A 115,343-nucleotide genomic window follows, 5' to 3' on the forward strand; every position below is an offset into this window, starting at 1 on the left:
CTTAATCAAAAGATTCGCCTGAATGATGAACAAGCATTATCTGAAGTTCTCATCAATACAGAAATCGAATTAAGACCAAGTGAAAATGGGCAGTTGGTGTTCGTTGATAATGAGGACGTGACAGCCCAAATCAGGAACAATGAAGTGACCGGTTCTGTTTCGGAAGTGGCAAAGCACAGGAGCATCCGGGAAGAAATGGTGCGCAGGCAGCAAATCTTTGGTGAAAATGGCGGAGTCGTCATGGATGGCAGGGATATCGGTACGCATGTCTTACCAAACGCCGAGGTAAAGGTATTTCTTATCGCTTCTGTAGATGAAAGGGCACAGCGGAGGCATCAGGAAAATATTTTGAAAGGTTTTCCATCCGATATTGAAAAATTAAGGGAGGAAATTGCTACTAGGGACAAGCTGGACTCTGAACGCGAGGTATCGCCCCTGAAGAAGGCAGCGGATGCTATCGAAATTGATACGACTTCATTATCGATTCAAGAAGTTGCAGAAAGTATCATGTCTTTAATAGAAGAGAGGAAAAGATGACATTGGATTTTTACACATTTGCCAAGAACGTCGTAAAAGGCGTTTTAATGCCTTCGTTTAGGGTTAAAACGCTCGGAAAGGAACATTTCCCTAAAGAGGGCGGAGTATTGATCTGTGCCAATCACATTGATAATTTGGATCCGCCTATAGTTGGCATAACTTCACCAAGGGATATTCATTTCATGGCGAAAGAAGAGTTGTTTCATGCACCGGTTTTAAAGGGTATATTACCAAGAGTAAATGCATTTCCGGTGAAGCGGGGCAATAGCGATCGCGAATCTCTTAGAAAAGGGTTAAAGATTTTGAAGGAAGGCAAGGTGATTGGACTGTTTCCCGAGGGTACCAGAAGTAAGACAGGTGAATTGGGAGAAGGTTTGGCGGGTGCTGGATTTTTCGCGCTGAGATCTGATGCCGTGATCATACCGTGTGCGATCATCGGCCCATATAAATTTTTGCGTCCGTTGAAGGTCGTATACGGCCCTCCAATAAATTTTACCGAATATCGGGAACGGAAAATATCAGCTGATGAAGCTACCAAAATCATCATGGACCAAATTGGGAAATTGATTTCCGAACATAAATAGTCCTTCATACTTGACAATTTTCTGATTTTGTTAGAATTTATAAAATAGGGGTATTGTTCCTTATTGGGGATGAAAAGGAATATAACCTTATAACTCTAAAGAAAACTGTTTTTATCTTTATTAGGAAAGTGTTTTTATTGAACCACTTTAAATAAAATATGTGGCCGATGAAGAGGAAGTTAGCTGATCAGTCATGGGTTAAGGAGGAGTTAGTAATGACAGAAGATATGAACCAGGTAGAAGTGAACAATTACAAAGTTGGGGATCAAGTTAAAGCAACCGTTTCAAAGGTGGAAGAAAAACAGGTCATTGTCGATGTGGAAAACAGTAAGACTAATGGGATCATTCCTATAAGTGAGCTTTCAAGCCTTCATGTCGAAAAGGCGTCAGATGCCGTTTCGGAAGGTGATGTATTGGAGCTGGAAGTCATTAAAGTTGAAGAAGAAGCTCTCATTCTATCAAAACGTAAAATTGACGCTCTGAAAGCATGGGATGACCTGGAATTGAAATTTGAGAACGGAGACGTTTTTGAGGCCGAAGTTAAAGATGTCGTCAAAGGCGGGCTTGTTGTAGATCTAGGCGTACGTGGATTTGTTCCAGCTTCTCTTGTAGAAGACTATTTCGTTGAAGACTTTTCTGATTACAAAAACAAAACTTTAACATTCAAGATCGTTGAGCTTGAGAAAGACAAGAATCGCTTGATCCTCTCACATCGGGCAGTCGTTCAAGACCAAAAGGAAAAACAAAAAGCAAACGTTTTGGATAAAATCGAAAGCGGGCAAGTGCTTGAGGGCGTGGTCCAAAGGATTACCGATTTTGGTGCATTCGTGGATATTGGAGGCGTAGACGGTCTTGTCCACATTTCCCAGCTTTCCCATCAGCATGTCGAAAAAGCATCCGATGTCGTTTCAGAAGGCGATAAGGTGCAGGTGAAAGTCCTATCCATTGATCGTGATAATGAAAGGATTTCACTTTCCATTAAGGATACTCTTCCGGGACCATGGGCAGGCGTTGCCGAAAAAGCGGCAAAAGGCTCTACACAAGAGGGAATCGTTAAACGCCTTGTTTCTTTCGGAGCATTCGTGGAGATTTTCCCAGGGGTAGAAGGGCTTGTCCATATTTCACAGATTTCGCACAAGCATATTGCCACACCACAAGAAGTACTTAAAGAAGGCCAGTCAGTCGAAGTGAAAGTCCTGGATGTCAATGAAACGGATCAACGTCTATCATTGAGCATTAAAGAACTTGAAGAGCCACAATCCAATTACAACACATCAGATTATGAGCTTCCTGAAGAAACGAAAGGCTTTCAGCTAGGTGAAATGATCGGTGATCAATTGAAAAAACTAAAATAAGATAATAATGGTGATGGCCTTGGAGAGAGAACAACGAAAGTTAGATCATATAGAATTTGCGCTAAAAACAGGTCAGCAGCATAAAACAGGATTAGAAGATATTTCGTTCATTCACCAAAGCTTACCAGGGATTTCCTTGAATAATGTGAACCTCACAGCAGAAGTTGGCGGACTTGAATTAAGTTCGCCGATTTTTATAAATGCCATGACTGGAGGCGGAGGCCCTGAAACCGAAAAATTGAATGGTGACCTTGCCATTGCAGCCCGGGAAACAGGAATCGCCATGGCGGTTGGATCACAAATGGCAGCCATCAAGGATTCTAGCCAGCAGGCCTCCTTTAAAGTGGTAAGGCAGGAAAATCCCGATGGGGTGTTGATTGGTAATCTCGGTGGTGAAGCAACAGTCGAACAGGCAAAGCGAGCTAGCGAAATGATCGGGGCTAATGCACTGCAGATTCATATTAACGTCATTCAGGAATTGACGATGCCTGAAGGGGATAGGAATTTTGCGGGTACCCTTTCGAGAATAGAGAAAATTAACAGAACTATCGGAATTCCTGTCATCGTGAAAGAGGTTGGGTTTGGGATGAGTATGGAAACGGTGCAGCAGTTACATTCCGTGGGTGTTTCGATCATTGATGTAGGTGGGTTTGGCGGAACGAATTTTGCTAAAGTCGAGAATGAAAGACGAGCGAAGATACTCGAGTATTTTAATGAATGGGGAATACCGACAGCTGCTTCGATAGTCGAAGCTGTTAATGTCTCACCTCAGCTGTCAGTCATTGGATCGGGTGGGATTCAAAGCCCCTTGGAAATTACAAAAAGCCTGGCCTTAGGAGCGAAAGGTGTCGGGTTAGCCGGACATTTCCTCAAGCTGCATAAAGAGTTGGGCCTGGTACAACTGATTAAAGAAATAAACTACATACATGAAGATTTAAAGATCATCATGACTGCACTCGGGTGCTGTAATATTTCAGAGCTAAGGAAATCCAAAATAGTCATCAAAGGCAATACCTATCATTGGTTATCTCAAAGAGGTATTGATTGTTCGGCATATGCTAAATGAATGACCACAAAAAGAAGCATCTCGATTGAAACAATTGAGATGCTTCTTTTTGTTGGGGATAGACTTAACTATTCCTTCTTCTTGCCTCTTCAGGACTTTCCATGCTTGTTGCCCCTTTTTTATCCAATGATTGGTCCCTGTCGGACTCCACCCGTTTACTTTCTTTCAATTTCTTCTCTTGCCGATCTTTGCCCATGTTTACACCTCCTTCTTTAGTTGATAGTGGGAAGGTTTTATGCATAAATATTTGCAGTTCCACATTAAATGCCGGGCTTACGTTTATACTTTGAATAAACAAGCCATAATGTTTCCTAAAAGGGGGACGATGCATGGATGGAATTTTGTTTTATTGGATGTCATGGATAGTTTGGGTCATTGTCATGTATTTTATTCCAAAAACGGTTCCCTTTCGTTTTGATTTTCTTTTTCATCTATTGGCCGTAATGGTATTGGCGGGGTATAAACTGGAATTTTCCCTGGTTTCCGTGCATTTGAGCGGTCCATATCTTTTCTTTATACTGTGTGTGTATATTAGGAAGCAATCAATCCTCAAGATAATGGAACTGATCAGCGGCAGTCTTATCATCACTCTCGCTTATGCCAGTTTTCAACTTTTTTCTTTGCTTGATCCGATATGGCTCATCATGAAACCCTCTTATCTTTTGTGTATTTTCCTGAATTATCTAATCCTTTTGCTTTTTAAAAATTGGAAACATCGATTGTTCGTCCTTTTAAATGGCTTGATAATGGGTGATATCATATATTCCGGATTGCTTGTTTATCACTCTTTGCCCCATGTGGGCCTTGCATACGCATGGCATGATAATGCAGTGCTGATATTGGGCGCAAACATACTATGGAGAATGTTGGAGCTTTTTGGCCAATACATTTATTTATCATCCCAATCGAGATTTTTATCAAAACAAGGAAAAGAGAATTTTAATCAATGAAGAGTATGGTGGAAAATTAAGGAAAATAAGCAAAGGGTGTTATCCCTTTATCCAAAAGGCAGCAGTTAAAATGGAATCAATTGGAATTGGAAGGCTTTAATGCATACAATCATTGTTGATTGGCGAGAAATTTGTTACTATAGGATAGTTAGAGGTCTGTAGATAAATCGTAAAATGCTCTAAACAATTAAAAAGGAAGCAGTATGCCGAAAGCTTTCTTCATTTTTTTGGGCTGTTTATAATCACGTTTTAGCATGCTGAGGGTTCGGCTTCACGTCACCTGAGGAACTGGGTAGTAAAGTGGACAAACTGCCTGTTAATACTTGATACGTTTAACTGAACATCAGTAGGATTACTGATGAAAGTTTCCCTTATATGATGATGGATACAGCCTTTTCCTTTAAAAGGAAAAAATGAAAATCAATAATGCAAAGCAACTGTAAAAAATGCATTCATGAATTTCGTGACTTTGACAGAGATATAGTAGCAGAAAGGGTGAATAGCAATGCCAAAACCGGTAATTGCGATAGTCGGTCGTCCGAACGTAGGAAAATCGACAATCTTTAATAGAATAGTGGGAGAACGGGTTTCGATTGTCGAAGACGTTCCTGGAGTAACACGGGACAGGATTTATAGTTCAGGTGAATGGTTGACACATGATTTTAACATTATTGATACAGGTGGAATTGATATCGGTGACGAGCCGTTCCTTGAACAAATTCGCCAGCAGGCTGAAATTGCCATCGACGAAGCGGATGTGATCATTTTTATGACGAATGGTCGTGAAGGTGTAACGGCTGCTGATGAAGAGGTCGCTAAAATTCTCTTTAAATCGAGAAAGCCAGTTGTCCTTGCAGTCAACAAAGTCGATAACCCAGAAATGAGAGAACAAATCTATGATTTCTATGCGTTAGGTTTTGGCGATCCATTCCCGATTTCCGGGTCTCATGGACTTGGCCTTGGTGACCTTCTGGATGAAGCGGCCAAACACTTCCCTAAATTCAGCGGTCAGGATTATGCTGATGATGTCATTAAATTCAGTTTGATCGGAAGACCGAACGTAGGTAAATCATCCCTGGTCAATGCGTTGTTAGGTGAAGATCGAGTCATCGTAAGTGATATTGAAGGAACGACTCGCGATGCGATCGACTCTCCTTATAAATATAATGGCAAAGAATATGTCATTATTGATACAGCTGGGATGCGGAAAAAAGGGAAAGTGTATGAAAGTACGGAAAAATATAGCGTACTTCGTGCATTAAGGGCAATTGAACGTTCAGACGTTGTTCTTGTGGTCCTTAACGCTGAAGAAGGTATTCGTGAGCAGGATAAAAAAATTGCCGGATATGCCCATGAAGCGGGTAGAGCGGTCATCATCGTCGTCAATAAGTGGGATGCCATCGAGAAAGATGAAAAAACGATGAAGGATTTTGAAGAAAAAATCCGTGCCCATTTCCTATTCTTGGATTATGCGCCAATCATTTATCTTTCTGCCTTAACTAAAAAACGGACACATACCTTAATTCCAGTCATTGATCAGGCTAGTGAGAATCATGCTATCCGTGTTCAGACAAATGTATTGAATGAAGTGGTCATGGATGCCGTGGCGATGAATCCGACACCGACTCATAATGGCAACCGTTTGAAAATTTATTATACGACTCAGGTAGCGATCAAGCCGCCTACTTTCGTTGTATTCGTTAACGATCCTGAGTTATTGCATTTCTCATATGAGAGATTTTTAGAAAATCGAATTAGGGATGCCTTTGGTTTTGAAGGAACACCAATACGGATTTTTGGACGTCAGAGAAAATAGTAAAGGTGGTTTTACAATGGTGAAAGCAAAAGAAAGCATCGCAGTGATTGGTGCAGGTAGCTGGGGAACTGCTTTAGCGATGGTAATAGCAGATAACCAGCATGAAGTGAGATTATGGGGACATAATCAGAAACAAATTGATGAAATCAATCAAAATCATACGAATGAAAAATATTTGCCTGGAATTGAATTGCCTTTGGGGATTCAAGGGTATTCTTCCATTGAGGAAGCGTTGGTCGGGATTGAAATAATAATCTTGGCTGTGCCGACTAAAGCCTACCGGGAAGTGCTGGGTCAGATTAAAGAGGCTCATAATAAACCATTGACAATCGTTCATGTGAGTAAGGGGATTGAACCTGATTCCCTGCTTCGTATTTCGGAAATGATTGAAGAAGTATCTTCGGCGGATTGGCTTAAAGATATAGTGGTTCTTTCAGGACCGAGCCATGCAGAAGAAGTCAGTCTTCGTCACCCGACAACAGTTGCCGTTTCTTCAAAGAATATGAAAGCTGCCGAAAAGGTTCAGGACATCTTTATCAACAATAATTTCCGTGTGTATACAAATCCGGACTTGATTGGCGTTGAAATCGGAGGGGCATTAAAGAACATCATTGCCTTAGCTGCCGGCATTACGGATGGGTTAGGTTATGGTGATAATGCCAAGGCTGCCTTAATAACACGTGGATTGGCTGAAATTTCCCGTCTAGGGGTGGCCATGGGAGCTAACCCACTTACTTTTTCCGGATTAGCTGGAATAGGTGATTTGATCGTCACTTGTACAAGCGTTCACTCCCGAAATTGGAGAGCTGGGAATATGCTTGGTAAAGGGCAAAAGCTTGAAGAAGTATTGGAAAACATGGGTATGGTCGTCGAAGGTGTCAGAACGACTAAAGCCGCCTATCAATTAGCTCAGAAGTACGAAGTGAATATGCCGATTACTGAAGCCCTGTACGATGTCTTATTCAATGGGGAAGAAGTGAAAAAGGCAGTTGACCTTTTAATGAATCGTTCAAAAACGAATGAAATGGAAGAACTTTTTAACATATTGGATAGCAGACAGCAGGATTAACCTCGAATCTGTTGATTTTAATAAAAGAATTTCATTAAATTAGGCATTCGATGATGCGCCTTGCCATGTATCAGCATACAATGCAACGAAAGTAAACTAGTAATTTGACCTCGGCACGGGGGGATTTAGTCAAATGAGCGGAAGATATCTTGATATCTTCTGCTTTTTTTTATGGGCAAAAATCAGCGGTTCTCTTTTAGCTAACTTTAAGGGTTATGAATAATTGAATAGGTTATTCAAATTTGCATCAAATATTCTCCTTATTTCCTTATTTTTTGTTGAATTTCGACTATTTTTTTTGGTATGAAAATTGCGAAGTGTAATATGACCAATAAAATTATAAGGAATTCCAGAAAAGTTGGTTAACTTTTCTGCTTAAATGGGAAGGGGAATGATACATGCAAACAGGTCAATTGAAAAGATCTTTAAACTTATGGCATATCGTATTGCTTGGTGTTGGATATATGACGCCGATGGTTGTTTTTGATACATTCGGGATAGTTTCCGAAAAAACGGGGGGGCATGTGCCAACCGCTTATGTCATCGCTCTTTTAGCGATGTTATTTACAGCAGCCAGTTATGGGAAAATGGTGAAAATTTATCCGCAGGCAGGTTCAGCCTATACTTATACACAAAAAACGATCAATCCGCATTTAGGCTTCCTTGTCGGATGGTCATCGATGCTTGATTACTTATTTTTACCGATGGTGAACGCCATTTTAACAAAAATATACTTAACAGCACTTTTTCCGGAAGTATACCCGTGGATATGGGTGGTGGCATTTGTCCTTTTAATGACAGGCATTAACTTATTCAATGTTAATTTTGCTGCCAACTTTAATAGCTTTCTTGTTTTTTTTCAAATGTTGGTCATCATTATTTTTGTGGCACTTGTCGTTAAAGGGGTCATGAGTGGAGAAGGAACAGGAGAGGTCTTATCGGTTCAGCCATTCATCGGGCCTCATATTGAAATGTCGACGCTCATAACAGGTGCTACAATCCTTTGTTTTTCATTTCTGGGGTTTGACGCTGTCACTACATTATCGGAAGAAACACCAAATCCAACCAAAACGGTTCCCCGGGCCATCTTTTTGACTGCCCTTATCGGAGGGGTTTTATTTGTGACGGCTTCATTCTTTACACAGTTATTTTTCCCGGATGTTTCCCGTTTTAGCGATCCTGAAGCGGCTTCCCCGGAAATTGCCCTCTTCGTGGGCGGGAAGTTATTTCAAGCCTTCTTTCTTGCAGGAACTTTATCCGGTACTCTTGCCTCCGGTCTTGCATCTCACGCTAGTGTTTCCAGGTTGTTATATGTCATGGGGCGTGACCAAGTGATCCCGAAAAAACCATTTGGGTTTGTTCACCCCAAATACAACACGCCATTCTTTAATGTCATATTCGTCGGGGTCATTTCAATGGTTGCCTTATTCCTTGATTTGGTTACGGCTGCTTCCCTCATAAACTTTGGGGCTTTAATTGCTTTTACTTTCGTGAATATTTGTGTAATCGTCCATGCAATTAGAAACAAAAGTTTCCTTACGATTAAGGGATTTCTTACAACTATTCTGTCCCCGGTTATTGGTGCGGCATCGGTTTTCATCCTTTGGCTTAATCTCGATATGAGTTCATTGATTCTAGGAGTTGTCTGGGCGGTTATTGGAATTGGTTATCTTCTGTACCGGACAAAATGGTTTACGGACTCCCCTCCGCTATTTCATTTTGAAGAAGCCCAGTGAATCCAAGCTATTCACGAAACGAAGGATGTTGTTATATATTGCTGATTACGTACAGTTACGGACAGATGGCAAAGGTCATTTGATAGGGCCGGTTCGGCATATGCTTACACGAAAAAGTCGATTAATCCAAATGATACTAAAGGATTATTTATTCATTTCAATGGTTAATTACTTGTTATTCAGCTTTTCTTTTCAGCAGCTTTTGCTTCTGTACCAGCCTATGCATGGGTGTTGAGTTTACTGATTATTGTGACGGTTATCAATTTTGTTGATGAAAAAGGCTACGAAAGCAAGGCTTCCCATACGATGTCTCCTTGCTTTCCATTGCCATATTCGCCACTTTTTCTATCCGTGACGGGGAAGGAACGGGAACTATTTGGAGTTTTCATTCTTTTAATAATCCAAATGAGTCATTTTCTTACATCGTGCAGGTGTGGCACTCCTGTTTTCTCGTTTCCCGGCTTTGATTCGGCAATGCCATTTACTGAGGAAACGGCTGATTATATCCTGAACTTAGAAAAGGTGAACGGTCGAAAAAAGTTTAAGATGATCTGGTTTTAGGTCAAAAGGGTCCCTTAAAGGACCCTTTTGTTGTGGGTTGGATAAAGGTAAAATCTGGATATATGTAAGGGTGCATATTATTTTTTATCTTGCAATTCAGAATTATGTTAAAATAGGTTAGGTTACAAAAGGAGAGTGAAACTGTGTTATCTATTCCGGATGATAAAATTAGACCATTCATAACTATAACAATTGATCAGCCAACATTTTCAGAGCAAAAAATTGATGAGATACAGGAACCTTTCTTCTTTCTTATGAAGGAAAATCAAGTATTTGCGTATATCCGCATGGATGACCTCCCGTTAAATGAAAAAATAACGACAGTCGATCAGCTTTTACAGTATGCTTTTTCGATCGATAATGTCTGTAAATTAACTCCTAACATATCCTTGCCGCTTCTGTTTCAAATTATTGGTGAACCTATCGTACTGATAAAAACGGATGATGGCCTGCTTACCGGTTATGTAAAAAGGGAAGATGTGTTAGCTGAATTATTCAAGCAGGACAGCAAACAAAATTTAGACCTGCTAAATGTTATTTTAACTTCGATTCCTATGGGGATTTTTGTGGCTGATAAAGAAAAAAATATCGTGAACTTCAATGAATCAGGCTTGAAGATGATAAAAAAGCCTTCTGAACAAGTCCTAAATGAGCCTGCTGCGAACATCTTCAATAAGCAGCATATACATAGCGTGTTTGCCAGTGGGAGCAGTATTCTTAATCAGCTGGAGATCACTGATGTCATGAGTGTGCTTGTCGATTATAGCCCGATTCTAAACCATGAAAAAGAAGTCGAAGGGCTGATCATCATCGTTCAGGATTTACCGATGGTTGAGGAAATGGCCATGGAAATAGAATTGATAAAAAGCTCGAATAAAGACTTGAATGCCATTTTAGCGAATATCTATGATGAAATACTTGTAGTCAATCAAAAAGGGGAGCTGCTGCGCTATAGTGACAGCATCATCTCAGGATTCTGGGGGAAGGATTTAAAAGATTATATCGGGAAGAATCTCTTGCAACTAGAAGATGAAGGGATTTTTAATCCTTCGGTCACCCGATTGGTCCTTGAACAAAAAAAGAAAGTATCGATTGTCCAAGATACGAAAATGAATAAGAAAGTCCTTTCCGTCGGAACTCCTGTATTCAATGAAAAAGGGGATATAGATCGTATAGTCATTGCTTCAAGGGATATAACGGAAACGACACAATTGAAATCGGAATTAAATGAAATGAGGAAAGAACTGGACTCATTCAAAAAACAAGATCAATTTTATAAAGAGTTGATTTTTGCCAGTCCTAAAATGGAGCAGATAATCAGCCAAGTCAAGAAAATCGCTCATTTTTCATCTACTGTTTTAATCAACGGGGAGTCAGGGGTAGGTAAAGAAGTGATAGCCGAAGCCATTCATAAAATGGGTAGGCGGTCCAAGCAACCTTTCCTGAAGATAAATTGCGGGGCGATTCCGGAAAACCTCCTCGAAAGTGAATTGTTTGGTTATACGAAGGGTTCATTTACAGGAGCTGATAAAAATGGGAAGGTAGGATACTTTCAACAGGCCAATAGAGGTGTTTTATTCCTTGATGAAGTGGGTGACATGCCTATTCATCTTCAAGTCAAGCTGCTGCGGGTCCTCCAGGAACAGGAAGTGATCCCGATAGGCAGTACTACACCTATCTCCATTGACGTTCAAATTGTTGCGGCCACGAATAAGAGTCTGGAAAAAATGGTCGAGATGGGGACGTTCAGAGAAGATTTATTCTATCGATTGAACGTCATTCCCATTCATGTGCCTCCTTTAAGGGAAAGGCCGGAGGATATACCGCCGCTAGCCTTTCATTTTCTGCAAAAACTGAATGAAAGGTATCAGCGGAATTACCACTTTTCCCCCGATGCCTTAAATATACTGGAAGTCTATACATGGCCGGGGAACATTCGTGAATTGCAGAACATGATTGAAAGATTGGTTGTTTCTGCTGATGAAGAGATGATCGATGCTGACTTCATTCAAAGGTTCATTCCGGTCGGCAGTGACTTTAAACAAACGAAACCCATCATTACCAGAATCCTTCCTTTACAGGAAGCGCAGGATCATGTCGAAGAGCAATTGATCATGCTTGCCATGAAACAGTATAAAACTACGACCAAAGCGGCAAAGGCTCTGGGGATAAGTCAATCGTCAGTGAGCAGGAAGTATCAAAAAGTTTTAGCTGAACAGAGTAAGAGAATCGAAAAAAATGCATATTGAATATAAGCCGTTGTCGAGTGATGATAATCACTTGTCAGCGGCTTTTTTTAAGAAAAGAAAAAGCTTTTCAATGAATTTTCAAGGGTGATTATGCAATGGGAAATAGTAATATGCAAATTTGCATAGTTTAAGAGCGGTTTATTAAAAATAATGCGATTTTATTGGGAAATTATATTGGCACGGTTCTTGCTTGATTAGTAAGTATAAGAAAAAAGGGAGGTAATCATTAAAGTTTCATCAGAGGCGTTCTTCATTACAAATCCACTAAAGTTATAAAAAAGGAGATTTTAAAATGTCAATTAACGTAGAAAATAAAAATACTCAAGTCAACCAAACAGCAACCCAGGATTATATTAAAAAAGTGCTTCAATTAATCGAACAAAAGGAAATTTCAAAAGAAGATGCGCAGTGGATAACAAAAGAAACGGTCGAGAATTTCCGGAACCATGTAAACCCAGGGTTCTTGGAATATCGGAAGACGGTCACTAAAGACACACAATTCGCTGCGGTGGAGTGGTCTGATCAAGATTCCTGTTTTACGGATGTTAATGGAAAAAAATATATTGATTGTTTAGGTGGCTTTGGTATTTATAATGTTGGGCATCGTAACCCTAAAGTCGTTAAGGCCGTAACCGATCAATTGCAAAGACAAGCACTTCATAGCCAGGACTTACTTGATCCATTGCGTGCAATGCTTGCAAAAATCCTAGCCGATATCACGCCAGGGGATTTAAAATACTCATTCTTTACGAACAGCGGTACGGAGAGCGTGGAGGCTGCACTTAAGCTCGCTAAAATGTATAGTGATAAATACACGATTATTTCCACGACAAAATCATTCCATGGTAAAAGTCTTGGTTCCCTATCGGCAACGGCAAAGGGCATGTTCCGTAAACCGTTCATTCCACTGATTCCTGGTGTGCGTCATGTACCTTTCGGAGATGTGGATATGATGAGAAAAACGTTTGAAAGCTGTGCGTTGGTCGGTGAAGATGTTGCTGCTGTGCTGTTGGAGCCTATCCAGGGTGAAGGAGGGGTCATCCTCCCACCGCAAGATTATTTAAAGCAGGTTCGGGCATTATGTGATGAATATGATGCGTTATTGATATTGGATGAAGTTCAAACAGGAATGGGACGTACAGGTAAAATGTTCGCTTCTGAGCTTTATGATGTTGTTCCGGATATTATTTGTTTAGCGAAAGCATTTGGCGGCGGAGTAATGCCTGCAGGGGCTGTGGTAGCCAACGAAAAAGTGTTTAAAAGCTGGTTCGATAATCCATTCATGCACACTACGACATTTGGAGGGAATCCACTCGCGTGTGCTGCTGCCATCGCTACGATCGACGTCCTTTTGGAAGAAAAATTACCTCAGCGTGCTGCAGAAGTTGGAGAATACTTCCTAAATGGGTTAAAGGAAGTGGCTAACGAGCACAAAGATAAAGTATTGGAGATTCGCGGCCAAGGATTGATGATTGGTATCGAGTTCCATAAAGACGAAGTGGGTTATGAATTTTCAAAAGCCCTCTTTGATAAAGGCATCTTGGTGGCAGGTACGCTTATAAACTCCAAAACAATCAGGATTGAGCCGTCATTGACTATTCATTTGGATGAAGTGGATACAGTCATAAAAGCGTTTAAAGAGGTCTTGCCGACGCTTCAATCTTAATTTGAATAAGCAGAAAAACAGCCTTTGGGCTGTTTTTTTGTTGATTGGAGGGAGAAAGTATGGAAAATTCATTACATATTTCTCGTTATTTAACTGCACCTCAGAAATTTTTTTGCTAAAATTAGTCATGAAAACGAGAATTACACAGTTTGGACAATGATTTAATTCCTTTAACGTAATTTGGTATGTTATAATAATTTCTGGAAAAAGGAGTGATGAAGATATGACACCTGCTCTGCAAAAAATGTGGATATCCTTTATAGCTATGGGCTTTATGGTTATCTCTATATTTCTAATCTACTTAAGCCGTTATAAATTAAAAGGTTTTTGGAGAGGCTTGACAGCAATTATTGCATACATACTTATGATTCTAGCCGGCTTGATCATCCTTATCGTTGTTCTTAGCGGGCCAACCACTTGATAGGTGAGGAGAAATGATGAAGAATTTTTTCAAAATATTATGTTTATTATGCATCTCCGTATCATTATCTGGCTGTTTATATCCGGAGAAGCAAAAAATGCAAAACCAACTGCCTTATAAAGAGCAAATACAATCCGTCCAAAGTGCAGTCGATCAATTTCAGAAAGACGAAGGCGGCATACTTCCCATCGTTACAAAAGATGCAGAGACACCGATTTATCAAAAATATGTCATAAAGTTTTCTAAGATCTCGCCGAGGTACATGGCTGAACCGCCGGACAATGCCTTTGAATCAGGAGGCGTCTTTCAATACATCCTCGTTAATGCCGAAAAGGATCCGACTGTAAAGCTGTTGGATGTCAGAATGGCACAGAAGATTCAGGATGTTTCCTTGAGATTGACTGCTTATCAGCAAAGCAATGGATACCCGCCATTTAAGGAAAGGTTATCCGATAATGTCTTTACGCTCGATTATGAAAAAATGGGCCTGAAGGAAGCTCCTACGGTCACGAGTCCATTTTCACAAAAAGACTTATATCTTGTAGTCGATGGCCAAGGTGATATTTTTGTTGACTATACCCCGGATTTACTTGAGGCATTAAAGAAGCATGATGGGGAAGTCAAGCCAGGTGAGGATATCCGGGACCTGCTAGTGCAGAGTTCGGAGTTCGTACCAGCCTATTCATTGCCATATACAATTGATGAAAAAACAAATAATCCAATATTTCTTGCAAAATAGGCATAACCCTTCTTCTACAAAATATATTGTAGGGGAAGGGTTATTTCTTTATCTTTATTTCATCTTACTTTTAAAATAACAACCCTTATATAAAATTTCTGGTGGAGGAAGGGAATGAACCAGGGAAATAATTGGAATAAATTTTTAGGACAACATCATAGATATATAGTGTCCTAAATAAAAGCAAATGGATAAACGAAATCCCAAAACTCTAATTCGGGAGGGGATACCTTGGAAAAGGTAGATATTTTTAAAGATATAGCTGAACGGACCGGTGGCGATATTTATTTGGGGGTGGTCGGTGCCGTCAGGACTGGGAAATCCACATTTATTAAAAAATTCATGGAGTTAGTCGTTATTCCGAATATCCCTTCAGAGGCCGACCGTGCAAGGGCACAAGATGAATTGCCTCAAAGTGCTGCTGGAAAGACTATCATGACGACAGAACCAAAATTCGTACCCAATCAGGCAGCATCGATTCAGGTAGCTGAAGGGCTCGAAGTTAACATTCGTTTAGTCGATTGTGTCGGTTATACAATACCAGGGGCTAAAGGGTATGAAGATGAGAATGGTCCCCGCATGATTCACACGCCTTGGTATGAAGAGCCGATTCCGTTCAATGAAGCGGCTGAAATAGGTACTCGCAAAGTAATTCAGGATCATTCAACATTAGGTGTAGTCGTTACGACGGATGGGTCAATAGGGGAAATTCCTCGTAGTGATTATTTAGAGGCCGAGGAAAGGGTTGTTGAAGAATTGAAGGAGGTTGGCAAGCCATTTATCATGATTGTCAATTCCGTTCAGCCTCACCACCCAAATACGGTAGCATTGAAGGAATCCTTGCAGGAAAAGTATGATATCCCTGTATTGGCCATGAGTGTCGAAGGAATGCGGGAATCGGATGTTTACAGCGTACTCCGTGAGGCCCTTTACGAATTCCCGGTTCTCGAAGTCAATGTGAATCTCCCAAGCTGGGTAATGGTTCTGCGAGAAGATCATTGGTTAAGGGAAAGTTACCAGGAAGCGGTTAAAGAGACCGTTAAGGACATTAAACGCCTGAGGGACGTAGATCGTGTTGTCGGTCATTTTAATGAATTCGAGTTCATTGACCGTGCCGCGCTTGCAGGCATTGAGATGGGGCAGGGTGTTGCGGAAATCGACCTGTACGCCCCTGATGAACTCTATGATGATATTCTGAAGGAAATAGTCGGTGTGGAGATTCGGGGCAAGGATCATCTGTTATCTTTGATGCAGGACTTTGCTTATGCCAAAGCAGAATATGATCAGGTGGCAGATGCACTGAGAATGGTCAAACAAACCGGATATGGTGTCGCAGCACCTTCCCTTAACGATATGAGTCTTGATGAACCGGAAATCATCCGTCAGGGAGCCAGGTTCGGTGTAAGGCTAAAAGCTGTTGCTCCTTCCATCCACATGATCAAGGTCGATGTCGAATCCGAATTCTCGCCAATCATCGGGACGGAAAAGCAAAGTGAAGAATTGGTCCGGTATCTGATGCAGGATTTCGAAGACAATCCACTTTCCATTTGGAACTCTGATATTTTTGGCAGGAGCCTAAGTTCCTATGTAAGGGAAGGCATACAGGTGAAATTAGCGATGATGCCAGACAATGCGCGCTATAAATTGAAAGAGACACTCGAGAGAATTATTAATGAGGGCAGTGGGGGATTGATTGCCATCATCTTATAAAACGTTTTAAAGCTGGACCAATTCCTTCAATGGATTGGTCTTTTTGCATTCAATGGACGAAAGTATCCCAAGAAAAATACCCCTTTATGAAGGCTAATATTTGAGAAAACCTGTTATTTTTTAGTATAATCTTGAAAAAACCCTGTGGTTAAGCGATTTTCAGTAATATAATAAGTTTAATTTCTATAAAAAAGGGAAATGATGAATAGCGAAAGACAAAATTTATAATATATACAATTATTAATGAAAAGATTCCCATTATTTTTTGAATTCCCTTGCTAAGCCAATAGGATTTGTGATAATCTACATACAGAAAACGCGTTATAACAGCGATTTCAACCTATTTTCAAATTTTCGGATGCATTATTTGGAAATTAATTCGGCTTGGTAATCCTTGATTTCCATGGAATGAATTTTTTTGGACCGAAACTAATATCAAATCACTATTATAGTGTTGTAATAATGATTTTTTATAAAGAATCCTTTTGGGAGGAGGTGAATGGCATGAACAAAACAGAATTGATTAATGAAGTTGTTACAGCAACTGAAATTTCTAAGAAAGACGCTACAAAAGCTGTTGATGCTGTTTTTGATACAATCTTAGAAGCTCTAAAAAACGGTGATAAAGTCCAATTGATTGGTTTTGGTAACTTTGAAGTTCGTGAACGTGCGGCTCGTAAAGGCCGTAACCCACAAACTGGTGACGAAATTGAAATTGCAGCTAGCAAAGTGCCAGCTTTCAAACCTGGTAAAGCACTGAAAGATGCAGTGAAGTAATTCTACCATTACATACGGGTGCTTAACCGAAAAGGGCCGCGTGAAAACGCGGCCCTTTTTTTGCTTCTTAATTTCTATCTGTGATAATATAAAAGACAGTGAATATTTCAGAAACGCTGTAAATGGCAAATCCGTCAAAAGCCATGACAAAAAAGCCGATTCCGAGGAAACTGCCTTTCAAGAGCGTCATTGCAAGTGGGAATGGGTGGCCTTGATAATAGGAAATATGGATGTCAGGGTGTAATGCCTTGAATTTTATTCTGAATACATAATATTAATGATTTTTTAGGAGGTACTATAAATGGCTAATGTTGATCATGCCAAAATAGAAGAAGCGGTTAAAATGCTTCTTGAGGCTGTAGGGGAAGACCCAACGAGGGAAGGATTGCTGGATACTCCTGGCCGTGTAGCCAGAATGTATGAAGAAATTTTTTCTGGACTTAATCAGGATCCAAAAGAGTATTTCGATACTGTTTTTGGAGAGGACCATGAAGAACTGGTACTTGTAAAGGATATTCCGTTTTACTCAGTCTGTGAACATCATTTAGTCCCTTTTTACGGAAAAGCCCATGTAGCATATATCCCGAAAAACGGAAAAGTAACGGGGTTAAGTAAATTGGCACGGGCGGTTGAGGCTGTATCGAAGCGTCCGCAACTTCAAGAGCGGATAACTTCGACAGTTGCTGACTCGATAATGGAAAAGCTTGAGCCTCATGGTGTAATGGTTGTAGTGGAGGCTGAACATATGTGCATGACCATGCGAGGTGTAAAAAAACCCGGATCTAAAACAGTGACTTCAGCTGTAAGGGGAACGTTTGCGAAGGATCACCGCACTAGAGCGGAAGTGCTGGCATTCATAAAAGACTAAGGACATGGGGGCAGGAAAAAAATGAATGAAAAAAAGATTCTGAATGATTTTGTCGTAATCAAAGCCATTGAGGATAGTGTGAATGTCATCGGGTTAACAAGAGGTACGGACACCAAGTTTCATCACTCCGAAAAACTTGACTCAGGAGAGGTGATGATCGCACAATTCACAGAGCATACCTCGGCGATTAAAATCAGGGGCCATGCAAAAGTTTATACTCCATTCGGGGAGATAGAAAGTGATTCTAAAAAGAATTCACTTGACAAATGATAGCTCCAATTTAATTGGTTAAATATAAATCAATCATCTGATATCGCGTTTAACAAGCCGTAAATTTCCCGCATCCATTTTCTTGAAGAGCAAATGATGAAGGTTTCCTTATTTTTGGAAGTTTCATTTTATAAACGTTGTCCATTTCATCTGATTGTTTTTATGGTATAATAATGTGTATTTTACACAGACAGAAACCAATATGTATGAAAAAAATTATCTTTCGGGGATGCAAGGGTGATCTCAATTGTTAAACATAACGGACGACATAAGGCAATTAAAACGATTAATAGAAACGAAAGCTCAACATCCATATTTATTGAAGCATATACAAAAGCCAAGCTTGGACGAAGATAAACTGATATTGCTTTGGGGATTGTTTAACGATTTGGACGTTTTAAACGAAAAACGGAATCAATACATCATATCAACCATGTTAGTGCAAATAGCTCTGGATACCCATGAAATCGTCTCGAATTCGGGTGATGGAATCGAGTTGCCTGAGGTATTGAAAAATCGCCAATTACAAGTGCTTGCTGGAGATTACTATAGTGGCTTATACTATCAAGGGCTTGCCAGTGTAGGTAATGTTGAAATGATCCGTATACTTTCAAGCGCAATAAAAAAAATAAATGATAATAAAATCATTCTTTATCAACAAGGGTCCATTAATGATGTACCAACGCTTTTAATGACGATAAAAGCGATCGAGGCTTCGCTGATCCATAAACTGGCGGATTACTATAATGAGCCTGCCTGGATAGACATATCGGAAGATCTGCTGCTTTTGAAAAGGCTGCATGCCGAGAAGCGGAGTTATCTGAAAACGGGTCAATCTATAGTTTTTGATGTCCTAAGGGCAATGCCTTTTGATGACTCGATTATTGGGGACGTACTCATTTCGGAAAAAGAAGAACAGGTACGGGCCCAATTCGATAAGTGCCTGAGGGATGCCAGGCAATCTGTACAGTGCTCGATGCGGAAACTGGCAAAGTTTGATGATGAACTTCTTGATAGAGTGAAAGTCATCTTGGAACAAACAGAGAGTATAGCAAATTCATATGTGAAAGAAGGGTGAGTCATGGAGCAGTCTAAAGAGCAAAAAGTTCATCATGTCTTCGAAAAGATCTACGGAAACTATGACAAGATGAATTCCCTCATCAGCTTTAAACAGCATCTTAAATGGCGGAAGGCTACAATGGCCATCATGAATGTCCCAAAAGGCGCCCATGCACTTGATGTATGCTGTGGAACAGCGGACTGGACCATTGCCCTTGCTAACGAAGTAGGACCGGAAGGAAAGGTTGTTGGTCTCGATTTTAGTAAGAACATGCTGAAAATCGGCGAACAAAAGGTGAATGAACTCAATTTAGATCAAGTTTCCCTAATGCATGGGAATGCAATGGAACTTCCTTTTGAGGATAATAGCTTTGATTATGTCACGATTGGTTTCGGGCTGCGGAATGTCCCTGATTACATGCAAGTGCTTAAAGAGTTAAACCGGGTAGCCAAGCCAGGTGGAATGGTCGTTTGCCTGGACACTTCACAGCCAACGATGCTTGGCTTTAAACAGGGCTATTACTTTTATTTCCGTTTCATCATGCCCATGTTCGGCAAATTATTCGCAAAAAGTTATAGCGAATATTCATGGTTGCAGGAATCAGCTCGAGATTTCCCAGGCATGAAAAAGCTTGAAAGCATGTTCAAGCAGGCAGGAATGGATAATGTCAGTTACAAGGCCCATTTCGGCGGTGTTGCAGCAACACATTTCGGGTACAAGCCTTCAAAATAAGCATAATAGGAATGGACAAAGCTGGGTGGAATGTATGAAATTTAAAATGATGTATTCGTTTTTGAATGCAGATTTGCAATTAATAGAAAAAGAACTGGAAGCCGCAATTGAAGCGGATTCCACTGTTTTAAGGGAGGCTTCCCTGCATTTACTGCAATCCGGTGGAAAGCGGATCCGTCCGGTATTCGTCCTTTTGGGTGCGAAGTTTGGCGATTATGATATACATGTCGTAAAGCATGTCGCAGCGACATTGGAACTGATCCATACAGCTTCCCTTGTACATGATGATGTTGTAGATGATGCAGATTTACGCAGGGGATCTGCCACCATTAAGTCAAAATGGGATAATCGCGTCGCCATGTACACAGGCGACTTCATTTTTGCTCGTGCACTGGAAATGATGGCGGTGATCGAGTCGCCCCTTGCGCATCAAATTCTCGCTGATACTATGGTTGAACTATGCCTTGGGGAAATTGAACAAATAAAAGATAAATACAATTTCGAACAGAATTGGCGGATATATTTCAGAAGGATCAAACGAAAAACGGCATTACTCATTGCATCCAGCTGCCAGTTGGGAGCCATTTCAGCCGGTGTTGAAGAGAAAATTCACCAAAAGCTATTTAAATTCGGATATTATGTCGGTATGTCTTATCAAATCACCGATGATATATTGGATTTTACAGCTTCGGAAGAAGAGCTTGGTAAACCAGCCGGAAGTGATTTGATTCAAGGAAATATCACTTTACCAGTTTTGATTGCAATGGAAGATCCAAAGTTGAAAAAGCTTATCGAAACAGTTCGGGAAGATACGCCAAAAGACGAAATGTCCCACATAATCAATGAGATAAAATCTTCCGGTGCCATTGAACAGGCTGCGAGGATCAGTGATATGTATTTAGAAAAGGCTTTTACTGAGTTGAAAGGTCTTCCTGCAATTAAAGCCAGAAAAACTTTATCCGATATCGCGAAAAATATCGGAAAAAGAAAGTTTTAATACTGGGAGTTGCGAAACTCATCAAACAATGGTAATATTCTAAAAGGATTGCCTTATATAGGCAAATAACAATGATACATATTAGGAGTGACATTCATGGAAAGAACATTTTTAATGGTTAAACCTGACGGCGTACAACGTAATTTAATCGGTGAAATCGTTTCCCGTTTTGAAAAGAAAGGCTTCCTTCTTGCAGGAGCAAAATTAATGGTCATCTCTCAGGAATTGGCTGAGCAACATTACGGCGAACACAAAGAACGTCCTTTCTTTGGCGAATTAGTGGACTTCATTACTTCAGGTCCTGTCTTCGCAATGGTTTGGGAAGGTGAAAATGTAATCGCTACTGCACGTCAAATGATGGGTGCTACTAACCCTAAAGATGCAGCTGCAGCAACAATTCGTGGTGATTTTGCCGTAACTGTTGGAAAAAACATCATTCACGGATCTGATTCAGCTGAAAGCGCTGTACGTGAAATCGGTTTATTCTTCAAAGAAGAAGAACTTGTTGAGTATTCAAAACTTGTAAACGAGTGGGTTTATTAATTAATACGAACACACATAAAAAAAGCGGGTTCCATCGTCATTATGAGATGGAACCCGTTTTTTTTTGTTTTGAGCTTATTTAATTTAAAGAAAATATGGCATTTTCCGATATATAAAGGGTAGAACTACTTAAAATAATTATGTGCAGGGGAGTCGTAGGAATGCCTCAAGAATATGAAGAGTTTATTCGTAATATCAAAATGTTGACAGGGATTGATTTGGCATTATATAAGGAAGGGCAAATGAAAAGGCGACTAACTTCTCTATATGAAAAAAGAGGATATCATTCATTTCGTGAATACTATAAAGACATTCAAACAAGTCCGGGAGTATTAAATGAGTTTTTGGATAGAATGACAATCAATGTTTCAGAATTTTATAGAAATGCGAAAAGATGGGAAGTGTTGGAGCGAAAAATCCTTCCTGGGTTATTAGGAAGCAAAAAAAAGTTGAAAATTTGGAGTGCCGCCTGTTCTACTGGTGAGGAACCATATACGATTGCAATGATATTATCCAATCTCGTTCCACTTAGCCAGATAGAGATATTGGCGACGGATCTGGATGAAAATGTATTGGCGCGTGCGAAATTGGGAATTTATCCTGACCGATCCTTAAATGAAGTACCTCAAGAAATAAAAAGGAAATACTTTAAAAAAGAAGCGGATTTTTATCGTGTCGATGATGAAATCAAAAAGAGAGTGACATTTAAAAAGCAAAACCTTCTCGCAGATCGGTTCGAACAGGGATTCGATTTAATCGTTTGCCGCAATGTTTTAATTTATTTCACTGAAGAAGCCAAAAGTTTATTATATGAAAAATTCAGTGCATCACTAAAAAGCGGCGGGGTTTTTTTTGTAGGAAGTACCGAGCAAATATTCACCCCAGGAAAATATCAATTTGAAACGATCGACACATTTTTTTATAAGAAAAAGTAAATACCTTGAAAGGGACTGATTCTGCACATGAGCATTCAGTCCCTTTTCGTTGTCGTGTAATAGCCAATCCAGTAGAACTTCAATTTGAAAGATTAAACTATATCGAAAATGTTTAAGTACTTGTAAAATAGAAAGAAAAGTGATTAAATTCAAACAATATGGTTTTTACGTTTTACATATACCCACATTTCATAAAATTGTGGTATATTGATACATATACACTTTAAAGTGCTAAAAGGGGGCTGGAAGATGAGATATTTAACAGCGGGAGAATCACATGGTCCGCAACTGACTACTATAATTGAGGGATTACCGGCAGGAATGCCGATAACGAATGAGGATATTAATCAAGAATTAGGACGCCGGCAAAAAGGGCATGGGCGTGGAAGAAGGATGCAAATCGAGAAAGATCAGGTTTTCATATCTTCGGGAATCAGACATGGCTACACACTAGGTTCACCGGTGGCTTTGGTGGTTGAGAACGACGACTGGAAGCATTGGACAAAGATCATGGGAAGTGAAGGGCTTTCAGAGGAAGAGGCTGAAGAAATCAAACGTAAAATCACCCGCCCTCGCCCTGGTCATGCCGATTTGAACGGTGGGATTAAATACGGTCACCGTGATCTGAGAAATGTTTTGGAACGGTCTTCAGCCCGTGAAACGACTGTAAGGGTGGCAGCTGGGGCTGTCGCTAAAAAGCTATTGTCTCTATTGGGGATAGAAGTGGCATCGCATGTTTTGGAAATTGGTGGAGTGAAGGCAGAACCCCCAAAATACGAAACGATTCAGCAGTTGCAACAGGTGACAGAAGAATCTTCTGTAAGATGTTTTGACAAAAACGTAGAGCAACAAATGAAAGATGCAATTGATGAAGCGAAACAAAAAGGAGATTCCATCGGAGGCATCGTTGAAGTCATTGTAGAAGGAATGCCGGTGGGTGTAGGGAGTTATGTGCATTATGACCGTAAGCTTGATGCAAAACTTGCAGCAGCGATAATGAGCATCAATGCATTTAAAGGTGTGGAAATAGGTCTTGGATTCGAAGCGGCCCATCTATTCGGCAGTGATGTCCATGATGAAATCGCATGGGATGAAGAACAGGGTTATTACCGGAAAACCAATCGCCTCGGCGGTTTTGAAGGCGGTATGACAACGGGAATGCCGATAGTTGTGCGCGGTGTAATGAAGCCAATCCCTACTTTATATAAACCTTTGAAAAGTGTTGATATTGACACGAAGGAAGTGTTCGAAGCAAGTGTAGAACGTTCCGATAGTTGTGCAGTTCCTGCAGCGGCAGTAGTTGCCGAGGCAGTAGTTGCGTGGGAACTGGCGGCTGCCATCGTTGATCAATTCCCTTCAGATCGTTATGAGCAATTAGCTGAATACATTAGATCTTATCGGGAAGAAGTAAAGGAGTTTTAAATCATGGAATCCATCCAAATAAAAACGGCTTCCAAGCAATATCCGGTTTTAATTGGCAAGAAGGCGATTAATGAATTGCCCGAATTAATAACACATGAATTAAATCATCTAAACAAGATTCTGATTATAACTGATGAGAAAGTGGCGGAACTTCATTTGCAAACTGTGAAAAACGCCCTTGTCAAGACGGGGAAACCTGTCCTGCATCATGTTGTGCCAGAGGGGGAGCATGCTAAAACTTTCGATGTGTTTTATGAATGCCAAAGCTATTGCTTATCCCAACAGCTTAATCGCAAGTCATTGATTATCGCCCTTGGTGGTGGTGCGGTCGGTGACTTGGCTGGATTTGTTGCGGCTACATTTATGAGAGGGATTCCATTCATACAGGTTCCGACGACTTTGCTCGCCCACGATAGTGCAGTGGGCGGCAAGGTTGCCATCAATCATCCACTAGGAAAAAATATGATTGGGGCCTTTCACCAGCCTGAAGCGGTCATATATGATCTTGAATTCTTAAAAACCCTGCCGCTTAAAGAATTAAGGTCAGGTTTTGCCGAAGTCATTAAACATTCCTTGATAGCCGATAATGAGTTTTATCAATGGTTAAAGTCGAATATTGTGGATTTGAATGATATTACGGATGAGCAATTCCTAACAATGATTACAAAAGGGATCGGCATCAAAGCTAAAATTGTCGAAGAGGATGAGAAGGAAACCGGCATTCGTGCCTTTTTGAATTTTGGTCATACGCTTGGGCATGCAGTGGAAGGTTCAATGGGATATGGAAACTTTACGCATGGGGAATCCATTTTAATCGGGATGGTATATGCGCTTAAATTAAGCAAAAAGAAAGTGGGTCTCGATTTTAAACTGGATGAGTTTATTAATTGGGTTTCTTCTTTAGGTTATCAAATGACCATTCCAACCCGACTTGAACATGCAATGCTACTGGAATTAATGAAAACGGACAAAAAATCAGTCAATGATGCAGCTACCTTTGTCCTGCTAAACGAAGTGGGGTCACCGCAACTAATGGATATAGACGACTCTGATCTGATAGAGGAAATGGCGGATATGATATAGAGTTCAGAAGAAGGGGGACTATGTGTGATAAGAGGAATAAGGGGTGCCACCACAGTAGAAAGAGACACAGAAATGGAAGTGATTTCAGCTGTCGAAAAGTTGATGGCAGAGATCATTCAGGTCAACGAGATTGATCCCGATATGGTGGCTTCTGTATTTTTTTCTGCTACGGAAGAGATTCGTTCTGTCTTCCCTGCCAAAGCCTTGAGGAAATTCGAAGGCTGGACTTATGTACCGGTTACATGCATGAAAGAAATACCGGTGAGCAATTCCTTGCCATTTTGCATCCGGGTCATGATCCACGTAAATACGACGAAATCTCAAAAAGAGATACAGCATGTATATCAGGCAGGAGCTACGGTATTACGGCCAGATTTGACAAAGCAGATATAAGATGATTTTAAAACTATGAATATGATATACTATTCTCACACTTTCTTACTTTAAAGTGATAAAAATATAGAGGTGATTGACATGAAATGGAATGAAGCGGTCCTTTCCTTGAAGTCTTATCAACCGGGAAAATCCACTGATGAAGTGAAAAAATTATACGGGTTGGAAAAAATCACGAAATTAGCTTCAAATGAAAATCCTTTTGGCTGTTCGGAAAAGGTCAAGGAGTCCGTTAGGAATTCAACCCATTCTTTTGCCATCTATCCGGATGGATATGCAACGATGCTTAGGGAAGCTGTTGCAAAACATACAGGTGTGAAAGAAACTCAGCTTATCTTTGGGAATGGATCTGATGAGAACATTCAAATCATATCCAGAAGCATATTGGGAGCCGGGAAGAATACGGTCATGGCAACAGGCACTTTTTCGCAGTATCGCCATAATGCCACGCTTGAAGGTGCGGAAATCAGGGAAGTTCCTCATATTGACGGAGCTCATGATCTAGAAGGAATGCTAAAAGTTATAGATGAAAAAACCGCGGTTGTCTGGCTTTGTACACCAAATAACCCTACAGGTAAATACATCTCGGAACAGGACTTATTATCGTTCATCGAAAAAGTTCCGGAAGATGTTCTTATCGTTCTGGATGAAGCTTATTGTGAATATGCAACGGCTGAGGATTACCCGAGAACGAATCAATGGATTAATAAATTTAAAAACTTGATCATACTTCGTACATTTTCAAAAATTTATGGTCTAGCCAGTTTTAGGGTAGGGTACGGATTAGCTGATGAGGATATCATTCAGAAACTGGATCCATCCCGGGAACCATTCAATGTCAACACATTCGCACAGAATATTGCTATAGTTGCTTTGGAAGATCAAGCTTTCATTGAAAAATGCAAGGAAGAAAATCAGAAGGGGCTCAAGCGGTACTATGAATTTTGCAGTAAAGAAAATTTAGCTTATTACCCGTCACAAGGTAATTTTATCTTTATCCATTTTAAACAGGATGCCGACATGGTGTTTCAATATTTGCTTGAGCGCGGATACATTGCAAGGTCGGGGAAATCTTTCGGTTTTCCTAATAGCCTAAGGGTAACGATTGGTTCTACTGAAGAAAATGAAGGAATGATTAACGCTATTAAAACTTTCTTGAATGAAGTTGAGGCACCTTCTGATTCGCTGCTATAAGGTTTTATCAAACCTAGAGGAGCATAAAAGATGCGGGGGAGAGAAGAGTGAAGGGAAAGGTTTTTGTAATAGGTCTAGGTCTAATTGGCGGATCATTGGCCATGGCTGTACGCCATGCACATCCTGAAGCCGTGATTGTTGGTACGGACCTAAGTGAAAAGAATATTCAACTATCGATGCTATTGGGGATCATTGATGATTCTGTATCATCTCTGGAAGCGGGAGCATGTGAAGCTGATTTGATTCTACTTGCTGTGCCTGTAAATGAAACCGTCAAGATTTTAGCTCAATTGGCTGAAATGGATTTAAAAAGTGATGTAATCATATCGGATGCAGGAAGTACGAAGGATACAGTCGTTAAGGCAGCAAAACCATTGATAGATAAAGGGGTGGCCTTCATCGGAGGGCACCCTATGGCTGGTTCCCATAAAAGCGGTGCCGGAGCAGCCAAACTTCATTTATTTGAACATGCATTTTATTTGCTTACTCCCGGTGATTCCATCGAAGAAGAAAAAGTGGAGCAACTGAAAGAGTGGTTACAAGGGACAAGAGCGAACTTTTTGGTTGTCACTCCTGCTACCCATGATAAACTGACTGGAGTCATTAGTCATTTTCCGCACATTGTCGCATCGGGGCTTGTTAAGCAGGCAGAAAATTATAGTAAGGAAAATAAGTTGATTTCAAGGCTTGCAGCAGGTGGTTTTCGGGATATTACAAGAATTGCTTCAAGCAGTCCGGAAATGTGGCGTGACATTTTGTTACATAACCGGGATGTGTTACTAGAATTAATGAATGATTGGCTTAATGAAATGGAGCATATAAAAGGGCTGGTAGCAGATGAAGATAGTGAAGAAATCCTTCGATTCTTTACTGATGCAAAGATTTTCAGGGATGATTTGCCAACCCATGCGAAAGGCGCCATACCAGCGTTTTATGACTTATATATCGATATACCGGATTATGCCGGGATAATTTCTGAAATTACCGGATATTTGGCACAAGAAGGTATCAGCATTACAAACATAAGGATCATAGAAACCAGGGAAGAGATATATGGAGTGCTGGTCATCAGCTTCCAAACGGATGTTGATCGCATAAAAGCCGCGGATTGTATCTCAAGACATACAGATTATGAAACGATCCTAGCATGATATTAATAGGGAAGGATGGTTGTATGAATACAAAAAAATTACAAACGAACATCCAATCATTACGTGGTTCGATTGCCATACCGGGAGACAAGTCCATCTCCCATCGTTCGATAATGTTCGGAGCCCTTGCCGAGGGGGAAACGACAGTCACTAATTTTCTTCCAGGAGCCGATTGTTTAAGTACGATTTCCTGTTTTAAGCAGCTTGGAGTCCATATTGAACAAGAAGGCCAGCACGTCAGAATTGAAGGCAAGGGTTTTAATGGATTAAAGGAACCGGAAGCAGTGCTTGATGTCGGAAATTCGGGTACAACGATCAGGTTAATGATGGGCATTTTGGCGGGTCAAGATTTTTCGGCTGTTTTGGCAGGTGACGAATCGATAGCCAAACGTCCAATGACAAGGGTGGTCAACCCACTTCGTCAGATGGGAGCGGTCATTGATGGCCGTAAAGGAGCCGAATATACTCCGCTCTTCATAAGAGGAGGCAAACTACAAGGGTTTCGCTATGAATTACCTGTGGCAAGTGCGCAGGTCAAATCTGCAATAATCCTGGCTGGTCTACAGGCTGAAGGGGAAACGATCATTATCGAACCGGAAGAGACCCGTGATCATACAGAACGAATGATCCAAGAGTTTGGCGGGAAAATCGAAAAAGACGGTCAAACGATTAAAGTAAGCGGAAATCAAGTTTTCAAAGGAACGGCCATCCATGTGCCGGGTGATATTTCTTCAGCGGCTTTCTTCATGGTGGCTGCAGCGATTACGGAAAATAGCGAAGTGGTATTAAAGAATGTGGGTCTTAATTCGACCAGAACTGGAATCATCGAAGTCATGAAATCGATGGGGGCGGACATTACGATTGAGAAGAAGACGAGCGTAGGTGAACCTGCAGGAGATATCATTGTCAGAAGCTCCCGACTAAAAGGAACCACCATCAGCGGTGATCTGATTCCCCGTCTCATCGATGAAATACCGGTAATTGCACTATTGGCAACACAGGCTGAAGGGATAACGACAATCAAGGATGCAGCAGAACTAAAAGTGAAAGAGACCAATCGAATTGATACGGTCGCAAATGAGCTTTCCATCCTGGGGGCAGATATAACTCCGACAGCAGACGGATTGATTATCAAAGGACGTAATGCCCTGAATGGAGGTACTGTTACAAGCCATGGAGATCATCGTATCGGAATGATGCTCGCTGTGGCAGCTTTGATAACGGATGGGGAAGTGGAACTTGCCGACCCTGATGCCATAGATGTATCATATCCACAATTTTTTGAGCATTTGACGGAATTGATAAAGTAAATATTAAAAAAGTTTACAAACCTTATTTGGTCTGTAAACTTTTTTTTAAACGCTCTAAAGTGTTGAAAGCGCTAACATTTAGGCGTTTTTGCCTGTATTAATCATGAAAATTATGAAAAAGGGATTCCTGATCAAAAAGGAGAATGAATGTATCATGGAGAATTAACTAGTAACCTTTTTTTAATGAGAATGAGGAGGGGACTTCATCAATGGAATACAGGGCTACAGTATGGTAAAATAATAAATACTGTTTACTATGCATCTCACTATTACAACATGGGTATTTTGTTCTTTATGGCAGAAAATGTCACATAATGGCGTGAGTGTGTATGACTAGAGACCAAGTCAATCATGCAAAAGGAAGGAATCAACAATGAACACAGTGGAACAAGTTATACAGCATTTAAAAAAAGGGGAATTAACAGACGCTCTTAAACATATAAATCGAATTAAATCATCAGAGTCAGCAGAGGACATATTGTTGCTGGCCGAGGAAACGCTCCAGCTTGGTTTTGTGGAGGAGGCAAAGGATCTTTTTGAACATCTTCTGGAACTCTATCCTGATGAAGGAGAATTGATTGTTTCGTTGGCGGAAATCCTGATTGACATGGACCAGGAAGATGAAGCGATGCTGATGCTTGAAAAAGTAAGTGTAGATGATGAAGTATATCCAAGTGCTTTGCTTTTGGAAGCGGACCTTTATCAATTACAGGGGATGGATGAGGTCAGTGAACGAAAATTACTACAGGCAAAGGAAATACTTCCCGATGAGATCATCATTGATTTTGCGCTAGCTGAACTGTTCTTTCATCAAGGAAGGGATCAGGAAGCCATTGCAAATTACATAAAGGTTTTGGAACAGGAACAAGAAATCGCTGGAGTTAATGTCAATCAGAGGCTTGCTGAAGCATTAAGCAGTTCCGGGAGATTCGAGGAGGCCCTTCCGCACTTTGAAAAGGCCTTGAATGATGGACTTGAAATCAATACCCTATTTGAATATGCATTTACGGCTTTTCAGGCAGGTCTTTATGAGACAGCGGTACGAAAGTTTGTTGAACTGAAAGAATTAGATCATGAATACCATTCCCTTTATTTATACCTGGCAAAGAGTTATGAACATCTTGAGGATTTGGAAAATGCCCTGAAAACGGTCAAAGAAGGAATCAAGGCTGATGAATTCAATAAGGAACTTTACTTCTTCGGTGGAAAAATTGCCTTGAAAAGCGGACTTGATGAAGAGGCGGAAAATCTATTTAAAGAAGCTCTTGCCATTGATCCAGGATACCTGGAAGCTGCACTTACCCTCTTGAAACTGTATATGCACCACGAAAGGTATGAAGATGTACTCGAGTGTATTGGTGAAGTAAGGCGGTATGGAGAGGATGATCCGCAGTTTGACTGGATAGCTGCTGTATCTTATCAACACACGGAACAATTTAAAGAGTCATTAACCAGCTATCATAAAGCATATAATTCATTCAAGAACAATCAAGATTTCCTGGAAGACTATGGTTTCTTTTTAATTGAAGAAGGAGACAGAGCCACATCTAGAGAAGTATTTAATAAGCTGCTTGAGATAAACCCAGCAAATGATGAGTATGCGATGATTTTGGAGCGGCTAGGTGAAAGTACAGATGAACTGTAGATAAGGGAAATGAAACTAAATCAAGACAGAGGAGGGAATTCATGGTGGCTGCCCCTGTTTCTGTGAATGAGAAGAAGGATTTTATTCGGTGGTTTTTAAATCATTATCAACTAAAACGAAGAGAATGCGTGTGGATATTGAATTACTTAATGAGTCATGATCAACTAATGAAAAAGGTTCATTTTGTAGAAAATGCCCAATATTGCCCACGCGGACTAATTATGTCGACACATTGTGTGGATGAAGTCCCTTTCAGGTTCTATAAGTCCAATATCATGACGACCGATGCAGAGAAATCTTTTCATGATATCCGGTTAAATCGGGATGAAGACATTTATATTCAGCTCAATTTTAAATCCGCTTACTCTTCCTATCAATATGCAGCGGTATTGGAAAACAATCCCTTCATGCCGAAATCTACTGCATCGAACGAAAAAGATCAGCTGCTGGCTGAACAATTTTTAGAAAAAAGCATGCTTTATTTTCAAAGGGATCGTCTGCTGAAGGAAATCGATGAAGCACTTGATAAGCATGATGAACAAGCATTTAAGGATTTAACAGAACAATTGAATCAACTAAAAGTACTTGGATGAAATAAAATGACCTTTCCGTAATCAGGAAAGGTTTTTATTTTTTATAAAACATTGATAAAATCCACATTTTTGTAAAGACTATGGGTATATGGTAAAGATGTTATAAAAATAATGGTAAAATGATAAGGAGTTGATTTAAAAAATCGGGAGTGAAGAAAAAGCATGAAGTGGACAGCAAAAGATCTTGACATGTATATGCAATCTAAAGAGTATGTGGATACCGTATTAATTCCTTTGGTTCCCCTATCTTTTGGAGCGCAAATGAAGCAAACGGGTTCAATGAATGAATTTCTTACCATTTTAAGCTTGGAACTTGAAAAGCAGATGAAAGGAAGAATTCTTTTATTGCCAACATTTCATTATTTAAGTGATGAATTGGATAAGATTAAGCGGTTAAAGGGTTGGGCCAATGAAGTGAAAGAAAATAATTTCAAGCACGTTTTTTTTCTTACATCAGATTTCGAGTGGAAAAAGGAAGAGCGGGAATTGGAAAATAATTTAGTATGGATTCCTGCCGTCCCCTTGGAGGGGCTTGAAATTGAACAAGCCAGGGAAATGATTAACCAGCAGGTTCTCCAGATCCTTGATATATTCACTTATAATTGGAAAAATGAAAAAAAGTAGGATTTTTCGCATTATTTGACACATTGTTGCCACCTTTTGGGTTTTACAAATATTGACCTTGGTAAATTATTGAGATATCATGGAAATGTCCTAGTTTTATAGTGTTGCTATTTATTGGTCCTTTGGGCTCTCAGTATAGTAATAGAGGGGGGGAAAACGCATGAGCAAGAATGTTTCACGACGTCAATTCCTTAATTACACACTTACTGGCGTTGGTGGATTTATGGCGGCCGGTATGTTGATGCCTATGGTTAGGTTTGCAATTGATCCTGTATTATCAGCAGATAAAGGCGGGGATTACATTGCAACTAAGCAGAAGGTAAGTGAACTGACTACCGAACCAACCCGTGTCGACTTTAGTTTCAAGCAGGTCGATGGGTGGTATGAGTCTGAAGAAACAAATACAGCGTGGGTTTACAAAACGGATGATGGCAATATCGTTGCATTATCTCCAATCTGTAAGCATTTAGGCTGTACGGTAGCATGGAATACGGATAAGTCTAATCCGAATCAATTTTTCTGTCCTTGCCATTACGGCAGGTATACGAAAGATGGAATGAACGTGAAAGGGACACCGCCGGTTTCACCATTGGATGTCTATGGCACGAAAGAAAAAGATGGAATTCTTTATTTGGGTCAACTAAAACCGCATGGGGAGGCGTAAACATTGCTAACAAAGTTATATGACTGGGTGGACGAGCGTTTAGATATTACGCCATTATGGCGGGATATTGCTGACCATGAGGTTCCTGAACATGTTAACCCCGCACATCATTTTTCTGCATTCGTATATTGTTTTGGTGGGTTAACTTTCTTTATTACGGTCATCCAAATCTTGTCAGGCATGTTCTTGACGATGTACTATGTCCCGGACATTAAAAACGCTTGGGAATCTGTTTATTATTTGCAAAATGAAGTTGCCTTCGGTCAAATTGTCCGTGGTATGCATCACTGGGGAGCAAGTCTAGTTATCGTTATGATGTTTTTACATACTCTTCGTGTCTTCTTCCAGGGAGCTTACAAAAAACCGCGTGAATTGAACTGGATGGTCGGCGTATTGATTTTCTTCATCATGCTGGCATTAGGCTTGACTGGTTATTTATTGCCATGGGATATGAAAGCGCTATTCGCAACGAAAGTTACATTGACAATTGTCGAATCGGTACCGTTAATGGGACCGGCACTCAAGACATTGATAGCAGGAGATCCAACCATCGTTGGAGCACAGACATTGACACGATTCTTTGCAATTCATGTATTCTTCCTGCCTGCAGCATTATTTGCTTTACTAGCGGCTCATTTCCTAATGATCCGAAAACAAGGTATTTCAGGTCCACTATAAAAGAATGGTGAATCAAGAACCAAAAAAACCTTTTCATAAAGGAGGGGAATTGTTCAATGCATCGTGGGAAAGGTATGAAATTCGTAGGTGACTCGCGTATCTCCGCGGACCGTAAACCGAATATTCCGAAAGATTATTCTGAATATCCTGGGAAAACTGAAGCATTTTGGCCTAATTTCCTTTTAAAAGAATGGATGGTCGGAGCCGTATTCCTTGTAGGTTATCTATGCCTGACAATCGCACATCCGTCACCATTGGAAAGGATAGCAGATCCTACAGATACAGCGTATATTCCGCTGCCAGACTGGTATTTCCTATTCCTTTACCAATTACTTAAGTATACTTATGCTTCAGGCCCTTATAATGCAATCGGGGCTCTGGTAATACCTGGTTTGGCATTCGGAGCATTGCTCTTGGCGCCTTTTTTAGATCGTGGTCCAGAGCGGAGCCCGGCGAAACGTCCTTTTGCTGTAGGCTTCATGCTATTGGCGATGGCTGGTGTTTTCTATTTAACATGGGAGTCTGCGGCACATCACGATTGGGAAGCTTCCAAGAAACAAGGAGCAATCGTGGAAGGTGCAGACATTGATAAAGAAAGCGATGGGTATAAACTGATGGATTCTAGTGGCTGTATTAGCTGTCACGGAGCAGAATTAACTGGTGGAGCAGGAGCGCCAAGCTTAATTGACACTGGTTTAAGTCCGGAAGAAGTCTCTAAAATCGCTGTCAAAGGCCAGGGTGCCATGCCAGCTGGCATGTTTAAAGGTACAGATGAGGAATTGGCAACATTAGCTGAATTTGTATCTGGATTATCAGCAAAATAATAAAACCATCAACAGCATTTTCTTTCATATGCTGTAAATGAAAAGCTGACGACTACGGTTGTCGGCTTTTTTATTGGTAAATTGAAGCGTAAATGAAAGGAAATTGAAATGAATGCTTGGTTTTCAAGGTGATGGAATGTAAAATGAGTATACATGAGTATGTAAGTGAGGGTAAAAGAATGAATGTTATCTACAGTTGGCTTGCAAATCGGCAAATGCTCTTTTTGTTATTAATAATAAATATATTCGGAACAGCCTTTGGATATTATTGGTACGGAAGTCAATTGGAAAACACTCCAGCCATTTTTTTGGCTTTTGTACCGGACAGCCCGACAGCTAGCCTGTTTTTTGTATTTGTTTTATTGGGGTTCCTATTAAAAAGAAATTTTGGACTTATGGAAACGTTGGCGATAATAACACTATTCAAATATGGTATATGGGCAGTTGTTATGAATCTAATGACATTAGTGACAACCGGTTCATTGCCATGGGAAGGCTATATGTTAATGGCTTCTCATTTGGGAATGGCGATTCAAGGGGTATTATATGCACCATTTTATCGAATAAAACCTTGGCATTTGATAGTCGCAGGGATTTGGACCATACATAATGACATAATCGATTATGTTTTTGAAATGATGCCAATATATCGTGATCTATTGGTATATATGAACTCGATAGGTTATTTTACTTTTTGGCTCAGCATACTTTCCATTTTTGTCGGCTGGTATTTTGGATATAGAAAAAAGCGGATCACCCTATCCTTCATCCATTAAAAAGTTAACCCTGTATACAGCTTTGTAAAAGCAGGGTTAATTTTTTTTATGTTGAACGAGGTCTACTCATGTTTGTTCTTTCATATCGTTTTAGTAGAGATATGAGGAGGGACGAGTAGCATGTTGAAAAAATTCATATTAACCATTGCTGTTTTATTTGTCGTCTTACATTTCCCTGTCTATGCAGAATCCTCTTCAAGTTTGGAGCAATTAGATAACATTTCCGATAGTGCCTTGGAAATGGCCAAGTTGAAGCGATATGGTGATTCGGAAAAGATGCTGACGTTTTTTTCTGACCGGTTTTTAAAAGAGACAGCGAAAGAGCAGATCCTTGACATGGACGAACTTCGAATTATTACTGTAGCTCATAATGAGGCGTTGATGACAATAAAGGATATGAATAAGGGAGATTCCGAAAAGGTTAATTCTGTAACAAAGTTCCGGCTCGTCGTTGATGCGGTCAAGTCTACCCATCAGCCCCTTTGGACAGAGATGGAGGATCAAATGATGAATTCTTTCCAGCAGACAAAGAATGCAGCCATCAATCAAGACACGATTACATTCAATAGCCAATTGAACTTATTCCTTTCACAATATGAAATGATATATCCTAGCTTGAAAGTCGACCTTTCTAAAGAAACGATGCAGCAACTGGACACGAGGATTCAATACATCAACCAATACCGACCGGAAGTAATCAGTGATGGAGAGAGTCAAAAGGAACTGGATGCATTACAAAGCGAACTAACCTCCATTTTTGATGAAATGGGGGAAGATGATGCAGATCCTTCCCTTTGGTGGGTCATCATATCGACAGGCAGTATCATCATCATGACGCTTTCTTATGTAGGCTGGAGAAAATATAAAGGTGATAGGGAGAAACCAAGGAAAGAACATAATGATTAAAAAGACAGGGGAAGAGAACACTATATTTGACAGGGGTGCCTTCAATCCATAGAATTAAGAGTAATTATAGTCATAGGAGGATACCATGTATTTCATTTATTTGGCGATTATCATTTTAATCCCGATTTATGCACAAATGAAAGTGAAAAGCACGTATAAAAAATATGCAAAGGTACCGGCTTCTTCTGGTATGAATGGTGCTGAGACGGCTCGGGCCATTTTGGATCAAAATGGACTGTTCAATGTCAGGGTCGAAGAGACACCTGGAATGCTATCGGACCATTATGATCCAAGGGATAAAACGGTGCGTTTATCAACAGATAACTATCACGGCCATTCAGTTGCCGGTGTAGCGGTTGCAGCCCATGAAGTTGGACATGCGATTCAAGATAAAGAAGCATATGCATTCTTACGTTTCCGCCATGCGTTAGTACCGGTAGCTAACTTTGGTTCTAACATATCTTGGATTTTAATTTTAATCGGGATGTTAGCCTCAATTCCTGGGTTGCTATTGGCGGGTATCGTTTTCATGGCAGCCGCTGTTCTCTTCCAAGTGATAACTCTGCCGGTTGAGTTCAATGCTTCTTCGCGGGCGATGGATCAACTCGTTTCAGTTGGGGTCATCCGAAATGATGAAGAACGGGAAACGAAAAAAGTATTAAGTGCAGCTGCAATGACTTATGTTGCTGCCGCTCTTGTAGCCGTACTGGAATTAGTTCGTCTTCTGCTTATGTATACAGGAATGAGAGAAGAAGATTAATGATAAAAGGACGCCATCATGGGATGGGGTCCTTTTTAACATGCAATTATAAACGCTTTTTAAAAATATTTGTTGTACATTGCTTATAAAAGTCAGGTATTCGGGGAAACATTCAAAAGGATTACATTCCATTCGGTATGCCACCAGCCCCTCGATTACCTTTCAATGGGGTTCTTATTCTCATCAAGTGTAAAGCCCTCGCCCAATACGTCATGCACTTCACTTACAGATACGAATGCATGAGGGTCCACCGATGTTATGGCATTTTTTAAGCGGACAAGCTCATTTTTCCCAACAACACAATAGAGGACTTCCCGGTCATTGCGTGTAAAGGACCCGTATCCCCGTAATACCGTTACGCCCCGCTCCATATCATTCATGATTTTTTCGGCAATTTCCTTGTTCTTCTCACTAATGATCATTGCACCTCTGGCTGCATAGGCTCCTTCTTGCATAAAGTCGATTACTCTAGCGCCTATAAATACGGCAACGAGGGTATACATCGCTTCCCGGTAATCCAGGTAGGTAAGGATGGACAGGCCAATTACAACTGCATCAAAGATGAACATGGTCCGTCCCATGCCCATTCCTAAGTAACGGTGGGCAAAACGGGCAATGATATCTACTCCGCCTGTTGTCCCTCCGTAACGAAAGATGATCCCGAGCCCGACACCAACAAAGACCCCGGCAAACAATGCCACCAGCATCAAATCGTTTCCGAGATCGATATCGATTTGGTATCTCTCGAAAACCCAGAGCCAAACGGAGAGGCCGACTGTTCCGATAATCGTATAAAAGAAAGATGTGCGACCTAAATATTTCCACCCTATTAAAAATAGGGGAATATTCAAAATCAAATTAGAATAAGAAGGATTTATCCCGATAAGTTGATATATAATCAAGGTGAGACCGGTGAATCCGCCTTCGGCCAAGTGGTTCTGCATGTTAAAATGCACTAGCCCAAAGGCGAAGATTCCAGCCCCAAAAAGGATGAATATAGTATTTTTCAATTTTAAGCCCAAAAGCATGTCCCATACCTCCAAAGGTTAGCGTATCAGTAATTTACTTATTATAACTAATTAACCAACTATGGGCAATTTTGATTCACAAACGTATCTGTTGTCATCCGTTTCACTTTTAGCTAACATGGAGAAGGTATAATGTTTGAAAACGAAAATCAAGAATGGGTGACTATATGGAAAAGCAAAAGACGCTCCAACAAATGCAAGCGGAAGTCGACCAATACATAGGACAATTCAAAGAAGGATATTTCAGCCCTTTGGCAATGCTTGCCCGCATGTCTGAAGAACTTGGGGAATTGGCTAGGGAAGTCAATCACTACCATGGTGAAAAACCGAAGAAACCAACTGAGGAAGAGAATAGTATTGAAGCGGAATTGGGGGACATGCTTTTTGTGTTAATTTGTTTTGCCAATTCTTTAGGGATTGACCTTCAAAGCTCACATGATAAGGTCATGGAAAAGTTTACAACCCGTGATAAAAATAGATGGACAAGAAAAGAAGAGGAAATGGAAGGGGAAGGTAAAAATGAGTAAAGTGAAAGTGATTGTAGCTGGTCCTCGTGGCAGAATGGGAAATGAAGCGGTGAAGCTCGTACATGGGACAGAAGGGTTTGAATTGGCCGCTGTCATAGATCGTAAGCATAACGGGGAAAGTCTCTCCGCAATAGAAGGTTTCCACGGTATTGAAGCACCTGTTTTTTCGGATATAAATGAATGCTTTTCTTCTGTAGAAGCAGACGTATTGATCGATTTAACTACACCTGAAGTGGGGATGTTTCATACAGAAATGGCACTTAATCATGGCATCCGCCCTGTAGTGGGGACGACAGGTTTTACAAAGGAAGATTTAGCGAAGCTTGATTCACTTACAAAAGAAAAGGGCATCGGCTGCATCATCGCGCCAAACTTTGCAATCGGAGCCATTTTGATGATGAAGTTTTCACAAATGGCCGCAAAGTATTTCCCGGATGTGGAAATCATCGAAATGCATCATGATCAAAAACTGGATGCACCTTCTGGTACGGCTTCCAAAACGGCAGATATGATTGCAGCGGTACGTGAAACAAAACAACAAGGACACCCAAATGAAAAAGAAACCATCCAGGGGGCAAGAGGAGCAAATGTAGACGGTATGCATATCCATAGTGTACGGCTTCCGGGCCTAGTTGCTCATCAACAGGTGCTTTTTGGAAGTGAGGGAGAGCTATTGACGGTCCGACATGATTCCTTTAATCGAGCATCCTTCATGTCAGGAGTCAAACTAGCTGTCGATACCGTCATGAAATTGGATGTTCTTGTATACGGCCTGGAAAATATTATCGAATAGGGAGAAGGAGGATTTACGATGAAAATTGCCTTAATTGCCCATGATAAGAAAAAAGAAGATATCATTCAATTTATAACAGCCTATAAAGCTGTATTTGAGCAGCATGAATTATTTGCCACAGGTACGACTGGTAAAAGAATTATGGAAGAAGTATCACTGCCTGTCCATCGTTTTCATTCAGGACCTCTTGGCGGAGATCAGGAAATAGGTGCAATGATTGCGCGCGGAGAAATGGATATGGTCCTATTTTTCCGCGATCCATTGACATCACAGCCACATGAACCGGATGTATCAGCGCTTATACGCCTATCCGATGTCTATGAAATTCCCTTAGCGACAAATATGGGCACGGCAGAAGTGCTGATACAAGGTTTGAAACATGGGTATATGGACTGGCTAAAACTACGGAAAAAACAAGGTGAGATAAATGATAAACAAAAGTAACATAGATATCCTGGCTTTCGGCGCGCATGCGGATGATGTTGAAATAGGTATGGGGGGCACGATTGCTAAATATGTGAAGCAAGGAAAGGAAATTGTCATTTGTGATTTGACAAAAGCTGAAATGTCATCCAATGGAACCGTTCCATTGCGTCAGGAGGAAGCGGATAAGGCTGCTGAAATCCTTGGGGTGAAAAGGATTTCCCTTGATTTACCCGACCGGGGTTTATATATGAAAGCGGAATACATAGATCAAATCATTACAGTCATTCGTCAATATAAACCTGCCCTTGTATTTGCACCTTTTTTTGAAGATCGCCATCCCGATCATGGAAACTGTGCCAAATTGGTCGAAGAAGCAGTTTTTTCGGCAGGAGTCAGAAAGTATATGGAAGAAGAAGGCCTGGATTCTCATCGTGTCCAGAATATGTACTATTATATGATAAATGGTTTTCACAAACCGGACTTCGTCGTGGACATCACTTCTTCAATATCACAAAAGCTGGATAGTCTTAGAGCCTATGGCAGCCAATTCGATAAAAGTGAACGAACTGTTGAAACCCCGCTAGTGAATGGCTATATCGAGACAGTGGAGGCACGGGAGCGGATGTTCGGAAAAGAAGTGGGTGTCGCCTATGCGGAAGGATTCATGACAAAAAAACCGTTACTGATCGATGCCGACTTGTTAGGAGAAAAATAATCTTATGAAATTAAAAATTGGAATTACTTGTTACCCTACAGTTGGGGGTTCTGGTGTCGTAGCAACTGAATTAGGTAAAATGCTTGCAGAAAAAGGACATGAAATACATTTCATTTCATCAAGCCTCCCTTTTCGCTTGAATAAGATGTACTGTAATATTTATTATCACCAGGTTGAAGTGAACTCTTACTCAGTCTTTCAATATCCACCATATGACCTGGCCCTTGCCAGCAAGATAGCGGATGTCGTAAAAAGGGAGAAACTAGATATCCTTCACGTTCATTATGCAATTCCACATGCTGTTTGTGCGATCCTTGCAAAGCAGATGTCAGGTAATGAAGTTAAGATCGTGACCACACTGCATGGTACGGACATAACCGTATTAGGCCATGATCCCTCATTGACCAATTTGATAAAATTCGGGATAGAGCAGTCCGATGTCGTTACAGGGGTATCTAATTCCCTTGTCCAGGAAACGCATGAATTAATCGCACCGGATAAGGAAATCAAAACCGTATATAATTTTATTGATGAAAGGGATTACCATAAATCCAATTCAGAATACCTGAGGGATGAATACGGAATCAGGGAAGATGAAAAAGTGATCATACACGTCTCGAATTTCCGTTCGGTCAAGCGTGTGAAAGATGTCATCCAGGCGTTTTATTTAACACAGAAGAAAATGCCTGCCAAGCTTCTGCTCGTAGGTGACGGACCGGAAGTGACAACCGTTTTGAAATTGGCTAAAGATCTTGGGATCGATGGATCGGTCTTGTTTCTTGGCAAGCAGGATAACCTTGCCGAATTATATTCAATCAGTGATCTGATATTCCTATTATCTGAAAAGGAGAGTTTCGGACTCGTGCTTCTCGAGGCGATGGCATGTGGAGTTCCTTGTATCGGGACGAATATCGGGGGAATTCCTGAAGTCATCGTAGATGGGGAGACTGGTTATATTTGTGAATTGGGTGATGTCAATATGGTTGCTGAAAAAGCGATTGGACTTTTAAGCGACCCGATTTTGCATAAACGCTTTTCTGAGGCTGCGATGGAAAGGGCCAATACCGATTTTCATTCGGCTACAATCATGTCAGAGTATGAAGCCATCTACCTTCAAGCACTTGAAAGTAAATCTATGGAATAGGGAGGGGATGCTGATGGATCAGTTATTCTTAAAATCAGTACCCATTCTCGAATTGATTGAAGGAGCAGGATTCGAGGCCTATTTCGTTGGTGGCTCAGTAAGGGATTATATCCTCGGCAGGCCCATCAACGATGTGGACATTGCTACTTCCGCAACACCCCAGGAAATCAAACTGATTTTTCCTAAAACGGCTGATATCGGGATTGACCATGGAACAGTCCTTGTAATTACGGAGTCGGGTACATACGAAATTACGACGTTTAGAACGGAAAGCGGGTATTCGGACTTCCGCAGACCCGATTCTGTGCAATTTGTCCGTTCTTTGACTGAGGATTTACGGAGAAGAGATTTCACGATGAATGCAATGGCCATGGATAAGTCCGGAAACATTATCGATCCATTTAATGGAAATCGTGATTTGACTGAAAAAAGGATCATCACGGTTGGCAATCCGCATGAAAGGTTTCATGAGGATGCTTTGAGAATGATGCGTGCATTAAGGTTCGTCAGTCAACTTGATTTTGAACTGGATCAAGAAACCTTTGATTCCCTTAAAGAAAACGCCCAGATCATCAGTGAAATCGCTGTCGAAAGAATCCTGGTTGAATTTGAAAAGTTATTGGCCGGATCCAATAAGATAAGGGCTCTCTCACTCTTGCTAGAAAGCGGATTATATCGATACCTGCCTCAATTCTCCAGTAAAAAGGAGCATTTAAGTAAATTACTAAATCTTCCGCTTCATCAGCTTAAAGCGGCAGAAATATGGTCAGTAATCATGGTTCATACAAGTGATCGGGAAATGGAAGAGGCATTAAGGGCATGGAAGCTGCCATTGAAAACGATAAGAAACGTTCAACGTATCATACAGCTAGTAAAGAAAGAACCCTCTTTTGAAAATTCAGCTATCGATGTATTTCAGGCAGGTCATGGCGTAACTGTACAAGCTGCTAAAGTCAGGGCAGCACTGACTGGGGGAAATGTATCGCGTGCAGAGGAGAATGCATATCTACGCTACAATGAACTCATTATTAAACATATGTCGGATCTTGACGTAACGGGGACGGATTTATTGAATTGGCATCAAGAGAAACCAGGTCCATGGGTGAAAGAATACTTGGAAATAATATTGAAAGCTGTCTTGAATGAAGAATTAAGAAATGATAAAGAAGAAATAAAGAGGTGGCTGGAGAAATGCAATCTGAGTTAAGAACAAAGTTGATGGAAGCCCTCTCAAAAGCGGAGGGTGCATTTATATCCGGTCAGGAAATTGCAGAATATATTGGTTGTTCGCGTACGGCAGTATGGAAGCATATAGAAGACCTGCGCAGTGAAGGTTATAATGTTGAAGCCGTTAGGAAAAAAGGCTACCGGATCATATCAGCGCCGGAAAAAGTGTCAGAAAGCGAAATACAACTTGGCTTGGAAACAAAAACGATCGGCAAAATGATCCACTATCAGGAAACTGTGGAATCCACTCAAAAAATTGCGCATCAACTAGCAAATGAAGGTGTTCAGGAGGGGACCCTCGTCGTTGCCGAGGAACAGTTATCCGGAAAAGGAAGATTGATGAGATCTTGGCATTCCCCAAAATTCAGCGGCATATGGATGAGTCTCATACTAAGACCGAAAATCCCGATTCATGAGGCTCCACAACTTACATTATTGGCCGCGGTCGCCGTGGCTCAGGCTATAGAGGATACCACTGATTTGAAGCCACAAATAAAGTGGCCGAATGATATTTTGGTGAATCGCAAGAAAGTGGTGGGCATCCTGACGGAGATGCAGGCGGAGTCAGATAGAATCCATTCTGTCATTATCGGAATTGGAATGAATATCAACCAGCAATTGGAGGATTTTCCTGAAGAACTGCAGGAAAAAGCGTCTTCCCTTCTCATAGAAAGTGGAGGGACGGTTTCAAGGTCCAAGGTCATTCAACGAGCATTGTTTCGTCTGGAAAACTTGTACGAACTCTATTTAGAACAAGGCTTCATGCCAATAAAGGACCTATGGGAGAGTTATGCGATCAGCCTTGGACAGGTTATCAAAGCCAGTACCGTCAATGACACGATTGTCGGAAAAGCATTGGGCATAACGGATTCAGGTGTTTTACTTCTTGAAGACGGAAAAGGAAAAGTACATTCGATTTATTCTGCAGATATTGAAATTCAGTAGATTTTTGTCAAATCCGCGAAAAATAAATAGAATTATTGAATTTGGCTTGATATAATGCAAGTGGGCAGTATCTCATGTGAACTGCACCCCCATAAATACCAAATTATTTGAAAATCTGCCTTGATCCAGAGATTGGACTGGGACGGAGGGATGGAAACTTCTGATGGAACAAAGAGATTGACTAAAATGACAAGTGCTGTTTATTGAACGAAATCTGGCTTTTTAAGCCATTTTTCTTAGCTAAACAGATACTTTTTTAGTCAGTCTTTTTTTGCGTATGAATGTATAGACACCAGTTTACTCTGATGTTTTCATCTCCTCCAACAAAAAGGAGGAAACGTAATGAAATTGTCCGGAGATTTTTTGAAAATGAAACAAAATCAAGAGAAAATTGTCATGCTTACGGCTTATGATTATCCGTCGGCAAAGTTAGCCGAACAATCAGGTGTAGACATGATTTTAGTCGGTGATTCTTTAGGAATGGTCGTTTTGGGTTATGACTCTACGATCCCTGTTACGGTGAATGACATGATCCATCATACAAAAGCAGTAAAACGCGGGGCCCCAAATACATTTGTCGTGACTGATATGCCCTTTATGAGCTATCACCTATCCATGGATGAAACACTTAAGAATGCAGCCCGTATCATGCAGGAAGGTCATGCGGATGCCATAAAGCTTGAGGGAGCAGACGATGTTGTATATAAAATATCAGCATTGACGAAGGCGGGCATCCCGGTTGTAGCCCATCTTGGCTTGACTCCTCAATCAGTCGGCGTTCTGGGCGGATATAAAGTGCAAGGAAAAGACGCCGAAGCTGCAGCACAGCTTGTGGAAGATGCGAAAAAGTGTGAGGCGGCGGGTGCGATGGCAGTAGTGTTTGAATGTGTACCATATCAAGTGGGGGAACTCGTCACACGGAACCTGGGGATTCCTACCATTGGAATTGGGGCAGGTGCAGACACGGATGGTCAAGTCCTCGTTTATCATGATGTCATCAAGTATGGGGTAGATCGGGTTGCAAAATTCGTAAAAGTTTATGGAGATGCGAATGAACTGATTGGCCAATCGATAACAAGGTATGTCAATGAAGTGAAATCTAAAGATTTTCCGTCGAAAGAACATTCATTTACGATGAAGGAAGAGCAGCTTACAGAACTTTACGGAGGGAAAAGATGAAAACTTTTACATCAGCAGCAGATTTGCAAAAGGCGCTCCGGGAGGAAAAAAGCAATCACAAAAGCATTGGCTATGTAGCGACAATGGGCTTTTTACATGAGGGGCATGCAACTCTAATGGAAAAGGCTCGCAAAGAAAATGATATTGTGGTATTGAGTATCTTTGTTAATCCGTTGCAATTTGGACCCAATGAGGATTTTGAAACATATCCACGGGATTTGGAACGGGATGAAAATGTCGCAGCCAATGCCGGAGTGGATTATCTCTTCTATCCAACAGTTCACGAAATGTACGGTGAAGAACCATCTGTCAAAGTTGTTGTCCAAAGCAGGACGGATTGTTTATGCGGGAGACAAAGGCCTGGACACTTTGATGGTGTAGCGACGATCTTGACGAAATTCTTCAATATCATCCTTCCTGATAGAGCTTACTTCGGGAAGAAGGATGCCCAGCAAGTCGCCGTGATAGATGGATTGATCAAAGACTTTAATTTCCCGATCCAGCTTGTAGCTGTAGATACCGTACGAGAAGTAGATGGGTTAGCGAAAAGCTCGCGAAATGTTAACCTATCAGATCAGGAACGAATGGAAGCTAAAGAGCTGTACCAAAGTTTATTAAAGGCCAAAGATGCGGTTATATCAGGTGAAAGAAATACTGCAACCGTCACGGCTCTGGTAAGTGAACATATTGGTGCCCATACAAATGGGGTGATCGACTATATTGAAATCTATCAATATCCGGAACTTAAACCAATTGAAATGCTTTCTGGAAACGTCATCATTGCAATCGCCGTTAAGTTCAAGCATGCAAGGCTAATTGATAATATTACTTTAAATGTAGAATAATTCATGAAGATCAGGGGGAAATGTGATGTTTCGAACGATGATGAATGGAAAGATCCACCGTGCACGGGTAACTGAAGCTAATTTGAACTATGTTGGCAGTATTACAATTGATGAAGACATAATCGATGCGGTGGGTATTCTGCCTAATGAAAAAGTCACCATCGTGAACAATAATAATGGGGCTCGACTTGAAACGTATGTGATTGCGGGTGAACGGGGGAGCGGTGTCGTGTGTTTGAACGGAGCGGCAGCAAGACTGGTGCAGCCGGATGATATCGTGATAATCATTTCTTACGTGATGGTTGCCGAGGATAAACTGGGAGATCACCAACCAAAAGTTGCGATCATGGATGAAAATAACAAAATCATTGAACTGATTTCAAAAGAACCTGCAGCTACAATCATGTAAGCGGAGGGCCGGCACTTGTGCATGAATCATGCACGGGTGCCGGCCCTTTTCGGCTGATGATGAATGGTGGAACGGGTTTTAGAATAGGTATGATGAACGGCTTGTTTCCTTTATTACGATTATTATGGTATAAAAAAGATAAGAGAATTCCATCAGGAAGTGGAGAAAGCGAAGTTTGAGGTGTACAATTCATGATGCAACGATATGTAGTGGTCGATTTGGAAACAACAGGGAATTCTCCGAAAAAAGGGGATAGGATTATTCAATTTGCTGGCGTGGTCATCGAAAATGACCAAATTGTTGATGAATACTCGACATTCATCCACCCTGGACAGGAAATTTCCTTGTTTATTGAAGAATTGACCGGAATAAGCAACGAGACGGTAAAAAATGCACCTGACTTTGAAGATGTCGCAGAAAATATTGCCCGGCTGATAGAAGGGGCTTGTTTTGTTGCCCATAATGTTTTATTTGACTTATCTTTTTTACAGGAAGAACTAGTACGCTGTGGGTTTGAGCCGTTTTATGGTTCCACCCTTGATACAGTAGAATTAGCGAAAATATTAAAGCCAACATCCGATGGATATAAGCTGCACCAGCTGGCTAAAGAAGAAAACCTAGATCATTCCAGGCCCCATCAAGCGGATAGTGATGCATATGCCACCGCTCTATTATTATTGGAATTGAAAAAAAAGCTGATGAATCTTCCGGTGATGACGCTTAAACAATTATATCGATTATCTTATTCCTTACAAAGTGAGATTTCCGAATTGATAGATGCTTGCATAGCAAGCAAACTTGCTAAAGCAGAAGTCCATTCACCAGATCTTATAACTTATAGGGGCCTTGCATTTAATAAGGCCGAAGAAGAGAGTGACCATAAAGACACGGAGTCAGAATTCCCGCTCGATGATGAGGAAAAGATCGCCATGCTTCAAAGTGCATTCCCTGCTTTTGAAGCAAGAAGCGGTCAGCTTGATATGATGAACATGATTCACCATTCCTTCGAATCCAGCCAAGATGCAATCATTGAAGCTGGGACAGGTATTGGAAAATCCATAGGCTACCTGCTTCCAGCCGTTTATTTTGCAAGAAAACATCAAAAACCGGTCGTCATTTCGACGTATACGCTTCAGCTACAGGATCAACTTCTCCAAAACGAAGTCCCTAAGCTTAAGTCAATCCTTCCTTTTACCTTTCAAGCTGTTTTGTTAAAGGGAAGAAGTAATTATTTGAGCTTGGCAAAGTTCGAAAGGGCATTGCGTGAAAAGGAAGATAATTATGAAACGGCATTAACTAAAATGCAGATATTGGTTTGGCTTACTGAAACCGTAACAGGCGATAAAGATGAATTGAATCTCACAAGCGGCGGTCAACTGTTTTGGAATAGGCTGCAAAGTGATGGTCTTACATACGCCGGTTTAAAACAGCCCTGGATAGAATTGGATTTTTTTGAAAGGGCAAAAAAAACGGCGACCAAGGCGGATATCATCATCACTAATCACTCATTTTTAATGACGGATCTACTTACAGAAGACGCTTTGATTCCCAAGAAAGGGTATCTGATACTCGATGAAGCACACCATTTGGAACAGGCTGCATCTAAACAGCTTGGGAGCAGGCTTAATTATATTTCGGTGAAGACGGTTTTGAATAGACTAGGGACATCAGATCAAAAGCAATTATTGTACAAATTGGACAGGTTACTCTTAAATAATGGACTGACGGATGGGAAGTCTTCGCATGAATTAGATCAAAAGCTTAGTGACTTTTCCTATGAATTCGAACAGCTTTTTTATTACATCTCCAGTCAGGCGGAAAAACTTTCCCGTTCCATGAGTCCGAAACGGCTTTCATTCAAAATAGATGATGGCAGATGGGGTAAAGCGATCCTGGTGGCTGAGCGATTGGTTGACTTGTTAGGTTATATCATCACGGAATTAGAGAAAAGATTGGCGCTTTTATTGAATAAAGAGTCCCCCTTGGGTAAAAATTCATTATTTTACTTAAATGATATTGAAGTGCTGCTTGGGCATTTGCAGGATACCAGGGACTCCCTACATGAATTTTTCATTAAGCCTCATGAAGAAAATATTTATTGGCTTGATTATACGAATTCAGCACCTCAGCACGGGGTGACTCTTACGGTTCAGCCGATTTCAGGAAGTAAATGGTTGTGGGATTCCTATTTCGGGCGCCAAAAAAGTGTGATCATGACATCAGCAACCCTTGTGGTGAAGGATTCTTTTAATTATTTTAAAGAACAACTCGGTTTAGAGAATGAGCTTATTCAGACAGCTAGTTTTCCTTCGCCCTTTCCTTATCAGGAACTCGTAAAGGTTCTGGTTCCAAATGATATACCGGATATCAATTGCTTAACGGTGGAGGAATTCTCGGAAACCGCAGCAAACCATATTATTGCCGCCGCTCAGGCAGCTAAAGGCAGGATGATGGTATTGTTCACCTCCCATGAGATGCTGCGGGCAACGTATCATTCCATTAAAGACACTGGTGTCCTGGATGAGTTCACCCTGTTTGCACAAGGGATTTCTGGTGGAAGCCGTATGAGGCTGCTCAGGAATTTCCAAAATTTCGAAAAAGCCGTCCTTTTTGGGACAACCAGCCTTTGGGAAGGCGTCGATATACCAGGCGAGGATTTATCTTGTTTAATCATTGTCAGGCTGCCTTTTTCTCCTCCGGATGAACCAGTGACAGCTGCAAAATGCCAACTTCTCGAGAAGCAAGGGCGTAATGCTTTTTCTGCGTATTCTTTACCTGAAGCCCTGTTAAGGTTCCGACAAGGATTCGGCAGGCTTATACGAACTCCAGAAGATAAAGGGATTTTGGTTATTCTTGATCGCCGCATCGTCACTGCCAAATATGGTCCCGAATTTCAAAAGGCCATTCCGGCAGTCGACTGGCACCAAGCTTCAATAATAGAAATGGCTGATATGATAGAAGAGTGGATATAAAGAATCTTTAGATTATTCATTAATCCAATTGAATTTTTATCAATTTATAAAGAAAAATAACTTATGAACTGGTATAATGTGAAAGGTGGTAAAGCCTTCAAATCCTTTTCATACCAGTGGTTGTTGACAATATTTAAAAATGGAGGGGCGTTTTCATGGAAAGTAAAATTGAAGTAATTTCAACAGTCAGGTTGCAACATTCTCCTGATCTGTATAAAATTGTGGATTCTTTGAACCGAACATTGAAAAAAGATGATTTAATGTTCGGTCTGGCATTGGATTCCGAAGATCAAGAAAAAGCGATATTTACAATTTATCGTACATAGAAAGAGGGAAAAGCAGCTTTGAAAAAATGGTTGATTATTGCTTCTATCCTGGTCCTTTGTTTTATCGGATTTGTCAGCGGGGCATATATTAAAGCGTTGCAGCCTAAAAAAGAAGCTGGTGATGAGGCTTTTAAAAAGGCGAAGGAAGAGGGCGGCCTTGTGACCATGGAAGAATTCTACCTTTATAATGGGCAGGATTCATACTCTGTCATCATTGGTAAGGGAGAAAAAGGGACTAAAAAAATAGTCTGGCTTCCTGAGGACAAGAAGAAAGAAATAGTAGTGGAAAACTATAAAGATGGTAAATCAAAAAAAGAAATCTTAAGCATTGTCAATGAAAATCTCAATCCCCAAAAAATCATTTCAGTTAAGCTAGGCATGGAAAAGAACGTTCCGCTTTGGGAAGTAACTTATCTTGATGAATCAGAGCGTTTTAACTATGATTATTACGATTTTAAAACTGGGGAATGGCTTAAGTATTATCGAAGCATTTAGAATGGAGGATTAATTTACAATGAAATTAGCGAACCGGGTTCAGTCATTAACCCCATCAACAACATTGGCCATCACGGCAAAAGCAAAGGAACTTAAGGACCAAGGTCTTGATATAATTGGTTTGGGGGCAGGTGAACCAGACTATAATACGCCCCAACATATTATAGATGCCGCCCTTCAATCCATGAATGAAGGTCAAACAAAATACACGCCATCCGCTGGTCTGCCGAAGCTAAAAGAAGCAATTGCATCTAAATTGAAGCGTGATCAAGGCCTGGAATACAAACCTTCTGAAATTTTAGTTGGCTCTGGTGCAAAGCACGCACTTTACACATTGTTTCAAGCGATCTTGGATGAAGAAGATGAAGTGATTGTTCCGATACCGTATTGGGTAAGTTATCCTGAGCAAATCAAGCTTGCTGACGGAAAGCCAGTTTATGTTGTCGGAACGGAAGAAAACCAATATAAAATCACTAAGGAACAATTAGAACAAGCGATTACCGAAAAAACCAAAGCTGTTATCATCAACTCGCCAAGCAATCCAACGGGCATGCTTTATTCCAGGGAAGAACTAGCGGCTATCGGGGAAGTTTGCCTAGCTCATGATATCTTGATCGTTTCCGACGAGATTTACGAAAAGTTGGTTTATGGAAATGCTAAACATACATCCATTGCAGAGATTTCACCGGAATTGAAAAAGCAAACGATCATCATCAATGGTGTATCTAAATCGCATTCGATGACTGGCTGGAGAATTGGTTATGCAGTCGGTGAAGAGTCCATCATTAAGGCAATGACGAACCTCGCTAGCCATAGCACATCCAACCCTACGACAACCGCTCAATATGGAGCGATTGCCGCTTATGAAGGTTCGCAGGAGCCTGTGGAAGAAATGCGTCAGGCATTTGAAGGCCGTTTGAATAAGATATATGATAAATTGGTTGAGATTCCGGGCATTAGCTGCATTAAACCACAAGGGGCATTTTACTTATTCCCGAACGTTAAAAGTGCAGTTGAATTAACGGGTTACAGCAATGTCGAAGAGTTTACGACTGCATTGCTGGAGGAAGCACAAGTGGCTGTTATTCCAGGTTCAGGATTTGGTGCACCTGATAACATCAGACTCTCTTATGCAACTTCATTGGAATTGCTGGAAGCAGCCGTTGAAAGAATCCATTCATTCGTTAAATCAAAAATGGCATAATTTTTTTAAAAACCTGCAGACTCCTGGCTACAACAGGGTCTGCAGGTTTTTTTAGTGGAATTAATAACCCTCCCTTTAAAAGGGAGTTTTTATCATATCAAACCTTCCATAGGTAACTGAACATTATATAATGCAAATCAAGCTTGCAAAGGAAAATCATATATGATTTTTAATAAAAACCGATTGCAATCATATATGATTTCATATATGATGAAAATATGGAAGATAAAAACAAAAACCCCAGCAAAAAGCAAATTGCTTATGAACACCTTCGTAAATTAATTTTGGATGGAACATACGGTTCTGGACAGCGGATCATTATCGATCAAACGGCAAAAGAACTTAGTTTAAGTCCGATTCCTGTCAGGGAAGCAATCAGACAACTTGAATCTGACGGCCTTATTCAATATAAGCCTTATAGTGGAGCAGTGGTTACAAGCATAAATGAGAGCGAATACATTGAAACTCTTTCTGTTTTATCTTTGCTTGAAGGCTATGCAGCCGCACTCAGTTCTTTAACGATGAATGATCATGATTTTGAAAATCTAATTAAATTAAACAAAGAAATGGAAAAAGCGCTCCATAACTTTGAATTAGAGCTGTTTGGTAAGTTAAACGAGTGTTTTCATGCTGAAATTTATGAAAGGTGCGGAAATTCCTTTTTAATAGAGGAAATTAAACAGGCGCAACAAAGAATGAATAGAGTCAGAAAGTCAATGTTCACCATGGTGCCGCAACGCGCAGTCCAATCCATTCGTGAACATGAAAGCATCATAAGGCTTTTAAAGGAAAAAGCTTCTTTTGAAGATATTGAATCATTGGTGAGAAAGCATAAACTGAATGCCATAAGTACATTCAAGCAGAGGTCGGAAACTAATCACGATCAGGCACTTTGATGATCTAGGCTTTGTTTTATAATAGTCGATCGATTATTTATAAAAGCAAGGCCGATTTTTTTACCTATATTATTCCGAATATTCAAATAATCAAAAGGTGGTAGGGAAATGTACGAAGAAATCAAAAGTCGTTTAAGAGGATCCATCGCTCCAGTAATCACTCCGTTTGATGACAAGATGGAAGTGGATGTAAAAGCAATTGAAAATCTGGTAAACTGGCATATTGAAAGCGGTTCCCATGGAATCTCGGTATGCGGGACTACAGGCGAGCCCAGTTCACTAACGATTGAGGAGCGGGAATTAGTGATGGAAACGGCCATTAAAACAGCAAATTCCCGTGTTCCAGTCGCTCCTGGTACTGGATCTGCTAATCAGAAAGAAACGTTAAATTTGACAAAAAGGGCACAGGAAATGGGGGCGGATGCTGCTTTAGTGATCGTTCCATATTACAATAAGCCAAATCAACAGGCACTTTACAATCATTTTAAGACAGTAGCTGATTCTGTTGACATCCCGCTTATCGTTTATAACATTCCTGGAAGAACGGCGACGAATTTAGAAGTGAAGACATTGGCACGTCTTGCTGAAGATTGTAAAAATATTATTGGTGTAAAGGAATCTAATAAGGATTTCGAACATGTGAACCGTGTCTTATTAAATTGTGGAAGGGATTTTCTCTTATATTCAGGCATAGAATTATTATGCTATCCAATGCTGGCTATAGGAGGAGCTGGACATATAAGTGCTACAGCCAATATCACTCCTAAAGAAGTGGCGGAAATTTATAACCATTGGGTGGAAGGTGATGTGAATAAGGCTCTGGACCTCCATTATAAATTAATGCCATTGAATGATGTTTTGTTTAAAGAAACAAATCCAGGACCTTTAAAAGCAGCGATGGGGATGATGGGAAAAATCAATCCTGCATTAAGGCCGCCTATGGGCCCGCCTTCGGAACCATTAGAAAAGGAACTGCGTGAAACCCTTCAATCATACGGACTTATTGACCAAGTGATTGGATCATAATTGGTAGATTGGGAAGATAGCAGAATTTCATACGATTTTTGGCTTCTTCCCGAATTAATTATTAAGGAGGATTTATCATGCCAACTTTTCCCGTGCAAGATGTCCAACATTACATCAATGGTCAATTTGTTGATGGTACCTTAGGGAAAACATTTGAAAATCTTAGCCCTTTTAATAATCAAGCAATCAATAATGTGGCAGAAGGGTTTAAACAGGACATTGATCTAGCGGTAGCTGCTGCAAGAGATGCATTCGATAACGGTCCATGGAGAAAGATGAAAGTGGAAGAAAGGTTGAAATACATTAATAGGATTGCTGATTTAATTGAAGAAAATGCCGAAGAAATTTCCTTCTTGGAATCACTTGATACAGGGTTGCCGATTAGCCAGACAAAAAAACAGGCTGCAAGGGGAGCGGAGAATTTCCGTTTTTATTCTGAAATGGTGAAAAGCAGGCTTATAGGAGAATCGTATCAAGTGGATGACACTTTCATTAATTATACGATTCATAAACCGATAGGAGTGGCGGGATTGATCACTCCTTGGAATGCGCCTTTCATGTTAGAAACCTGGAAAATCGCCCCGGCTCTGGCTACAGGTAATACATGTGTCCTTAAACCGGCGGAATGGTCTCCGTTGACAGCAAATAAATTGGCTCAAATCGTGGACCAATCCGGTTTGCCAAAAGGCGTATTCAATATCGTTCACGGTTTTGGGGAGACAGCAGGAGCGTCCTTGGTCGCCCATCCTGATGTCCAATTGATATCCTTTACCGGAGAAACGACTACTGGCGCTGAAATCATTAAAAATGGTGCGGATACAATGAAACGTTTTTCCATGGAACTCGGAGGTAAATCACCAGCTATCATTTTTGAAGATGCCGATCTGGAAAAGGCCATGGATTCAGTGGTTTGGGGAATCTATTCATTCAATGGGGAGCGCTGCACGGCTAATTCCAGGTTATTTGTCCATGAATCGATAATAGACCAGTTCGTTGCAGAATTGAAGGAACGTGTTCATAATATTAAAATTGGAAATCCAATGGAAGCAGGAACGGAAATTGGACCGCTGATTCATCGAAATCATTTTGATAATGTCTCCCGTTATCTGGATATAGCAAAAGATGAAGGGGCAGAAATTGTAAGCGGTGTCATACCGGTTGAATTTAAAGAAGGGAATTATATCGCCCCGACGCTTCTCTTGAACTGTACAAATGATATGACGGTAGCACAGGAAGAAATTTTTGGACCTGTCATGGCAGTCATTCCTTTCAAGACGGAAGAGGAAGTACTGAAAATGGCCAACGATGTAAAGTATGGGCTTGCTTCTTATGTATGGACCAATGATATGAAACGAGGACATAGATTTGCTCAAGCTGTCGATAGTGGGATGGTCTGGGTGAATTCTCAAAATGTAAGAGATTTACGGATACCATTTGGAGGATCGAAATATAGTGGGGTTGGACGTGAAGGTGGCCATTATAGCTTTGAATTTTATACAGAAACACAAGTTATCCACGTGGCGATTGGAGAACACCATATTCCAAAATTCGGGGATTCGAAACGAAATGCCGTTTCTTCTGCTGAAAAATAATTCGGATTTCAAAAGAAGGGGAGAATACTATGAATTTTTCTATTATTCGTGTTGCGAGAACGATACTTAATGTAACAGATTTAGATAAATCAAGGGCCTTTTATGTGGATGCTTTAGGTTTTGTTGAAACGGAAAGAACAAATGAACACATTTATTTACGTGGTTTAGAGGAAGCGCATCATCACTCGCTTATCTTGAAAAAGGCAAAAAAGCCAAGCGTTGAAGCGATAGGATACAAAGTTGAAAAAGAGGAAGACCTTAAAGAATTGGAATCTTTTTTCCTTTCAAAGGGGATGAAAATGAAGTGGATGAAAGAGGGAACACAGCATGCATTAGGCAAATCGCTTCGAGTTCAGGATATTTCCGGATTGCCAGTGGAATTTTTCAACAAAATGGATAAAGCCGAGAGATTGCTGCAACGATTCGATTTGCATAGGGGTTCAAGGGTCCAAAGGATCGATCATGTGAATTGTAGTGTAACAAATGTGCAAAAAGCCCATGATTTTTATGTGAAGGAATTAGGTTTCGCCTGTTCGGAAGATACTGTTGATGAGTCGGGTCAATTATGGGCGACATGGCTACATAGAAAACAAACGGTCCATGACCAGGCATTCATGAACGGAATCGGTCCAAGACTTCATCATGTAGGCTTCTTTCTGCCAGATCCCCTTGCACTTATCCATGCATGTGATGTGCTGGCATCACTCGGATATGCACAGTCCATCGAACGCGGCCCCGGAAGGCATGGTCTATCCAATGCATTCTTCCTATATTTAAGAGACCCGGACGGTCATAGGATCGAATTATACAATGGGGATTATTTAACGTCCGACCCAGATACAGAACCAATCCATTGGGATTTGAATGATCCAAGGCGTCAGACATTCTGGGGAGCCAAAGCTCCGGATTCATGGTTTGATGAGGCTTCCGCTGTTCTTGATATAATATCAGGTGAAGAAGTTACTCTTGAAGAACCGATCCTGGAAAAAAGCAAGCCTGAATTCATCATCTGATTGCAGCGCGGATATAGGGTGAATGAACGAGCGTCTCGTCAAAACTAACGTTACTCTGATTTTGGAGTGACTATGCATGTGTTCACGTTTCCGTGACAAACTATTCATCCGATCATACCAACTGTTTACCGGTTAAGGGAAAAAATGAACTGGTGAATATAAAATGGAAAACCGCTATATTATGGAAGAACTGCTTACTGAAATTTTTAATGGAACCTTTCTTGTAGAAGAGGAAGGAAGATGGATTTGATATCATTCATGTTCAGCACAAACTTAACTGTATTTCTATTAATTAATTGAATTTTTTAAATTATTCATTTGTAAGCGCTTCGTTTATTGATGCTGAAGGGGGATTCAATCATGCCGGCAAAAACGGGTAAAGAATATATTAATAGGGTAGACAAAGCAAAGGCGAATGTATGGATCAATGGGGAGCAAGTAGAGGATAAGATCAGTGAACATCCAGCTTTTAAAGGGGTCATGAAAACACAGGCGGAATTATATGACCTCCAACATGATTCTGCGAAAGAAGACATCATGACTTATATTTCACCAACTTCCAATGAAAGAGTAGGAACCTCATTCATGCAGCCCCGTACTAAGGAAGACCTTGAAAAAAGGAGGAAAATGATTCAAGAATGGGCAAGACATAATAATGGAATGATGGGACGTTCCCCTGATTATATCAACAGTGGGATGATGGCGTACGGTTCTGCGGCGGATATGTTCGGCAACCAGGATTCGGCATTTGCGAAAAATATGAAAGATTACTATGAGCTCTGCCGGGAAAAGGATTTGTCGTTGACACATACCCTGATTCAACCACAGGTAAATAGGGGAGTTAGTGCGGCAAAGCTTCCGGACCCTTACATCGCTGCCCGGATTGCCGGCAAGAATTCGGAAGGGCTTATTATAAAGGGAGCCAGATTATTAGCTACACAAGGAGGAATTACGGATGAAATCATGGTTTTCCCTTCAACATTGCTTAAACAATTTGAAGAAGAAAACCCTTATGCATTCGCATTCTCCATACCAAATAATACACCGGGGTTAAAATTCATCTGTCGTGAATCATTTGACTATGGCAAATCACATTTCGACCATCCACTTGGTTCACGATTTGAGGAAATGGATTCGATTATCGTTTTTGATGATGTAGTCGTTCCTTGGAATCGGGTATTTGCATATGGGGATGTCGGCATTTGCAACCAGGCTTATAATGAAAGCAATGCGGTTGTTCATATGACCCATCAGGTAGTATCGAAGAATATCGTCAAAACCGAGTTCGTTCTAGGGATTTTGCAACTAATGGTGGAGACCATCAATATAGGGCAATACCAGCATGTTCAGGAGAAAATTTCGGAAGTCATCATAGCCCTTGAAACGGTAAAAGCTTTCATTACAGCTTCGGAGGCAAACGCGAAAGTGGATAAGTGGGGAATGATGACACCTGATTTCACACCGTTAAACATAGCCCGTAATTATTATCCGAAGATTTACCCTAGATTCAGTGAAATAATGCAGCTTCTTGGTGCTAGTGGCTTAATGGCGATACCTAATGAAGCCGATTTCAATTCGGAGCTTCGACCGGATTTGGATAAATATCTTCAGGCCGCTAATGGTGGAGCCTATGACAGGGTTAAATTGTATCGCCTCGCATGGGATGTATGCATGAGTTCATTTGGAACCAGGCAAACGCTGTACGAAAGATTCTTTTTTGGGGATCCGGTCCGTATGGCCAGCGCTTTATATAACGGCTATGATAAACAGGAATATGTGGATCGTGTCAAGGAGTTCTTGAACCGTACTGAACATCTTGCAGAAATCAACTGAGTCAGGTAGCGGTATCCGATCATTTCATAATAAAAGGCCTTCCCGACGATCGGGAAGGCCTTTTATTATACAGTCGGAATTCCAATAGTTCATTTATTTATATCGATCATGAATATTATTTTTTTTATATGTGCCAAAATCACTGAATTCCGTAAGTTCCATGGAAAGGGCAAGATATCTTTTTGAAAAGAGGGATGCCAAATGGGCTTCCATCGTTTCGAAAAGTTGGTCACATACTTTGATTTTATCACTGTCCTGGCGCCCAGCGCCAATTTTTAGTATGGCATGAACAAAGGCATCATCCTCTGTTCCATCGGCAACACGATAATGTTTCAATTCAATGGCCCGGGATCGGATGCCGCCAATTGGAAAGATGGAAGGATAGGAGATCAGTACATCATTCACCTTGCTCAATAAGCTGTCAATCTGGATTTCATCTTTGATATTATCCGTATACTCTATAATAATATGAGGCATGTAATTAGTCCCTTCCGTTAATTATGGATTTTTAAATGTGGCCGATCCCCGCCTTCTGTAAATATATCGTCACCGACTATTGTGCTGACGAGTTTTCCGATACCTTCAATTTCAGTGATGATTTCATCGCCTACAGCAGTATCCGCCAATCCTTCCGGTGTGCCTGTCAATATTATATCGCCTGGACTCAATGTCATGAAGCTGCTGAAATATTCAATTAAATCAGCGATGCTGAAAATCATATCTTTCGTGTTGCCTTCCTGAGTCAATTTTCCGTTGACATATGACTTGATGGCAAGATTTGAAGGGTCTGTAATATCTTCGGCATCTACTAGCCAAGGACCGATGGGGGTGCAGGTATCGCGATTTTTAACCTTTAAGTTTGGTCGATAGTAATTCTCAAGATAATCCCGTATTGCATAATCATTTGCAATGGTATATCCACTTATATACTTAAAGGCTTCTTCCTTTTTTATGTTCTTCGCCTTTTTACCGATGACGACTGCCAGTTCACATTCATAGTGCATATAAGATGCATCAGCAGGCCGTCTTGTCTGCCCACGGTGGCCGATAAAGGTATTGGGACCTTTTAAGAACGCCAGGGGTTCTTCCGGGGTTTTAAAAGCAAGCTCCTTCGCATGGTCTGCATAATTCAAGCCAAGTGCGAACACAGTCCGCGGTTCCACTGGGGGAAGCCAGACAACATCTTGCTCATGGACAATCCGGCCATCCGCCAATTGGAGCTGGCCATTATATTCACTTGCTTGATGTATGGCACCTGCATAGGCTATACGTGCTCTCTTCATAAAATTCCCTCCATTGATAATTTTTCTTCGGAAATGATTGTATTTTCCAAATATCCGATTTCGTCAATTTCTATTCTAATATGGTCATTGGCTTTTGCCAGTGGTGCATTCTCTGGAACTCCCACTAAAAGGACGTCACCCGGATTCAAAGTCATGAAGTCTGTTACATCCTCAATTAGGTGGGAGATGGAGCGAATTAGATTTGAAGTTGAATTTTCTTGCCTAAGCACCCCATTAATATATACACGGATTCCTATAGAATCGGGGTTGGATATGGATTCCTTGAATACGACCCAGGGACCGATCGGGCAAAATCCATCACGTGCTTTATAGCGGATCGCAGGGCGGTAAACGCTTTCATGCGGGATGCTAATATCATTGGCGATCGTAAAACCTTCTATAAAATCCAGTGCATGTTCTTTTTTGACTCTTGTTGCCGTTTTATTGATTACTATTCCAAGTGCCGCCCCGATTTCCAATGCAGGTATACCTTTTGGAAGGGGAACTGGATTTGAAAAAGAAGATAACGTGTTTCTAGGTTTAATATAAAGGATCGGCCCTTTAGGAGGTTCATTATAAGGAGCTTGGTGGAACTTCCCCTTCAATGCATCCAATGATCCTTTATAGTTTAATAATGTCCCATATACCGTTCCTGAAATAGGGATATCCAACTTTATTTGTGATACCTCATATTTATCACCGTTCATTAATAAATACTTTTTTGACAATATTTCAATTTCTTCAGAATATTCCGATTTTTGGAGTTTCACTCTTGCTTTTGTCATGGACACTCACCCCTTGATTTATTATTAATCATATATGATATCGTATATGATTTTTTGTTTAAGTTCAACATTTTTAGATTATTCAGTATAATTATACAAAAATTGTTAAAAAGATTGGTTTTAACTGAAAAATATCTTGAACATTTAGTTAGTAGAGCACCCAGACATCGTCCTTGGTCATAACTCATAGGAGGATTCTCTTATAATAATGTGGAAATTCCCTTTGGGTTCAGATTTAAGAATGGGTGGTTGAACAAATATGAATTCATGGCTGCACACAGTATCCGAAAAAAAATGGACTTTATGGCTGTGCTTCTCTGCAGGCTACTGAAATGGAAATATAGGGGAGTTCGTGCCTATATTTGGAGAAGTAAATTTGTTTTGGGCACGATGGATATAAATACGATGAAAGGACCTAATGGCATGGTTCTGCCCAATAGCACATACATAACTGCTTATAGGTGGTTGTTCGCATCAATGGTCTGGGAACAAGAAAACAGATATTTGAACAGGTCCTGTAGCAGATATTTAAAAGTTTAGATGAGGGTTCAATCATAGTTTTAAAAGCTGAAATGTCAATCGATACATATACCGAGTTGATCATACTGGCTTGGGCGTCTACCATGTCAGCAAATTTGTTAGGGTAGTATCTACCATGCAATCTGGCGAATACGCTCAAAAAACCTGAAAGTGATATCAAAGGCGTGGAACTTCCGCTTCAATTGATTTATTTGCTTGTAAGCAGGGCTATGGGTATAATAAGTAGAGTATATTACATAGTAAGTTAAGCTATTTTTGGAGGTAAATTCCGTGAAAATTACAATAAAAGATGCTAGCAAATTCGTCGATCAAGAAGTTACCATTGGAGGCTGGCTTGCCAGCAAGCGTTCCAGTGGGAAAATTGCTTTTCTTCAAATCCGTGATGGCTCCGGTTTCATTCAAGGAGTGGTCGTGAAAGCTGAAGTGGGTGAAGAAGTTTTCGCTCGTGCGAAATCGGTTTCGCAAGAGACATCCATGTATGTAACTGGTGTCATTCAAAAGGATGAACGCTCGCCGTTCGGTTTTGAATTACAAGTGAAAGATATTGAAATCATTCATGAATCATTGGATTATCCAATTACACCTAAAGCGCATGGTCCTGAATTCTTAATGGATAACCGCCATTTGTGGCTGCGTTCAAAACGACAGCATGCAGTCATGAAAATCCGTAATGAAATAATCCGGGCTACATATGAATTCTTTAATGAAGAAGGTTTCGTAAAAGTCGATCCCCCCATTTTAACAGGAAGCGCTCCAGAGGGAACGAGTGAATTGTTCGCGACTAAATACTTTGATGAGGATGCATACCTTTCACAAAGTGGACAGCTTTATATGGAAGCGGCAGCCATGGCACTAGGGAAGGTATTTTCTTTTGGTCCTACCTTCAGGGCAGAAAAATCCAAAACAAGACGGCATTTAATCGAGTTCTGGATGATTGAACCGGAAATGGCTTTCATCGAATTTAAAGAAAATCTGGAGGTTCAGGAACAATTCGTATCTTCCATCATCCAATCTGTATTGAAAAACTGTCAGCTTGAGTTGAATACCCTGGGCCGTGACACAGCAAAGCTTGAACAAATTAAAGCTCCTTTCCCGCGTATTACCTATGATGAAGCCATTAAGTTCCTTCATGAACAAGGATTTGATGATATCCAATGGGGTGATGATTTTGGGGCGCCGCACGAAACTGCAATAGCAGAAAGTTATGAAAAGCCAGTTTTCATTACTCATTATCCAACCAAAATCAAGCCTTTCTATATGCAGCCTGCTCCTGACAGGGAAGAAGTCGTTCTTTGTGCCGATTTGATCGCTCCCGAAGGATACGGTGAAATAATTGGCGGTTCGGAGCGGATTCATGATCTGGAATTGCTTGAACAAAGAATCAACGAGCATGGCTTGAGCGAAGATGCTTACAAATGGTATATGGAATTAAGAAAATACGGATCTGTACCGCATTCGGGCTTCGGGTTGGGGTTAGAACGTACTGTTGCTTGGATCAGTGGAGTTGAACATGTCCGTGAAACCATTCCGTTCCCACGTCTATTAAATCGTTTATATCCTTGATCTCTTAAAGAAGCGGTTATCTGGCCATATTGGGCAGATAACCGTTTTTTGTTAAAATTATAAGCTTATTCGGGGAGCCATATTCATGTTATACTTAATCAGAGGTGTCCAAAAACATGAATAAAGAACATTTATATGCGTGGTTTAAGGAAGGAACGATAACGATTCCATCCTTTTTGTTGACTAACTATAAGACAATGGGACTGAATGAACAAGAAATGGTCCTATTATTACAATTGCAAAGCTTTATCGATAAAGGTAACCATTTCCCTGCACCATCCCAACTATCTGACCGAATGACATTGCAGGAAACGGAATGTCTATTCCTAATCCAGCGTTTGGTTCAAAGGGGATTTGTTGAAATGGTGGTTGAAGGGAGTCAAGAAATCGGACAGGAAAAATACTCGTTGTCTCCACTTTATGAAAAAATGATGGACTGTTTCTTAAAAACTTTGAAACAGTCAGAGTCGGCTGAGGTCCAAAAAGCGGGGGAGAGCCTTTATACGATTTTTGAACAGGAGTTCGGCCGCCCTTTATCTCCATTTGAATGTGAGACATTGGCAATGTGGATGGAGGACGACCATCAGCCTGAGATCATTAAGTCAGCTCTTAGGGAGTCTGTCATTTCCGGTAAATTGAATTTCCGATACATTGATCGGATTTTATTCGAGTGGAAAAAGAATGGAATAAAAACCTTGGAACAGGCAAGGGAGCAAGGTCAAAAATTTAGAGTTCATCAAAAGAGGGACCGGAAGACGGAAACTGCACAACCATTGAAAGATGTGCCTTTTTATAACTGGCTCGAGCAGTAATGTAAATTGAAGGAGAACCAATATGTTGAATAAAGCTCAAATTCGATATTGTCTGGATACAATGGGGGAAATGTTTCCGGATGCCCATTGTGAGCTGAATCACTCCAATCCATTTGAATTGGTGATTGCCGTTGCCTTGTCAGCTCAATGTACGGATGTATTAGTCAATAAAGTCACTAAGGATTTATTTCAAAAATATAAAACGCCTGAGGATTACATAAGCGTTCCGATAGAAGAGTTGGAAAATGACATTCGCTCAATCGGTTTGTTTCGTAACAAGGCTAAGAACATACAAAAGTTGTCGCGCATGCTGATCGAAGAATACGGTAAGGAAGTACCCAGAGATCGTGATGAGCTTGTTAAATTGCCTGGTGTGGGCAGAAAGACGGCTAATGTAGTCGTTTCCGTTGCGTTTGATGTGCCAGCGATAGCTGTGGATACCCATGTAGAGCGTGTTTCCAAGCGCCTGGGATTATGCCGTTGGAAGGATAGTGTCCTCGATGTTGAGAAAACGTTGATGGCTAAGATACCAAAGGATGAATGGTCCGTTACGCATCACCGCCTGATATTCTTTGGACGCTATCATTGCAAGGCACAGTCACCAAGATGTGAAACCTGCCCACTTCTCGAATTATGCCGTGAAGGAAAAAAAAGAATGAAAAGGAAAGAGGCCAATTGACGCAGTCCATATCATTAAAAGTCCCTGCAGAATTGGACCATCCTTTGTTTTTCCCTGAGAAGGAAACCATCTTGGAAAAAGAACACTATGCAGGGTGGAGTGTTTCGATCCCATTCGAGGCTTTTCCGTACGAGTTACTTTACTATAATGATGTTGAATCGTATACTCCTTGGACTAAGGGGGCAATTCATGTAAAGGAACTACTGGAAAAATGGAAGGGAATCGATACAGAATGCAGCTTGCTATTTTCAGAGCGAAAAGTGGGACGGACCTTGGGACTCATGAAGCAGGGTATAGGATTATTTTTAACTGCAGTCTTCTGGATGCATGGAAAGCCTGTGTTATTGAGTGATTTTCGGCTACAAATAAAATCTTTAAATCATATTCCAGTGAATCTGGCCGAAAGGCTGTCTTTCATCCTTGAAAGACCTGCTTCTTTCCATTCGTATAGACAACTTAGTGAGTTGTTCCGAGAATTTGAAAAACAACATGTGAAGTTCATGATTAAAAATAAGAATAAAAAAAACGTCTAAGCTTATAGCTTAGACGTTTTTTAGTCAATCTTGATTTTCTTTATCCTTGTCTTTCTCTTTTTCTGGATCAGGGTCCGGGTTAGGATTAGGGTCCGGGTCAGGGGTTTCGACTGGTGTTTCTTCTACCGTCCCAGGGTCGGTGCCAGGATCCCCGCCTTCAACGTCTTCATCATCCTTATTGCCATTTCCATCATCAGTATTGTTTCCATTGCCATTGTTATCAGTGTTTCCATCCTCATTACCATTTCCATTGTTTCCATTGTTGCCGTTGTTATTTTTGTCTTCGTCTTGTTTATCTTCTTCGCCTTCAGCAGGAGTTTCTTGTTCCATATCTTCACCTTCGGCCGGATCTTCAATCTCCTCTTCAGTATCCTCAGGTTCTTCCGCTTCAGCCGGTATTTCGACAGATGTACTTGCAGGATCACTTTGTTGGTTATCCACTAACGCGACCACTGAGAAAGTATATTTACTTCCAGGGGTTGGGTTAGGGATCGTTAAACTAGTATCCTTCGATTTTTTTAACACGCTCTGCGCTCCGCCATCAACGGACATCATAACCTCGAATTGGGCTTTTCCTTTAGGATATGACCATGATAGATTGATTGCATTACTTTCTTGATTGTAAGAAGCGTTAATGCCTGGTGAGTCAATTTTCTCATATTCTGTCGTCACTTGTGTTGGCTCGTGACCTTTAACATAATATTCATAAGTGATTTTACTGCTTGGTGTATATTCATTGGCTTTAACAGCCGGATTCGAACCTTTTATGACTCCAACTTTTACAACGCTGTCAGGTTGATCAAAGTCTTTCGTTTCTTTTGATTGAGCCATATGTTCCATTAAATTCTTAAAGATCGATTTAGGGATCCTTTGAGAAGAATCACCCAGATACTCCAATTTCTCACCTGATGCATTATCATAACCAGCCCATACTGCGACTGTATAATTGGTTGTATAACCCGCCATCCAGCTATCTTTTACACCGGAAGATGGGATGTTGTTCGCTGCACGCTGTTCAGGCGTGAAATTGGTTGAACCCGTTTTACCGGCTACTGGGAGATTAGGTATATTGGCTAACCTTCCTGTTCCATAAGCTTCTTTCATTACGCTCTTCAACATGTCCGTAACGATGAAAGCCGTGGAATCTTTCATGACCGGTTTCGAATCAGTCTTGTTTTTGATGGTTGTTTTGTCACGTAAAACAATCTTTTTGACACTATGCGGTTCATTATAGATACCGTTGTTTCCGAATGAACTGTATGCACCGGCAAGTTCAAGAGTAGAAACGTCTTTACCGCCACCCAATGCTGCTGATTCTGTTATTTCCTTTTCAAAAGGAATGCCCAGGTCAGTGGCAAAATCACGCGCACGGTCCAATCCGACTGCTTGAAGCGTTTTTAAGGCAGGGATATTTAATGAACGTGCCAGTGCTTCGCGAGTCGTTACGGTACCATAATGTCGCCCGGAAGCATTTTTAAGCGGTGTTCCATCAGTGTAACTATATTCCTCATCTTTGATTTGATGGTAGGTGGACCAATTTAAATATTCTACGGCAGGGCCATAATCCAAAATTGGCTTAATGGTCGAACCAGGTGAACGCTTGGCATCCGTTGCATAATTCCAGCCACGTTTAACTGTCGTGTTCCTGCCGCCGCCCACTGCTTTTATTTCACCAGTTTCAGTATCGAGTAAGGTGACTCCAGCTTGGAGATCTTTACTTGGATAATTAATGATTTCATCACTGTTCAACATGTTATAGACATATTCCTGGGCATCTTTATCAATGGTCGTTTGGATTTCCAAACCATCGGTAAAGACGTTATAGTCACCCATATCTCCGACTTCCTCAATTACCAAATCGATGAATGCATCATAAGCAGTCGTATCGATTTGGCTTTTATCGATTTCTTGAAGTCCTTCTGTTATATCGATGCTTTGTGCACTTTTCATTTCATTTTCGGTGATATATCCATGTTTATTCATTAAGTGCAGGACAATATCACGGCGTTCTTTCGCACGTTCAGGGTATTTATAAGGGTCATAACGGCTTGGACTTTGCGGTAATCCGACAAGCATGGCCGCTTCGTTCAATTTCAATTCGCTTAGATCTTTTCCATAATAAGTCTGGGAAGCAGTTAAGACCCCGTTGGCACGGTTTGCAAAGAAGATCTTATTCACATACATTTCGAAAATTTCTTCTTTTGTATATTTTCTTTCAAGCTGAATGGATAGCCACATTTCCTGGACTTTCCTTTTAATGGTCTTATCAGGTGTTAAATAAGAACGCTTGATAACCTGCTGGGTCAATGTACTTGCACCCTCTGAGCCGAATCCGTTTTTGAAGTTGGCTATGACGGCACTGCCCAGACGTAAGAAATCCACCCCGTGGTGTTCATAAAAGCGGGAATCTTCCGTAGCAAGGAAAGCTTCTTCGACAAGATCAGGTATGTCTTCATAATTTACATAATCCCGGTTTTCCGTTCCGACTTCAGCAAGCAATTTTCCGTTTTCATCCAGAATTTTGGATGTGACTGGATCTTTCAAAAGCTTTTCGTCAAGTTTTGGAGCATCGCTTATAAAGTAAGCCATTGCAGCTCCTCCGGCAACCAAGCCTATAATTCCGATCGTGACTAGTATAAGGAAAATGCGCTTAAGCATATTGGTTGGCTTTTTAGGTCCATTCTTCGGTCCCTTTTTTTGTGTCTGACTCTGCTTTCGGCGTTCTTCTCTAGTATTATATTTTTCAGCCATTACAGCTAACCTGCCTTTCTAAAAAAACTAAAAATTTTCTGCGATGAGCGAATCTACTACTTTAATATAGTCAATTCTCGGTTGAAAGCCAAGAGTAATCTTTCGTGAACTGCTTTCAACCTCTTGAAGAGTTATAGATTTGCGCCCGCCGTCTTTCATTCTTTTCCAATAAAAACTCAGTTGTTCAGAACTCATTAGATATATATCATCCATTGCGGAAAACCGGATGATGACAAATGCAATTCCATCATGCTGAATGATCTGTTTCATATGTTCAATTTGATGGTCATGAAAATTCTTCAGTGGGAACGAACTGCTGTTTTTCGTTTCCTTTGCCTCAAAATCAATGTACTTTCCTTTATAAACACCATTGTAATCGGTGGTCGACGCTTGTTTGAAGTAGGCTTCTTTAATGACTGCAGCACTTCTCTTCGGGTAGTGGACATCGACAATTTGAATAGGTGTCGGTTTTTTATGGATGACGGCAATGCCGTGTGCTAAATAATACTGATTGGTTTCGTTCAAATCGTCTTCCAATGTTTTTCCCCGGTTGCTATAACTGATTTTTTTTAGTGGGCTTTTTTTTTCTTCCATAGCCTGCGGTACAAATCTTCGTCCGTTGGGATAATGAAATGCCACTTTTACCCCTCCTTTTTTTCACTTATCTATATTAGCAAAAAAAGAATCCAATATGTGAATAAAAAGAATTGTTTCTTAGAACGATAGGATTAATGTACAACTTTATGTCACAATTCATCGCTATAGAAAGGCTGGACACATAGATGCGAATGTTAAAGACTGAAAAGCAATTGCTCCATTCCATAAAAGTCCAAACCGATAAAGGGAATAGGGATAATATATCAAGAACAAAGGCATATGAACAATTTTTCAAAATGCATCCAGAAATACAATGGTCTTTTTTAGCGGGGATGGTTTCTAGAAATGCAGGCTGGAATATGTGTGACCTTGAAGGGATTTGGCTTTCCCATTTGCTTAGCCCCAAATACAGGCATCATTTCTTTCTAACGTATGAAGATGCCAATTGGAGAATATTTCAAGATGCTTATCCGCAATTGCTTCTCTATCATTATTCGACGAAGTATGAACGTCCTTTGTTTCACTTATGTCATTATTTTTTTATTACTAAATTCATGACGAATGAATGGTATTCCTTTTGGAAATATGGGAATCGTGAAAGATTAGTCACTGCGCTTATAATAAATGAACAAAACATCATTGAAAAACCGGTTATTAAAAAGCAATCTTTCGTTTTTCATTCTATATTATTTTTGCTGCAGGACTGGATGCATTTTAGCACTGTCTTATTTCCTACCTGCAATGGAAGACTGTATGGCTCTTCCGTTTCGCATTTTAGAAATATCGATAAAAGGATTGAATTGGGGAAAAGGTTGGCTGGCCTTTTATTTTCTGAAGATTTGTTTCCGCTTTTTCATGAATTTTCCTGCCGGACTGAACCAACTGGGGCTAGATATGATTATGAACAATATCGAAAAAAGCCTAGGTACCATGAAACCCCGATGCTGAGGGGAGTTTATCCATTGATTCATCATAAAGTGGGTGAGACGGAGCAATGGGATTTGAAAAAAAAGATTAAAAAGGATTGGTTCATTGAACCTCAATGGGAAGAAGACCCGCAATTGACCGATTGGTATGACCATAAACAAAAGCAGCTGCACACAGTAGCGATGATCAAGAATTGGTTTTTATAAAAGGAAACAGGGAAGGCGTCGATTGAGCCTTCCCTGTTTATTGTACAGTATTTAAGACTTACGTTGAGGGGCGGTTTTCTCCACTAAGTTTCGGGTTCCCCGTTCCTGCCTTATTAGTGGGCGGCTTTTGTCGTTTTTCGTTTTTTTGCTGTCTGCTTTCATTCGACTGCATAAAATCACCTCCTGACTGTATTTTTGTTTAAAACTCCATTCTTCATTCTGCCATTGTTGTCGAAGGGCATAATAAATTAAGTGAATTGCACTTTCTTTGCCGATTCCCTTCTAGTTTTGTCAGTCATGAAGGGCTTTGTGATAAAAAAAAGAATAGTACAGGTAAAGAATGGGAGGGATCAGCATGGTCAATAAAAGTGTCGCAACAGAGGAAATATTAAGGATGATAGCTGAGATCAGTACCAGCCTGGATCGTTTGGAAATTTCATATGGGGAAACTGTAAATACAGTCCGGTGCAAACTATGGGCAGAGCAATATACATTAGTTAATGAAGCCCAGGAAGCCATTGAAAAAGCCGAGGATTATTGGGTGAATGCTGAAGGTGAAAACCATTCCTTTTCCATTGTTCCGGAAAAATCAATAATTAAACACAAGGTTTTAACTGAATTGCACGTATAAGCCAACAGAATATCATTTTATAAAGAACTGGATTATACTAAAGGGAAACAAACGTGCGGAGGAATATATTGTGCAAAAAGAAAAACTGCAGCTATTGACTGAACAATTAATAAAATATACGGTCCAAGCCGATGATATCTATGAGGGTGTACGCAAGGAAGGAAAGGAAAAGGATTTCTTTTCGGAAGTCAAGCCCTTCGCAGACCAAGTCAGGACCGTATGCATCGAATGGGAAACTGGAATGAAGGAGTGGATGAAAGAAACCGAGTTTAAGCATCTTTTCCCCGAGCAAATCGAACAAACCGCTCATAACCTTTCTGATGTAGCCGTTCAGGCATTCTTTCCTAAAACCAGTTACAAGCGATTTAAAAGTCATATCCAATCGGTCGAATTTATCCTTCATAATGTAAAAGCGGAAATCGATCGGATTTTATCATAAAAACACCTACACTATATTTCCTCTTTTTTCATATATTATCAGAACCATGTAATGAAAAAAGAGGAGGGCTCATTGAACATGATGAGATCCGGTTTTAACCAAGTCTCCCCAAATCAAGGACAGTATCCTCAATCAATGCCAGAATATTGGGGAGGGTACCAGCAGCCAATGCAGTATCCTCCGCCCAATAATCATAATCTTGAACAACCATTTATGTATCCATATCTTCCCCAGGATACAGGGGGCTATATGACGCCATATCATGATCCATATCAGCAAGCGGCCTATCACCCATACCAACCAGTTCAGCAGCAGGCGATGCCTGTGGGAGCTTATCCGGGCACTAGTGTAATGCAGCCACTGCCGCAAATACCACAAATGCAGTTCAATCAGCAGCCGCAAGCTTTTAGTCCGTTCGCCAATCCGCTGCAGCCAGCTAAACGGCCCCCACAAAGTCAGCAGCAGGCTTATAATCCTTATCCTAAGCAGCAGTTCATGCAAAAGCCACAGCCATCGGGTATCAAATCGGTCATGAATCAATTCAAAACACAAGATGGCTCAATGGATATAACGAAGATGATGAATACAGCTGGACAAATGATGAATACAGTTTCTCAAGTATCTTCAATGGTCAAAGGAGTAGGGGGCTTCTTCAAAGTTTAAATGGTGAATAAAGTATAAAAGCAGACTTATAAGTGACCCAGCCACTTTTTAAAGTCTGCTTTTAATCTTGCCTAATTAATTTCAATTCGATTCCCTCTGATTTTGGGAAGGTGAAGCGTGAGGATGCCATCGCGATGTCGTGCGGTCACTTTTGCTTCATCAATCGCTTTTGGAAAGGAAATGGTTCTTGAAAATGTACCTGCTGAAACTTCCTTTTGAAACATTCCTTGAGTTTTGTGCTTCCTATCTACATGCTTTGCAGTTATGGTTACTGCATGGGGCAGCACATCAATTGAAATCTGGCTGCGTGCAATACCGGGCAAGGTAGCGTTAAGGGTATATTCTGAAAGCGTCTCGTGAACATCAACCGGAAAGCTGCGTTCTTTAGTTGAACCGAAGAATTCGTCAAGGGATTGCAGCATGCCTTTAGGTGGCCTTTCGGAAAACAGTCGATCCATTTTGTTAATGAAATGGGTAAAGGGTTCTATTCGATTCCGATTATTTTTTTTTTCAGAAGAGGTCATCACGGTGCTCCTTCCTAAAAAATTCCTTTGCCTATAGGCTATGTGAGGACTGAAGAATTGTGAATGCACTCTTGGGTTTTAGATACGGGTCTATAGGGAATAAAGTTACTGAATGATCAAAAAGGAAATGAGGGATTGATATGAATAAGACAAAAAATAGCAAGCTTTCCTACATAGATACCGGGAAAGGAAATAAAACGTTGTTGTTTATCCATGGCTTTTGTGGAAGTCATGAATATTGGAGTGACATCATTGCTGAATTAAAGGATGAATACCGGGTTGTTGCCGTTGATTTACGGGGACATGGGGCAAGTGAGGAAATAGGGAAATCTTTCTCGATTGAAGATATGGCTGCTGATATTGCGTCATTTTTGGAAGACCTGAAAATCGGACAGGTTTATATGTTTGGTCATTCACTAGGGGGATATGTCACCTTGGCATTCGCCGAAAGGTTTCCTGGGAAATTGTCTGGTTTTTCACTGATTCATTCTACCGCTTTTCCGGATGATGAGGCTGGTAAGGAGGGACGTTTAAAATCTGTTGAGAAAATCGAAATAGATGGAATCCCTGCTTTCATTGACGGACTTGTACCAAAGCTTTTCGCTCATTCCGATGATCCAAATATTGAACATACTAAGGAAATCGGTTATAAAACCAGTGAAAGTGGAGCAATCGGATCTTTGCATGCCATGAGGAACAGAATAGACAGAAATCATGTACTTAAAGATACGAAGCTGCCGGTCCTTTTGGTTGCAGGTGAACAAGATAAGGTGATTCCCGCTGAAAAAACCTTTTCTGTAAAAGGGAGTCATATTAATGAAGTTATACTTGAGGGGAGCGGCCATATGGGAATGCTGGAAGCTCCAAACCGACTAATCGAAGAAATCATTCGCTATGTCGAGAAGAATTAACTGAAAAAAGTCTAAGCAGGAAACGGGCTGTTGCCGTTTCTTGCTTTTTTTTTTGAATAGGAAATAGTTTCCCTTTTGCATAGAACGTTCATTCGATAGAATAGGAGTATGAGGTGGTTATATGAAACTGCGAAAAAATTTACAAGAAATCATCACGGATTTAAAAACCAATGAAAATTTTAAAGATAATATTGTACATTGGCAAGTAATTGAAGCGAAAGAAGCAAAACATGTCCCTTTTCCCGATCGAATGAATGATAAGATCAAGCATGCTCTTGAAAAACGGGGGATAAATGGGTTGTATACGCATCAGGCAACGGCATTTGATACAGCTGTCAGTGGCAATAGCCTTGTAGCGGTCACCCCAACAGCTTCTGGTAAAACATTTTGCTATAATTTGCCGGTCCTTCAAAAAATACTTGAAGATGAAAAAACCAGAGCGCTGTATATTTTTCCGACAAAAGCGCTGAGTTATGATCAGAAAAGCGAATTGAACGAAATGATTCATGAAATGGATGCTCAGATAAATAGTTATACGTACGACGGGGACACACCTTCAAATATCAGGCAAAAAATCCGACAGGCCGGGCATATCGTGATCACCAATCCTGATATGCTCCATTCCGGAATCTTGCCGCATCACACGAAATGGGTTTCTTTGTTTGAAAACTTGAAGTATGTGGTCATCGATGAACTCCATATTTACCGCGGCGTTTTCGGAAGTCATACTGCTAACGTCATAAGAAGATTAAAAAGGATCTGCAAGTTTTATGGAAGCGACCCTGTATTCGTCTGTACCTCCGCTACGATCAATAACCCAAAAGAGTTGGCAGAAGAGCTTACGGAAAAAAAAATGGTCCTCATCGATAATAACGGGGCCCCAAGTGGGAAAAAGCATTTTGTGTTTTACAATCCCCCAATAGTCAATAAACCACTAAACATTCGAAGGAGTGCGGTTTTGGAAGTCAGGAAGCTCGCAAATGAATTTTTGAAGAATAAAATTCAAACGATCGTTTTTGCGCGAAGCAGGGTTCGTGTGGAAATTCTATTGACCTATTTACAGGAACTCGTCTCGAAGCAATTGGGACCAAAATCGATCAGGGGCTATCGCGGGGGGTATCTGCCAACACAGCGCAGAGAAATTGAACAGGGCCTCAGGGATGGTTCCATTTATGGGGTGATATCTACGAATGCACTTGAGTTGGGTGTCGATATCGGCCAGCTCCAGGTTTGCATAATGACTGGTTACCCTGGATCGATATCGAGTGCATGGCAACAGGCGGGACGAGCAGGAAGAAGGCATGGTGAAGCACTGATCATCATGGTCGGCAGTTCTAGTGCTCTTGATCAATATATCGTCCAGCATCCCGATTACTTTTTTACCAGAAATCCAGAAACTGCAAGAATCAATCCAGATAATCTTTTGATCTTGGTTGATCATGTCAAATGTGCAGCATATGAGCTGCCATTTAAAAAAGGTGATACCTTTGGAAAAACAGAGATTATGGACGTACTGGAATTCCTTACGGAAGAAAGGGTCTTACACCTGAATGGGGACAAATGGCATTGGATGAACGATGCTTTTCCCGCAAGCAATATCAGCCTGCGTTCTGCGGCACAGGAAAATGTCGTAATCATCGACCAAACGAATGCCCCGGTTAATCGGGTCATAGGTGAAATGGATACGTTCAGTGCAATGACCCTTCTCCACGATGAAGCCATTTACTTGCACCAGGGAATGCAATTTCAGGTGGAAGAACTTGATTGGGATGAAAAAAAAGCTTATGTACGTGAAGTCAATGTGGACTATTATACGGATGCTAACCTTGCCGTTCAGTTGTCTGTATTGGAAGTGGATAAACAGCGAACTTTTGCTTCCACAGCAGCTGCCTTTGGTGATGTCGCCATCCGGGCGATGCCTACGATCTTCAAAAAAATTAAATTTGAAACTCATGAAAATATTGGTTCGGGGCCAATCAGTCTCCCTGAGATGGAACTGCACACGAGTTCGGCCATGCTTTCCATGGAGCCCGATATATTTGAATGGGACGAAAATCGAATAGAACAAGGAATGATAGGCGCTTCCCATGCTCTTAATTACATGATTCCGCTATATGTTATGTGCGATCCACATGATATCCATGTTTATCCGCAGGTTAAGGCAGCGCATAATGAAAAACCAACAATTTTTATCTATGATAGTTATCCGGGAGGCATTGGGTTAAGTGATAAAGTATATGAAAACTCTGAAGTCATTCTATTGGAAACCATATCCATGATCGAAAATTGTACTTGTGAAAGCGGCTGTCCTTCCTGTATAGGAACGGAATCCGCCACGAAAACGGCAAAGAGTGATGCAAAACAGTTATTGGGTCAATTTTGCAAGGAAAAACAAGCATAGTTTGCGGGGATAAGTGAAAAGAGGAGTAGTTTATGTCATTAAAAAATAAATTGAACCGTATGAAAACGCATATGAACCTGGAGCCAGTGAAACTTCCTTCTGAAGAAGAAAATAACCATATAGTGAATGAAGAAATTCCTTATCTTGAAAAGTGGCAGGAGAACGATACCGTTTCCTTTCATTTCGATGATGACTATTGTTTCATTAGGGAGGTCCGCTACCCTATAAATCATAAACACGGGTTATATGCATTTTCTGAGCTGAAAAAGATCGTAAATGAGTGGAATCAAACTTCTTTGGAGCATCCCCTATCCGCTAGGGGCGTTAAAAGTGAAGACCTGTTTTTCTTCGATACGGAAACAACAGGGCTTGGAGGCGGAGCCGGCAACACCATTTTTTTACTTGGTTATGCCTATTTAGAAGGTGAAGAAGTTGTCGTGAAACAACATATCCTTCCGCAGCCCGGAAGTGAAATACCGCTTTACCAGAGCTTTCTGGAAAACATCAATTACGAAACGCTTGTCACATATAATGGTAAATCCTTTGATTGGCCCCAGCTAAAAACCAGACATACCTTGGTAAAGGAACATGTACCAAAACTACCGGAATTCGGACATTTCGATTTATATCATGCTTCAAGACGGCTTTGGAAAAACAAATTGGAACGAGTGAAATTATCAGTAGTCGAAACAGATATTCTAGGTGTTCATAGGGAGGATGATATTCCTGGATATTTGGCACCGATGATTTATTTTGATTTTGTTGAGAGGAAGAATCCAGAAATTTTGTTTGGAATCATGAAGCATAATGAATTGGATATCTTATCACTGATAACATTGTATATTCATTTGTCCCGGAAAATCCTCCAAATCGATGGATATACGGAAGAGTCCATGGAAATTGCACGCTGGCTCGCTTATCTGGGTAAAAAAGAGGAGTCAGTCGAGACATATGAAAAAATAGTGGAAGCGGGAAATGAGGAAGATCGGATAATTGCAGGCCATGCCTTAGCCTTCCAGAAAAAGAAGCAACAACAATTCAATGAAGCATTGGAAATTTGGAAGGAAGTCGCCTTAAAAGGGAATGTGCAAATAAGGATACAGGCACAAATTGAATGTGCAAAATTATATGAACATCAATTTAAGGAAGTCGGAACTGCTCTAAAATGTGCAAAAATTGCACAACAAGAGATGGTGAGGGAAGGGACCATTCCAAGGAAAAAACAGTTGGAATTGGAAAAGAGGATCCGGCGGCTCGAAAAAAAAAGAGGAATCTAAGGGTATTTCTGTATAAGATAAGGGAATCAGAATTGTCTTTTAGTGCGAAAGGCTGAAAAAAAAAATATGGATACAAATATTGTAGCCTTCAACTATTATGTGTAAAATGGAAAGAGTTGAGGGTGAAATTCCGAAGCATTCATTTCATACCTTTACATCATATAAATTTAAGGTGAAAGCGGAGCGGAGAAATGTATAAAACGACTTTATTTCTATTTTTTGTAGTCCTTTGTTTAACGATTGTTTTATTTACATCATTAAAAGAAAGTCTCTATTCCTTTTTATAGAAAATTACCCTCGGAACATTTGAAGGGTTAGCCATATTATAATTAAAGTGTACTAATTGACAGCTATACATAGTTTTATACTTATTCTGTATAAATAGGTCATTTCATCAGTACACGTCTCCCCTTTTTTTCATAGTCTGTAATGGTAAGACTAAAATTATCATGATGAAAGGGGACGTATTATAAATGTATTTTCGTAATTGTGGAGGAAATAAACCCAATGTAATGGGCGTATCCAACAATGTAATGGGCGCATCCAGCAATGTAATGGGCGCATCCAACAATGTGATGGGCGCATACGGGAAAGCACCTGGAGTAATGGGCGCATTCACCGGTAAACACCCCAACAACGTAATGGGAGCGTCAACCGGTAAAAACTCTAACGTAATGGGAGCCTATAGTCCATCGGCTGTGTCTCCAGCGCAATATGGTCCATCGGCTGTGTCTCCAGCACAATTTGGCCCAACACAAACATCTCCATCTCAAGTTGCCCCAGCGCAAGTCTCTCCAACACAGCAACATGTTAATACGAATGTATCGAACACAGTTATTCCTGTCGTTCATCCATCACATACAACGACTGTCAATAAACATGTGAACACGTTTAAGCATTACTTCCCGCATACTCAATCCGTGGTGAACGAGTGCTATAATCAACACTTGATATGTGGAAGGCCGGCGCATAACCCATGCTGTCCGCCTAGGCATTTCGGATACTAAAAAATAAGGGCTTATTAAGCCCTTGTTTTCATACATAATCATGTTAAAAGGGAGATTGGCCAAGCAATGAAGGTTTTGTATATGACTGGCTACAAAGCTTTTGAATTCGGGATTTTCAAAAATGACCATGAAGCCGTAAAATATATAAAGAAAGCGATGAAGCAACGTCTTCTGCCATTGGTGGAAGATGGGCTGGAATGGGTGATTATATCAGGTCAGTTGGGTACGGAACTATGGGGTGCCGAAGTGGTGTTCGAAATGCAGGAAGAATATAATCAGCTTAAATTAGGGGTGCTTACTCCTTTTCTGAAACAGGAAGAGTCATGGAATGAGACGAATCAAGACTATTACCGATTCATTTTGGCCCGTGCCGATTTTGTTGAATCCATTTTCAACAAGCCATATGAAGGGCCACAACAGCTGAAAATCAAAAATAAGTATATGGTCCATAAAAGCGATGCCATGCTCATCATTTTCGATGCCGAAAAAGAAGGGTCAGCCCGATATCCATATTTCGAAGCGATGAAAAAAGCGGAAACACAGCCTTACCCCATCTTTCAGATAAACTTTGATGATCTGCAGCTGGCTGCGGAAGAAAGCAGCTGGTCCGAAGAATGACAGAGTGAAAATAATTATGGATTAAAAGTTGTTTCTAAAGCATATTCATATTATGATGAAATTTAGATACAGATTCATGGGAGTACATATCGTTCACTGAAACATTATGCAAATAAAAAGGTGTTTCGTTGACAAACCCAAGCAGATTTGAAAAAATAATAAAAAGTCGATTGTATTGGCGAAAGTATTGAGGTGAAGTCTTATGCTATCCGATAAGATAAAATTAACGGCTAAAGATATTCTTGAGAAAGATTTTAAACCAGCCATGCGCGGTTATAAACCTGAAGACGTGGATCAATTCCTGGATCTGATCATTAAAGATTATGAAGTGTTCCATCAGGAGATTGAAGATCTTAAACAAGAGAATCTTAAATTGAAAAAACAAGCCGAAGAGAGTACAAAACGTCCAAATCAACCTGCTCCCAGTGCCACTCCGGGAACCACTAACTTTGACATCCTTAAACGGTTATCCAACTTGGAAAAGCACGTTTTCGGAAACAAGCTTTTTGATTGAGGTTTTGCTTTGTAAAAGTAAAATTGATTTTGGTATTGTGTTTTCATGAATAATGGAGTATAATCAATTATGTTATGTTAACGTTTGGGTAATTGCTGCTGCATTTTTGCAGTAGAGGAAAGTCCATGCTCGCACGGACTGAGATGTCCGTAGTGTTCGTGCCTGGCGAAAAAATAAGCTTGGGCAGCAATCTTGGATTGCTGACGGCTGGGAAAATGCCTAAGTCCTTTTGGATATGGCATGAATACCTATAAAAGTGCCACAGTGACGGAGCCTTTACAGAAATGTAAAGGGTGGAACGAGGTAAACCCCACGAGCGAGAAACCCAAATTAATGGTAGGGGCGCTTTCTTCCTTGGAAATGAACGAGGAGAAGGACAGAAGCCATGCTTCTGTAGATAGATGATTACCGCCGAAGTACGAGACGCGAGTCGCTTGCAGTACTGAGGAACAAAACATGGCTTACAGAACGTTATCATATAACACTAAAAGCACAACTCTCCTTTTAAAAGGAGAGTTTTTGTTTATGGAGAATGCTCTTGAATAAAAAAGGGGGCATTCCAATTTATTTTTCGTTTTCTGAAACCCCGCTGTGTTAAACTAAGAACTTGGCAAGTTTTTAATTCCAGTCGAGTGATTTTTTAACTGAAAGTGTCAAGTAGGAGGACAATTGCTTAATTGACGTCTGTTCGTAACGTTTTTAAAAATAGCGTTGAAATGTTAAGCATTCCTTGATTCTGGGGTATCCTATTTATAAAGGTTCTGTTTGGCTTCTATTTAAAGGTATTAAGGCATGACTTCAAATCTTCAGGTCAATGAATGGGAAGCATTTCTCTATAAGGTATACATAATTGGTGTGAATAAATGGTCCTTCGCTGTTATGGATAAATATTTGCAGCGTTTACCTTCATGGATAATTGAGTAAAACTTTATTTTATTGCGTTTGATTTTCCGGTTACTTTAAAAAATGCTCTCGCTGGATGACAACGACATTTTTTTTAGGAAATCAATGACGAAATCTAAGCAAAAAATAAATTGACGGTGGAACTTTTAAAAAGGTTTACATGTCTAAAATCGATTCCTAATTCTTTATTCTTATTAATGAAGGAATTAGGTAAAGGTACAATTGATTTGGATTAATGGAAAGAAGGTGCAGGATTAATGAAACAATTCGATATTATCGCAACATCAGCAATGGGATTGGAATCAATTGTCGCCAAGGAGGTTCGGGATCTTGGTTACGATTGTCAAGTCGAAAATGGTAAGATCACGTACAAAGGGGACCAATCTGCCATTGCCCGCTCTAATTTATGGCTGCGGAGTGCAGACAGGGTGAAAATTAAAGTCGCAGAATTTAAAGCATATTCGTTTGATGAGTTGTTTGAAAAAACAAAGGCCTTGAATTGGGAAGATTACTTATCAGCCGATGTCGAGTTCCCGGTGAGTGGGAAATCGGTTAAGTCCCAGCTCTATAGTGTCCCTGATTGTCAGGCTATCGTCAAAAAGGCGATTGTTGATAGATTGAAAAGCAAATATAAGCAGGTATCTTGGTTTGCGGAGACGGGTCCTTTATTTAAAATTGAAGTGTCTATTTTAAAAGATGTAGTGACACTTACCATGGACACTTCAGGTGCGGGTTTACATAAACGAGGATATCGGACAGGACAAGGGGAGGCTCCCCTTAAAGAAACATTGGCGGCTGCGTTAATCATGCTGACCAATTGGAAACCGGATATGCCTTTCATTGATCCGTTTTGTGGATCAGGAACGATTCCTATCGAGGCTGCCTTAATTGGGCAGAACATAGCACCTGGGTTTAACAGGGAATTCGTTTCTGAAACATGGTCGTGGATGGACAGTAAGGTATGGGAGGAAGCAAGGGTTGAGGCTGAAGATTTAGCCGATTATGATCAGTACTTGGACATAACCGGTTGTGATATCGACCATCGGATGGTAGAAATATCTAAAGCGAATAGTTTTGAGGCCGGTCTTGGAGATCTGGTTGAATTCAAACAAATGCAAGTGAGGGATATCTCGACTAGGAAAGAGTATGGTGTCATTGTCGGGAACCCCCCTTACGGAGAGCGTCTAGGTGAGAAAAAAGCCGTTGAACAGATGTATAGGGAAATGGGACAAGCCTTCAAGAAGCTTGATACTTGGTCAGTATACATGATTACCTCCAATCCTGACTTTGAACAGCATTACGGTAAGCCTGCAACGAAAAAAAGGAAGCTTTTCAATGGTTTCATCCGTGCAGACCTTTATCAGTATTGGGGAAAAAGACCGCCGAAACAGTTCTAAAGTGAAAATGAGTGGGTAGAATATAACGGTGAATTTTGATAGTCAGGACGTTTTATTCATAATAGGTTCCAGTCTTGCTTATCATTTCCTTTTCTGTTATTCTAATAATGAATTATTTTTGTTCAGATTTAAGGAATACCTTAATATTCAATGAGCAAGGATAGTAATATAATGTGTGGAAAACACACTAGGAGGCAACAAAAATGGAACAAGGTAAAGTAAAATGGTTTAACGCAGAAAAAGGTTTTGGATTCATCGAACGTGAAGGTGGAGACGATGTATTCGTACATTTCTCAGCTATCCAAGGCGAAGGTTTCAAAACACTTGAAGAAGGCCAAGACGTTACATTTGATGTAGAACAAGGTCAACGTGGACCACAAGCATCAAACGTAAACAAAGCTTAATTCAACCCTATATTATTTACAGACAGGCTCTCTAAAGGAGCCTGTCTTTTATTTTACGAGTCGGGTAACTTGACAGCATACATAGAAGAAAAACATGCTTTATACACTTCATTTCTGATGGGAGGGTAAATATCTTGACTATTAATGTGAAATAAAGGATAATATACTTTTGCCTAGATATATTATAATGCGGATACGATATACTGATGATAGATAAAAGGGGAGACCATGATGCTTAAAACACTGCCTTTTTCGGTAACAAAGGAAGATTCTTTTTACGATAAGCTTTCAGAATGGATCGGTGATGTTTTTTACGATATTCTTCCCGAAAAAGGATTTGAGCTGCGTGACGAACAGATCTTCATGGCTTTTCAGTTAGAAAAAGCCTTTAAAGAAAAGAATGTAAGTTTTGCTGAAGCAGGGGTAGGGACCGGTAAGACCTTGGTCTATTTACTATATGCGATTTGTTATGCGAGATATACGAACAAACCGGCAATTATTTCGTGTGCAGACGAAACGTTGATTGAACAGCTTGTCAAAGAAGAAGGCGACATCCAAAAAATCAAGAATGCCTTAGGTATTGAAGTGGATGTTCGGCTTGCCAAATATCACGATCAATATGTATGTCTTAAGAAATTGGATCACGCAGTGAATCATGAAGATTCAGAGGGAATAGATCAGCTCTATGATGAACTTCCCAAGTTTGTCCATGATAACTCATCCATGAACGCCTATACAGCATATGGGGACCGTAAACAGTATCCATATTTAAATGATGAAGACTGGTCTAAAGTTGGCTGGGATCAGCTTCAAAACTGTTTTACTTGTGATAAACGCCATCGTTGTGGACAAACCTTATCACGGGACCACTACCGAAAATCAAGCGATTTGATCATTTGTTCACATGACTTCTTTATGGAGCATGTATGGACTAAGGAAAAACGTAAGCGTGAAGGACAGTTACCATTATTGCCTGAACATAGCTGCGTTGTCTTTGATGAAGGCCATCTATTGGAGTTTGCTGCTCAAAAGGCTTTAACTTATAAAGTTGGGGAACAAACCCTTGCTTCGGTTTTAGAATTGCTTACTGCCAATCAGGTTCGTGAAGAAACCTTATACATCATTGAGGACTTAATTGATATCAATGAAGAGTTTTTTGATTTGTTGGATGAAAAAGCCATACATGTAAGCGGATCTAATCGTTATGAAATCCCGATGTCCAAAGAGATAACAAGCTTTGCCCAAAAGCTTCATAAAAAGGTTGAAGAGTTAGAGGAAAACCTTGTTTTTGAAGCGGAAATGTACACGATCAATGACTATGATTTAAAAGTGACGGAAGAATATTTAGAACAGCTGGGTTACTCCCTTTCCCTATTTGTGAAGGATGAACAGGCAGTTTCCTGGTTTGAAGAAAATGAAATGACCAAAACATTGGTCATCATGCCAAGGCTTGTACAGGATATTTTGTCTGAACAGGTATTCTCTAAAAAAATCCCTTACATTTTTTCATCGGCTACATTATCGGATAATAAATCTTTCCAATACATTGCAGATAGCCTAGGGATAGAAAAGTATGACAGCTTCTCCGTTGAGTCACCATTCGATTACGATGAAGTCATGAAAATGAACATGCCGGTCTTCGAAAATGGAGACCAATTGGCAAAACTTCAATATACGATGAAGACGATTGAGGAAAATGAAGGTCGAACACTTGTGTTATTCCAGTCAAAAGAAGAATTGCATTGGTTCAAGGAAAACTGCCCAATATTAACCTATCCTTTTTATTTTGAAGGTGAAGCGGAAATCAGCGAGCTTGTTAAGAAGTTTCAAGAGAATGAGCAATCTGTTCTTTTCTCCTATCATTTATGGGAAGGGCTTGATGTTCCAGGACCTTCATTACAAAATGTAGTGATACACTCCCTTCCATTCCCGCCACGGGATCCAGTATTCGAGGCCAAACGTAACTCGGTTACCGATGCATTTGAAGAAGTGGATCTTCCATACATGCTCCTTCGATTGCGTCAGGGAATAGGGCGATTGATCAGGACAAGCAATGACTCGGGAACCGTACAGATTTTGATAGAAAAAAACCTTTCGGAACAGGTGAAAGAGAAGATTGTATCCGTTCTTCCTGTAACGCTTTAAGTCAATCCAATCCAAAAAAAAGAGCCAAGGGCCCCCTTGGCTCTTTTTTTATTTTATTAAACGGAGTAGTTCTGATATGAAAGATTTTTGTATAATATGGTAAAGTATATTTGGAAGGAGCTGTGAATATGAAAAAGGGTATCGATCTGATTGAAAAAGAATTTAAAGAATATGTCAAGAAAATCTCGGCCTATAATGAAGCGCTCGCGTTAATTTTTTGGGATTTGCGTACAGGTGCACCGAAAAAGGGCGTTGAGCAGCGTTCTGAAGTTATCGGGGTGCTTTCCTCCGAGGTTTTTAATATGATTACAAGTAAAGAAATGGAATCCTTCATTACAGAACTTTCGGTGGAGAAAGCGATTCTTAGTGAAACGACGAATAAAATGGTACAAGAGTGTAAAAAAGAGTTTGAAAGAAATAAGAAAATTCCTGCAAACGAATATAAGGAATTCGTCATTTTACAATCCCGTTCTGAAAGTGCGTGGGAAGAGGCAAGGGAAAAAGCTGATTTTTCATTATTTCAACCTTATCTTGAGCAAATTGTTGCCTACACCCGTAAGTTCGTAGAGTATTGGGGATATGAAGGGCAGAAATATAATACCCTTTTAGACATGTATGAACCAGGCATGACTGTAGATATACTTGACAGCGTATTCAGTGAGCTTCGGTCTAGGATAGTCCCTCTGGTAAAACAGATTGCTGAAAGCGAACATAGACCTGAAACAGCGTTCCTTTACAAAGAATTTCCAAAAGAAAAGCAGCATCAACTCAACCTGGATGTTTTAAAACAGCTAGGATACGATTTCAATTCTGGCAGGCTGGATGAAACGGTTCACCCTTTTGCAACTGGAATAAACAGGGGCGATGTCCGTGTGACGACCCGTTACGATGAAAATGATTTCCGGGGGGCAATATTCGGTACCATTCATGAATGTGGACATGCCATTTATGAGCAGAATATCGCCGAAGAGTTAACCGGAACACTGCTCGATAGTGGGACATCAATGGGAATCCATGAATCACAATCTTTGTTTTTCGAAAATTTCATTGGACGGAACTATAGCTTCTGGAAAAACAAATTCACCTTATTAAAAGAATATGCTCCCGAACAATTCGATGATGTGACGCTGGATGAATTTTACCGGGGCATTAACGAATCAAAACCATCGTTCATCCGTATTGAAGCAGATGAACTGACGTATCCTCTACATATTATGATTCGGTATGAATTGGAAAAGGCTCTCTTTAATGGAGAACTTGAGGTGAAGGATTTACCAAAAGTCTGGAATGAAAAATACAAGGATTATTTGGGGATTGTACCTGAGAATGATGCCATGGGCGTTTTACAAGATGTACACTGGTCAGATGGCAGCTTTGGTTATTTCCCATCTTATGCATTGGGATATATGTATGCAGCCCAAATCAAGCAGTCGATGCTTAAAGATTTGCCTGATTTTGATGGACTGTTGGAAGCGGGTGATATTGCTCCAATCAGGGAATGGCTTAATGAAAAGATACATAAATACGGAAAAACTAAAAAGCCTCTGGAGATTTTGAAGGAAACGACAGGTGAAGGCTTGAATGTTCAGTATTTAATAAAGTATCTTGAAAATAAATATAAAGAAGTTTATAAAATCAAATGAATCAAAAGAAGAGGGCCTTGGAATTATTTCAAGGCCTTCTTCTTTTTTTATGGCTGCGATAATCCAATCCATAATTTCCAAAACTGAAAAAACTGTGTTATTTCGTTTCACCCCTCTTCTTGGAGCAAAGAAGAGGGTGAAAATGAATATAAAGTGATTCCAAAAAAGAATATAGTACCACCAATCGCCTGAGCGGTTTGGTATGGAATCCACTCAGTGCATGCGCAGGATAACCGTAAGTGACTATTTGTTAATGGGTAAATCCATGTTAATTAGACTTGGTGATTTCATAATTTTCAAATAATACGAATAATACTTTCTTTTTTTAATTGAAAGTTCGGTTTTTGTTAAAAATGACTTTTCAAATAGAGCCAGCGTTGTTATAATTCATATATTAATAAAATAAAAAGTTTTCACTCGTATAATAGCAGGGATATGGCCTGCAAGTTTCTACCGGATTACCGTAAATAATTCGACTATGGGTGAGTAATAGATCTTGTTGCATAATGGTAGGCTTTTGCTGATTCATTTTTCATTCATGCCCAAGAAATATTGCTTCACTCCAAAAAAGTGCCGCAATGTTTCTTGGGCTTTTTTATATGCCGGGAAACAATTGCATGGTTTATGGGTCAATATAACATCCAAGATTGGGAGGAACCTTCATGCAACTTTTAAAGGAAAAAATCTTGTCCGAGGGTCAAGCTTTATCAGAAGATATTTTAAAAGTAGATTCATTCTTAAATCATCAAATGGATCCTATGCTAATGAAAGAAATCGGTAAAGAATTCGTAAAACGTTTCGAACAAAAAGAAATAACAAAAGTGCTGACAATTGAATCTTCAGGCATTGGACCTGGTTTGATGGCTGCCTTGGAATTGGAAGTTCCGCTAATTTTTGCCCGTAAACGTAAATCACTTACTTTAACAAATGATTTAGTGACGGCGTCCGTTCATTCCTTTACAAAAAAAGAAACCAATACAATTACTGTTTCCAATAAATATATTGAAGCTGGAGATAAGGTTTTGATCATCGATGACTTCCTTGCGGTCGGACAAGCAGCCCGGGGCTTGGTGGATATCTGTAATCAGGTTGGAGCAGAAGTGGCCGGTATCGGCATCGTTATTGAAAAAGCATTCCAAAGTGGCGGTAAGGATCTTAGGGAACAAGGTTTTCAAGTGGAATCCCTTGCGCGAATTGCAGAGTTGAAATTCGGTGAGATAACGTTCGCTGAGGAAAAGGAAGGGGCAACCGTCAATGTCTAATCAATCACCATTAAAAGTTGCTTCCTTAGGACTACAACATGTTCTTGCAATGTATGCAGGTGCGATCGTCGTTCCACTGATTGTCGGAGGAGCATTGGGTTTAACAGCTGCGCAGTTAACCTATTTAGTTTCGATAGACATTTTAATGTGCGGAATAGCGACGTTATTACAAGTCTGGAAAAATAAATTCTTTGGAATCGGGCTTCCCGTCGTTTTAGGCTGTACTTTCACGGCAGTTAGCCCCATGATCGCGGTAGGTACCCAATATGGAATCTCCACCATTTATGGAGCCATTTTAGTGTCAGGATTGATCGTCATAATAATTAGTAAGTTCTTTGGGAAACTGGCAAGGTTTTTCCCACCGGTCGTTACTGGATCAGTCGTTATGATCATTGGGATCACACTCATTCCTGTCGCAATCAACAATCTTGGCGGCGGCCAAGGTGCTCCTGATTTCGGAAACTTGGATAATGTGGCTCTTGGTTTTGGAACTTTGTTATTCATCATTTTCATGTATAAATTTTCAACGGGGTTCGTACGCTCCATCTCTATTTTACTGGGGCTGTTAGTCGGGACATTTGTCGCTTTCTTCCTTGGAAAAGTTGATTTTAGCTCAGTAGCAAGTGCCACTTGGTTGCATTTGCCTCATTTTTTCTACTTTGGCACTCCGACTTTCAATATCACGGCTATCATTACAATGACCTTGGTGGCGATCGTCAGCTTAGTGGAATCGACTGGCGTTTATTATGCCTTAGGAGAAATCACGGACAAAGAGATTTCGGAAGACGATCTCGCGCGTGGATATCGTTCTGAAGGGCTTGCCATCATGCTCGGCGGTTTGTTTAATGCTTTTCCATATACAGCATTTTCACAAAATGTCGGTTTGATTCAATTGTCGGGAATAAAAACAAGAAATGTCATTTATACAACAGCGGGCATGCTCATTTTCATTGGCTTTGTTCCGAAAATTGGTGCATTCACGACGATTATTCCTTCCTCTGTGTTAGGCGGGGCAATGGTTGCCATGTTCGGAATGGTGATTGCCGCTGGAATTAAGATGTTAAGTAAAGTGGATTTTGCCTCTCAAGAAAATTTATTGATCATCGCTTGTTCCGTAGGTATGGGACTTGGGGTCACGGTCGTTCCTGAGCTTTTTGCTAAAATTCCGGAAAGTATTCAAATATTAACGGATAATGGAATCGTGGCTGGAAGTCTGACAGCCATTTTCCTGAACATCGTCTTTAACATCGTCCCTACAAAAGGGAAAGTGAAGGAAGCGCGTATTGAAAGGCAGAATGTAGCCTGATTAAAAATAGATTCGGTATACTTGATAGATTCACCCATAAAATGCCCCAAATCCTCAGATGATGGATTTGGGGCATTTTATATTTCCGCCCGAAGACTTATCATTGATAATGAAGTTTTTTCATGAAATGAGATTTTGTCAGATAAAAGGAAACTCTCTTCACTTTTTGAATATATTGATAGTATATGTTCAGGAAAGTAGTGATAGATATGGAGAGAAAATATTGTATTCATTGTCGGACCATTTTAAGTCAGGAGAATAGGTGCAGTGTATGTGGAAATGAGGAGTTTCAAAATATCATTATACAAGTACAAAATCAATCTTCAGTGAAGAAGGAAGAATGAACGTACCCCCTTACCGATTATCTGGGTAAGGGGGTTTATTGTTTCAGGATTACATTTCAACCATTAAGATGATATGAAGGGTACCTACGACTTCCAATGAAATGGGCAAATTGACTGCTTCATTAAACCCATACATTTTGGTATTGCCCACAATGACGGTGGGAGGTGTAATATCCATAATTGTATTCTCCATTTCTAAGGAGGTGGCGATATTGCCCAGCAAGCATGTTGCCGAGTCCTGCTGCGAAAGATTCAAGCATTTCACCTTCTATTGGAATGCCAAACATGCCTTCACCTATTTTACTCATGCATCCGTTTGTTCCTTCAATGATTATTCTTCCGCGGATATCCCCTGATATCCCAATAAGCACGCTAATGGATTCCTGTTTGAAAGGCTGCCTGATTAGGGACGGCTTTTGAATGTCTATAGTTAAAAGGAATAACGGACTTAACAGCAAGGATGGATCCATTTAACACTTTTGTAATTACAGTGTTGATTTCCATTTTCATTCCTCCGATTGTATGGTTATGTGTTCTACTTTAATAATTTTATAGGTTCTTTTACCTGTATTTTTTAGAAAAAAATAAAAAAATACAATGAAACATCAATAAATATAACCATTAAGCCGTAAAGCATAAATGACATCTCGGTGGGTATATTAACCATATCATGAATAATAAGGGGTGGGATCATGCCATATTTATTATCTGCATCACATATAAAGCTACCATATTTACTTTCACAGGAAAAAATCATGGAATTTTCGAGAGAAATCTTTGGACCCTCGTATAAGAATATAGAACGGTTACTAAAGGCCTTTAAAAATGGACAAGTGGAAAATCGATATTTTTCAAATGATCTTGATTGGTTTAAAGAGGATCATACTTTTTCCGATCGGAATGATTTATACATCAAACAGGCAGTCAAGTTTGGGAAAGAGGCTATAGAAAAATGTTTAGCCAACACAGAATTTTTAAAAGAAGAACTGCATGCAAACGACCTGGATGCTTTCTTTTTCATCTCAAGTACGGGTATCGCTACCCCGACCATCGATGCCAGGATAATGAATGAGCTTTCATTTAACCCGCATGCAAAAAGAATCCCGATTTGGGGACTTGGCTGTGCAGGGGGAGCGAGTGGCCTATCACGTGCTTTTGAATATTGCCAAGCATATCCGGCGGCGAAGGTCATTGTTTTAAGTGTGGAGTTATGCAGTCTGACATTTCAAAGGAATGATATCTCCAAAAGTAATTTAATTGGAACTTCCTTATTTTCTGATGGAGTGAGCTGTGTTTTGGTTTGCGGTGATGAAGTACCGGATGAACAGTTTTCAAGAAAAGGAAGCCATTTGAAATTTTTGGATTCGCAATCCACGCTTATGCCGAATTCATTGGATGTAATGGGGTGGGATGTTAAAGACCAAGGGTTATACGTGATCTTTTCGAAAGATATACCTTCAATCATCAAAGATTGGCTTAAACCGAATGTTCAGGAATTCTTAATGGAGAATGGATTGGAGCTTGGGGATATCAAAGATTTCATTGCTCATCCTGGAGGGAAAAAAGTAATTGATGCTTATCACGAAGCCCTGGGATTCGATGAAAGCATGACGGGAGAATCAATGAGTGTATTGAAGGAATTTGGCAATATGTCCTCAGCCACTATTTTGTACGTCCTGGAGAGATTCATGCAGCGTGGCGGGAATAAAGATGAAGTCGGCTTGGCTGCTGCATTGGGGCCTGGATTTTCATCTGAACTTGTGTTAATGAGGTGGAAATGATGATCTTCGCCATTTTCATAATCTTGATTGCCATTCAACGCCTCGTTGAACTATATATTGCCAAGCAAAATGAAAAACAGCTGAAAGTTGCAGGAGCTGTAGAATACGGTGAGTCTCATTACAGATGGATGGTTCTAATGCACCTTAGTTTTTTTATTGTTCTCATTATTGAGGTGGTCGTGTATGAACGGGATGTGGCTGGAGTTTGGCCAATTTGGCTGATCTTGTTTCTAATTGCGCAGTCGGGAAGGATTTGGGTAATCAGTTCATTGGGAAAACATTGGAATACAAAAATCATCGTGGTTCCTAATGCCGAAGTAGTCATTAAAGGACCTTATAAATATTTCAAACATCCGAACTATATAATAGTAGCAACTGAGATTATAGTTATTTCCTTATTATTCAATGCATATTATACTGCAATCATCTTTAGTTTACTGAACGTTTGGATGATGGCTGTAAGAATCCCCCTAGAAGAGAAGGCATTAAAGGAACATACGGAATATTCTGCGGTTTTTAAGGGAAAATAATAAAAATTATAAATTCTTATTGAAAATGATTATCGTTCGTGATAAGATTCTAAATGAAGATGAAAATTATTCTCAATCACATATCGATAAATTTATTATTAAAAACTAAAAGCTACTCAATATATAAGAGGATGGTGTTGGTAATGGTCTGGGTATTCATTTTATTGACAATCGCTACATATGGTTTTGTGATGAAATATGTATTAAATAATATTCAAAAACCGGCAAAGGCAGTAAAACCTTATACCGAGTCAACAATGGAAAACCGAGCTGCATTTAACCCCACCCCTACAACCAGGTAAACACCTGGTTTTTTTTTGCATTCACGACGATTATATAATCAAACTAGATGAATCCGCCAAACGGCGGTTTTTTTTGAACACGGCCTGTAATGAATCATATAGTAAAACTAAAGCTGATGGTATGAATAATAAACGAAATCGTTTACAATAAGAGTATCAAAATGACGATAGTTAAGGGGTATGGATTCATGATTCAAGAAACATTAAAGCAACAGTCCAAATTGGGGATTTTGACTGCCATGTATGAGAAATTCCAATCGGCAGGAGATACAGGCAATGCCGGTAAAATGAAACAGTTAATCATGAAAGTGAATGATGAGGAGTTCATCATTGCTTTTTGCGGCCATTTTTCAGCGGGCAAGTCAAGTATGATCAACTTTCTCCTCGGTGATCAAGTATTGCCATCAAGTCCGATTCCAACGAGTGCAAATACGGTAAAAGTCCAAAAAGGGGAAGACTATGCCAAAGTCTTTTACCATCAACAGCCACCAGTCTTATTTCCGGCACCTTATGATTTTAAAGAGGTTAAGAAATTTGCCAAGGATGGTGATTCAGTATCGGCAATAACGATAAGTTCCAATCATTTTTCACTGCCGGATTCATGTGCAATCATGGATACGCCAGGAATCGATTCGACAGACGATGCACATAGAGTTTCTACGGAATCTGCCTTGCATCTAGCTGATGTCGTATTCTATGTTATGGATTATAATCACGTCCAGTCAGAAGTGAATTTCCTATTCACAAAAGAATTGTTGGAGGCTGAAAAGCCGACATACTTAATTATCAATATGATCGATAAGCATGATGAGGCCGAGCTTAGCTTTCAAGACTTCAAGCTTTCCGTTTCTGAAGCATTTGCGAACTGGAATGTATATCCTGATGGCATTTTTTATACATCTGTAAGAGATTTGAACAATAGCGAAAATGAAATAGAAGTGGTCCGGCAGTTTATCTATGAAATGGCGGGCAAAGGTCAAAATGATGGGAAAGATGCCATCATGCAATCGGCTAAAGCCCTAGTCGAAAGGCATCTTATTTGGCTGAAGGACCAATATGAAGAGGCACATGCCGATGATTTTGAAGTATTATCGGAACTTCCTCATGAAGAGCGAATTCACCTGACGAATCAAGTGGACAGCCTAATAAAAGAAAAAAATTCATTGACTGGACGTATAGAGGACATCAAAGTCCAATATGCTGAAGCATTGGAAACAATTTTGAAAAGTGCGTACATCATGCCCGCGGCTACACGGGACCTAGGTAAATCATTCTTGGAATCGGCTCAGCCTGACTTTAAAATGGGTCTATTATTTGCCAAGAAAAAAACGGAGGCAGAACGTGGGGAACGCATCAAAGCATTCTTGACGGATTTACAAGAAAAGGTAAAGACCCAGCTTGAATGGCATCTTAAAGAATTAGCGGCTAAAACGCTTAATAAAGCGGAAATCCATGATTCAACACTTGAAAGTAAAGCTCAGGCACTTCAAATCGAGGTTACGGAAGCTTACATAAAAAACTCTTTAAAGCCTCAAGTCGATATTACAGGTGAATACGTTTTAAACTATACGAATGATTTGGCCGCAGCCATCAAAAAGAAAGCACGTGATGTATCAGAAGGATTTTTGAATGGTATGGTTGCCGTAATGGAAGGAATAGTGGAACAGCAGTCTATTTCCATTGATAAAGAGCTTGAAGGTTTTTCTGAATTTGCGGAAGCCCTTAAAGTTACTGCGGCGATGAACGCGGAAATCGAGTACCAAACGGAACGTTTAGAGGCCATAACCAATCAATCTGAATCATTGGTCGATGAACGTGATATTGATACGCTTTTAACTCAATGGGAAGAGGAAGAAAAAAATATTACAGTCAAAATCATGAAAACCGATAAAGGAAGTAATTCAAAGCACGTCAACGAACAACCTGAACAAGATCATGATAAAGAAAATAAGGCCGTACCTTCTGTGGCTGTTTCTTCATCTGGTGCTTTTGATTTACGTGGAAAAGAAAAGCTAATGGAGACAGCAGCCGGTTTACATCAGGCGGCCAAGCTGATACAACCTTTGAAAGGGTTTCAATCACTTTATAAAGAATTGACGGATAAGGCGAATCGCTTGGAACAGCAGACTTTCACGGTTGCCCTCTTCGGTGCATTCAGTGCAGGCAAATCTTCCTTTGCCAATGCGTTGATGGGAGAAAGTGTCCTTCCTGTTTCACCTAATCCGACAACTGCTGCAATCAATAAAATCATGGCTTCAGACGCTGAGCATCCACATGGGACGGCAACCGTCAAATTAAAGACGGAAGCGATGCTGTTGGAAGATGTAAGCTTGGCTTTGGCAGCTTTTGATAAATCGGCCAAGACTCTGGATGAAGCACTTCAGCTAGCAGGGCAAATCATTGCGAAGGCGGGGGAAGTTGATAAAGGGAAAACGCATTTATCCTTCCTTAGGGCGTTTCATCAAGGACTGTCCGAGCACCAAAATGATTTAGGAAATGTGGTTACGGTAGATCTTGAAGGGTTTAAACGTTTTGCTGCGGAAGAGTCCAAGTCATGTCTTGTTGATTTGATTGAATTGCGATATGACTGTGAAATGACAAAGCAGGGGATGGTCCTTGTTGACACTCCTGGGGCGGATTCGATTAATGCCCGACATACTGGAGCAGCTTTCGAATATATTAAGAATTCGGACGCCATCCTTTTTGTGACCTATTATAATCACCCATTTTCACGGGCAGATAGGGAGTTCTTGATACAACTTGGACGTGTGAAAGATTCTTTCGCCATGGATAAGATGTTCTTCATTGTCAATGCCGTCGATCTTGCACAAACCACTGACGAATTAGACGAAGTGAAGGATTATGTCACAGATCAATTGAATGGATTCGGAATCCGTTTTCCAAAACTATTCCCGCTAACGAGCAAGGGTGCTTTGATGGAAAAACAAATGCCTGGTTCCTTTAAGCATTCGTTCCTTCCGAATAGCGGTATTTCGGAATTCCAAGACCAATTCGATTCTTTCATCGAAAACGATTTAACTGGACTTGCAATTGAATCCGCTCAAGCGGCTGTAAAAAGAACGGAAGAATTGCTACGGGATGTAATTACAGCTTCCAGGCAGGATGAAAAAGCGAAACGAAAAGCCCTGGAGTCCCTTTCAGATGAGGCTCAGTCCATTTCGGAACTTCTCTCGGTCATTAAAGGGGATGCAGAAAAGCAACGTTTGAAAAAAGAAATCGATGAACTGACTTTCTATAGTAAACAACGGGTCTTTTTCCGGTTTAATGATTTCTTCAAAGAATCGTTCAACCCTGCTGTTTTAAAGGATGATGGAGGGGATCTGAAAATTGTCCTCAAGCAAGCAATGAAGAACTTATTGGATGCGTTAGGCTTTGACCTTGCCCAGGAAATGCGGGCAACGGCTTTAAGGACGGAAATGTTCGTAAATAAATTGCTGAATGAGAAACAAGGCAGTTTGCTTCAGCAAATTCAAAAAGTAAGAAAAAACCTTTCATTACAGCCATATGAACCTAATGAGAGGGAGTCGCTTGAGTTCACAGGAGCTTTTGTCCAAATGGATACTGGCGAATTCAAAAAGGAATTGGCGTTATTTAAAAATCCCAAATCCTTCTTTGAAAAAAACGAGAAATTGAAAATGAGCGAAGGGCTTCAGAAGCGTTTGGATGAACCTGCCCTTATGTATGTAAAAGGACAGGGTGAGCGGATTTTCGAAATGTATAATGAAGTCCTCGACCAAGAGTTACTCTCGATTCAAAAAGAGTTTAAGAGGGAAATATCGGATATCTTTGCAGGTTTACGTGCAGCATTGGAGGAAACGGTCGATCTACCGTATTATGAAAATGCAGTTGCGGAATTGGCAAAAATGCATTCAAAATAGAAACGAGGTTCATTCATGAAAGAAAACCTTATTTCAAAATTGAAATACCTAGAAAAGAATGAGAATATGACCATTTTAATGGCTGCTGTTACAGGCAGCCATTCTTTTGGTTTATCTTCCGCCCATTCGGATATCGATGTTCGGTTTATATATGTTCATAATGATAAGCGAACATACCTCAGCTTGAGTCAGCCCGTTGAAGTGATTCATTTGAAACAAGGTCTATATGATATGGAAGGCTGGGATCTTTTTAAATCATCCCGTCTTACGGTAAAGAGTAATCCTGCTCTATTTGAATTATTTCAGTCGCCAATCCAGCTGGTTACACATCCGGATTATTTTAGGAAGATGAATGATTTGATAACGGATAGCTATTCCAAAAAGACACTAGGACACCATTACTATCGGATGATGACAGAAAATCTTCAACAATTGGCAAAACCAATGGAATCCGAAAGAAAAGAACTAAAAACATGGGTACAAGTTTACCGTTCATATTTAATCCTGGTATATATCATCCAACAGGGTTCACTGCCACCTTTATCAGTATGGGAACTGCTTGATGTGGTTTCAATCGATCAAGAAATGAAAACCAGGATGACCCGAATATTTAAGGCAAAACAAAAGGAAGAATGTATGAACATCAATGAAAGCGAAAAGAATCTTTCGTTATTAAAAGGGAAATCACTTTTTTTAAAGAATGAAATAACTAAGCTTCCTCCCGGGAAGAACATGGAAACGGAGCTTAATCAATTAATTTGGACCATTTTGAAATAGGGGGTTATGCAGATGGGTTATATAATGGAAAAAGAAGAGCTGTTGCCGTTGTTGGATTCTAGTGATATCAGGATCTGTGACTGCCGCTTTCGTCTAGGCTCTCCTGATGCAGGGTTTAATGAATACCAAAAAGACCATATTTCCGGTGCTGTTTATTTCGATCTTGAAAAGGACTTATCGGGGCAGGTTCAAGAACATGGCGGAAGACATCCTCTTCCTGACCTGGAAACGTTTAAAAACAAACTGGAATCAAATGGCATCACCAATGATACGGTACTTGTTGCTTATGATGGGGGAGAAGGTTCTTTTGCTTCAAGGTTTGTCTGGTTGCTGAGCTATCTTGGGCATCAGAAAGTCCATGTTCTTAACGGGGGATATCGCGCCTGGAAGGATGCGGGCTACCCGATTGACTCGAATCAAACGAATTATATTCAAACACAATATCAAATCGATTTAAATCAAACCGTTTTTGCATCTTTTCAAAAAGTGAAGGATTATACTATGAATAGGGTTGACGATGTCGTATTAATGGATTCAAGGGAATCTAAACGGTACGAGGGAATCGAGGAGCCGATTGATAAAAAAGCCGGCCATATACCTGGTGCAGTAAATAAGGTGTGGTCGAACGTCCTGGAAAATGGCTATTATAAAAAAAAGGAAGATCTTCAGGCGAATTTCTCAAGTATCGGCATGGATAAGGAAATCATTGTGTACTGTGGTTCAGGTGTAACGGCTTCTCCCAATTATATCGCCCTGAAAGAAGCGGGCTATAAAGATGTGAAGATATATATTGGCAGTTTCAGTGACTGGATCTCTTATGATGAAAATCCGATTGAATAATATTTTTTCCAATTAAACGATCCTTAAAAAAGAGGACAGTTATGTTAAAATGGATGTACATCATGATAGAGGTGATAATGTGTTAATGAAAGAAAATGAACAACATCCATCATTTATGCTTGTTGACGGGATGGCGTTATTATTTAGAGCTTTTTATGCAACGGCCGTTACTGGTCAATTCATGATAAACTCAAAAGGCATTCCAACTAATGCCGTTCAAGGTTTTTTGAAGCATATGCTGACGGCAGTGAATCATTTTTCACCTAGTCATGTAGCGGTGTGCTGGGATATGGGTAGCAAGACTTTCAGAAATGAATTATTTGATGGATACAAGGCTAATCGTTCAGAAGCTCCAGTCGAAATGATCCCTCAATTCGACCTAGCGAAAAAAGCGGTTGAAGCGTTTGATATTCCTAACATAGGGCTCTCAGGATATGAAGCGGATGACTGTATCGGGACAATTGCGAAGGCATCTGCACAACATAGCCGAGTGGGTATATTGACAGGCGATCAAGATATGCTCCAGTTAATTGAAGAAAACATTTCCGTTCTTTTGTTAAAAAAAGGATATGGGAACTATGAAGTGCATAATCCCGATAGCTTTTTTGAATGGAAAGGGATCACTCCAAGACAAATGATTGATTTAAAAGCTTTAATGGGCGATACAGCTGATAACTATCCCGGAGTTAAGGGGATAGGGGAGAAGACTGCATTGAAATTATTGATTCAGTATCAAAGTATCGAAGGGATTCTTGAAAATGTTGCTTCATTGACCAACGGACAACGGGCTAAGATTGAATCAGCCGTCGATATGCTCCATTTATCCAGACAGCTAGCAGAAATAAAATGTGATGTACCAATTTCATGTTCTTTGGATGATGCTGTCTATCGGTATGATCGCGAGAAGGTCAAAAATCTGGCTAGGGATCATGAATTCAGGGCTTTACTGAAAATGATTTAATAATGAAACTTTTCGGAGCTCTCCAATGGGAGCTCCTTTAATTTGCAGGGTGAATTTTTTGTCGAAAAATGGATAGTCAAAATCTTTGATTTACGGTAAGATGAAAATAAGGCATGTAGTATGGAGTGGATGCAGAAGTGGCGAAATCAACTGAAGAGTATGTTAGTTTTTTAGAGGGTAAGGGATTCACTTTTGGTAATGACGCTATAGGTTTTATTTATTTTGGTAAGCGCTACACTGACGCAAGTGATATTTTAGTCAATGCAGCAATAGAATTGACTTTGAAGGTTCAAAAGAACTTTGATGGTAGTTTCTATATTTCCTTTTTGGAAAACTTAAAACAAAATGGCATTGAAACGCGTAGTGCAGCGGTATCGTTTGCTAAAGAACAGGGCCTGCTTAAATAAATCGGACTTCTTAACTTTGAAGTCCGATTTATTTTATTTGGTTTTTCAGGTAAACTCCTGTGTGACCGGTTTCTTTTTCTTCGCAGGCAGCTCAGCAAGTACCATCCCCATGAAAATGAAGACACAGCCGATGATGGAAGCGGAAGTCAATTTTTCCCCTATCAATATGTATGAGGATAACGCAGCAAAAACCGGTTCCATTGAAAAGATCAACGCGACTCTTGTAGGTGTCGTATAGGCTTGGAAGTAGGTTTGGGCGAAAAAGGCGAACGCCGTGGCAAGTGCTGCCGTAACCAATAAAGCAGTCCATACGTCTTTTTGTAACATGACCTCTGAGCTGAAGATGACAGAATGATTCTCTTTGAAAATTAAGGCTGAAACAAAGGATAAGAAAGATACGGTGGAAACCTGAATCAGCGTCAACGGTAAAGCGGGATGGGTTTTGGCATATCTGGCGGTCGTAATAATCTGCATGGCGAAACTTATTGCGCATAAAAATACGAGTAAATCACCGATATTCAAATTGGAGCGGTCCGCGAAAGTCATTAAATAAAGCCCCACGGTTGCAGCTGCCACACCTATGATCGTATTGCGGGAAAGCCTATGTTTCAAAAGTAACAGAGAAAAAACAGGTACCATGACGACACTTAGGCCTGTTATGAAGCCCGTCTTCGCAGGAGTTGTATGATTCAATCCAATCGTTTGAAGACCATACCCAAGAAAAAGCCAAACCCCAATATGAAACCCTGCTCTAAAAAGGCCTTTATTCCATGTTTTCCCTCTTTTGCGTAAAGTCGATATATAAGGGATGAGTAAGAAAAACAAGGCCATGAAAAAACGGACGGCATTAAACGTGAAGGGATCAAGAAACGATAGGGCATTTTGAACCATGACAAAAGTGACACCCCAGATGAATACAACGAATAATAATGAAAAATCAGCTGTCTTGTTCATGAATTTCCTCAGCCTTATTCAATCGAATGGCACGTCTCGCCAATACATCCGCTGACTTGTTTTCGAGACTTGGAATCCATTTCATGAAAAATAATTCAAGCTCGGCGGAAAGTTTAAGCGCTCGTTCCAGCAATATGGCGTATTTATTTTTTGCAAATCTTTTTTCAATGGCCTGGTTGATGGCTTGGGAGTCAGTCCGAAAAGAAACGATTTGATAATTATTGGCTACACAAATTTCCAACGCTTTGATTAAAGCATGGTACTCCGCTTCATGGTTTTCCATATTTCCAAGCGGAATGGAGTGCCGCTCGACCACACCATTATTATTTATGAAAACACCTGCCCCGCTCGGCCCTGGATTGCCCGCACTGGCACCATCAATATACACTTCGATCAAGATGTGCTCCTCCTCGAGATTAAGCTGTTAATATGCTATGATTAAAAACTGTTTCATATAAAATTAAGATTGAAACATGAGAATTTCAGGCTGATATGGGAACTATAATGAAAAGAGTGATTCTATTGCTTACATTATATTATAAATGGTGGGACGAGAAAAAGGTATGAAAATTGTAAGCTGTTCTGCATGAATAGTGAATTGATAAGGAGCTGGAAATCTTTGAAGGTAATTATGCAATGGACATATCATGCTTCAAAAAAACCATCTGCCGATTTCGTTTCGGATTGGCTTGATGCCGGGACTGCACTAGTCATTACAGAGGATCTTGAAAAGGCGGGAAGGCTGAAAGAAGTGGAATTCAAGGATGAATTCGATACAGCATGGACAAAGAAGGAGCTAAAGAAACTCCTTACTGAAGTTGAAGAAGAGCCGCAGGATGTAACGGTTTTTTTTGATGGCGGTTTTCAAAAAGATGAAAAGATGGCAGGAATCGGTGTTGCAATTTATTTTCGTCAAGGTAAGAAGTTCTGGCGTTTACGCACTAATGTAAAATTGGAGCAATTCGAATCCAATAATGAAGCGGAATATGCAGCATTTCATGAAGCGGTAAGGCAGATGGACGAACTTGGAATCCATCACCAAAGCTGTGTATTTAAAGGGGATTCTCTAGTTGTCTTAAATCAACTTTCCGGTGAATGGCCCTGTATGGAAGAAAACTTGAATAAATGGCTGGACCGCATTGAAGCGAAAATGGATAAGTTAAAGATCATTCCGGTCTACATGCCTATTTCACGAAAAGAAAACCAGGAAGCCGATCGCCTGGCAACACTTGCTCTTCAGGGAAAAGCCATTTTCAGCAAAATAGAAGTTGCTGGGTCAAAGGAGCCATAACAACAATGAACAGGAAAAAAATATATGAAGAAGTGGAAGATGTTCTCGCTTCGTTTTGCCAAGATTGTTTTTTACGAAAGCATTTTCGAAAAGAGAAGGGGCGTTCTTATGCCCATCAGTTCTGTATATCAGAATGTACAGTCGGTGAAAAATTAAAACAGCTAGGCAATGAACTTAGTGGCCGTTCGTAAGTACTGAAAATTGCTTTGATTATGAAACAGGGTCATGAAGGATAGGGTATTATAGGTGAAAATTAGAGAAAAGTGTGAGAGCATTGAAAAAAGAAAAGGGAAGCTGTATGGTCAGAAAATCGAGTACAACCTAAAGTGACAATTCATGAAAGAATCAACGAAGCTTCGCATCAAATAAAAAACATCTTTCAAGATATACGTAAAGCAGGAAAGATACAGCTTGAAAAGGTTGAAGTGATTAAAGCGGAAGTTGCACCTGTCATTGCAGAAGCGGCAAAGATTCCTCATATTTATTACCTTTTTGAAGAAATGCAGCAAGCAAATAAAGAGTCATTATGATCCATCCATACGATCCGCTTAAAGTTTTATTGAAAACCAATACAGGGATCATTGATTTGCGAATGGAAAAGGGATGGAAGATTGAACGGATCATCAGTTAATGAAAGAAGAGCCCGATTATAAAAAATCGGGCTCTTCTTCATTTTGCTTTACCGAATCGAAATATGCTTTGAGCATCACTTTATTTTCGATGAAGTCTGCAATCGTATATTGATCAAGGACCTGTAGAAAAGCATCCAAGGCATTATTAAGGACAAATTTCAAAGAACAAACGGGAGAAATCACACAGTTATCGTGATCTTTAAAACATTCCACTAGATAAAAATCCTCTTCGGTTTTCCGCACCAGTTCCCCTACATTTATTTCAGCGGGGGATTTTGCTAGACGGAAACCGCCATTTCTTCCACGTATCGTCTCAATATAGCCTAATTTACCTAGATTATGAACAATCTTCATCAAATGATTTTTAGACAGTTGATAAACTTCAGAAATTTCTTTTATATTTGATAATTTGCTTTGGTCGTGGGAAGCCAGGTAAATCAACACTCTAAGTGAGTAATCGGAATAACTCGTCAACCTCATGTTTATCGCCTCACATTCTATCCCCATTTGACTATATCATAAATGTGAACATTTTATAAACATGAAAACTTATTCTCTGAAAAGATGCATTAAAAATATTGCTTTTAATGGATTTAAGTTCTAATATAAACATGTATTTAAAATACTTGTTTATGAAGAGGAGTTTTCGTATGCTATCCCAAAAAACAATCGATATCATCAAATCAACCGTACCTGTTTTAGAAGTGCATGGTACAACTATAACAACTGTATTCTATAAAAATCTTTTCGAAGCACATCCTGAATTATTAAATGTCTTTAATCACGCCAATCAAAAAAAAGGGCGCCAGCAAAATGCACTTGCCAACACGGTTTTGGCAGCAGCTAAATATATAGATAAACTTGAAACGATTTTACCTGCCGTGAAGCAAATAGCACAAAAACACAGAAGTCTCGCAGTTAAAGCCGAGCATTATCCGATTGTTGGAGAACACCTATTAGGTGCAATCAAGGAAGTTTTACAAGAGTCGGCTACAGAAGAAATCCTCCAAGCTTGGGGAGAGGCCTATGGAGTCATTGCCGATGTTTTCATTAGCATCGAAAAGGAAATGTACGACCAAGCTTCCAATCAGGTAGGGGGATGGTCAGATTTCAAACCATTCACTGTGGTGGAAAAAGTCCGCGAAAGTGATGTAATCACTTCCTTTTATTTAAAGCCATCAAATGGCGATGAGGTTCCATCTTTTCTTCCTGGACAATATATTACCGTTCGTATCGAGATACCGGGTGAACGCTATTTATTCAACCGTCAGTATAGTTTGTCTGATGTTCCGGGGAAAGATTACTTCCGGATTTCCGTCAAAAAAGAAAAGCCGGGAATCTCTCCTGATGGAAGGGTCTCGAACTACTTGCATGAATCCATTCAGATGGGTGACAGTATAGACGTAACGGCTCCTGCAGGGGATTTCACCATCGACTTGGAAAAACGAACACCTGCAGTATTTCTGAGCGGAGGCGTTGGTATAACACCCTTCATGAGCATGGTCCATGCGGTGGCTGAACAAAAGCCTGAGCGTGATGTCCAGTTCATTCATGCATCAGGTAATGGAAATTTACAGCCGTTTAGAGAGGAATTGACAGAGCTGACGCACAAGCTTGCCAGCTATCATTTATCCTTCGTCTTTAAAAATCCGAGTGAGGAGGATAAGAACCTGCCGAATTTTGAGAAGGAAGGGTATATCGATAAGGAATTGTTGAGCCGTCATGTAAAACCTGATGCTGATTATTATGTGTGTGGTCCTGTTCCTTTCATGAAGGCCATTATCACTTACCTGAAAGAGTTGGGGGTAAATCCCGATAAAATACACTATGAGTTCTTCGGCCCAGCCATGGCGTTATAAGGTACAGGTTCATTCATAGTTGGAATGTTATTGACATCAAGAAGATAATTTTGCATACTATATTAAAACAATGAACGTTGAGAGAAGATTAGTATGCGAGAATCACTGTGACAGAGAGCGGCGTCAATTGCTGGAAGACCCGCGACAGGAAAGCGCAGAACCTGCTTCTTGAGTCCTATGCAAAACATAGGCGCAAATCCTGGCGTTATCAGGCAAAGTGGAATGCATGAACTTGCATTCAATGAAGGTGGTACCACGGAGAGCAGCCCTTTTCGTCCTTATTTCGAGGATGAAAAGGGCTTTTTTTCATGTCTAAGATATTTATTGGAGGAAAAAATCGATGGAAAAGAAACGCATCGTAGTAAAGATAGGAAGTAGTTCTTTAACCAACACACAAGGTGAAATCGACCAAAAAAAATTTTCCGATCATATCCAGGCAGTTGCAGCATTAAGGAAAGCGGGACATGAAGTTGTCCTTGTTTCATCAGGTGCCGTAGCGACAGGTTTCCGCAAGCTCGGTTATCCTACGAGACCTGTCACTCTTAAAGGAAAACAAGCTGCTGCAGCTGTAGGGCAAAGCCTATTGATTCAATCATATATGGAACAATTAGGTCGATTCGGGATAGTTCCGGCGCAAATATTATTAACACGGAAAGATTTCTCGAAAAAAGATAGATATAAAAATGCATATGCGACATTGATGGAATTGCTTGAACGCGGCATCCTTCCGATTATAAATGAAAATGATACAGTATCAGTCGAGGAGTTGACTTTCGGTGATAACGATATGCTATCCGCCTTAGTAAGCGGATTAGTCCATGCCAGCAACCTGATCATATTAACGGACATTAATGGGCTCTATGATTCCAATCCACAGACAAATCCAGGGGCGAAACGATTTGAAAAGCTTTCCGAAGTAACGGCGGATTTATTGCAAATGGCAGAAGGTGCGGGGTCTAATGTTGGAACCGGTGGAATGAAATCAAAGTTGATAGCAGCCCAAACTGCATTGTCTCTTGGGGTGAAAGTATTCATCGGATCTGGTGTGGGGAGTGAAAAACTTCTGACAATCCTAGAAGGCAACGGTGATGGCACATATATTGGGAATGATGTCATGACGACGGTAACGAAAAACAAACAGTGGATATCGCTTCATTCAAAAGTATCCGGAAAAATTTTCGTTGATGAAGGTGCCGAAAAGGCTTTAGTTTCAAATGGCAGCAGTCTGCTGCCAGCTGGAATTTATGAAATTAAAGGAGTTTTCAATAAGGGCGATGTCGTCGAAGTCTTTGGTACAAAAGGATTATTGGGGCGGGGTGAGGTCCTTTATTCCGACGAAGAGTTAAAACAGGCGATGGGCAAGCGGACAACCGAGCTTGTGATCACTTCCATCGAAGTGATCCATCGTGATAAATGGGTAAAGGCATAGGTTATCGATATTAGCGAAGGAAAAGGGGGCATTTGAAAATGAGTGAAGTGACTGCGAAAGGTAAGGCAGCCAAAAAAGCCAGTTATCAGCTAATTGGATTAACAACGGATAAGAAGAATGAGGCACTTGGGAAAATTGCTAAGCAACTTGTTATCGATAAAGATCGTCTGATAAAAGAAAACCAAAAGGATCTGGAAGAAGGCAGAAAAAAAGGCTTCAGTGAGTCTACTTTAGATCGAATCATGTTAAATGTTAACCGTATTGATGACATGGCAGCGGCAATTAGACTTTTAATCGATTTAAAGGATCCTATTGGAGAGAAATTGGAGACTATCGAAAAAGAAAATGGGTTATTGATTAAAAAGTTAAGAGTGCCGATCGGTGTAATCGGAATGATTTATGAAGCCAGGCCTAATGTGACCATCGATGCAGCTACACTATCCTTGAAAACGGGGAATGCGGTCCTCTTAAGAGGTAGTTCGTCAGCCAAATACTCCAATATGGCACTAGTCTCTTCCATCCATAAAGCTTTAGAGAATACGGAGATTCCTATGGAAGCAGTTCAGTTAATCGAGGATACGAGCCGTGAAACCGCTAAAGAACTATTTCATCTTAATGAGTATTTAGATGTTTTGATTCCTCGCGGCGGAAAGAATTTAATAGAAACGGTCATTAAGGAGTCCACTGTTCCCGTCCTTGAAACAGGAGCAGGTAATTGCCATATATTCATCGATCAGACAGCAGAGATCACGATGGTCGAGAAAATTGTCTTAAACGGTAAAACACAGCGCCCTTCCGTATGCAATGCAATTGAGAGCCTTCTTATTCACGAAAAATGGTTTGAAGAAAATGGTAAGCGGATTTTGGCAATCCTAGACGAAAAAGGTATCGAAGTATACGGAGACGAAGCGGTTTGCAGCGCTTTTCCGGGAGCGAAAAAGGCTACGGAGGATGATTGGTCTACAGAGTACCTAGCATTAAAAATCAGCGTAAAAATTGTAAAAGGTGTTTCGGATGCCATTGAACACATTAATCGATACGGTACCAAGCATTCCGAAGCAATCCTGACGAGAGATGAACAAAACGCTACCGTATTTTTGAATAAAGTGGATGCGGCAGCAGTTTATCATAATGCTTCCACCCGTTTTACCGACGGTTTTGAATTTGGTTATGGCGCAGAAATCGGCATTTCCACACAAAAGCTCCATGCACGTGGACCTATGGGTTTACCGGCCTTGACATCAAGCAAGTACTTCATTTATGGCCAGGGGCAAATCCGGGAGTGAATTTCATTTTTTTCATAGAAGGTTATTGAAACTCAATTAAGGGTATTGTATAGTACATTACTTTTAAAGGAGCAGATACCATGGACAAGAGGTTTATAGCAATATATGAAAATGAAAATGAAGCGATTTCAGCAGTCGGAAATTTAAAGGAACAAGGATATACATCCGATGAAATATCAGTAGTGGCAAAAAACATTGATAAATTACCCAATGAAGCTGAGGAAGTCAGCCCGGCAAAGACTGATGGATTAGTTGCTGGGGCAGCAGCCGGCGGAGCTGTCGGGTTGACAGGCCTGCTTATTGGAATGAGTGCATTAGCCGTACCAGGAATTGGTCCAATATTGGCGGCAGGACCGATTTTTGCCACTTTTGGCGGAGCCGCAGCCGGGGCAGCATCGGGAGCAGGCGGATTGAGAAAGCCATTATTGGATATGGGACTGGAGGAAGCCGAAGTCGATCAATATATGGAGGGTATCAAGTCCGGGAAAATCCTTGTCATTGCCGATCCAGTTTTAAGTTCGTAAGTAGAACCTCCTTGAATGAACAGTTCTACGATGATTGACACTAAGCTTCCTGTCCTCCAATACTCAAAATGAAACAGATCGTGTTTATTGAAAAACCCCGTTCAGGATTTCTTGAACGGGGTTAATGTGTTTGTAGACTAATTTTATTGTCAGTAACTATAAAACCAAAAGGAATTCCACGTTTGGATGAAGAATATAAGGAATATAGTCCTATTGTCGAGAAAGGAATGAAAATTATACCAAAAAAGTGAAATTTACATGCCAGGTAATTTTTTTATGCAGCAAAGAGGGGCTAGCATTTTTAATTCAGTTTTAGATTTCATTGAATCACTAAATAATGAAAACTTTAAGAAATTTTCATACTGTTGTTAATGGTAAAAGCTTATTACAGCGATGATAAGCAGGGGAAAAATAAACATTCCAAGAAGAAAAAGGTGAGTAGGGTAATGTAAGTAAAAAGACTATAAAAAGTTTTGATGAGATAATTTGAATGTGACTCTTATTGAAGGAATAATCTGCTATCAATAACAATTCGAATACTAGGGTGTAAATTAAAAGTGAAAAGGTCGTTTATTGACGAAAAAACCCATGGTAACAGGGTTTTTTGTTTTTCAAAAAGTGATTTTAAAAATGATATATATAATTCTGAACGAAAACATTTGCTTGGCATACTTTTCCATCTCGATTAAATACATCCTGATTTGACTAGGGCTTAACTATCAGGTTACTTGAGATTATATTCAATAAACCAAAATGATTTTACGTTGGAGGTTGGTGTTTTGATAAAAATTAAACTCGTTGTTCCTCGAAAAGGGTATATTACGGATGCTTTTGAAAGGTTTGAGGAATTCAACCAGTTGGAAGAATCGGAAAACAATGATAACGGTTCAGTGAAGTTTGTTTTAGAGGAGGTAGTAGAGGATGCCGATAGGATTGGGAAGTTGAAGCTTGATGCTGATGTAATCATCTCAAGGGGATTAATCACGAAACTATTAAAAGAAAGCAATGAATCTATTCCTATCGTTGATATACCTGTACAAGGTATTGATCTCATTCGTTCCCTGTATGATTGCAAGGCACGTTTTGGCAGTAAAAAAGTGGCCGTTATAGGAGCGCTGAATATGATTTATGGCGTGGAAAACCTTTCGGATATCGTTGATTTGCCAATTCAGTCCTATATATTGAATGATATCGAGTCCTCAGTTAGTTTAGTGGATTTAGCAGCCAGAGATGGCTGTGAGGTGGTGTTAAGTGGTTTAAGTACCTGTAACTATGCTGAAGAGATAGGGTTGGGAGCCATTCTGGTTGACACTGGAAAGGAATCATTTCGGCAGGCGTTGATTGAGGCGAAAAGAGTAGCTCTTGTCAGCAGAAGGGAACAGGAGAAGACCAAGCGTTACCAAACGATTCTTAATTATGCCTATGAAGGGGTTATTGCTATAGATTTAAAACGACAAATATCTGTATTTAATACGGCGGCTCAGGAGATATTATCCATTTCCAAGGGGAGCTTAATTGGAAATTCTATATACGATATGATAAAGGACGGAAAATTTCGTAATATGCTGTTAAGTGACAATGAATACGAAAAAGATATCGTTGCTTACAAAGCCATTCAATTATCGGTAAAAAAAGTTGGGATATTTTTAAAAGGTAAAAAAGTGGGGGATATGGTCGCCTTTCAAGATGTTACACGCATTCAGGAGATGGAAGGGAAGTTCTTTAGAAAGATTCATTCACGTGGACATGTGGCTAAGTACACCTTTGATGATATATTGTACCGGAGTTCCGAAATTAAGAGGACGATTGAAACTGCTCAACATTATAGTGAAGTAGATTCAAACATTCTTATAATTGGAGAAACCGGAACGGGCAAGGAAATATTCGCCCAAAGCATACATAATCATAGCAACCGGAAAAATAACCCGTTTGTAGCCATTAATTGCGCTGCGCTTCCCGAAAATTTATTGGAAAGTGAGTTATTCGGATATGCAGAAGGAGCTTTCACAGGGGCTATGAAAGGCGGAAAGCAAGGATATTTTGAATTGGCTCATAGAGGTACGATTTTTTTAGATGAAATAGGAGAAATCTCCCCAAAAATGCAAAGTCGGCTGCTTCGTGTCCTGCAAGAGCGAGAAATCATGCGTATCGGTGATGATAGAGTGATTCCGGTTGATGTGAGAATTGTGTCGGCAACAAACAAAGATCTCATGCAAATGGTCAAAAGTAATGACTTTCGGGAGGATCTATATTATCGCTTGAGTGTGCTGGACCTTGTCTTGCCTCCGCTTCGGGAACGTAGAGAAGATATTCCGTTATTGGTGAATGCTTTTATTCAGAAAGGCCATTCGGATCAAAAAATTAAGATTACGGATACTGCCATGAAAAAGCTGAGTGAAGAGAATTGGGAAGGGAATATTCGCCAATTGCAAAATTTTTGTGAGCGATTATGTGCTCTTTATAAAGACAAGTTAATTGATGTGTACGATATCGAAATGTATTTTCCGAATAGAAGTAAAAAGAAAATACTGTCGAAACAAGCAGAAGAACTTGATATGCCACTTGGGATACATCTATCCGAGCGTGAAAGAATAGTTCAAACGTTAAATAAGGTTAATTTTAATAAAGGAAAAGCTGCCTTGGAGTTAGGGATGAGTCGCACGACTTTATGGAGAAAGATGAAAAACTGGAGTATTGAAACAAATTGAAACGTAATGAAACTTATTAATTCATTATGAAACAATTTGTTAACTTTATTTATGTCTTAATTTGAGAACTAATTGGCTTCTTTCTTGAATAAACTGATGTTTTTTATGTTGGCACAATAATTGTATATATACAATGAGTAGGAAAGATTTTTCCTTCAAGGTTAACATGAAAGGGTGGTAATGTGAGTCATTTAGTGTATATTCCTCAAGATATAGAGAAAGAGGGGAAAAGTTATTTAGTAGAAAAAGGCTATAAGATTAAAGTAGGATCTGAACTGGCACAAGAAATCCTTATGGAAGAAATCAAGGATTGTGATGCAGTATTAACGAGATCAACGGCTGTAATAAATAAGGAAGTTATTCAAGCAGCTGAAAACCTCAAAGTAATTGCTAAGTATGGAGTTGGGTTGGACAATATCGATATCGAAGCTGCTACAGAACGGGGCATTTATGTAACAAATACGCCAGAGGCAAATGCGAATGCTGTAGCTGAACATGTAATGGCATTTATTTTATCTTTGTCCAAAAACTTGAGTGTGGCTGATAAAGAGCTGCGAAGTGGGAATTTTGCTATCCGCAATCAACTTTTTGGCATGGATTTGGAAGGCAAGACATTAGGGATTATTGGACTAGGGAGAATTGGTAGAATACTGGCAAAAAAAGCTTCAAAAGGCTTCGATATGAAAGTGATTGGCTACGACCCCTATGTTACGGACAGCACGAATTCGGAGTTAGAGATATTAACTGACTTAGAGTGGGTTTTCAGAAACTCTGATGTTATCAGTCTGCATCTGCCGTTAACGAAAACAACAAAAGGAATAATAGGAAGCCGTGAGTTTTCCTGGATGAAACCCTCATCCTATTTTGTAAACGCTTCCAGGGGAGGCGTAGTGAAGGAGAGTGATTTAGTAAATGCTTTGCAAGCGGGTGAAATTGCCGGCGCTGGAATAGATGTATTTGAAGTTGAGCCTCCTGATAATTGGAATCCCCTTTTTAAAATGGATAATGTGATTGTCAGCCCTCATAATGCGGCATTGACGAAAGAAGGTTCGATACGCATGGCTGTACATGCAGCAATGCAAGTGGACCAAGTCCTTACTGGAATGAAACCGAATTGGGCAGTAAATGAGCCCTTAACTAAAGGGGTGCCAAAGTGATGATACAAGTATAATTATCTGTTTTTTCTGAATGGTTAGAAGTGGATAGGTCGGGTTTGGCATTTGTTGATAAGGATGGTGAACAAATGAAGAAAATAATCTATGTGATAAGTGCGGTACCAGCACTTGGCTCGCTCATTGTTATCAATCGAATTGAACCATATGTTTTAGGAATGCCATTTGTTCTTTTTTGGGCCATATGTTGGGTTTGTCTTACATCGGTGTGCTTGATAATTGCTAATAAACTTGATCCTGCAACCAAGGAGGAAGAAGACTAATGAATGAAGCCTTGCTTGTCATCCTTTTCTTTCTGGTTCTGTGTATTTGGTTAGGGCTTCAAGCTCGAAAAGGTAAAAATATGAGTTTGGAACAATGGGCTATAGGTGGAAGAGGTTTCGGCAGCTTTTTGCTCTTCTTTTTGATTGCAGGTGAAATGTTTACGACATATACGTTTTTGGGAGCCAGCGGCGGCGCTTATAGATCTGGTATGCCTCCAGCCTTATATGCTTTCAATTGCTTCTATTTTGTAATAGCCTATTGGCTGTTGCCGCCAATTTGGAGATATGCCAAAAAAAATAATGTCATATCTCAATCCGATTTTTATGACAAGAAGTACAATAGTCCGGCTTTAGGTGTTCTTGTGGCGGTAATCAGCGTTATTTCAATTATTCCTTATCTGATCATGCAGTTAAAAGGGTTAGGAATTATCGTATCGGAAGCCTCCTATGGGTCCATCTCTCCTAATGTGGCTATAGTTGTAGGTGTAATTGCCATCACAATTTATGTAACTGCCTCAGGGATGCATGGCGTAGCGTGGACGGCGGTTATTAAAGATATCATGATTTTGGCAGTTGTCGTCTTTATGGGGATTTATTTTCCACTTCATTATTACGGTGGTTTGCAGTCGATGTTTGAAGCAATCGATACAGCAAAACATGGATTATTGATATTCCCTGAACAAGGATTGAGTATCTCTTGGTTTATTTCCGCTACGATTATGACAGCACTGGCATTCTATATGTTTCCTCATATGTTAGCGGGAGTGTTTTCTGCAAAAAGTCCAAAATCACTTCGTTGGAACGCTGGGGTTATGCCAATTTATCAAGTAATCATCATTTTTTCGCTTTTTATTGGTTTTTCTGCGATTCTTCAAGTTCCGAATTTACAGGGAGCAGAAGCAGATTTGGCTTTATTTAAAATGGCGAAGATGTCATTCGATCCCTGGTTTGTTGGAGTTATTGGAGCATCTGGGGCGATGGCCGCCCTTATACCTAGTTCACTCGTGTTGACGGCTACGGCCACGATACTTTCAAAAAATGTATATAAGGTGTGGAAACCGAATACATCAGATGACCAACTTCGAAGATTGAGCATGATGTTAGTACCTGTCATTTCTATAGTGACCCTATACTTTACGTTCAATGGCGGGGAGTCGATTTTTACGCTGTATCTTATGGCATATAGCTTCATGGCACAGTTGTTCCCAGCACTATTTTTCAGTTTGTGGAAAAAGAATCCTGTTACCGTTCAAGGAGCTTTTGCCGGAATGATAGCTGGAATTCTAATTGTCATTTACTCGACTACATCAGGTACGACACTTGCCACACTATTCCCATCTCTACCGCAAGCAATACAAGATCTTGATGTGGGGTTAGCTGTATTATTCATCAACATTGCAGTAACTTTGGGAGTAAGTGCTATTACAAGAAATACTTCAATTGAGACGGAAGAAGCTAATAAACCAGTTTCCGGTATCGAAAAACTTGTTAAATGATAGTAAGAATGAGTGCAATATTAATAGAAAGATAAATTAGCAGAACAAATACACGTTCTTGAAAGCGGGAGGCTGAATATGAAAGTCAGTGGAGGAAGAGCAGTCGTAGAAGTAATGGCTAAAGAAGGGGTAAAAAAAGCTTTTTGTGTACCAGGTGAAAGTTATCTTAGTGTAATGGATGCACTATATCAACATCCTGAAATAGAACTTATTTCCGCCAGACATGAAGGAGGTGCCTCTTTTATGGCGGAAGGGTATGCGAAGGCTTCAGGTGAGGTAGGAGTTTGTATGGCAACGCGTGGAGTGGGTGCTACAAACCTAGCTATCGGTATTCATACTGCTGCTCAGGATTCAACCCCTTTGGTTGCGCTTATTGGCCAAGTCGAACGCCCTTTTAAAGAAAAGGAAGCGTTTCAGGAAGTGAATTTGACGGGTTTTTTCAGTCATTTATGTAAATGGACGGTTGAGATTGATCGTGTGGAAAGAATCCCGGAATTATTGCAACGGGCGTTCCATATGGCGCGATCGGGACGTCCGGGTCCTGTATTAGTGGCTTTGCCGCATGACATGTTAGAGGATGAGGCAGAGTTGAACATCTATCCTTCTTATCGCTCGCTTCCTCCCCAACCACATATGGACGATGTGAAGCAGGCGATAGAGACGATACGAAACGCGGAGCGCCCCGTATTGATTGCTGGTGGCGGTGTGATTCATGCTAAGTCTAACAGGCTGCTTGTACAGTTTGCCGAGGCAATGAAAATTCCTGTTGTTACCGCTTTCCGCCGATTCGACGCGTTTCCGAACTCACACCCCTGCTATGCAGGATGGCTGGGGTTTGGGACACCTCAATATTTACTTGATGCAATCCGAGATGCAGATGTAGTTTTGGCGTTAGGGACACGATTCTCTCAAGTAGGAACACAAGATTACACCTTGCTCTCTGAAAATACAAAACTGATTCATGTAGATATTTGTCCCGATATTTTTGGTAAAGTGTATGCTCCTTCCCTTGCCATTGAAGCAGATGCCAAGAGTTTCTTAGAACAAGCACTGAAAGCTTCAGGTTCTTCCATTTCAAGCGAAGATAATGTGAAAGAATTGCATGAAAAATATATGACATTTTCTGAACCAAAGGCCGACTACGCAAAAGATTTCGTGGATATGGATGGATTAATGCATGACGTTGCTGTTTGTCTTCCGAAGGACACCATTATTACAAATGATGCCGGCAATTTTTTTGGATGGCTATCCAGATATTATCGTTTTGAACATGAAAACACTTACGTGGGGCCAACTTCGGGAGCGATGGGATATGGACTGCCTGCTGCAATTGGGGCAAAGCTGGCGCAGCCTCAGAAACATGTTGTTTCTTTTTCAGGAGATGGCGGCTTTATGATGACTCTCCAAGAGATTGAAACGGCTGTACGGTATAAAATTCCGACCATATCAATTGTCGTGAACAACAATATTTACGGAACGATTCGTGTACATCAAGAAAGGCACTTTCCAAAACGGGTCGTTGGAACTGAATTGTCCAACCCTAATTTTGCCGAATTGGCCCGCTTGTTTGGAGCGCATGGTGAAAAGGTTGAAAAAAATAGTGATTTTGCGCCAGCGCTGCAAAGGGCGATTGCTTCAGGGCTTCCGGCTGTAATTGAAGTTGCAGTCAATCCAAATATTCTAACTGTAGGCCAAGACAAGATGGGAGTACACGAAAAACTAGTGTCCAACAAGTAGTTGCGGCATCCATGCTTTGGTATGTTTCCATTAGAAATCAGTCGTAGGAATTAATAAAAAGGGAGGGTTCACAAATGTTAAAACCATATTTAGTTGTGGAATGGAATGATACGGAAACAGATGCAAAAGGGTGGCTGGTCGTGCATAACTTTGTTAAAGGCTACGCAGGCGGCGGTACAAGAATGCATCCAACGGTTACACGAGAAGAGGTTGAAAGATTAGCTGAGGCGATGGCTTATAAGTATGTAGCCTGTGAGTCCGAGACGACAGGCGGTTGTAAAGCGGGCATTGCCTATGATTATAAAGCGCCAGACGCGTATGCAGTATTAAGAAGATTTCTAATTGCGATGATGCCTTATATAGACATCGGGGTATCTTTAGGCAGTGACTTAGGTACCAAATATGAAGATGTGCTCAAAATATTCAATGAGTTTGGTATGGATATACCTCTTACGAAATCAATGAAGCAGAATCCGAATGTTCTGCAAGGGATAAAAGACTTTGATGAACTTTTGACGACAAAAATTGACGGGTTGTTTTTAAACGATGTCGTAACAGGCTATGGTGTAGCATTTTCGGCAGATGAGGCATGGAAATTTAAGAGCGGAAAAGATGGAGCAAGAGTTGTCATTCAAGGATTCGGCTGTGTAGGAGCTAGTTGTGCATTGAAAATGTCCCAGTTAGGTTATAAAGTTGTAGGAATTTCTGATGCCAACCTTTTGGTAACGTGTGAAGAAGGATTAGATGTCCAAAAGCTTATTGATCGCAAGAATTCATACGGAGAAATGGATAAAGAATTTTTTGAATCGCATTACGATGTAAGGTCAAACACGGATTGGCTCGATATAGATTGCGACATTTTAATTCCGTCCGCACTAGAGGATGTCATCCACAAATCAAATGCTAAAAGCGTAAAAGCAAGCTTAATTGTGGAGGCGGCAAACATTCCCCTTTCTTCCAAGGGAGACGAAATCATAAAACAAAGAGGAATTGATGTTGTCAATGATTTCGTTGCGAACCTTGGGGCGATTAGATTTTATGATGCGGTTATTTTCGGACTAGTAAATCCAAATCCACAAGCTGTAGTTGATGATATCGAAAAACTATGCAGGAAAAATACGTATCACTTGTTTAAACAAGCAAAAACCCAAAATAAATATCAAAGAGATGTAGCTTATGAAATATTTAAACCGACAATCAGCGACTTGCTGGAATATGCAGAGCCTTCCGAAGCTTTATCTCCACAATAATGTGTTTTATTTTCAGAATAATGGGAACTCTCTTTAACTTGTGTTAATCAGTGTATGGGGCAGTTTATCGATCAGAAAGGGGGAGGATTCATGGAAACAAAACATGAAAATCAGCCAAAGGAATTACAGCGTTCGATGAAGAGTAGACATTTATTCATGCTCTCCTTAGGTGGGGTAATTGGAACAGGTCTTTTCCTGGGATCAGGATATGCGATCGGTGAAGCTGGACCCGGAGGAGCGATTGTTGCCTATTTGGTCGGTGGTTTATTAATGTACTTGGCGATGATTTGTCTCGGTGAATTATCGGTAGTGATGCCGGTTTCAGGTTCCTTTCAGGTCCATGCAACGAAATTTATCGGACCCGCCACTGGATTTGTCATCGGCTGGATTTACTGGCTGAGCTGGGCTCTTTACGTAGGCTTGGAATTTGTGGCGGCTGGTTTGCTCATGACTAGATGGTTTCCTGATATACCAGTATGGATATGGTGTGTGATATTTACCGTACTTTTGTTCACCATAAATGCTTTAACAACGAGAAGTTTCGCTGAGACAGAGTACTGGTTCTCAGGGATTAAAGTACTTGCCGTTATTCTGTTCATAATTATCGGTGCGGCCGCAATGTTTGGATTGATTCATATGGATGCTCAACCTGCTCCGTTTTTTTCCAATTTTATGGGTGATGGACTATTCCCTACAGGATTCACGGGTGTGTTTATATCAATGATGACGGTCGTATACGCATTCCAGGGATCGGAAATCATGGGGGTTGCAGCAGGAGAGACGGAAAACCCGCAACAAAGCATTCCGAGAGCGATTCGTAACATCGTAATACGTGTGCTGCTTTTCTATGTTCTAGCAATCTTTGTTCTGTCGGCTATCGTTCCGTGGCAAGAAGCTGGGGTGCTGGAAAGCCCATTCGTTACCGTTTTTGAAATGGTAGGCATTCCTTATGCCGCTGACATTATGAATTTCGTGATTTTGACGGCGGTGCTCTCTGTTGGGAATACGGGTCTGTTTGCTTGTACCAGGATCCTTTTCTCCCTTTCTCAAAACGGTATGGCGCATTCCTCATTTGGAAAGCTCAATCGGCGCGGTGTACCCATTAACGCTTTACTCGTCACTCTGTTCTTTGCTCTGCTGTCGTTACTTACTAGTGTAGTAGCGGAAGAAACGTTATTTGTTGTGTTACTTTCTATAAGTGGGGTTGGAGGGGTACTTACTTGGATGGCGATTGCGTTCGCACAGTATAGATTCCGTAAGCAGTATATCAGAGAAGGCGGAAAGGTGGAAAATCTGAAGTATAGAGTACCTTTCTTCCCTTTTGCCCCGATTCTCTGCATCCTTATGTGTCTAGGTATTTTCGTGTTCACTGCATATGATCCGACACAGCGCACTTCGTTGTATTGGGGATTAGGTTTCGTCGCTGCTTGCTATATATTTTACTATTTTAGATATACGAGAAGGAAGGTAGATGTGCCTACCTTATCAAATGAACAGCAAAATGATTTCGTTCAATAGAAATCATTCTTAATACGCCGACAAAAGAAAACGTGCCACAATTCGAGTATGAACGAAATGTGGAAGAATTCATTTTAGAAGATTCTAGTAATAATCAAATCTTTAATCTAGATGTAGAAAAATAGAATGCGGGAGGAAATTGTATGCGTTACTTAAATTATATTAATGGAAAATGGCAAGAACCAACCACAGGGGAGTATAAGGGAAATCTTAGTCCCCATAATGGAGAAAATTTAGGGGAATTCCCATCTAGTGCGGCGGCTGATTTACATGATGCAGTTGCAGCCGCAAAAAATGCATTTCCTGATTGGAAAAAACTGTCGTTTCAGCAACGGGCTTCATACTTGCAGAAAGCAGCTGATATTTTGAAAAAGAATGTGCAGGAAGTAGGTCAGGATTTGATAAAGGAAGAAGGGAAAACATTCTTGGAAGGGATGGGGGAAGCCAACCGTGCCGCTAGCATACTTGAATACTATGCTGCTGAAGCTCGGCAGCCACTTGGGGAAGTAATTCCTTCAGCTAATGCCAATACATTTTTGTACACTACTCGCACTCCGCTCGGTCCGGTGGGATTGATTACACCATGGAACTTTCCTATTGCCATCCCTGTATGGAAATTGGCGCCGGCCCTGATTTACGGGAATACAGTCGTGATTAAACCGGCTGATCTTACACCTAAGTCTGTCTATCATGTGATGAAAGCATTAGATGAAGCCGGTCTTCCAGCTGGTGTCATTAATTGTGTATTCGGAAGAGGTTCCGTCATTGGTGCTGCATTGGTGGAACATCCGGATGTGAAGGCTATATCTTTTACCGGCTCGAATCAAGTAGGTCAGCAAATTCAAAAACAGGCCATTGAACATGGGAAGAAAGTGCAAGTGGAAATGGGAGGGAAAAACCCGCTCGTTGTCCTCGCTGATGCTGATCTTGAAAAAGCAGTTGAAATTGCTGTAGGAGGAGCTTTTAAATCCACGGGGCAAAAATGCACAGCAACTAGTAGGGTGATTGTGGAAGAAGGAATTTACGAAGCTTTCCGTGAACGTCTTGTCGCGCGTACGAAAGAATTAAAAGTGGGCGACCCGCTCAATGAAGAAACTTATATCGGTCCTGCTGTATCTAGATCACAACGCGATGGTGTGCTTGATATGATTGATGCTGGGAAATCAGAAGCGACGCTTTTGTGTGGAGGAGGGATTCCGACAGAAGAGGAATTGGCGAACGGTTTTTATGTCAGGCCGGCTATCTTTGAAAATGTTCCTCAACATGCCCGCATTGCACGTGAAGAAATATTTGGGCCAGTCATCGCTCTTTTTAAGGCCGTAAACTATGAGGAAGCAGTTATGATGGCGAATGATACAGAGTATGGATTGAGCGCAGCAATTTGCACGAATAATTTAACTTCA

112 protein-coding genes, 1 other RNA gene and 1 riboswitch (2 of these 114 running past the window's edge) are annotated in these 115,343 nt (G+C 40.4%); of the genes, 100 read left to right on the forward strand and 13 right to left on the reverse strand.

The window, feature by feature from the left end:
* From cmk to fni, 4 genes are all read left to right on the forward strand, one after another.
* Positions 1-537 carry the 3' portion of a (d)CMP kinase gene (gene cmk / locus QUF94_RS10575; RefSeq protein WP_289315812.1) on the forward strand. Its footprint begins 138 nt before the window's first position, so only the last 537 of its 675 coding nucleotides appear in the window; its start codon lies off the left edge, out of view; it ends in the stop codon at positions 535-537.
* Positions 534-1,121, forward strand: a complete 588-nt coding sequence (locus tag QUF94_RS10580) for a lysophospholipid acyltransferase family protein (RefSeq protein WP_289315813.1) — start codon at positions 534-536, stop codon at positions 1,119-1,121. The genes cmk and QUF94_RS10580 overlap by 4 nt, the downstream gene beginning before the upstream one ends.
* 215 nt (positions 1,122-1,336) lie before the next feature.
* Positions 1,337-2,476 (forward strand): 30S ribosomal protein S1, encoded by a 1,140-nt coding sequence (rpsA, locus tag QUF94_RS10585; RefSeq protein ID WP_289315814.1) that lies wholly within the window; start codon positions 1,337-1,339, stop codon positions 2,474-2,476.
* A 19-nt stretch (positions 2,477-2,495) separates the two neighbouring features.
* A complete protein-coding gene (fni, locus tag QUF94_RS10590) occupies positions 2,496-3,542 on the forward strand; it encodes a type 2 isopentenyl-diphosphate Delta-isomerase (protein ID WP_289315815.1) in 1,047 nt (348 codons plus the stop codon).
* A gap of 64 nt (positions 3,543-3,606) precedes the next feature.
* Here fni and QUF94_RS10595 read toward each other — a convergent pair whose 3' ends face one another.
* Positions 3,607-3,738: a YpzI family protein gene (locus QUF94_RS10595; protein WP_289315816.1), complete on the reverse strand. Its 132-nt coding sequence runs from the start codon at positions 3,736-3,738 to the stop codon at positions 3,607-3,609.
* 133 nt (positions 3,739-3,871) lie between these two features.
* Here QUF94_RS10595 and QUF94_RS10600 point away from each other — a divergent pair, with 133 nt between their 5' ends.
* The 33 genes from QUF94_RS10600 to QUF94_RS10760 all read left to right on the forward strand — a co-directional run bounded on the left by QUF94_RS10600 (position 3,872) and on the right by QUF94_RS10760 (position 36,664).
* Positions 3,872-4,492 (forward strand): YphA family membrane protein, encoded by a 621-nt coding sequence (locus QUF94_RS10600; protein WP_289315817.1) that lies wholly within the window; start codon positions 3,872-3,874, stop codon positions 4,490-4,492.
* Between the two features lie 505 nt (positions 4,493-4,997).
* Positions 4,998-6,308 (forward strand): ribosome biogenesis GTPase Der, encoded by a 1,311-nt coding sequence (der, locus tag QUF94_RS10605; RefSeq protein WP_289315818.1) that lies wholly within the window; start codon positions 4,998-5,000, stop codon positions 6,306-6,308.
* A gap of 16 nt (positions 6,309-6,324) precedes the next feature.
* The gene (locus QUF94_RS10610; protein ID WP_289315819.1) at positions 6,325-7,377 is read left to right on the forward strand and encodes an NAD(P)H-dependent glycerol-3-phosphate dehydrogenase; all 1,053 of its coding nucleotides are present in this window, start codon (positions 6,325-6,327) and stop codon (positions 7,375-7,377) included.
* Positions 7,378-7,775: 398 nt separating this feature from the next.
* Positions 7,776-9,113 (forward strand): APC family permease, encoded by a 1,338-nt coding sequence (locus QUF94_RS10615; RefSeq protein ID WP_289315820.1) that lies wholly within the window; start codon positions 7,776-7,778, stop codon positions 9,111-9,113.
* A gap of 231 nt (positions 9,114-9,344) precedes the next feature.
* Positions 9,345-9,674: a hypothetical protein gene (locus QUF94_RS10620; RefSeq protein ID WP_289315821.1), complete on the forward strand. Its 330-nt coding sequence runs from the start codon at positions 9,345-9,347 to the stop codon at positions 9,672-9,674.
* Positions 9,675-9,817: 143 nt separating this feature from the next.
* Positions 9,818-11,923: a sigma 54-interacting transcriptional regulator gene (locus QUF94_RS10625; RefSeq protein ID WP_289315822.1), complete on the forward strand. Its 2,106-nt coding sequence runs from the start codon at positions 9,818-9,820 to the stop codon at positions 11,921-11,923.
* Between the two features lie 292 nt (positions 11,924-12,215).
* On the forward strand, positions 12,216-13,589 hold the full coding sequence (locus QUF94_RS10630; RefSeq protein WP_289315823.1) for a putrescine aminotransferase: 1,374 nt from the start codon (positions 12,216-12,218) through the stop codon (positions 13,587-13,589).
* A gap of 223 nt (positions 13,590-13,812) precedes the next feature.
* Positions 13,813-14,010: a DUF2768 domain-containing protein gene (locus tag QUF94_RS10635; RefSeq protein ID WP_284470311.1), complete on the forward strand. Its 198-nt coding sequence runs from the start codon at positions 13,813-13,815 to the stop codon at positions 14,008-14,010.
* Between the two features lie 13 nt (positions 14,011-14,023).
* Complete coding sequence (locus QUF94_RS10640) at positions 14,024-14,749, forward strand: hypothetical protein (RefSeq protein WP_289315824.1); 726 nt, start codon at positions 14,024-14,026, stop codon at positions 14,747-14,749.
* Positions 14,750-14,980: 231 nt separating this feature from the next.
* Positions 14,981-16,459: a stage IV sporulation protein A gene (gene spoIVA, locus QUF94_RS10645; RefSeq protein WP_289315825.1), complete on the forward strand. Its 1,479-nt coding sequence runs from the start codon at positions 14,981-14,983 to the stop codon at positions 16,457-16,459.
* Between the two features lie 504 nt (positions 16,460-16,963).
* A complete protein-coding gene (locus tag QUF94_RS10650; protein ID WP_034308023.1) occupies positions 16,964-17,236 on the forward strand; it encodes an HU family DNA-binding protein in 273 nt (90 codons plus the stop codon).
* A 301-nt stretch (positions 17,237-17,537) separates the two neighbouring features.
* The gene (folE, locus tag QUF94_RS10655) at positions 17,538-18,104 is read left to right on the forward strand and encodes a GTP cyclohydrolase I FolE (protein ID WP_285766234.1); all 567 of its coding nucleotides are present in this window, start codon (positions 17,538-17,540) and stop codon (positions 18,102-18,104) included.
* A gap of 21 nt (positions 18,105-18,125) precedes the next feature.
* A complete protein-coding gene (mtrB, locus tag QUF94_RS10660; protein WP_283897147.1) occupies positions 18,126-18,374 on the forward strand; it encodes a trp RNA-binding attenuation protein MtrB in 249 nt (82 codons plus the stop codon).
* Between the two features lie 247 nt (positions 18,375-18,621).
* Complete coding sequence (locus QUF94_RS10665) at positions 18,622-19,452, forward strand: heptaprenyl diphosphate synthase component 1 (RefSeq protein ID WP_289315826.1); 831 nt, start codon at positions 18,622-18,624, stop codon at positions 19,450-19,452.
* A gap of 3 nt (positions 19,453-19,455) precedes the next feature.
* Positions 19,456-20,166 carry a demethylmenaquinone methyltransferase gene (locus QUF94_RS10670; RefSeq protein ID WP_289315827.1) on the forward strand — a complete coding sequence of 237 codons (711 nt, stop codon included), beginning with the start codon at positions 19,456-19,458 and terminating at the stop codon, positions 20,164-20,166.
* A 34-nt stretch (positions 20,167-20,200) separates the two neighbouring features.
* The gene (gene hepT, locus QUF94_RS10675; RefSeq protein WP_289315828.1) at positions 20,201-21,163 is read left to right on the forward strand and encodes a heptaprenyl diphosphate synthase component II; all 963 of its coding nucleotides are present in this window, start codon (positions 20,201-20,203) and stop codon (positions 21,161-21,163) included.
* Between the two features lie 96 nt (positions 21,164-21,259).
* The gene (gene ndk, locus QUF94_RS10680) at positions 21,260-21,706 is read left to right on the forward strand and encodes a nucleoside-diphosphate kinase (protein ID WP_034308008.1); all 447 of its coding nucleotides are present in this window, start codon (positions 21,260-21,262) and stop codon (positions 21,704-21,706) included.
* Between the two features lie 161 nt (positions 21,707-21,867).
* Positions 21,868-22,641 (forward strand): CheR family methyltransferase, encoded by a 774-nt coding sequence (locus QUF94_RS10685; RefSeq protein WP_289315829.1) that lies wholly within the window; start codon positions 21,868-21,870, stop codon positions 22,639-22,641.
* A gap of 249 nt (positions 22,642-22,890) precedes the next feature.
* A complete protein-coding gene (gene aroC / locus QUF94_RS10690) occupies positions 22,891-24,063 on the forward strand; it encodes a chorismate synthase (protein WP_289315830.1) in 1,173 nt (390 codons plus the stop codon).
* A 3-nt stretch (positions 24,064-24,066) separates the two neighbouring features.
* A complete protein-coding gene (gene aroB, locus QUF94_RS10695) occupies positions 24,067-25,146 on the forward strand; it encodes a 3-dehydroquinate synthase (protein WP_289315831.1) in 1,080 nt (359 codons plus the stop codon).
* A 24-nt stretch (positions 25,147-25,170) separates the two neighbouring features.
* Entirely contained in the window at positions 25,171-25,539 is a 369-nt protein-coding gene (aroH, locus tag QUF94_RS10700; protein WP_095389661.1) for a chorismate mutase, read from the forward strand.
* Positions 25,540-25,620: 81 nt separating this feature from the next.
* Positions 25,621-26,733: a histidinol-phosphate transaminase gene (hisC, locus tag QUF94_RS10705; RefSeq protein WP_289315832.1), complete on the forward strand. Its 1,113-nt coding sequence runs from the start codon at positions 25,621-25,623 to the stop codon at positions 26,731-26,733.
* A gap of 47 nt (positions 26,734-26,780) precedes the next feature.
* On the forward strand, positions 26,781-27,884 hold the full coding sequence (locus QUF94_RS10710) for a prephenate dehydrogenase (RefSeq protein ID WP_289315833.1): 1,104 nt from the start codon (positions 26,781-26,783) through the stop codon (positions 27,882-27,884).
* Positions 27,885-27,907: 23 nt separating this feature from the next.
* Positions 27,908-29,194, forward strand: a complete 1,287-nt coding sequence (aroA, locus tag QUF94_RS10715) for a 3-phosphoshikimate 1-carboxyvinyltransferase (RefSeq protein ID WP_289315834.1) — start codon at positions 27,908-27,910, stop codon at positions 29,192-29,194.
* A 373-nt stretch (positions 29,195-29,567) separates the two neighbouring features.
* A complete protein-coding gene (locus QUF94_RS10720; protein ID WP_289315835.1) occupies positions 29,568-30,839 on the forward strand; it encodes a tetratricopeptide repeat protein in 1,272 nt (423 codons plus the stop codon).
* A gap of 41 nt (positions 30,840-30,880) precedes the next feature.
* Positions 30,881-31,432 carry a ReoY family proteolytic degradation factor gene (locus tag QUF94_RS10725; protein WP_289315836.1) on the forward strand — a complete coding sequence of 184 codons (552 nt, stop codon included), beginning with the start codon at positions 30,881-30,883 and terminating at the stop codon, positions 31,430-31,432.
* Between the two features lie 162 nt (positions 31,433-31,594).
* The gene (locus QUF94_RS10730) at positions 31,595-32,056 is read left to right on the forward strand and encodes a YpiF family protein (protein WP_289315837.1); all 462 of its coding nucleotides are present in this window, start codon (positions 31,595-31,597) and stop codon (positions 32,054-32,056) included.
* Between the two features lie 160 nt (positions 32,057-32,216).
* Positions 32,217-32,720 carry a ubiquinol-cytochrome c reductase iron-sulfur subunit gene (locus tag QUF94_RS10735; protein WP_289315838.1) on the forward strand — a complete coding sequence of 168 codons (504 nt, stop codon included), beginning with the start codon at positions 32,217-32,219 and terminating at the stop codon, positions 32,718-32,720.
* Between the two features lie 3 nt (positions 32,721-32,723).
* Positions 32,724-33,398, forward strand: coding sequence for a menaquinol-cytochrome c reductase cytochrome b subunit (qcrB, locus tag QUF94_RS10740; protein ID WP_034307974.1), 675 nt, complete (start codon positions 32,724-32,726; stop codon positions 33,396-33,398).
* A 56-nt stretch (positions 33,399-33,454) separates the two neighbouring features.
* Complete coding sequence (locus QUF94_RS10745) at positions 33,455-34,222, forward strand: menaquinol-cytochrome c reductase cytochrome b/c subunit (protein WP_289315839.1); 768 nt, start codon at positions 33,455-33,457, stop codon at positions 34,220-34,222.
* A gap of 179 nt (positions 34,223-34,401) precedes the next feature.
* Complete coding sequence (lhaT, locus tag QUF94_RS10750; protein ID WP_289318345.1) at positions 34,402-34,998, forward strand: lipoprotein heptaprenylglyceryl N-acetyltransferase LhaT; 597 nt, start codon at positions 34,402-34,404, stop codon at positions 34,996-34,998.
* 120 nt (positions 34,999-35,118) lie between these two features.
* Entirely contained in the window at positions 35,119-35,904 is a 786-nt protein-coding gene (ypjB, locus tag QUF94_RS10755; RefSeq protein WP_289315840.1) for a sporulation protein YpjB, read from the forward strand.
* Positions 35,905-35,989: 85 nt separating this feature from the next.
* A complete protein-coding gene (locus QUF94_RS10760) occupies positions 35,990-36,664 on the forward strand; it encodes a zinc metallopeptidase (protein WP_289315841.1) in 675 nt (224 codons plus the stop codon).
* 155 nt (positions 36,665-36,819) lie between these two features.
* Here QUF94_RS10760 and QUF94_RS10765 read toward each other — a convergent pair whose 3' ends face one another.
* Entirely contained in the window at positions 36,820-37,692 is an 873-nt protein-coding gene (locus QUF94_RS10765) for a YitT family protein (protein WP_289315842.1), read from the reverse strand.
* Between the two features lie 167 nt (positions 37,693-37,859).
* Between QUF94_RS10765 and QUF94_RS10770 the strand changes: the two genes are divergently transcribed.
* From QUF94_RS10770 to hpaB, 19 genes are all read left to right on the forward strand, one after another.
* Positions 37,860-38,219 carry a nucleotide pyrophosphohydrolase gene (locus QUF94_RS10770; RefSeq protein ID WP_289315843.1) on the forward strand — a complete coding sequence of 120 codons (360 nt, stop codon included), beginning with the start codon at positions 37,860-37,862 and terminating at the stop codon, positions 38,217-38,219.
* Positions 38,212-39,012 (forward strand): 4-hydroxy-tetrahydrodipicolinate reductase, encoded by an 801-nt coding sequence (gene dapB / locus QUF94_RS10775; RefSeq protein WP_289315844.1) that lies wholly within the window; start codon positions 38,212-38,214, stop codon positions 39,010-39,012. The genes QUF94_RS10770 and dapB overlap by 8 nt, the downstream gene beginning before the upstream one ends.
* An 18-nt stretch (positions 39,013-39,030) precedes the next feature.
* Positions 39,031-39,456, forward strand: a complete 426-nt coding sequence (locus QUF94_RS10780; RefSeq protein ID WP_289315845.1) for a methylglyoxal synthase — start codon at positions 39,031-39,033, stop codon at positions 39,454-39,456.
* The gene (gene bshB1 / locus QUF94_RS10785) at positions 39,440-40,153 is read left to right on the forward strand and encodes a bacillithiol biosynthesis deacetylase BshB1 (protein WP_289315846.1); all 714 of its coding nucleotides are present in this window, start codon (positions 39,440-39,442) and stop codon (positions 40,151-40,153) included. The genes QUF94_RS10780 and bshB1 overlap by 17 nt, the downstream gene beginning before the upstream one ends.
* A gap of 4 nt (positions 40,154-40,157) precedes the next feature.
* The gene (gene bshA / locus QUF94_RS10790; protein ID WP_289315847.1) at positions 40,158-41,297 is read left to right on the forward strand and encodes an N-acetyl-alpha-D-glucosaminyl L-malate synthase BshA; all 1,140 of its coding nucleotides are present in this window, start codon (positions 40,158-40,160) and stop codon (positions 41,295-41,297) included.
* A 13-nt stretch (positions 41,298-41,310) separates the two neighbouring features.
* Positions 41,311-42,504 carry a CCA tRNA nucleotidyltransferase gene (locus tag QUF94_RS10795; protein ID WP_289315848.1) on the forward strand — a complete coding sequence of 398 codons (1,194 nt, stop codon included), beginning with the start codon at positions 41,311-41,313 and terminating at the stop codon, positions 42,502-42,504.
* Positions 42,489-43,469, forward strand: coding sequence for a biotin--[acetyl-CoA-carboxylase] ligase (locus QUF94_RS10800; protein ID WP_289315849.1), 981 nt, complete (start codon positions 42,489-42,491; stop codon positions 43,467-43,469). Before QUF94_RS10795 ends, QUF94_RS10800 begins: the two co-directional genes overlap by 16 nt.
* 342 nt (positions 43,470-43,811) lie before the next feature.
* The gene (gene panB, locus QUF94_RS10805) at positions 43,812-44,648 is read left to right on the forward strand and encodes a 3-methyl-2-oxobutanoate hydroxymethyltransferase (protein WP_289315850.1); all 837 of its coding nucleotides are present in this window, start codon (positions 43,812-43,814) and stop codon (positions 44,646-44,648) included.
* On the forward strand, positions 44,645-45,493 hold the full coding sequence (gene panC / locus QUF94_RS10810; RefSeq protein WP_289315851.1) for a pantoate--beta-alanine ligase: 849 nt from the start codon (positions 44,645-44,647) through the stop codon (positions 45,491-45,493). The genes panB and panC overlap by 4 nt, the downstream gene beginning before the upstream one ends.
* 25 nt (positions 45,494-45,518) lie before the next feature.
* On the forward strand, positions 45,519-45,902 hold the full coding sequence (gene panD, locus QUF94_RS10815; protein WP_289315852.1) for an aspartate 1-decarboxylase: 384 nt from the start codon (positions 45,519-45,521) through the stop codon (positions 45,900-45,902).
* Positions 45,903-46,093: 191 nt separating this feature from the next.
* Entirely contained in the window at positions 46,094-48,874 is a 2,781-nt protein-coding gene (gene dinG, locus QUF94_RS10820; protein ID WP_289315853.1) for an ATP-dependent DNA helicase DinG, read from the forward strand.
* A gap of 155 nt (positions 48,875-49,029) precedes the next feature.
* Entirely contained in the window at positions 49,030-49,200 is a 171-nt protein-coding gene (locus QUF94_RS10825; protein ID WP_064505144.1) for a YpmA family protein, read from the forward strand.
* A gap of 18 nt (positions 49,201-49,218) precedes the next feature.
* The gene (locus QUF94_RS10830) at positions 49,219-49,695 is read left to right on the forward strand and encodes a cell wall elongation regulator TseB-like domain-containing protein (RefSeq protein WP_289315854.1); all 477 of its coding nucleotides are present in this window, start codon (positions 49,219-49,221) and stop codon (positions 49,693-49,695) included.
* Positions 49,696-49,714: 19 nt separating this feature from the next.
* Positions 49,715-50,899 carry a pyridoxal phosphate-dependent aminotransferase gene (locus QUF94_RS10835; protein ID WP_289315855.1) on the forward strand — a complete coding sequence of 395 codons (1,185 nt, stop codon included), beginning with the start codon at positions 49,715-49,717 and terminating at the stop codon, positions 50,897-50,899.
* 218 nt (positions 50,900-51,117) lie between these two features.
* Positions 51,118-51,795, forward strand: coding sequence for a GntR family transcriptional regulator (locus QUF94_RS10840; protein ID WP_289315856.1), 678 nt, complete (start codon positions 51,118-51,120; stop codon positions 51,793-51,795).
* 108 nt (positions 51,796-51,903) lie between these two features.
* Positions 51,904-52,821, forward strand: coding sequence for a 2,4-dihydroxyhept-2-ene-1,7-dioic acid aldolase (gene hpaI, locus QUF94_RS10845; RefSeq protein WP_289315857.1), 918 nt, complete (start codon positions 51,904-51,906; stop codon positions 52,819-52,821).
* A 77-nt stretch (positions 52,822-52,898) separates the two neighbouring features.
* A complete protein-coding gene (gene hpaE / locus QUF94_RS10850; RefSeq protein ID WP_289315858.1) occupies positions 52,899-54,413 on the forward strand; it encodes a 5-carboxymethyl-2-hydroxymuconate semialdehyde dehydrogenase in 1,515 nt (504 codons plus the stop codon).
* 29 nt (positions 54,414-54,442) lie between these two features.
* A complete protein-coding gene (hpaD, locus tag QUF94_RS10855; protein ID WP_289315859.1) occupies positions 54,443-55,426 on the forward strand; it encodes a 3,4-dihydroxyphenylacetate 2,3-dioxygenase in 984 nt (327 codons plus the stop codon).
* 360 nt (positions 55,427-55,786) lie between these two features.
* Positions 55,787-57,259, forward strand: coding sequence for a 4-hydroxyphenylacetate 3-monooxygenase, oxygenase component (gene hpaB / locus QUF94_RS10860; protein ID WP_289315860.1), 1,473 nt, complete (start codon positions 55,787-55,789; stop codon positions 57,257-57,259).
* Between the two features lie 93 nt (positions 57,260-57,352).
* On the opposite strand, the gene QUF94_RS10865 is transcribed toward hpaB, so the two are convergent.
* From QUF94_RS10865 to QUF94_RS10875, 3 genes are read right to left on the reverse strand one after another with little or no spacing between them, the layout of a single operon-like run.
* Positions 57,353-57,736, reverse strand: a complete 384-nt coding sequence (locus tag QUF94_RS10865; RefSeq protein WP_289315861.1) for a 5-carboxymethyl-2-hydroxymuconate Delta-isomerase — start codon at positions 57,734-57,736, stop codon at positions 57,353-57,355.
* A gap of 17 nt (positions 57,737-57,753) precedes the next feature.
* A complete protein-coding gene (locus tag QUF94_RS10870) occupies positions 57,754-58,542 on the reverse strand; it encodes a fumarylacetoacetate hydrolase family protein (RefSeq protein WP_289315862.1) in 789 nt (262 codons plus the stop codon).
* Complete coding sequence (locus QUF94_RS10875; protein ID WP_289315863.1) at positions 58,539-59,327, reverse strand: fumarylacetoacetate hydrolase family protein; 789 nt, start codon at positions 59,325-59,327, stop codon at positions 58,539-58,541. The genes QUF94_RS10870 and QUF94_RS10875 overlap by 4 nt, the downstream gene beginning before the upstream one ends.
* An 810-nt stretch (positions 59,328-60,137) precedes the next feature.
* Between QUF94_RS10875 and asnS the strand changes: the two genes are divergently transcribed.
* From asnS to QUF94_RS10895, 4 genes are all read left to right on the forward strand, one after another.
* On the forward strand, positions 60,138-61,430 hold the full coding sequence (asnS, locus tag QUF94_RS10880; RefSeq protein ID WP_289315864.1) for an asparagine--tRNA ligase: 1,293 nt from the start codon (positions 60,138-60,140) through the stop codon (positions 61,428-61,430).
* A gap of 116 nt (positions 61,431-61,546) precedes the next feature.
* Entirely contained in the window at positions 61,547-62,242 is a 696-nt protein-coding gene (locus tag QUF94_RS10885; RefSeq protein WP_289315865.1) for a DnaD domain-containing protein, read from the forward strand.
* 22 nt (positions 62,243-62,264) lie between these two features.
* Positions 62,265-62,921, forward strand: coding sequence for an endonuclease III (gene nth / locus QUF94_RS10890; protein WP_101222378.1), 657 nt, complete (start codon positions 62,265-62,267; stop codon positions 62,919-62,921).
* Complete coding sequence (locus tag QUF94_RS10895; protein WP_289315866.1) at positions 62,918-63,454, forward strand: YpoC family protein; 537 nt, start codon at positions 62,918-62,920, stop codon at positions 63,452-63,454. The genes nth and QUF94_RS10895 overlap by 4 nt, the downstream gene beginning before the upstream one ends.
* A 24-nt stretch (positions 63,455-63,478) precedes the next feature.
* Here the strand turns inward: QUF94_RS10895 and QUF94_RS10900 are convergent, their stop codons facing one another.
* Together QUF94_RS10900 and recU are read right to left on the reverse strand one after the other, a co-directional pair.
* Positions 63,479-66,205 (reverse strand): penicillin-binding protein 1A, encoded by a 2,727-nt coding sequence (locus QUF94_RS10900; RefSeq protein ID WP_289315867.1) that lies wholly within the window; start codon positions 66,203-66,205, stop codon positions 63,479-63,481.
* 27 nt (positions 66,206-66,232) lie between these two features.
* Positions 66,233-66,844 (reverse strand): Holliday junction resolvase RecU, encoded by a 612-nt coding sequence (gene recU / locus QUF94_RS10905; protein WP_289315868.1) that lies wholly within the window; start codon positions 66,842-66,844, stop codon positions 66,233-66,235.
* A 149-nt stretch (positions 66,845-66,993) separates the two neighbouring features.
* On the opposite strand from recU, the gene QUF94_RS10910 reads away from it, so the two are divergent.
* The 4 genes from QUF94_RS10910 (at position 66,994) to QUF94_RS10925 (ending at position 69,668) form a co-directional block, all read left to right on the forward strand.
* Positions 66,994-67,935 carry a DUF2515 family protein gene (locus tag QUF94_RS10910; RefSeq protein WP_289315869.1) on the forward strand — a complete coding sequence of 314 codons (942 nt, stop codon included), beginning with the start codon at positions 66,994-66,996 and terminating at the stop codon, positions 67,933-67,935.
* A 355-nt stretch (positions 67,936-68,290) separates the two neighbouring features.
* A complete protein-coding gene (locus tag QUF94_RS10915) occupies positions 68,291-68,566 on the forward strand; it encodes a hypothetical protein (protein WP_289315870.1) in 276 nt (91 codons plus the stop codon).
* Positions 68,567-68,636: 70 nt separating this feature from the next.
* Positions 68,637-69,005 carry a YppE family protein gene (locus QUF94_RS10920; RefSeq protein WP_289315871.1) on the forward strand — a complete coding sequence of 123 codons (369 nt, stop codon included), beginning with the start codon at positions 68,637-68,639 and terminating at the stop codon, positions 69,003-69,005.
* A 78-nt stretch (positions 69,006-69,083) separates the two neighbouring features.
* A complete protein-coding gene (locus QUF94_RS10925) occupies positions 69,084-69,668 on the forward strand; it encodes a YppG family protein (protein ID WP_289318346.1) in 585 nt (194 codons plus the stop codon).
* Positions 69,669-69,739: 71 nt separating this feature from the next.
* Here the strand turns inward: QUF94_RS10925 and QUF94_RS10930 are convergent, their stop codons facing one another.
* Positions 69,740-70,192, reverse strand: coding sequence for an Hsp20/alpha crystallin family protein (locus QUF94_RS10930; RefSeq protein ID WP_289315872.1), 453 nt, complete (start codon positions 70,190-70,192; stop codon positions 69,740-69,742).
* A 140-nt stretch (positions 70,193-70,332) separates the two neighbouring features.
* On the opposite strand from QUF94_RS10930, the gene QUF94_RS10935 reads away from it, so the two are divergent.
* The 13 genes from QUF94_RS10935 to QUF94_RS10995 all read left to right on the forward strand — a co-directional run bounded on the left by QUF94_RS10935 (position 70,333) and on the right by QUF94_RS10995 (position 85,980).
* Positions 70,333-71,103 (forward strand): alpha/beta fold hydrolase, encoded by a 771-nt coding sequence (locus QUF94_RS10935; protein WP_289315873.1) that lies wholly within the window; start codon positions 70,333-70,335, stop codon positions 71,101-71,103.
* A gap of 121 nt (positions 71,104-71,224) precedes the next feature.
* Positions 71,225-73,504 carry a DEAD/DEAH box helicase gene (locus QUF94_RS10940; RefSeq protein ID WP_289315874.1) on the forward strand — a complete coding sequence of 760 codons (2,280 nt, stop codon included), beginning with the start codon at positions 71,225-71,227 and terminating at the stop codon, positions 73,502-73,504.
* A gap of 32 nt (positions 73,505-73,536) precedes the next feature.
* Positions 73,537-74,781: a ribonuclease H-like domain-containing protein gene (locus tag QUF94_RS10945; protein WP_289315875.1), complete on the forward strand. Its 1,245-nt coding sequence runs from the start codon at positions 73,537-73,539 to the stop codon at positions 74,779-74,781.
* A gap of 512 nt (positions 74,782-75,293) precedes the next feature.
* Positions 75,294-75,788 carry a CotD family spore coat protein gene (locus tag QUF94_RS10950; protein ID WP_289315876.1) on the forward strand — a complete coding sequence of 165 codons (495 nt, stop codon included), beginning with the start codon at positions 75,294-75,296 and terminating at the stop codon, positions 75,786-75,788.
* Positions 75,789-75,854: 66 nt separating this feature from the next.
* Positions 75,855-76,406, forward strand: coding sequence for an SLOG family protein (locus tag QUF94_RS10955; RefSeq protein WP_289315877.1), 552 nt, complete (start codon positions 75,855-75,857; stop codon positions 76,404-76,406).
* Between the two features lie 202 nt (positions 76,407-76,608).
* Entirely contained in the window at positions 76,609-76,920 is a 312-nt protein-coding gene (gene gpsB / locus QUF94_RS10960) for a cell division regulator GpsB (protein WP_289315878.1), read from the forward strand.
* Between the two features lie 80 nt (positions 76,921-77,000).
* Positions 77,001-77,389: RNase P RNA component class B (gene rnpB / locus QUF94_RS10965), an RNA gene on the forward strand.
* Positions 77,390-78,080: 691 nt separating this feature from the next.
* A complete protein-coding gene (locus QUF94_RS10970; RefSeq protein ID WP_289315879.1) occupies positions 78,081-79,220 on the forward strand; it encodes a THUMP domain-containing class I SAM-dependent RNA methyltransferase in 1,140 nt (379 codons plus the stop codon).
* A gap of 203 nt (positions 79,221-79,423) precedes the next feature.
* On the forward strand, positions 79,424-79,624 hold the full coding sequence (locus QUF94_RS10975) for a cold-shock protein (protein WP_034307871.1): 201 nt from the start codon (positions 79,424-79,426) through the stop codon (positions 79,622-79,624).
* A 228-nt stretch (positions 79,625-79,852) separates the two neighbouring features.
* Positions 79,853-81,769, forward strand: coding sequence for an ATP-dependent DNA helicase (locus tag QUF94_RS10980; protein ID WP_483313649.1), 1,917 nt, complete (start codon positions 79,853-79,855; stop codon positions 81,767-81,769).
* Positions 81,770-81,897: 128 nt separating this feature from the next.
* A complete protein-coding gene (locus QUF94_RS10985; protein ID WP_289315881.1) occupies positions 81,898-83,412 on the forward strand; it encodes a carboxypeptidase M32 in 1,515 nt (504 codons plus the stop codon).
* Between the two features lie 397 nt (positions 83,413-83,809).
* Positions 83,810-83,911: riboswitch (purine riboswitch) on the forward strand.
* A 163-nt stretch (positions 83,912-84,074) separates the two neighbouring features.
* Positions 84,075-84,674 carry a xanthine phosphoribosyltransferase gene (locus tag QUF94_RS10990; protein WP_289315882.1) on the forward strand — a complete coding sequence of 200 codons (600 nt, stop codon included), beginning with the start codon at positions 84,075-84,077 and terminating at the stop codon, positions 84,672-84,674.
* Positions 84,667-85,980, forward strand: a complete 1,314-nt coding sequence (locus tag QUF94_RS10995; RefSeq protein WP_289315883.1) for a nucleobase:cation symporter-2 family protein — start codon at positions 84,667-84,669, stop codon at positions 85,978-85,980. The genes QUF94_RS10990 and QUF94_RS10995 overlap by 8 nt, the downstream gene beginning before the upstream one ends.
* Before the next feature lie 466 nt (positions 85,981-86,446).
* Here QUF94_RS10995 and QUF94_RS28760 read toward each other — a convergent pair whose 3' ends face one another.
* Complete coding sequence (locus QUF94_RS28760; RefSeq protein ID WP_353957748.1) at positions 86,447-86,695, reverse strand: hypothetical protein; 249 nt, start codon at positions 86,693-86,695, stop codon at positions 86,447-86,449.
* 1 nt (position 86,696) lies between these two features.
* Entirely contained in the window at positions 86,697-86,828 is a 132-nt protein-coding gene (locus QUF94_RS28765; protein ID WP_353957749.1) for a hypothetical protein, read from the reverse strand.
* 188 nt (positions 86,829-87,016) lie between these two features.
* On the opposite strand from QUF94_RS28765, the gene QUF94_RS11005 reads away from it, so the two are divergent.
* From QUF94_RS11005 to QUF94_RS11040, 8 genes are all read left to right on the forward strand, one after another.
* Positions 87,017-88,105, forward strand: coding sequence for a type III polyketide synthase (locus QUF94_RS11005; protein WP_289315884.1), 1,089 nt, complete (start codon positions 87,017-87,019; stop codon positions 88,103-88,105).
* A complete protein-coding gene (locus tag QUF94_RS11010; RefSeq protein ID WP_289315885.1) occupies positions 88,105-88,635 on the forward strand; it encodes an isoprenylcysteine carboxyl methyltransferase family protein in 531 nt (176 codons plus the stop codon). The genes QUF94_RS11005 and QUF94_RS11010 overlap by 1 nt, the downstream gene beginning before the upstream one ends.
* A gap of 137 nt (positions 88,636-88,772) precedes the next feature.
* Complete coding sequence (locus QUF94_RS11015; RefSeq protein ID WP_289315886.1) at positions 88,773-88,937, forward strand: hypothetical protein; 165 nt, start codon at positions 88,773-88,775, stop codon at positions 88,935-88,937.
* Between the two features lie 161 nt (positions 88,938-89,098).
* Positions 89,099-92,836: a dynamin family protein gene (locus QUF94_RS11020; RefSeq protein ID WP_289315887.1), complete on the forward strand. Its 3,738-nt coding sequence runs from the start codon at positions 89,099-89,101 to the stop codon at positions 92,834-92,836.
* Between the two features lie 15 nt (positions 92,837-92,851).
* Positions 92,852-93,613 carry a DNA polymerase beta superfamily protein gene (locus QUF94_RS11025; protein ID WP_289315888.1) on the forward strand — a complete coding sequence of 254 codons (762 nt, stop codon included), beginning with the start codon at positions 92,852-92,854 and terminating at the stop codon, positions 93,611-93,613.
* Between the two features lie 12 nt (positions 93,614-93,625).
* Complete coding sequence (locus QUF94_RS11030) at positions 93,626-94,453, forward strand: sulfurtransferase (RefSeq protein WP_289315889.1); 828 nt, start codon at positions 93,626-93,628, stop codon at positions 94,451-94,453.
* An 85-nt stretch (positions 94,454-94,538) separates the two neighbouring features.
* Positions 94,539-95,414, forward strand: a complete 876-nt coding sequence (locus QUF94_RS11035) for a 5'-3' exonuclease (RefSeq protein WP_289315890.1) — start codon at positions 94,539-94,541, stop codon at positions 95,412-95,414.
* Between the two features lie 125 nt (positions 95,415-95,539).
* On the forward strand, positions 95,540-95,821 hold the full coding sequence (locus QUF94_RS11040; RefSeq protein WP_228467451.1) for a DUF6123 family protein: 282 nt from the start codon (positions 95,540-95,542) through the stop codon (positions 95,819-95,821).
* Between the two features lie 45 nt (positions 95,822-95,866).
* Here QUF94_RS11040 and QUF94_RS11045 read toward each other — a convergent pair whose 3' ends face one another.
* Both QUF94_RS11045 and QUF94_RS11050 read right to left on the reverse strand, forming a co-directional pair.
* Complete coding sequence (locus QUF94_RS11045; RefSeq protein ID WP_289315891.1) at positions 95,867-96,775, reverse strand: DMT family transporter; 909 nt, start codon at positions 96,773-96,775, stop codon at positions 95,867-95,869.
* Positions 96,759-97,172 carry a reverse transcriptase-like protein gene (locus QUF94_RS11050; RefSeq protein ID WP_289315892.1) on the reverse strand — a complete coding sequence of 138 codons (414 nt, stop codon included), beginning with the start codon at positions 97,170-97,172 and terminating at the stop codon, positions 96,759-96,761. Before QUF94_RS11050 ends, QUF94_RS11045 begins: the two co-directional genes overlap by 17 nt.
* 222 nt (positions 97,173-97,394) lie before the next feature.
* Between QUF94_RS11050 and QUF94_RS11055 the strand changes: the two genes are divergently transcribed.
* From QUF94_RS11055 to QUF94_RS11065, 3 genes are all read left to right on the forward strand, one after another.
* On the forward strand, positions 97,395-98,066 hold the full coding sequence (locus QUF94_RS11055) for a reverse transcriptase-like protein (RefSeq protein WP_430103214.1): 672 nt from the start codon (positions 97,395-97,397) through the stop codon (positions 98,064-98,066).
* 5 nt (positions 98,067-98,071) lie between these two features.
* Positions 98,072-98,257, forward strand: coding sequence for a zinc-finger domain-containing protein (locus QUF94_RS11060; RefSeq protein ID WP_289315894.1), 186 nt, complete (start codon positions 98,072-98,074; stop codon positions 98,255-98,257).
* A 135-nt stretch (positions 98,258-98,392) separates the two neighbouring features.
* Positions 98,393-98,596 (forward strand): hypothetical protein, encoded by a 204-nt coding sequence (locus tag QUF94_RS11065; RefSeq protein WP_289315895.1) that lies wholly within the window; start codon positions 98,393-98,395, stop codon positions 98,594-98,596.
* Between the two features lie 117 nt (positions 98,597-98,713).
* Here QUF94_RS11065 and QUF94_RS11070 read toward each other — a convergent pair whose 3' ends face one another.
* A complete protein-coding gene (locus QUF94_RS11070; protein WP_289315896.1) occupies positions 98,714-99,178 on the reverse strand; it encodes an RrF2 family transcriptional regulator in 465 nt (154 codons plus the stop codon).
* Between the two features lie 170 nt (positions 99,179-99,348).
* On the opposite strand from QUF94_RS11070, the gene hmpA reads away from it, so the two are divergent.
* From hmpA to QUF94_RS11130, 12 genes are all read left to right on the forward strand, one after another.
* A complete protein-coding gene (gene hmpA, locus QUF94_RS11075; protein ID WP_289315897.1) occupies positions 99,349-100,557 on the forward strand; it encodes an NO-inducible flavohemoprotein in 1,209 nt (402 codons plus the stop codon).
* Between the two features lie 340 nt (positions 100,558-100,897).
* Positions 100,898-101,986: a glutamate 5-kinase gene (proB, locus tag QUF94_RS11080; RefSeq protein ID WP_289315898.1), complete on the forward strand. Its 1,089-nt coding sequence runs from the start codon at positions 100,898-100,900 to the stop codon at positions 101,984-101,986.
* 38 nt (positions 101,987-102,024) lie between these two features.
* Positions 102,025-103,272, forward strand: a complete 1,248-nt coding sequence (locus QUF94_RS11085) for a glutamate-5-semialdehyde dehydrogenase (protein WP_289315899.1) — start codon at positions 102,025-102,027, stop codon at positions 103,270-103,272.
* Positions 103,273-103,352: 80 nt separating this feature from the next.
* Positions 103,353-103,796 carry a general stress protein gene (locus QUF94_RS11090; RefSeq protein WP_289315900.1) on the forward strand — a complete coding sequence of 148 codons (444 nt, stop codon included), beginning with the start codon at positions 103,353-103,355 and terminating at the stop codon, positions 103,794-103,796.
* Between the two features lie 779 nt (positions 103,797-104,575).
* Positions 104,576-106,504, forward strand: coding sequence for a sigma 54-interacting transcriptional regulator (locus tag QUF94_RS11095; protein ID WP_289315901.1), 1,929 nt, complete (start codon positions 104,576-104,578; stop codon positions 106,502-106,504).
* Between the two features lie 182 nt (positions 106,505-106,686).
* Entirely contained in the window at positions 106,687-107,661 is a 975-nt protein-coding gene (locus tag QUF94_RS11100) for a hydroxyacid dehydrogenase (RefSeq protein ID WP_289315902.1), read from the forward strand.
* 86 nt (positions 107,662-107,747) lie between these two features.
* A complete protein-coding gene (locus tag QUF94_RS11105; RefSeq protein WP_289315903.1) occupies positions 107,748-107,939 on the forward strand; it encodes a DUF3311 domain-containing protein in 192 nt (63 codons plus the stop codon).
* Entirely contained in the window at positions 107,939-109,435 is a 1,497-nt protein-coding gene (locus QUF94_RS11110) for a sodium:solute symporter family protein (protein WP_289315904.1), read from the forward strand. The genes QUF94_RS11105 and QUF94_RS11110 overlap by 1 nt, the downstream gene beginning before the upstream one ends.
* A 78-nt stretch (positions 109,436-109,513) precedes the next feature.
* Positions 109,514-111,172, forward strand: coding sequence for a thiamine pyrophosphate-dependent enzyme (locus tag QUF94_RS11115; RefSeq protein WP_289315905.1), 1,659 nt, complete (start codon positions 109,514-109,516; stop codon positions 111,170-111,172).
* Between the two features lie 74 nt (positions 111,173-111,246).
* Entirely contained in the window at positions 111,247-112,422 is a 1,176-nt protein-coding gene (locus tag QUF94_RS11120) for a Glu/Leu/Phe/Val family dehydrogenase (RefSeq protein ID WP_289315906.1), read from the forward strand.
* A gap of 90 nt (positions 112,423-112,512) precedes the next feature.
* Positions 112,513-113,940, forward strand: coding sequence for an amino acid permease (locus QUF94_RS11125; RefSeq protein ID WP_289315907.1), 1,428 nt, complete (start codon positions 112,513-112,515; stop codon positions 113,938-113,940).
* Positions 113,941-114,083: 143 nt separating this feature from the next.
* A protein-coding gene (locus QUF94_RS11130; protein WP_289315908.1) for an aldehyde dehydrogenase family protein crosses the window boundary here: on the forward strand, positions 114,084-115,343 show its 5' portion. It continues 183 nt past the right edge of the window; 1,260 of the gene's 1,443 nt are visible here — the first part of the coding sequence; it begins with the start codon at positions 114,084-114,086; its stop codon lies beyond the right edge, outside the window.

Origin of the sequence: Peribacillus sp. NJ4 (genome assembly GCF_030348345.1) — a bacterium.
In the GTDB taxonomy this organism is placed as follows: Bacteria; Bacillota; Bacilli; order Bacillales; family DSM-1321; genus Peribacillus.

Coding starts and splice junctions, on each gene's coding strand:
- QUF94_RS10580 (WP_289315813.1), top strand. CDS start 534: ATGACATTGGATTTTTACACATTTGCCAAGAACGTCGTAAAAGGCGTT.
- rpsA (WP_289315814.1), top strand. CDS start 1,337: ATGACAGAAGATATGAACCAGGTAGAAGTGAACAATTACAAAGTTGGG.
- QUF94_RS10595 (WP_289315816.1), bottom strand. CDS start 3,738: ATGGGCAAAGATCGGCAAGAGAAGAAATTGAAAGAAAGTAAACGGGTG.
- QUF94_RS10600 (WP_289315817.1), top strand. CDS start 3,872: ATGGATGGAATTTTGTTTTATTGGATGTCATGGATAGTTTGGGTCATT.
- der (WP_289315818.1), top strand. CDS start 4,998: ATGCCAAAACCGGTAATTGCGATAGTCGGTCGTCCGAACGTAGGAAAA.
- QUF94_RS10610 (WP_289315819.1), top strand. CDS start 6,325: ATGGTGAAAGCAAAAGAAAGCATCGCAGTGATTGGTGCAGGTAGCTGG.
- QUF94_RS10615 (WP_289315820.1), top strand. CDS start 7,776: ATGCAAACAGGTCAATTGAAAAGATCTTTAAACTTATGGCATATCGTA.
- QUF94_RS10630 (WP_289315823.1), top strand. CDS start 12,216: ATGTCAATTAACGTAGAAAATAAAAATACTCAAGTCAACCAAACAGCA.
- QUF94_RS10635 (WP_284470311.1), top strand. CDS start 13,813: ATGACACCTGCTCTGCAAAAAATGTGGATATCCTTTATAGCTATGGGC.
- QUF94_RS10640 (WP_289315824.1), top strand. CDS start 14,024: ATGATGAAGAATTTTTTCAAAATATTATGTTTATTATGCATCTCCGTA.
- QUF94_RS10650 (WP_034308023.1), top strand. CDS start 16,964: ATGAACAAAACAGAATTGATTAATGAAGTTGTTACAGCAACTGAAATT.
- folE (WP_285766234.1), top strand. CDS start 17,538: ATGGCTAATGTTGATCATGCCAAAATAGAAGAAGCGGTTAAAATGCTT.
- mtrB (WP_283897147.1), top strand. CDS start 18,126: ATGAATGAAAAAAAGATTCTGAATGATTTTGTCGTAATCAAAGCCATT.
- QUF94_RS10670 (WP_289315827.1), top strand. CDS start 19,456: ATGGAGCAGTCTAAAGAGCAAAAAGTTCATCATGTCTTCGAAAAGATC.
- hepT (WP_289315828.1), top strand. CDS start 20,201: ATGAAATTTAAAATGATGTATTCGTTTTTGAATGCAGATTTGCAATTA.
- ndk (WP_034308008.1), top strand. CDS start 21,260: ATGGAAAGAACATTTTTAATGGTTAAACCTGACGGCGTACAACGTAAT.
- QUF94_RS10685 (WP_289315829.1), top strand. CDS start 21,868: ATGCCTCAAGAATATGAAGAGTTTATTCGTAATATCAAAATGTTGACA.
- aroC (WP_289315830.1), top strand. CDS start 22,891: ATGAGATATTTAACAGCGGGAGAATCACATGGTCCGCAACTGACTACT.
- aroB (WP_289315831.1), top strand. CDS start 24,067: ATGGAATCCATCCAAATAAAAACGGCTTCCAAGCAATATCCGGTTTTA.
- hisC (WP_289315832.1), top strand. CDS start 25,621: ATGAAATGGAATGAAGCGGTCCTTTCCTTGAAGTCTTATCAACCGGGA.
- aroA (WP_289315834.1), top strand. CDS start 27,908: ATGAATACAAAAAAATTACAAACGAACATCCAATCATTACGTGGTTCG.
- QUF94_RS10720 (WP_289315835.1), top strand. CDS start 29,568: ATGAACACAGTGGAACAAGTTATACAGCATTTAAAAAAAGGGGAATTA.
- QUF94_RS10725 (WP_289315836.1), top strand. CDS start 30,881: ATGGTGGCTGCCCCTGTTTCTGTGAATGAGAAGAAGGATTTTATTCGG.
- QUF94_RS10730 (WP_289315837.1), top strand. CDS start 31,595: ATGAAGTGGACAGCAAAAGATCTTGACATGTATATGCAATCTAAAGAG.
- QUF94_RS10735 (WP_289315838.1), top strand. CDS start 32,217: ATGAGCAAGAATGTTTCACGACGTCAATTCCTTAATTACACACTTACT.
- QUF94_RS10745 (WP_289315839.1), top strand. CDS start 33,455: ATGCATCGTGGGAAAGGTATGAAATTCGTAGGTGACTCGCGTATCTCC.
- lhaT (WP_289318345.1), top strand. CDS start 34,402: ATGAATGTTATCTACAGTTGGCTTGCAAATCGGCAAATGCTCTTTTTG.
- ypjB (WP_289315840.1), top strand. CDS start 35,119: ATGTTGAAAAAATTCATATTAACCATTGCTGTTTTATTTGTCGTCTTA.
- QUF94_RS10760 (WP_289315841.1), top strand. CDS start 35,990: ATGTATTTCATTTATTTGGCGATTATCATTTTAATCCCGATTTATGCA.
- QUF94_RS10765 (WP_289315842.1), bottom strand. CDS start 37,692: ATGCTTTTGGGCTTAAAATTGAAAAATACTATATTCATCCTTTTTGGG.
- QUF94_RS10770 (WP_289315843.1), top strand. CDS start 37,860: ATGGAAAAGCAAAAGACGCTCCAACAAATGCAAGCGGAAGTCGACCAA.
- dapB (WP_289315844.1), top strand. CDS start 38,212: ATGAGTAAAGTGAAAGTGATTGTAGCTGGTCCTCGTGGCAGAATGGGA.
- QUF94_RS10780 (WP_289315845.1), top strand. CDS start 39,031: ATGAAAATTGCCTTAATTGCCCATGATAAGAAAAAAGAAGATATCATT.
- bshB1 (WP_289315846.1), top strand. CDS start 39,440: ATGATAAACAAAAGTAACATAGATATCCTGGCTTTCGGCGCGCATGCG.
- bshA (WP_289315847.1), top strand. CDS start 40,158: ATGAAATTAAAAATTGGAATTACTTGTTACCCTACAGTTGGGGGTTCT.
- QUF94_RS10795 (WP_289315848.1), top strand. CDS start 41,311: ATGGATCAGTTATTCTTAAAATCAGTACCCATTCTCGAATTGATTGAA.
- QUF94_RS10800 (WP_289315849.1), top strand. CDS start 42,489: ATGCAATCTGAGTTAAGAACAAAGTTGATGGAAGCCCTCTCAAAAGCG.
- panB (WP_289315850.1), top strand. CDS start 43,812: ATGAAATTGTCCGGAGATTTTTTGAAAATGAAACAAAATCAAGAGAAA.
- panC (WP_289315851.1), top strand. CDS start 44,645: ATGAAAACTTTTACATCAGCAGCAGATTTGCAAAAGGCGCTCCGGGAG.
- panD (WP_289315852.1), top strand. CDS start 45,519: ATGTTTCGAACGATGATGAATGGAAAGATCCACCGTGCACGGGTAACT.
- dinG (WP_289315853.1), top strand. CDS start 46,094: ATGATGCAACGATATGTAGTGGTCGATTTGGAAACAACAGGGAATTCT.
- QUF94_RS10825 (WP_064505144.1), top strand. CDS start 49,030: ATGGAAAGTAAAATTGAAGTAATTTCAACAGTCAGGTTGCAACATTCT.
- QUF94_RS10835 (WP_289315855.1), top strand. CDS start 49,715: ATGAAATTAGCGAACCGGGTTCAGTCATTAACCCCATCAACAACATTG.
- QUF94_RS10840 (WP_289315856.1), top strand. CDS start 51,118: ATGGAAGATAAAAACAAAAACCCCAGCAAAAAGCAAATTGCTTATGAA.
- hpaI (WP_289315857.1), top strand. CDS start 51,904: ATGTACGAAGAAATCAAAAGTCGTTTAAGAGGATCCATCGCTCCAGTA.
- hpaE (WP_289315858.1), top strand. CDS start 52,899: ATGCCAACTTTTCCCGTGCAAGATGTCCAACATTACATCAATGGTCAA.
- hpaD (WP_289315859.1), top strand. CDS start 54,443: ATGAATTTTTCTATTATTCGTGTTGCGAGAACGATACTTAATGTAACA.
- hpaB (WP_289315860.1), top strand. CDS start 55,787: ATGCCGGCAAAAACGGGTAAAGAATATATTAATAGGGTAGACAAAGCA.
- QUF94_RS10865 (WP_289315861.1), bottom strand. CDS start 57,736: ATGCCTCATATTATTATAGAGTATACGGATAATATCAAAGATGAAATC.
- QUF94_RS10870 (WP_289315862.1), bottom strand. CDS start 58,542: ATGAAGAGAGCACGTATAGCCTATGCAGGTGCCATACATCAAGCAAGT.
- QUF94_RS10875 (WP_289315863.1), bottom strand. CDS start 59,327: ATGACAAAAGCAAGAGTGAAACTCCAAAAATCGGAATATTCTGAAGAA.
- QUF94_RS10885 (WP_289315865.1), top strand. CDS start 61,547: ATGAATAAAGAACATTTATATGCGTGGTTTAAGGAAGGAACGATAACG.
- nth (WP_101222378.1), top strand. CDS start 62,265: ATGTTGAATAAAGCTCAAATTCGATATTGTCTGGATACAATGGGGGAA.
- QUF94_RS10900 (WP_289315867.1), bottom strand. CDS start 66,205: ATGGCTGAAAAATATAATACTAGAGAAGAACGCCGAAAGCAGAGTCAG.
- QUF94_RS10910 (WP_289315869.1), top strand. CDS start 66,994: ATGTTAAAGACTGAAAAGCAATTGCTCCATTCCATAAAAGTCCAAACC.
- QUF94_RS10915 (WP_289315870.1), top strand. CDS start 68,291: ATGGTCAATAAAAGTGTCGCAACAGAGGAAATATTAAGGATGATAGCT.
- QUF94_RS10925 (WP_289318346.1), top strand. CDS start 69,084: ATGATGAGATCCGGTTTTAACCAAGTCTCCCCAAATCAAGGACAGTAT.
- QUF94_RS10930 (WP_289315872.1), bottom strand. CDS start 70,192: ATGACCTCTTCTGAAAAAAAAAATAATCGGAATCGAATAGAACCCTTT.
- QUF94_RS10935 (WP_289315873.1), top strand. CDS start 70,333: ATGAATAAGACAAAAAATAGCAAGCTTTCCTACATAGATACCGGGAAA.
- QUF94_RS10940 (WP_289315874.1), top strand. CDS start 71,225: ATGAAACTGCGAAAAAATTTACAAGAAATCATCACGGATTTAAAAACC.
- QUF94_RS10945 (WP_289315875.1), top strand. CDS start 73,537: ATGTCATTAAAAAATAAATTGAACCGTATGAAAACGCATATGAACCTG.
- QUF94_RS10950 (WP_289315876.1), top strand. CDS start 75,294: ATGGGCGTATCCAACAATGTAATGGGCGCATCCAGCAATGTAATGGGC.
- QUF94_RS10955 (WP_289315877.1), top strand. CDS start 75,855: ATGAAGGTTTTGTATATGACTGGCTACAAAGCTTTTGAATTCGGGATT.
- gpsB (WP_289315878.1), top strand. CDS start 76,609: ATGCTATCCGATAAGATAAAATTAACGGCTAAAGATATTCTTGAGAAA.
- QUF94_RS10970 (WP_289315879.1), top strand. CDS start 78,081: ATGAAACAATTCGATATTATCGCAACATCAGCAATGGGATTGGAATCA.
- QUF94_RS10975 (WP_034307871.1), top strand. CDS start 79,424: ATGGAACAAGGTAAAGTAAAATGGTTTAACGCAGAAAAAGGTTTTGGA.
- QUF94_RS10980 (WP_483313649.1), top strand. CDS start 79,853: ATGATGCTTAAAACACTGCCTTTTTCGGTAACAAAGGAAGATTCTTTT.
- QUF94_RS10985 (WP_289315881.1), top strand. CDS start 81,898: ATGAAAAAGGGTATCGATCTGATTGAAAAAGAATTTAAAGAATATGTC.
- QUF94_RS10990 (WP_289315882.1), top strand. CDS start 84,075: ATGCAACTTTTAAAGGAAAAAATCTTGTCCGAGGGTCAAGCTTTATCA.
- QUF94_RS10995 (WP_289315883.1), top strand. CDS start 84,667: ATGTCTAATCAATCACCATTAAAAGTTGCTTCCTTAGGACTACAACAT.
- QUF94_RS28765 (WP_353957749.1), bottom strand. CDS start 86,828: ATGGAAATCAACACTGTAATTACAAAAGTGTTAAATGGATCCATCCTT.
- QUF94_RS11005 (WP_289315884.1), top strand. CDS start 87,017: ATGCCATATTTATTATCTGCATCACATATAAAGCTACCATATTTACTT.
- QUF94_RS11010 (WP_289315885.1), top strand. CDS start 88,105: ATGATCTTCGCCATTTTCATAATCTTGATTGCCATTCAACGCCTCGTT.
- QUF94_RS11020 (WP_289315887.1), top strand. CDS start 89,099: ATGACGATAGTTAAGGGGTATGGATTCATGATTCAAGAAACATTAAAG.
- QUF94_RS11025 (WP_289315888.1), top strand. CDS start 92,852: ATGAAAGAAAACCTTATTTCAAAATTGAAATACCTAGAAAAGAATGAG.
- QUF94_RS11030 (WP_289315889.1), top strand. CDS start 93,626: ATGGGTTATATAATGGAAAAAGAAGAGCTGTTGCCGTTGTTGGATTCT.
- QUF94_RS11035 (WP_289315890.1), top strand. CDS start 94,539: ATGAAAGAAAATGAACAACATCCATCATTTATGCTTGTTGACGGGATG.
- QUF94_RS11045 (WP_289315891.1), bottom strand. CDS start 96,775: ATGAACAAGACAGCTGATTTTTCATTATTATTCGTTGTATTCATCTGG.
- QUF94_RS11060 (WP_289315894.1), top strand. CDS start 98,072: ATGAACAGGAAAAAAATATATGAAGAAGTGGAAGATGTTCTCGCTTCG.
- QUF94_RS11070 (WP_289315896.1), bottom strand. CDS start 99,178: ATGAGGTTGACGAGTTATTCCGATTACTCACTTAGAGTGTTGATTTAC.
- hmpA (WP_289315897.1), top strand. CDS start 99,349: ATGCTATCCCAAAAAACAATCGATATCATCAAATCAACCGTACCTGTT.
- proB (WP_289315898.1), top strand. CDS start 100,898: ATGGAAAAGAAACGCATCGTAGTAAAGATAGGAAGTAGTTCTTTAACC.
- QUF94_RS11085 (WP_289315899.1), top strand. CDS start 102,025: ATGAGTGAAGTGACTGCGAAAGGTAAGGCAGCCAAAAAAGCCAGTTAT.
- QUF94_RS11090 (WP_289315900.1), top strand. CDS start 103,353: ATGGACAAGAGGTTTATAGCAATATATGAAAATGAAAATGAAGCGATT.
- QUF94_RS11105 (WP_289315903.1), top strand. CDS start 107,748: ATGAAGAAAATAATCTATGTGATAAGTGCGGTACCAGCACTTGGCTCG.
- QUF94_RS11110 (WP_289315904.1), top strand. CDS start 107,939: ATGAATGAAGCCTTGCTTGTCATCCTTTTCTTTCTGGTTCTGTGTATT.
- QUF94_RS11115 (WP_289315905.1), top strand. CDS start 109,514: ATGAAAGTCAGTGGAGGAAGAGCAGTCGTAGAAGTAATGGCTAAAGAA.
- QUF94_RS11120 (WP_289315906.1), top strand. CDS start 111,247: ATGTTAAAACCATATTTAGTTGTGGAATGGAATGATACGGAAACAGAT.
- QUF94_RS11125 (WP_289315907.1), top strand. CDS start 112,513: ATGGAAACAAAACATGAAAATCAGCCAAAGGAATTACAGCGTTCGATG.